Origin of the sequence: Wukongibacter baidiensis, assembly GCF_050888315.1 — a bacterium.
In the GTDB taxonomy this organism is placed as follows: Bacteria; Bacillota; Clostridia; order Peptostreptococcales; family Caminicellaceae; genus Wukongibacter; species Wukongibacter baidiensis.
The window spans coordinates 1,557,126-1,672,468 of sequence record NZ_CP138202.1; the positions used below are offsets into that span (position 1 = coordinate 1,557,126).

86 protein-coding genes (2 of these 86 cut by a window edge) are annotated in these 115,343 nt (G+C 33.8%); 16 read left to right on the forward strand and 70 right to left on the reverse strand.

Annotation, left to right across the window (positions count from 1 at the left end; all coding sequences use genetic code 11):
- Positions 1 to 400: the start of a threonine synthase gene (thrC, locus tag R9X47_RS07275; protein WP_432666101.1), read on the reverse strand. It extends 1,091 nt beyond the left edge of the window; 400 of the gene's 1,491 nt are visible here — the first part of the coding sequence; its start codon is at positions 398 to 400; its stop codon lies beyond the left edge, outside the window.
- Positions 401 to 808: 408 nt separating this feature from the next.
- Between thrC and R9X47_RS07280 the strand changes: the two genes are divergently transcribed.
- Positions 809 to 2,887 carry a methyl-accepting chemotaxis protein gene (locus R9X47_RS07280; RefSeq protein WP_432666102.1) on the forward strand — a complete coding sequence of 693 codons (2,079 nt, stop codon included), beginning with the start codon at positions 809 to 811 and terminating at the stop codon, positions 2,885 to 2,887.
- A gap of 135 nt (positions 2,888 to 3,022) precedes the next feature.
- On the opposite strand, the gene cobO is transcribed toward R9X47_RS07280, so the two are convergent.
- Both cobO and R9X47_RS07290 read right to left on the reverse strand, forming a co-directional pair.
- Positions 3,023 to 3,538 (reverse strand): cob(I)yrinic acid a,c-diamide adenosyltransferase, encoded by a 516-nt coding sequence (cobO, locus tag R9X47_RS07285; protein WP_432666103.1) that lies wholly within the window; start codon positions 3,536 to 3,538, stop codon positions 3,023 to 3,025.
- A gap of 135 nt (positions 3,539 to 3,673) precedes the next feature.
- Positions 3,674 to 4,972 (reverse strand): esterase/lipase family protein, encoded by a 1,299-nt coding sequence (locus R9X47_RS07290; protein ID WP_432666104.1) that lies wholly within the window; start codon positions 4,970 to 4,972, stop codon positions 3,674 to 3,676.
- Positions 4,973 to 5,771: 799 nt separating this feature from the next.
- Here R9X47_RS07290 and R9X47_RS07295 point away from each other — a divergent pair.
- Positions 5,772 to 6,650 carry a DMT family transporter gene (locus tag R9X47_RS07295; RefSeq protein ID WP_432666105.1) on the forward strand — a complete coding sequence of 293 codons (879 nt, stop codon included), beginning with the start codon at positions 5,772 to 5,774 and terminating at the stop codon, positions 6,648 to 6,650.
- A 225-nt stretch (positions 6,651 to 6,875) separates the two neighbouring features.
- Here R9X47_RS07295 and R9X47_RS07300 read toward each other — a convergent pair whose 3' ends face one another.
- The 5 genes from R9X47_RS07300 to R9X47_RS07320 all read right to left on the reverse strand — a co-directional run bounded on the left by R9X47_RS07300 (position 6,876) and on the right by R9X47_RS07320 (position 11,904).
- Entirely contained in the window at positions 6,876 to 7,793 is a 918-nt protein-coding gene (locus R9X47_RS07300) for a pseudouridine-5'-phosphate glycosidase (RefSeq protein ID WP_432666106.1), read from the reverse strand.
- A complete protein-coding gene (locus R9X47_RS07305; RefSeq protein ID WP_432666107.1) occupies positions 7,793 to 8,881 on the reverse strand; it encodes a PfkB family carbohydrate kinase in 1,089 nt (362 codons plus the stop codon). Before R9X47_RS07305 ends, R9X47_RS07300 begins: the two co-directional genes overlap by 1 nt.
- A gap of 106 nt (positions 8,882 to 8,987) precedes the next feature.
- A complete protein-coding gene (locus R9X47_RS07310) occupies positions 8,988 to 9,275 on the reverse strand; it encodes a hypothetical protein (protein ID WP_432666109.1) in 288 nt (95 codons plus the stop codon).
- A 231-nt stretch (positions 9,276 to 9,506) separates the two neighbouring features.
- Positions 9,507 to 10,781, reverse strand: a complete 1,275-nt coding sequence (larA, locus tag R9X47_RS07315; protein ID WP_432666110.1) for a nickel-dependent lactate racemase — start codon at positions 10,779 to 10,781, stop codon at positions 9,507 to 9,509.
- A gap of 415 nt (positions 10,782 to 11,196) precedes the next feature.
- Entirely contained in the window at positions 11,197 to 11,904 is a 708-nt protein-coding gene (locus R9X47_RS07320; protein WP_432666111.1) for a FadR/GntR family transcriptional regulator, read from the reverse strand.
- A 431-nt stretch (positions 11,905 to 12,335) separates the two neighbouring features.
- Between R9X47_RS07320 and R9X47_RS07325 the strand changes: the two genes are divergently transcribed.
- Positions 12,336 to 12,626 (forward strand): hypothetical protein, encoded by a 291-nt coding sequence (locus R9X47_RS07325; RefSeq protein ID WP_432666112.1) that lies wholly within the window; start codon positions 12,336 to 12,338, stop codon positions 12,624 to 12,626.
- 6 nt (positions 12,627 to 12,632) lie between these two features.
- On the opposite strand, the gene cysQ is transcribed toward R9X47_RS07325, so the two are convergent.
- Positions 12,633 to 13,409 carry a 3'(2'),5'-bisphosphate nucleotidase CysQ gene (gene cysQ, locus R9X47_RS07330; protein WP_432666113.1) on the reverse strand — a complete coding sequence of 259 codons (777 nt, stop codon included), beginning with the start codon at positions 13,407 to 13,409 and terminating at the stop codon, positions 12,633 to 12,635.
- Between the two features lie 135 nt (positions 13,410 to 13,544).
- Between cysQ and R9X47_RS07335 the strand changes: the two genes are divergently transcribed.
- Entirely contained in the window at positions 13,545 to 14,096 is a 552-nt protein-coding gene (locus tag R9X47_RS07335) for a ribonuclease H-like YkuK family protein (protein ID WP_432666114.1), read from the forward strand.
- Between the two features lie 4 nt (positions 14,097 to 14,100).
- Here the strand turns inward: R9X47_RS07335 and R9X47_RS07340 are convergent, their stop codons facing one another.
- From R9X47_RS07340 to addB, 13 genes are all read right to left on the reverse strand, one after another.
- Positions 14,101 to 17,640: an SbcC/MukB-like Walker B domain-containing protein gene (locus R9X47_RS07340; protein ID WP_432666116.1), complete on the reverse strand. Its 3,540-nt coding sequence runs from the start codon at positions 17,638 to 17,640 to the stop codon at positions 14,101 to 14,103.
- Positions 17,641 to 17,970: 330 nt separating this feature from the next.
- Positions 17,971 to 18,948, reverse strand: coding sequence for a lipoate--protein ligase (locus R9X47_RS07345; RefSeq protein ID WP_432667598.1), 978 nt, complete (start codon positions 18,946 to 18,948; stop codon positions 17,971 to 17,973).
- 1 nt (position 18,949) lies between these two features.
- Positions 18,950 to 20,668: a dihydrolipoyl dehydrogenase gene (gene lpdA / locus R9X47_RS07350; RefSeq protein WP_432666117.1), complete on the reverse strand. Its 1,719-nt coding sequence runs from the start codon at positions 20,666 to 20,668 to the stop codon at positions 18,950 to 18,952.
- A gap of 58 nt (positions 20,669 to 20,726) precedes the next feature.
- On the reverse strand, positions 20,727 to 21,080 hold the full coding sequence (locus R9X47_RS07355; RefSeq protein ID WP_432666118.1) for a carboxymuconolactone decarboxylase family protein: 354 nt from the start codon (positions 21,078 to 21,080) through the stop codon (positions 20,727 to 20,729).
- Between the two features lie 212 nt (positions 21,081 to 21,292).
- Positions 21,293 to 21,679 carry a MarR family winged helix-turn-helix transcriptional regulator gene (locus R9X47_RS07360; protein WP_432666120.1) on the reverse strand — a complete coding sequence of 129 codons (387 nt, stop codon included), beginning with the start codon at positions 21,677 to 21,679 and terminating at the stop codon, positions 21,293 to 21,295.
- 180 nt (positions 21,680 to 21,859) lie between these two features.
- Complete coding sequence (locus tag R9X47_RS07365; RefSeq protein ID WP_432666121.1) at positions 21,860 to 22,255, reverse strand: response regulator; 396 nt, start codon at positions 22,253 to 22,255, stop codon at positions 21,860 to 21,862.
- 30 nt (positions 22,256 to 22,285) lie between these two features.
- The gene (locus R9X47_RS07370; protein WP_432666122.1) at positions 22,286 to 24,187 is read right to left on the reverse strand and encodes a diguanylate cyclase domain-containing protein; all 1,902 of its coding nucleotides are present in this window, start codon (positions 24,185 to 24,187) and stop codon (positions 22,286 to 22,288) included.
- A gap of 37 nt (positions 24,188 to 24,224) precedes the next feature.
- The gene (locus tag R9X47_RS07375) at positions 24,225 to 29,732 is read right to left on the reverse strand and encodes a protein kinase domain-containing protein (protein WP_432666123.1); all 5,508 of its coding nucleotides are present in this window, start codon (positions 29,730 to 29,732) and stop codon (positions 24,225 to 24,227) included.
- Between the two features lie 82 nt (positions 29,733 to 29,814).
- A complete protein-coding gene (locus tag R9X47_RS07380; RefSeq protein ID WP_432666124.1) occupies positions 29,815 to 30,897 on the reverse strand; it encodes a lipocalin-like domain-containing protein in 1,083 nt (360 codons plus the stop codon).
- Positions 30,898 to 30,920: 23 nt separating this feature from the next.
- Entirely contained in the window at positions 30,921 to 32,354 is a 1,434-nt protein-coding gene (locus tag R9X47_RS07385; protein ID WP_432666125.1) for an FAD-dependent oxidoreductase, read from the reverse strand.
- Positions 32,355 to 32,636: 282 nt separating this feature from the next.
- Positions 32,637 to 33,836, reverse strand: coding sequence for an exonuclease SbcCD subunit D (locus R9X47_RS07390; protein ID WP_432666126.1), 1,200 nt, complete (start codon positions 33,834 to 33,836; stop codon positions 32,637 to 32,639).
- Positions 33,833 to 37,429, reverse strand: a complete 3,597-nt coding sequence (gene addA, locus R9X47_RS07395; protein WP_432666127.1) for a helicase-exonuclease AddAB subunit AddA — start codon at positions 37,427 to 37,429, stop codon at positions 33,833 to 33,835. The genes R9X47_RS07390 and addA overlap by 4 nt, the downstream gene beginning before the upstream one ends.
- Positions 37,422 to 40,841: a helicase-exonuclease AddAB subunit AddB gene (addB, locus tag R9X47_RS07400; RefSeq protein ID WP_432666128.1), complete on the reverse strand. Its 3,420-nt coding sequence runs from the start codon at positions 40,839 to 40,841 to the stop codon at positions 37,422 to 37,424. Before addB ends, addA begins: the two co-directional genes overlap by 8 nt.
- Positions 40,842 to 41,504: 663 nt before the next feature.
- On the opposite strand from addB, the gene glyA reads away from it, so the two are divergent.
- Positions 41,505 to 42,734, forward strand: a complete 1,230-nt coding sequence (glyA, locus tag R9X47_RS07405) for a serine hydroxymethyltransferase (RefSeq protein WP_432666129.1) — start codon at positions 41,505 to 41,507, stop codon at positions 42,732 to 42,734.
- Between the two features lie 73 nt (positions 42,735 to 42,807).
- Here the strand turns inward: glyA and R9X47_RS07410 are convergent, their stop codons facing one another.
- The 14 genes from R9X47_RS07410 to R9X47_RS07475 all read right to left on the reverse strand — a co-directional run bounded on the left by R9X47_RS07410 (position 42,808) and on the right by R9X47_RS07475 (position 61,012).
- Positions 42,808 to 44,394: a WG repeat-containing protein gene (locus R9X47_RS07410; protein ID WP_432666130.1), complete on the reverse strand. Its 1,587-nt coding sequence runs from the start codon at positions 44,392 to 44,394 to the stop codon at positions 42,808 to 42,810.
- Between the two features lie 134 nt (positions 44,395 to 44,528).
- Positions 44,529 to 46,841 carry a xanthine dehydrogenase family protein molybdopterin-binding subunit gene (locus R9X47_RS07415; protein WP_432666131.1) on the reverse strand — a complete coding sequence of 771 codons (2,313 nt, stop codon included), beginning with the start codon at positions 46,839 to 46,841 and terminating at the stop codon, positions 44,529 to 44,531.
- Positions 46,825 to 47,292 (reverse strand): (2Fe-2S)-binding protein, encoded by a 468-nt coding sequence (locus R9X47_RS07420; RefSeq protein ID WP_432666132.1) that lies wholly within the window; start codon positions 47,290 to 47,292, stop codon positions 46,825 to 46,827. Before R9X47_RS07420 ends, R9X47_RS07415 begins: the two co-directional genes overlap by 17 nt.
- Positions 47,282 to 48,088, reverse strand: a complete 807-nt coding sequence (locus R9X47_RS07425; protein WP_432666133.1) for an FAD binding domain-containing protein — start codon at positions 48,086 to 48,088, stop codon at positions 47,282 to 47,284. The genes R9X47_RS07420 and R9X47_RS07425 overlap by 11 nt, the downstream gene beginning before the upstream one ends.
- Before the next feature lie 115 nt (positions 48,089 to 48,203).
- Positions 48,204 to 49,514 carry a uracil-xanthine permease family protein gene (locus R9X47_RS07430; RefSeq protein WP_432666134.1) on the reverse strand — a complete coding sequence of 437 codons (1,311 nt, stop codon included), beginning with the start codon at positions 49,512 to 49,514 and terminating at the stop codon, positions 48,204 to 48,206.
- Positions 49,515 to 49,902: 388 nt separating this feature from the next.
- The gene (locus R9X47_RS07435) at positions 49,903 to 50,685 is read right to left on the reverse strand and encodes a Na-translocating system protein MpsC family protein (protein ID WP_432666135.1); all 783 of its coding nucleotides are present in this window, start codon (positions 50,683 to 50,685) and stop codon (positions 49,903 to 49,905) included.
- Entirely contained in the window at positions 50,672 to 53,197 is a 2,526-nt protein-coding gene (locus R9X47_RS07440; RefSeq protein ID WP_432666136.1) for an ABC transporter substrate-binding protein, read from the reverse strand. The genes R9X47_RS07435 and R9X47_RS07440 overlap by 14 nt, the downstream gene beginning before the upstream one ends.
- 189 nt (positions 53,198 to 53,386) lie before the next feature.
- The gene (locus R9X47_RS07445) at positions 53,387 to 54,085 is read right to left on the reverse strand and encodes a TIGR01906 family membrane protein (protein WP_432666137.1); all 699 of its coding nucleotides are present in this window, start codon (positions 54,083 to 54,085) and stop codon (positions 53,387 to 53,389) included.
- 6 nt (positions 54,086 to 54,091) lie between these two features.
- Positions 54,092 to 55,807 carry a diguanylate cyclase gene (locus R9X47_RS07450; protein ID WP_432666138.1) on the reverse strand — a complete coding sequence of 572 codons (1,716 nt, stop codon included), beginning with the start codon at positions 55,805 to 55,807 and terminating at the stop codon, positions 54,092 to 54,094.
- Positions 55,808 to 56,046: 239 nt separating this feature from the next.
- A complete protein-coding gene (bcp, locus tag R9X47_RS07455) occupies positions 56,047 to 56,511 on the reverse strand; it encodes a thioredoxin-dependent thiol peroxidase (RefSeq protein ID WP_432667599.1) in 465 nt (154 codons plus the stop codon).
- Between the two features lie 104 nt (positions 56,512 to 56,615).
- Complete coding sequence (pnpS, locus tag R9X47_RS07460) at positions 56,616 to 58,391, reverse strand: two-component system histidine kinase PnpS (RefSeq protein ID WP_432666139.1); 1,776 nt, start codon at positions 58,389 to 58,391, stop codon at positions 56,616 to 56,618.
- A gap of 57 nt (positions 58,392 to 58,448) precedes the next feature.
- Positions 58,449 to 59,129: a response regulator gene (locus R9X47_RS07465; RefSeq protein WP_432666140.1), complete on the reverse strand. Its 681-nt coding sequence runs from the start codon at positions 59,127 to 59,129 to the stop codon at positions 58,449 to 58,451.
- A 390-nt stretch (positions 59,130 to 59,519) separates the two neighbouring features.
- The gene (thpR, locus tag R9X47_RS07470) at positions 59,520 to 60,068 is read right to left on the reverse strand and encodes an RNA 2',3'-cyclic phosphodiesterase (RefSeq protein ID WP_432666141.1); all 549 of its coding nucleotides are present in this window, start codon (positions 60,066 to 60,068) and stop codon (positions 59,520 to 59,522) included.
- Between the two features lie 41 nt (positions 60,069 to 60,109).
- Positions 60,110 to 61,012: a GGDEF domain-containing response regulator gene (locus R9X47_RS07475; protein WP_432666142.1), complete on the reverse strand. Its 903-nt coding sequence runs from the start codon at positions 61,010 to 61,012 to the stop codon at positions 60,110 to 60,112.
- 426 nt (positions 61,013 to 61,438) lie between these two features.
- On the opposite strand from R9X47_RS07475, the gene R9X47_RS07480 reads away from it, so the two are divergent.
- Entirely contained in the window at positions 61,439 to 61,684 is a 246-nt protein-coding gene (locus tag R9X47_RS07480) for a hypothetical protein (RefSeq protein ID WP_432666143.1), read from the forward strand.
- Between the two features lie 35 nt (positions 61,685 to 61,719).
- Here R9X47_RS07480 and R9X47_RS07485 read toward each other — a convergent pair whose 3' ends face one another.
- The 13 genes from R9X47_RS07485 to R9X47_RS07545 form a co-directional block, all read right to left on the reverse strand.
- Positions 61,720 to 62,685 (reverse strand): OmpA family protein, encoded by a 966-nt coding sequence (locus R9X47_RS07485; protein WP_432666144.1) that lies wholly within the window; start codon positions 62,683 to 62,685, stop codon positions 61,720 to 61,722.
- Positions 62,686 to 62,771: 86 nt separating this feature from the next.
- Positions 62,772 to 63,791, reverse strand: a complete 1,020-nt coding sequence (locus tag R9X47_RS07490) for a hypothetical protein (RefSeq protein ID WP_432666145.1) — start codon at positions 63,789 to 63,791, stop codon at positions 62,772 to 62,774.
- Between the two features lie 499 nt (positions 63,792 to 64,290).
- Positions 64,291 to 64,488 (reverse strand): sulfur carrier protein ThiS, encoded by a 198-nt coding sequence (gene thiS / locus R9X47_RS07495; RefSeq protein WP_432666146.1) that lies wholly within the window; start codon positions 64,486 to 64,488, stop codon positions 64,291 to 64,293.
- A gap of 144 nt (positions 64,489 to 64,632) precedes the next feature.
- Positions 64,633 to 66,807 carry an aldehyde ferredoxin oxidoreductase family protein gene (locus tag R9X47_RS07500; RefSeq protein WP_432666147.1) on the reverse strand — a complete coding sequence of 725 codons (2,175 nt, stop codon included), beginning with the start codon at positions 66,805 to 66,807 and terminating at the stop codon, positions 64,633 to 64,635.
- 19 nt (positions 66,808 to 66,826) lie between these two features.
- Entirely contained in the window at positions 66,827 to 67,240 is a 414-nt protein-coding gene (locus tag R9X47_RS07505) for a 4Fe-4S binding protein (protein WP_432666148.1), read from the reverse strand.
- A gap of 500 nt (positions 67,241 to 67,740) precedes the next feature.
- Positions 67,741 to 68,889 carry an NAD(P)/FAD-dependent oxidoreductase gene (locus tag R9X47_RS07510; RefSeq protein ID WP_432666150.1) on the reverse strand — a complete coding sequence of 383 codons (1,149 nt, stop codon included), beginning with the start codon at positions 68,887 to 68,889 and terminating at the stop codon, positions 67,741 to 67,743.
- Complete coding sequence (locus tag R9X47_RS07515; protein ID WP_432666151.1) at positions 68,882 to 69,172, reverse strand: (2Fe-2S)-binding protein; 291 nt, start codon at positions 69,170 to 69,172, stop codon at positions 68,882 to 68,884. Before R9X47_RS07515 ends, R9X47_RS07510 begins: the two co-directional genes overlap by 8 nt.
- Before the next feature lie 11 nt (positions 69,173 to 69,183).
- Positions 69,184 to 69,666: a 4Fe-4S dicluster domain-containing protein gene (locus R9X47_RS07520; RefSeq protein WP_432666152.1), complete on the reverse strand. Its 483-nt coding sequence runs from the start codon at positions 69,664 to 69,666 to the stop codon at positions 69,184 to 69,186.
- A 46-nt stretch (positions 69,667 to 69,712) separates the two neighbouring features.
- Positions 69,713 to 70,810 carry an NAD(P)/FAD-dependent oxidoreductase gene (locus R9X47_RS07525; RefSeq protein WP_432666153.1) on the reverse strand — a complete coding sequence of 366 codons (1,098 nt, stop codon included), beginning with the start codon at positions 70,808 to 70,810 and terminating at the stop codon, positions 69,713 to 69,715.
- Positions 70,807 to 71,112, reverse strand: coding sequence for a (2Fe-2S)-binding protein (locus R9X47_RS07530; protein WP_432666154.1), 306 nt, complete (start codon positions 71,110 to 71,112; stop codon positions 70,807 to 70,809). The genes R9X47_RS07525 and R9X47_RS07530 overlap by 4 nt, the downstream gene beginning before the upstream one ends.
- 313 nt (positions 71,113 to 71,425) lie before the next feature.
- Positions 71,426 to 72,928 (reverse strand): sodium-dependent transporter, encoded by a 1,503-nt coding sequence (locus R9X47_RS07535; RefSeq protein WP_432666155.1) that lies wholly within the window; start codon positions 72,926 to 72,928, stop codon positions 71,426 to 71,428.
- Between the two features lie 744 nt (positions 72,929 to 73,672).
- On the reverse strand, positions 73,673 to 75,040 hold the full coding sequence (locus tag R9X47_RS07540; protein WP_432666156.1) for a sigma 54-interacting transcriptional regulator: 1,368 nt from the start codon (positions 75,038 to 75,040) through the stop codon (positions 73,673 to 73,675).
- Positions 75,041 to 75,176: 136 nt separating this feature from the next.
- A complete protein-coding gene (locus tag R9X47_RS07545) occupies positions 75,177 to 75,599 on the reverse strand; it encodes an S-ribosylhomocysteine lyase (RefSeq protein WP_432667600.1) in 423 nt (140 codons plus the stop codon).
- A 431-nt stretch (positions 75,600 to 76,030) separates the two neighbouring features.
- Between R9X47_RS07545 and R9X47_RS07550 the strand changes: the two genes are divergently transcribed.
- The 4 genes from R9X47_RS07550 (at position 76,031) to R9X47_RS07565 (ending at position 79,676) form a co-directional block, all read left to right on the forward strand.
- Positions 76,031 to 76,741 (forward strand): NAD(P)/FAD-dependent oxidoreductase, encoded by a 711-nt coding sequence (locus R9X47_RS07550; protein ID WP_432666157.1) that lies wholly within the window; start codon positions 76,031 to 76,033, stop codon positions 76,739 to 76,741.
- Positions 76,734 to 77,399 carry a hypothetical protein gene (locus R9X47_RS07555; RefSeq protein WP_432666158.1) on the forward strand — a complete coding sequence of 222 codons (666 nt, stop codon included), beginning with the start codon at positions 76,734 to 76,736 and terminating at the stop codon, positions 77,397 to 77,399. Before R9X47_RS07550 ends, R9X47_RS07555 begins: the two co-directional genes overlap by 8 nt.
- A gap of 150 nt (positions 77,400 to 77,549) precedes the next feature.
- A complete protein-coding gene (locus R9X47_RS07560) occupies positions 77,550 to 77,732 on the forward strand; it encodes a DUF1858 domain-containing protein (RefSeq protein ID WP_432666159.1) in 183 nt (60 codons plus the stop codon).
- A gap of 267 nt (positions 77,733 to 77,999) precedes the next feature.
- Positions 78,000 to 79,676 (forward strand): methyl-accepting chemotaxis protein, encoded by a 1,677-nt coding sequence (locus tag R9X47_RS07565; protein WP_432666160.1) that lies wholly within the window; start codon positions 78,000 to 78,002, stop codon positions 79,674 to 79,676.
- Positions 79,677 to 79,826: 150 nt separating this feature from the next.
- On the opposite strand, the gene R9X47_RS07570 is transcribed toward R9X47_RS07565, so the two are convergent.
- From R9X47_RS07570 to R9X47_RS07600, 7 genes are all read right to left on the reverse strand, one after another.
- On the reverse strand, positions 79,827 to 80,597 hold the full coding sequence (locus R9X47_RS07570; RefSeq protein ID WP_432666161.1) for a formate/nitrite transporter family protein: 771 nt from the start codon (positions 80,595 to 80,597) through the stop codon (positions 79,827 to 79,829).
- Between the two features lie 119 nt (positions 80,598 to 80,716).
- Positions 80,717 to 81,694 carry a sulfite reductase subunit C gene (gene asrC, locus R9X47_RS07575; RefSeq protein WP_432666162.1) on the reverse strand — a complete coding sequence of 326 codons (978 nt, stop codon included), beginning with the start codon at positions 81,692 to 81,694 and terminating at the stop codon, positions 80,717 to 80,719.
- Positions 81,695 to 81,707: 13 nt separating this feature from the next.
- Positions 81,708 to 82,499, reverse strand: coding sequence for an anaerobic sulfite reductase subunit AsrB (asrB, locus tag R9X47_RS07580; RefSeq protein WP_432666163.1), 792 nt, complete (start codon positions 82,497 to 82,499; stop codon positions 81,708 to 81,710).
- Positions 82,492 to 83,514 (reverse strand): anaerobic sulfite reductase subunit AsrA, encoded by a 1,023-nt coding sequence (asrA, locus tag R9X47_RS07585; protein WP_432666164.1) that lies wholly within the window; start codon positions 83,512 to 83,514, stop codon positions 82,492 to 82,494. Before asrA ends, asrB begins: the two co-directional genes overlap by 8 nt.
- A gap of 215 nt (positions 83,515 to 83,729) precedes the next feature.
- Positions 83,730 to 84,074 carry a cupin domain-containing protein gene (locus tag R9X47_RS07590; protein WP_432666165.1) on the reverse strand — a complete coding sequence of 115 codons (345 nt, stop codon included), beginning with the start codon at positions 84,072 to 84,074 and terminating at the stop codon, positions 83,730 to 83,732.
- 23 nt (positions 84,075 to 84,097) lie between these two features.
- On the reverse strand, positions 84,098 to 84,256 hold the full coding sequence (locus tag R9X47_RS07595) for a hypothetical protein (protein ID WP_432666166.1): 159 nt from the start codon (positions 84,254 to 84,256) through the stop codon (positions 84,098 to 84,100).
- Between the two features lie 132 nt (positions 84,257 to 84,388).
- Positions 84,389 to 84,940 (reverse strand): hemerythrin domain-containing protein, encoded by a 552-nt coding sequence (locus R9X47_RS07600; protein ID WP_432666167.1) that lies wholly within the window; start codon positions 84,938 to 84,940, stop codon positions 84,389 to 84,391.
- Between the two features lie 423 nt (positions 84,941 to 85,363).
- Between R9X47_RS07600 and hcp (R9X47_RS07605) the strand changes: the two genes are divergently transcribed.
- Both hcp (R9X47_RS07605) and hcp (R9X47_RS07610) read left to right on the forward strand, forming a co-directional pair.
- On the forward strand, positions 85,364 to 86,653 hold the full coding sequence (gene hcp, locus R9X47_RS07605; RefSeq protein WP_432667602.1) for a hydroxylamine reductase: 1,290 nt from the start codon (positions 85,364 to 85,366) through the stop codon (positions 86,651 to 86,653).
- Positions 86,654 to 86,930: 277 nt separating this feature from the next.
- Positions 86,931 to 88,580: a hydroxylamine reductase gene (gene hcp, locus R9X47_RS07610; RefSeq protein ID WP_432666169.1), complete on the forward strand. Its 1,650-nt coding sequence runs from the start codon at positions 86,931 to 86,933 to the stop codon at positions 88,578 to 88,580.
- 58 nt (positions 88,581 to 88,638) lie between these two features.
- On the opposite strand, the gene R9X47_RS07615 is transcribed toward hcp (R9X47_RS07610), so the two are convergent.
- The gene (locus R9X47_RS07615; protein WP_432666171.1) at positions 88,639 to 89,001 is read right to left on the reverse strand and encodes a carboxymuconolactone decarboxylase family protein; all 363 of its coding nucleotides are present in this window, start codon (positions 88,999 to 89,001) and stop codon (positions 88,639 to 88,641) included.
- A gap of 255 nt (positions 89,002 to 89,256) precedes the next feature.
- Between R9X47_RS07615 and R9X47_RS07620 the strand changes: the two genes are divergently transcribed.
- Positions 89,257 to 90,114, forward strand: coding sequence for an AraC family transcriptional regulator (locus R9X47_RS07620; RefSeq protein ID WP_432666172.1), 858 nt, complete (start codon positions 89,257 to 89,259; stop codon positions 90,112 to 90,114).
- A 60-nt stretch (positions 90,115 to 90,174) separates the two neighbouring features.
- Here R9X47_RS07620 and R9X47_RS07625 read toward each other — a convergent pair whose 3' ends face one another.
- From R9X47_RS07625 to R9X47_RS07640, 4 genes are all read right to left on the reverse strand, one after another.
- Complete coding sequence (locus R9X47_RS07625; protein ID WP_432666173.1) at positions 90,175 to 91,437, reverse strand: efflux RND transporter periplasmic adaptor subunit; 1,263 nt, start codon at positions 91,435 to 91,437, stop codon at positions 90,175 to 90,177.
- A complete protein-coding gene (locus R9X47_RS07630) occupies positions 91,403 to 94,738 on the reverse strand; it encodes an efflux RND transporter permease subunit (RefSeq protein WP_432666174.1) in 3,336 nt (1,111 codons plus the stop codon). Before R9X47_RS07630 ends, R9X47_RS07625 begins: the two co-directional genes overlap by 35 nt.
- Before the next feature lie 234 nt (positions 94,739 to 94,972).
- Entirely contained in the window at positions 94,973 to 96,226 is a 1,254-nt protein-coding gene (locus R9X47_RS07635; RefSeq protein ID WP_432666175.1) for an efflux RND transporter periplasmic adaptor subunit, read from the reverse strand.
- Entirely contained in the window at positions 96,192 to 99,590 is a 3,399-nt protein-coding gene (locus R9X47_RS07640; protein WP_432666176.1) for an efflux RND transporter permease subunit, read from the reverse strand. The genes R9X47_RS07635 and R9X47_RS07640 overlap by 35 nt, the downstream gene beginning before the upstream one ends.
- 791 nt (positions 99,591 to 100,381) lie before the next feature.
- Between R9X47_RS07640 and R9X47_RS07645 the strand changes: the two genes are divergently transcribed.
- From R9X47_RS07645 to R9X47_RS07655, 3 genes are all read left to right on the forward strand, one after another.
- Positions 100,382 to 101,563: an FprA family A-type flavoprotein gene (locus tag R9X47_RS07645; RefSeq protein ID WP_432666177.1), complete on the forward strand. Its 1,182-nt coding sequence runs from the start codon at positions 100,382 to 100,384 to the stop codon at positions 101,561 to 101,563.
- A gap of 398 nt (positions 101,564 to 101,961) precedes the next feature.
- Entirely contained in the window at positions 101,962 to 104,121 is a 2,160-nt protein-coding gene (locus tag R9X47_RS07650) for a hypothetical protein (RefSeq protein ID WP_432666178.1), read from the forward strand.
- A gap of 500 nt (positions 104,122 to 104,621) precedes the next feature.
- Positions 104,622 to 106,286 carry an O-antigen ligase family protein gene (locus tag R9X47_RS07655; RefSeq protein WP_432666179.1) on the forward strand — a complete coding sequence of 555 codons (1,665 nt, stop codon included), beginning with the start codon at positions 104,622 to 104,624 and terminating at the stop codon, positions 106,284 to 106,286.
- A 20-nt stretch (positions 106,287 to 106,306) separates the two neighbouring features.
- On the opposite strand, the gene R9X47_RS07660 is transcribed toward R9X47_RS07655, so the two are convergent.
- The 9 genes from R9X47_RS07660 to R9X47_RS07700 form a co-directional block, all read right to left on the reverse strand.
- The gene (locus R9X47_RS07660; RefSeq protein WP_432666181.1) at positions 106,307 to 107,056 is read right to left on the reverse strand and encodes a peptidylprolyl isomerase; all 750 of its coding nucleotides are present in this window, start codon (positions 107,054 to 107,056) and stop codon (positions 106,307 to 106,309) included.
- 86 nt (positions 107,057 to 107,142) lie between these two features.
- Positions 107,143 to 108,171 (reverse strand): dipeptidase, encoded by a 1,029-nt coding sequence (locus tag R9X47_RS07665; protein ID WP_432666183.1) that lies wholly within the window; start codon positions 108,169 to 108,171, stop codon positions 107,143 to 107,145.
- 154 nt (positions 108,172 to 108,325) lie between these two features.
- Positions 108,326 to 109,267 (reverse strand): alpha/beta hydrolase, encoded by a 942-nt coding sequence (locus tag R9X47_RS07670; protein ID WP_432666184.1) that lies wholly within the window; start codon positions 109,265 to 109,267, stop codon positions 108,326 to 108,328.
- 25 nt (positions 109,268 to 109,292) lie between these two features.
- Complete coding sequence (locus tag R9X47_RS07675; RefSeq protein WP_432666185.1) at positions 109,293 to 110,309, reverse strand: serine hydrolase domain-containing protein; 1,017 nt, start codon at positions 110,307 to 110,309, stop codon at positions 109,293 to 109,295.
- Between the two features lie 176 nt (positions 110,310 to 110,485).
- A complete protein-coding gene (locus R9X47_RS07680; protein WP_432666186.1) occupies positions 110,486 to 110,977 on the reverse strand; it encodes a GNAT family N-acetyltransferase in 492 nt (163 codons plus the stop codon).
- Between the two features lie 41 nt (positions 110,978 to 111,018).
- Complete coding sequence (locus R9X47_RS07685) at positions 111,019 to 111,252, reverse strand: hypothetical protein (protein ID WP_432666188.1); 234 nt, start codon at positions 111,250 to 111,252, stop codon at positions 111,019 to 111,021.
- A gap of 35 nt (positions 111,253 to 111,287) precedes the next feature.
- Positions 111,288 to 112,082, reverse strand: a complete 795-nt coding sequence (locus R9X47_RS07690) for a class I SAM-dependent methyltransferase (RefSeq protein ID WP_432666189.1) — start codon at positions 112,080 to 112,082, stop codon at positions 111,288 to 111,290.
- A gap of 46 nt (positions 112,083 to 112,128) precedes the next feature.
- Positions 112,129 to 113,961, reverse strand: coding sequence for an ABC transporter ATP-binding protein (locus tag R9X47_RS07695; RefSeq protein WP_432666190.1), 1,833 nt, complete (start codon positions 113,959 to 113,961; stop codon positions 112,129 to 112,131).
- A 119-nt stretch (positions 113,962 to 114,080) separates the two neighbouring features.
- On the reverse strand, positions 114,081 to 115,343 hold the 3' portion of the coding sequence (locus tag R9X47_RS07700; RefSeq protein ID WP_432666192.1) for an ABC transporter ATP-binding protein. The gene runs 576 nt beyond the window's last position; only the last 1,263 of its 1,839 coding nucleotides appear in the window; its start codon lies off the right edge, out of view; it ends in the stop codon at positions 114,081 to 114,083.

Below are 115,343 nucleotides of genomic sequence, written 5' to 3' on the forward strand. Positions count from 1 at the left end.
TTATATTTAGTCTTTTACTTGCAGTTTTTAATAGATATGGCAATATGGAAAGAGCCATATCCTTAAAAGCCAAGGTAGGTCCGTGGAACAATTCAAGGAAATGTACTCCAGCAGACTCAGTCAAAGGTGCTATGTCCTTTGATTCAAATTTTTCATCATAGGCATTATTTACGCAATGTGAAAGTTCTTCATCACTAAAGTCAGTTAAGAACTTTTTCATAATGTAAAATGCCAATTCCCTATAATTCATCTCCTTTAGCTCTTCAAATGACTTATCTAACGATGGTATTTCTACAGGTATGTATAATCCACCATCATGGGCTAAGCCCTTCACTATTGCTTCCGAAGATGTAATAGTTAGATCACTACTTCTAGTACTTTTATAAAAACAAGATTTCATTTTATCACCTCGAATATTTATTTATGATTTTTTTATTTTATAACAAATATGTTGACTATACAAGAACAAATGTAATTTCCTCTAAAACAAATTGGTTAATTTGCAAGATTTTCATAAGATTTGCAACTAATACAATTCAATAAGACAGTCTTTTATAGCGATTTTAAAGTTACTTTTTTGAGACTTATCACCAAAATTATATTTATTCACAATCGTAATTAGTTTATACTTTCGTATACGTTATAAAAATAAAATACCAGTCCACTAGCATTATGGTATTTTTTAGTAATTTCATCTTAAATTCCAGTTAAATTTTCTCAAATATATTGATTTCTTCGACAAATCTTGATATATTTTAACGGTATTTCCATTTATTTTTAAAATTATCATTGTGAGAGGAGTAAACAAATGCAATCAATCAAAAAACAATTGGTTCTGGTAATGCTGCTTATTTTAATTGTTCCTTTAGTGGTCTCCAATTTAATAAGCTATTATTTTATTACCGACAAGTATCACGATCAGATTAGAACTAATCATCTAACCATTGCTTCATCCCTTTCAGAGAACGTCTCTACCTTCATCGATAAGGCATATCTTATTACTGAGGAAATCGCAGATAATAATGATATAAAAAACTTCGTACCAGAAGATCAGAAACCCGTTCTTACAAGCAATATAAAAAGAAATCCATATTTTGACCTTCTATTTATTCAAAATGCTGAAGGTATGCAAACTGCAAGAAATGCTGGTAACTTAGGCAACAGATCTAGTCGCTGGTGGTTTAAGAAAATCATGTCTGATAAGAAGCCCTTTGTCAGCAAGTCCTATTTTTCACTATCAGGAGGTATTCCAGTTACGTCTGTATTTGTACCAATATATAATGATAATAAATTAATGGGAATCATGGGTTCGGATATTAAGCTTGGTAAACTCCAAGAAATGGTGGAAAAATACAATTTAGGAAAAGGAAGTTACATATGTATTGTTGATGGTGAGGGAGTAGTTATCGCCCACCCTGATAAGGAACAGGTTAGTAATCTATATAACTATAAAACCTTAACTAAAACTGAAAAAGTTACTGATAGTAATGGTAAATATCTTTTAGATTCAAAGGGTCATCCAAAGGAAGAAGTATCTGAAATAGAACTCCCTGATAAACTAAAGGAAATTACGGAAAAGGCTCTTAACGGAGAGAGCGATTTCGTTGAGTATACCAATAACGATGGCCAAACTGTTCTAAGTGCTTATACACCGATTGTATTACCTGGTCATTCGGATAATTGGGCTATTATAACAGTTCAAAATAAATCCGATGCCCTAGCTTTTGTTAAAGGTGTAGGAAAGCAAAATACAATAATAGCCTTTGCCCTTATTATTGTTGTTATATTTGTAGCTTTAAGTGTATCAAATAAAATAACTAAACCTATTGTTACCCTTATGCAACTTATGGAGGAAGCTTCTACTGGTAACTTAACTGTTAAAAGTACTAATAAATCTAAATCAGAAGTTGGAAGACTCAGTCAAAGCTTTAACATCTTATTAGATAATACTAGACAACTTATTGGAAAAATAGACAATGTTGCATCTTCCGTAACAAAGTCTGCTGAATTCCTATCAAAAACTACTGAGGAAACTGAAGTATCTATTAACGAAGTAGCTCAGTCTGTTACAAGCGTTGCAAGTGCATCAAGTGACCAAGCAAAAGAAGCAGAAGCTGGCCTTGAAGCCTCTACAAACCTATCTAGAGAACTAGATATAATGGCTAACTACATAGAGCAAAGTAAAAATTCATCTAATACAATTCACGAAGCTAACTCAATGGGTCTGAAGGCAATTGAGTCCTTGAGTGAAAAATCTCAAGAAACTGATAAAATATATTCTGAGATTGGCAATGTTATATTTAACTTAAGTCAAAAGGCCCATACTATTGAAGAAATAGTGGAGACCATAATGTCCATTTCAGAACAAACAAATCTATTAGCACTGAATGCGGCTATTGAAGCTGCAAGAGCTGGAGATGCCGGTAAGGGATTTGCGGTAGTAGCTGAAGAAGTAAGGAAGCTAGCCGAAAATACCGCCAAATCAAGTAATGATGTTCAAAGTATTTTATCGGTTATAAGGGAAGATATTAATAAGGCACAGGACAAAATGACCTATAGCGAAGGTGTTATCAATGAGCAAAATAGTGCTGTGAAAAATACAATGACTACATTTGATAACATTTCAAAGGAAACTAATAACATTGTTGAGCAAACAAGTAATATATCTTCTAGTTTAAAAAATGTAATCGAAAGCAGAGAGCAATTAATGGTTGTTATAGAAAATGTATCTGCAATATCTGAAGAAACAGCAGCGTCGGCTGAGGAAGTATCTGCCGCAACTGAGCAGCAAGGTGCTGCTATAAGTGAGATACATTCCCTTGTAGATCAGCTTAATAAAATGATTCATGATTTAGAGTCAACAATTAAAACTTTTAAATTGAGTTAACATAAAATTAAGCGTATTAATGCTTTGAATTTATGGATATATTAAAAAGTGGATGAACTCATAATATAATTTTTATGGGTTCATCCACAATTCGTTTCAAAATTTATTTCCGTGTTTTTTAGAGACACTCCATTTTTAATTTTCAATACCCTTTCGTGCCATAACACCCTCTGTATAATAATGTTTTATTTCTTTCATTTCAGTTACTAAGTCAGCTATCTCTATTAACTCCTTGGGCGCATAGCGGCCTGTAAGAACTATCTCTACTTGAGGGGCTCTTTTCTCTAGCATTTTTATTACATCTTCCACAGAAAATAGTTTAAAAAATAATGCTATATTTATTTCATCCAAGATAATCACATCATATTCTCCCTTTGAAATAATACCTGTACATCTTTCAAGCCCATTCATAGCTGCATCAATATCTTCCTGTTCCGGTACTCTGTCTATAAAACAGCTTCTTCCTAATTGTTCAATCTTAAAGTTCGGAAGATATTCTTCAGCCTTTACTTCACTATACTTCATGCCTTTCACAAACTGTCCCATATAAACCTTTTTACCTGCACAAGCAGCCCTTAAGGCTAGCCCTAGTGCAGCAGTAGTTTTTCCCTTACCATTGCCGGTATAGATATGTATATACCCCTTCTCCATAAAAATCCTCCTAACATAGTTTAAAGCGTCTTAGATAATTATATCATGTTAGGGAATAATTATGTTGATTCCTATAGTTCTAACTAAAGTACACTCCTTTAGCCTTATTTACAAATTGGTTAGTGGTAGACAAGTTTATTTTGGAAGTGCACCCAGTAGTTCTGCAAGTTCTTTATACCAATCACTTGGTTTCCAAGGTGTTCCAATACCCACGATATCTAGATGGTCTGTTCGATTAAGAAGTCCCATATAGTTCCACTTTCCAATTATAGCTTCCCCATTATAGTCAACTATCTCATCATTTGATCCTATCGTAGCTCCATCCATTGAGTTTGTATTTACAACGCCATCATTCTGCCACCAGGTTTTATCTATAACTACCTTGCCAGGTTCGTCTCGTGTATATGCTCCCATATGTAATGTAAATGGAATAAGTAGTGGATTCATTCCTATTTCACCAACTTGTGTTCCTGTTACAAGACTCTCGCGGGTTGCCTCTGTAGCCCATGAAAAGTAATAAATATCGGACTGGGCTTTAACCCAACTATTTAATTCTTTAGCTCCATCGGGAGTAAGCTCCCACGCACTTATATCCTTTGTGTCTTCCCATATAGTACTATTCCATACACGATCGGCATATTCAATATAGAGTTCATCTGGCTTCATCTTTAAACCCCATTGATCTAATTTAAAATCATAAACAGGTTCATCAACAATTCCTGCTTGGGCTGCGACGAATGCAACAAGTTGTTGAGCAAATGGAATGGCCCCTGTTACAGCATCTGCCATGGTTGTTCCGTCATGCGGTGTAGATATAGTTGTAATACTATGTATCCATGATTTATTCCCTATAAAAAGTGGGGACAATTCGCCTGAATCTATAGCCTGCTGTATTGCTTCCGGTGATGGATTTTCTCCTACAACTGTAGTGATTTCATCCTGTGATCCCTCTTTCAGTAATTGAGCTAGTACACGTACTGTTTGCCCTCCCATACTGTGGGATATTAGATGAATTTTATTGACATCTTCTCCATTCACTTCACCCCAATCAGTATAAAGACCTGAAAACGTTCTCCCATACCTGTCATGCCCATACTTTTCAGAGTGTGCCTTACCATAATCTACTCTGCCACCTTTTATATATGCATATAGCTCACATGCACGATCCCAGTTACTAGAGTAGGGACCTACTACCCCAGTATGTGTTTTATAGTCATGGTCATTTAATATTTCTTCTAAGTCTTCGGTTAAGCCTCCCCAGTATTTTATACTAGGAACCTCATCTCTGCCCCATCCACCAAAACCGTGTACTAGTACAATAGGATATTCATTTTCTCTGGCGACTGCATTGGCATGAGCCATATTAGTAGTATTAGGTATAATTAAAAGCAATAACGCTAAGCAAATCGAAATAATCATTCTTCTCAATCTCATCTTTCCCACTCTCCTTAATTTTCTTCAGCAAATAATATTTCCACAATAATTTTGTAGCAAGCCTTTTTTATATTCTGATTTTTTACCGTATAATCATCCCCTCCTTTTTTCTAGTCTCAAAATAGCCTATCACCCCTTCTCTGAAAATTTTTCTAACTTCTTTGCTCCTATTCCTTATTCTTCTGTAGTTTTAAGCTGTTATGATATAAGCTAAAAATACATCAATCAAAGGTTGTCCGTCTAAGCAAGAAGGATTTTCAGTGGTTACTTCAGTTAATTGAACCTTAGAAATGGATATATATAGTTTTGAAATTATCAATGATTATTTAATATGAGATGTTACATTTTTCTAAGTGCTTGCTTATCAGCAGGTGTGGTATATTTGAAATGCGCTATATGTTAAAGGAATAAGTTTATGTAGAAGAGCTGTATATTATAGGTATAAATTGAAACTTGTAACGATTGATTTCTCTCATTTTAATCAGATTTTTCTTGGAAAAATAGCCTAAATAAAAAGCCGCGTTAATATCTCCTATTGTTTTATAGGCTTTATTAACACGACTCTCCAATTCTCATATCGTTATATTTTATTATCTAAATTATAACATTTTTTCTTTTATTTGTAAATAATCTTCTCTGCTTTAGCTTACACTTCCTAAAAGTCCATTTATTACTCTATATACTCTTTTCCTTTCGTTTATTTTAATATTTAAAGAGAATACATGATTTCAGTCTTATTATTTATCATCATTACTGCTATAATATAATATATATTTTTACCAAATATAGGGGTGTTGAAATGAAAAAAACTAATGCTAAGCTCATAGTTTTAATAGGAGTAATTTTTGTATCCTTTTCTTCAATAATTGCAAAATCTTCTCATGCACCGTCATTGATTATATCTGTATACAGGATGGGATTCACAGTTTTATTACTATTACCTTCAGCAATAAGTAAAAACATTGATGAAGTAAAAAAAATTGACATAAAAACCTTTAGCATTTGTGTCGTTAGTGGAATATTCTTAGCCTTACATTTTGCCACATGGATAGAATCTTTAAAATACACTTCTGTAGCAAGCTCTACAGTTTTAGTCAATACTCATCCGGTATTTATTGTACTTGGTAGTTTTATCATCTTGAAGGAAAGAATTTCAAGAAACACATTAATTTCTATCGCTATTGCACTAACTGGAAGCATCATAATATCTACTGGCGATTCTACACTTGGCAGCAATATTTTATATGGTGATATGCTCGCAATATTAGGTGCCTTCTTTGTGGCAGGTTATATGTTAATTGGGAGAATAGTTAGACAAAGGCTTTCTTTGACAGCATACACCTTTATAGTTTATACAAGTAGTACTATTACATTGATTCTATTTTCAATTTTTACAAAGACGTCTCTCTATCCATATTCTCTTCAAGAAATGTTAAGATTTCTGATGCTTGCTATTTTCTGTACAATACTTGGCCATAGTATATTTAACTGGGCTCTTGAGTATTTAAAACCTACTTATATATCAACTGCTGTTCTTGGAGAGCCAGTATTCGCTAGCATTTGGGCGATAGTATTCTTCAAAGAAATACCTACGGCTTGGCAGCTTGTGGGAAGCTTGGTTATTATATTTGGTATATATAGATACACACGGATTCAGGAACCTAGAACAAGCTCTTAATAAACTATTTCTCTTTAAGGAGTGACTTTAATAAAATAGCACCGATTTCCCGGGAAATCGGTGCTATTTTTACTAATCTCTATTTCAGCCTAAAGCCCTCAAGTTCCTTATTAAGTTCAAATGCAAATCCTTTTAATTCTTCGGTATAGTTAGATAACAGTTCAATACTAGCAAGCTGCTGCTTTGTAGATTCACTCATTTCCTCAGTACCTGCCGCAACTTTCTCTAATATAATTCTGACAGTTTCACAGCTATCTTAGCTCCAACTCTTGCATTGTTGTACACTAGTTGGATATTAGATTCAAGACTTCTTCCTTCAGTTATATTTTTGATTTTTGAAAGTAGGAACGGAGTCGTTTCTTTTCCCTTTATACCTAATTCTTCAGCTTCATTCAATGCATCTTCTATGGCTTTATTTATGATTTCATAATCCATTTCAAATTCTTCTGGGATAGGATTACCAATAACCATTCCACCATCTAATCCTAAATCCCACTTAGATTTAATAGATACAGCTAAATCCTCTGGATTATCTACCTTATAATCTACCCCAAATCCGCTTTTTCTAGTATAGAAAGCCGGAAATTCTTCTGTTTCATATCCAACTACAGGCACACCATGGGTCTCAAGATATTCTAGTGTTAATCCTATATCTAGTATTGATTTAGCCCCTGCGCATACAACGGCTACATTTGTATTTGCAAGCTCCTTAAGGTCAGCAGATATGTCAAAGGTCTTCTCAGCACCTCTATGAACTCCACCAATTCCACCTGTTACAAACATCTTGATTCCTGCAAGGCTAGCTGCTATCATAGTTCCTGCAACTGTTGTAGCCCCATCCAATTTCTGCGCTACAACAAATGGAATATCTCTTCTACTCACCTTTGCAACATCCTTACTTGTTGCCATATGTTCAATTTCTTCAGTAGTCAACCCAACCTTTATCTTTCCATTAATGATTCCTATAGTTGCCGGTACGGCTCCATTTTCTCTAATTATTTCTTCAACCCTTAATGCAGTTTCAACATTTTTAGGATAAGGCATACCATGGGATATAATAGTTGATTCCAATGCAACAACTGCTTTCTTCTCCTTTAGAGCCTTTTCAACTTCTGGGTGTATTTCTAAATATTTTTTCATCATTATTCCATCTCCTTCATATTTTCTTCAATTTTCTTTATAGACATATTTGGATTAATGGTATCTTCATGACTAAGGGCAATTACTGAAGCCGCCATTGAGAATCTTGCACTTTTCCTGGCGTCAAAATTATTTAAATAACTATATACCAGTCCTGCAATAAATGCATCGCCAGCACCAGTTGCATTTACCATTTTAACTTCTCTGGCGGGAATATGGCCTATGTCTTTACTATCCCCATAGTATACTCCATTCTTCCCAAGACTGATAAATACTCTTTGAACTCCTAAATCTAAGAAATACCTTATAGCTTTTTTAGCATCTTCACTACAGTCTATCTTGATTCCACTAAGTTCCTCTGCTTCAATTTTATTTGGCTTTATTGTATGAAATGATCCAATAAAATCCTTTATCTTTCTTGACTTTGCCGTAGATACTGTATCTACAAAGAAATCTACATCCTTAAAGTTAGTAATTAGATATTCGATTACTTCTTTCTTAATATTAGTATCTACAACTACACAACTGGAGTTCTTGATGACTAGAGACTTCTTTCTAATGAATTCTATATCTATTTCATCAATAACTTCCATATGGGCTATTGCAACCTTCATGTCACCCTTTTCATCCAACACTGAAAGATATGTTGAAGAAGGTTTATTCTTTAGCACCAAAGAATTTTCCATATTAATTCCAGACAGTTCACATTCGTCTAATATCTTCTTTCCATATAGGTCTGTACCCATGGCAGTTATAAGCTTAGTCTCTATATCCATCTTGGATAGATTTTCAGATATATTTCTTCCAACGCCACCTAATGATATTTTAACTTTACCAGGATTGGAATCTCCAAGATTAAGGATCTCCTTTGGAAATCCTATGATGTCTATATTTGCTCCTCCAATTACAGTTACATAGTCCCTATCCTTCAATATATAACCCTTTCCCTTTATGTGACCCTTTTTCACAAGGTTTGTTATATGGACTGCTACAGATGAACGTGCTATCCCTAGGGTATCGGCAATCTCTTGCTGTGAAATCATTGGATTTTTTCCTATCATATCTAATATTTCTTTTTCTCTATCAGTCAATTTATTCACCCATCTTCTACTTTTATAAACTTTTGTTTATAGTCTAAGCTTATGTTTATTATATTATCATCATTTTTGACTTTAATCAAGACCTAATAATAAAATCTTATTTATTTTCATCAGCCTGGCTTTTTTCTTCAAGTTCCTTCAATCGCTTTTTTATCTCTTTAACTTCATTCTCAAGCCAGAGATTCTCAAACTCTACTTGCATCAAGGCGAGGAAAAGAAAGGTCATAATTAGTTGGCTAAAGGATACTGCTGGTTTACCATCTATCCAGCTATATATAAGGAAGAGTCCACCTAGTATAACTAGGGGTAATCCCAGCTTTTTTATTACAATAAGTAGCTCTCTTAATCCCTCTTTAGTTAATCCATTAAACCTTTTATAATTCATTCTTATACCTCCTAGTTTATCCCAGATTATGTATATTACTCTTTCTATAAATAGCTTAAAATTCCTCTAGAAATGACTTACAATAGTATCAAAAAATTAAAATACCGTCTTCCTAGAATGTTTTTAAAACACCATAGAAAAACGGTATATTTTTAATAGTATTCAAAAATCATCGCCCTCTAATTTTTTATTTATTCTGAACAGGTTGATGACTTTCTAAGTATATAATTTCTATTTCACTATTACAGAAACTCCATCTGGAATAACTGCTACCTTCGCATCTAATCCTTTTAATTTAAAGGCTTTATCCAGTGCCTCTTCAAAACTATAGGCATGTTCCATATGCATTGACTTTATCATTTCCGGGTCACACATATCCGTTACTAAAATAACTGTAAACTTAGATAGAATCCTAGCTAATATTTGAAATTCCCATTGATCTGGAATTGTTTCTTCTGCTGGAATTTTTAGCACTTTTTCAAGAACTTCTTCCGGTGAGCTTGCCTGTGCCATGTTATCATGAAATGACTGACCTCCGTGTCCATCGTTACATGCAGCAATCATAATTATTACTCCGTCCTCTATACATGTAGCCTCTGCCGCCGTCATCCCCTTTACAGCCTGATATATATTTTGATCAAGGGGATAGCCACCATTAGTACTTACTACAATATCTGCATTAATCTTATCAACCTTAGCTAGGCCTGTAACAAATTCGCATCCCTTTTCATGGGCCAACGCACTATCTCCAGCAAATGCGCCTATAACCTTTTTCTCACTGTCTATTACCACATTTAGTATAAAAGCTAGATTTGCTTTTTCAGCAGCATATAGCATATCTTTGTGTATTGGGTTATTTTCTAAAATCCCTGTTCTAGCAAAATCACTTGCAATAAATTTTGAGCAGTGATTTGCCAATACAGTCTTTGCCCCTGCTACTCCCGGTAATACACTTTTTCTACCACCGGAAAATCCTGCAAAGAAATGGGGTTCAATAAATCCCTCGGCAATTAGAACCTCTGTTTCCATAACAAGTTTGTTCAGCCATAGTTCTCCACCAGAAGGAAGGATTCCAACCTTCGTTAATGTATTATTTTCCTTTGAAAAATGCATAACAAAATTTTCGTTTTCTGCAACCTCTTTACCACATTTAAATATTAATTCTTCTCTTGTAGTCGGCCTATGATAACCCGTTGCAATTAGAATCTTTATATCTATTTTAGGATTTGCTTTTCTTATTCGTCTTAACATTATCGGTAAAGTAACATGACTAGGAACAGGTCTGGTATGATCACTTGTTATAATGACCATATTTTTCTTTCCAATAACCAATTCTTCAAGCTTTTTACCCCCGATAGGGTTGTCCAGTGCCAGACTCACAATTTCCTCCTGAGATAATTCAGTTACAAATTCATTTGCATTAGACTCTAATATCCCAACCAAATTCTTATCAGGAACTTCAATACTCCAATGTTCTTTTGAATAGGGAACCTCTACTTTCGCCATTCTACATCCTCCTTTTATAATATTAATCTTTAAGATAAGCCCTATTATATATTGGTGCTATGGTAATACCAGTTAATCAAAATAATAATTCAGAGATTTTCTCCTCCTTACTATTGCAACAATTTATTGAAATGATATTTACCTTAGCAATAAAACTGCTCTTTTATTTCCTGACAAAACGGCTATAGCGGTATTACCACCTTACCATTATATTATCTGAATTTTCATGATTTTTCAATATCTTTTTCTGTTAAGGCTCTCATTTATATTCACACTTATCTATATCTCCTACTAAAGTTCTTATTTTTAGCGGGATTTCTCTTCGAGAAATAAGTTCAATAAAAGAGACCATATTCTCAATAATAGTGAAAATATGGTCTCTGTCTTTCATATAATATAACGGCAAAATATGCTACTACCATTTATCATTCAATTCTTCAACTACATTATAAATGTATTCTATATGAGCCTTCATCGCCAATCCAGCTTTGTCCGGATCATTTTCAATAATTGCATCACAGATTAATTGATGTTGATTTACTAAGAATTCTTGACTCTTATTCGCCTTTAATATTTCCCATCTGGCATCCTTTATAAAGTCCTTCATAAGTGTCGATATTACATTAAAAAGGTTCATTATTAAGTGGTTTCCAGTGCACTTTGCAATCATAAAGTGCAGCTTTCTATCAAATTCCGAACTTTCCTTTTCATCCTTGGCATTTCTTAATTGATTCATTATTTCTATTAATTCTTCCTTCTGATCATCATTTATTTCCTTAGCTGCCAGTATAGCCCCTTCCACTTCAATAATTCTTCTTACTTCTAATATATCTTGTGGTCTGCCTCCGCTTAATATAAACATAACCGATAGAGGCTCAAAGATACTACTTTCCATTCTTCCCTTAATGAAATTTCCCTCTCCTTGTCGACTTTCAATCAGTCCTATTATCTCTAGGGCTCTTAGGGCTTCTCTTATAGACGTTCTACTAATTCCTAGCTGATTGCTTAAATCTCTTTCAGAGGGCAGCTTATCTCCCTTTTTAAGTTTTCCATCTAAGATCATTTCCTGTATTTGATCTATCACAAGCTGATATAGCTTTTTATTCTTTATTGGTGTAAACATAGATTTCCCTCTTTCAGATATTTTGTATAATTCTATATAGTACCTTATCCCAGATTATTCATAGAAAGTTTGCAGATAATCCGGGTTATATAACTATTTCTCTATTATTCTGAAATTTCCTTCATTTATATGTGAAAAATTTGTCGGATTTCATGAAAGCTTACTTTCATGTTTCTTCTTTTGTCCATTTCTTTTAATTCCTTTTCAAGCTTCTCATTAATAATCTGGATTAAAAAAATTTATTAATTTAATCAATTTATAACAAAATTTTCATACGTTTATAACATATATTATATTAAATAGAATTATAAAGCCTGTACATTTTGTAATTAAATATACTTTGTAATAGTAACTGTTTGGTGCCTTCAAAAATACTATGTTAATAGGAAGGGGTTATTGAAAACATCATAAATGAAAGAAGGTATGCTTATATGGATAGCATTATTATTAAGCCTTCCAGTGGTGGATTTTTAGTAATAAACCTTACTAAAGTCAACAAATATGGATTTGAAAAAGCGCACACCCATATTAAGAGCAAAATAATTGCAAAGACTATTAAGAGCAATGTACAACATGACAGATTTCCAAAGACACGAAATGAATATCTTCTAACTAGCCATATAAGGGTAAGCAGTAATGAAAATTATATAGAGAAAATTGAACAATTAATTAGTACTCGAAGAAATAAAGGAAGCCAGAAATATGTTAATGCTCAAAAATAACTCTCTCTATATCAGCTTATTTTCAATATTGTTTAAAATATAAAAACCCTTATGATTTAAAGTGTTTTCTCTGTTATAATTCATCGCAGTTCCATCTATTTGCTTAAATATGCCACCGGCTACTTCAACTATACATTGCATTGCAGCAGTATCCCATTCCTTAGTTGGACCAAAGCGATAGTACACTTCGGCATCTCCTTTAGCAATAAAACAACCCTTTAGTGAGCTGCCGGCTCTTTTAATGTCACTTATTTTATCTCTATTATTGTCAATGAGGTCCTTTAATCTATCTGTTGCATGTGATCTGCTAACCATCATCCTAATATTTTCTGTTCTATTAGAAACCGTAATTTCTACAGGGGTTGATTCTTTTTGATAATACGAACCAAGACCCTCTGCCCCATAGAATAACTCTTTTGTTGCTGGTATATATATTACTCCAAGCACTGATCTATTTTTATGGGATAGGGCAATATTAACAGTGAATTCTCCATTTTTTTTAATAAATTCCTTTGTACCATCTAAGGGGTCAACTATCCAGCACCAGTCATTGTTTAATCTCGATAGATCATCTTCACATTCTTCAGAAAGTATAGCATAATCGGGAAAATCACTTTTAAGTCTATCTACAATTATTTCATTTGCATTTTTATCGGCTATCGTTATAGGGGATTCATCTTCTTTATACTCTACATCAAAGGAATTTGAGTATATTTTCATTATAGCTTCACCAGCTTTTATAGCTAAATTCTTTGCAACATTTAATTCTTTAGCTAAATTCACATTATCATCCTCTCACTTAATATTTAGTTAACGTTTAAGCTTAACATTAACTTTGAGTTTTAGTTTTTTCAATGTCAATAGCAGTACTTAATCTTTTAGTTCAACTTAAATAATACTATTAAGGAGGCTGTATTTATGACTAATAACAATCCTTATTATTTAAATACAATGGTGTTTTCTAATTCAACTACAAACCATATGACCTTTGACGAAGCTTTTAACAGTATATTGTCCTTTGTTCAGAAAGACCCTGTTGCCCTTTATAAATTGGCTATTGGCACTGATTCCCATGTAAAGTCCTTCACCCGTTTTATATCGGCAATCCATGTTCATCGCATTGGTTTAGATGGTATAGGTAAAGGAGCATGGGGTTGTATAAAAGAATATATTATTCCGCGGAGAATAAGCAGTCTTAGAGAAAAGATTTCAATTGAAACTTCCCTCACCCAAGAACTGCTTTTTTTATTTGACTATAATAGAACTTCTCAGATAATTGATATATTAATTCCCCATGCTGACAAAGGTGCAAACTTCATTCTAGAGGCCCATATTGATATTGGTAGAAGAGGTGCCACTAGAGATCTCATCCAAGAAATGACAGGAAGGATTACTTGTATGGGCGTAGAGGCAAAAATCAAACCCGATTCCTATGCAGCCTCTTCCTATGCCGATAGATATACTAAGTAAAAACTTAGTTTTTCTCTATAGCTACCTTTGTCCCATGTAGTCCCGATTCAGATGGTGTCACTACTAATTTAATGGGAACTCTATTTTTGAGTTCATTAACATGGCTTATTATACCTACAGCCAGTTTTTCCTGATGTAGTTTTTCAAGTGAGGTCATTACCGTATCTAAAAGATGATTATCTAAGGTTCCAAATCCTTCATCGAGGAAAAAGAATTCTATTGAGGCATTACCCTTAAGCTGTATTTGACTAGAAAGAGATAGGGCTAATGCAAGGGATGTAAGAAAGGTTTCTCCACCAGATAGAGTATTACAGTCCCTTCGAACTCCACCATTATAATTGTCGCATATGATAAAGTTTCCCTTACTGTCTAGTTCGAGGCTATATCTCTTGTTAGTTATGTCCATCAGTCTTTTAGATGCTTCCTTAGCAATATATCTTAAATGACTCGTTGCAACATATTCAACAAATTTATTTCCTGAGACAAGCTTGAACATTTGATTTAGCATATCTGTAATGTGTTCAAGCTTCTTAATCTTTTCACTTATTTCCTTAACTCTTTCATAGTTTTCTTCCATTTCTCTTATTCTTTCTTTTTTCTTGCCTATTTCTTCTAGCAGTAATCCATGACTTTCTTTCTTATATTTCATATCCTCTTTAAATTTTATAAAGTCGGCTTCATCTAATGTATCACCCTTTAATTCATCTCTAATTCTAGTTATATTTCCACTTACCTTTTTTACCTCATCATCAAATACTTTTATTTCATCTTCTATTGACTTAAGTTCTTGCTTAGGAGCAATACTAGCGTTTACCTCATTAACATTATCAAATTTGTTTTCCTTTAAGGCATCCTCCAGATCCTTTTTAATATTGATTAAAGATGCTTCCAAAGCCTTATTTGTATCTTCCAGGCCTACTCTCTTTTCCTGCAATTTATTTAATAATGTCTTCTCTTCTTCTTTTAATTTTCTAAGAGCGTCTTCTTCGTTTATTATATTAATTTTCTTTTCCTGAATTTCCTTTAAATAAAGGCTAGGTTCTCTATCTCCCACAGTCTTTTTTATTTTCTCTGCATATTCATCAATGACAATACGTTTTTCCTTACCAGCTTCCTCTATTCTACTTCTCTCAAGCATGGCATTTTTAAGATTTTCACCTATTTTATCTCTTTCTATATCAATTTTTTTGACTTCGTTTCGCAGTCTCTTCAATTCTTCATCATGTTTTGACAATTCATGTTCCTTTTTTCTAACTTCTTCAATTGCCTTATCTACATCTTCAATGTTTAGTTCTTTCTTAGCTTGTTCGTAGGAACCATGGATTTCATCAAGTTTTTTAATTAATTCATCTCTTTTTTTGTTCTCTTCAGATAATCTTTCTTTATCTCTATTAGTACCTTCTAAGTAGCGAATATTTTGCTTTTCTAAGGTTATTTTCTCCTTTTCCTTAGCCTGTACTCTTTCAATTAATTCTTTTCTTTTAGATTCCCAGTTCTTAAATAATGTCTTTAAATTATGGATCTTTTCGACCATAGTTTTTATATCATTTTCCAAGGTAGTTACTTCATAATCTTTGAGCTTACCTAAACAAGTATCCAGTTCTTTCTTTACTTTCTCTTCTTCCTTAGATCCATTTTTTATATCTGTCTCTAGCTCGTATATTCCCTTTTCAATTTCTCTTTTATTTACTTCAAAGCCTTCTTTGATTTTTATGATCTTCTCTATTGTATCCCTAGGCATTGCCTTAGCAGTCTGTGGGTGATCTAAAGAGCCGCATACAGGACAAGGACTGTCTTCCTTAAGTTCTAGACTAAGAATTCCTGCTCTTTGGGCATTCTCCAGCTTAACAATCTCCAACTTGACATCCTCAAGCTTGTCTCCATTCTCTTTGTGTCTTTTCTTTAAATAGTCTAACTTAAGCCCAGCTTCTTTATTTTTATCTTGAATTATCCTTAATTCACTTTCAATTTCAACTTTCTTTTTAAGGTTATCCTTTGTTTCCTGTAGGTCTGATTTTAATTTATGTAGCTTAATTTCTTTCTCTAATATATAATCGTTATCCTTAGGAGGATTTGCTTCAAGGCTTCCAAGCTCATTCTTTAAGCCATTATATGTAGATTCTTTTTCTACAAGAGCTTTTCCTATTTCACTAATTTTTTCGTTACCTTCTATTATCCTTTTGTTTAAGCCTTCTATATTTCTTAAGCTTTCCTCCTTAGCCTTGTTTAATTCATCATAACTATTTTTTAGTTTCCAAGCCTTGTTCAGTTTTTCTCTATATTCAGGCGATACCTTTAAAAACTTGCATCTCTCTTCAAGTTCTTCTATTTTCTTATCATTATTTTCTCTATCAAGCTTAAGCTTTTCTAGTTTTTCCTCTGATTTTTTTATTACTTCACTGCACTTTTTAAACTTTTCTGCTAGTATAGCACGTTCCCTATTTAACTTATCAACGGCTTCCTTCAACTCTATTGCATTCTTTACATTAGCTTCCTTTTCTATTAATACAGGTAGTTCTTGATCCTTTTTAAGATATGCAGCTTCGTATTTTATTTTAGTTTCCTCTAATTTCTTACTAACATCCTCTAGCTTTGTCAGAATATCCTTTAGGATTTCCTTATTCTTTTTAATATCATGAAGAGTGTCATTATATCTATCAAGATAGGGCTTAACCCTTTCAGCATTTCTTCCTTTCTCCAATCTATCTCTAAGTCCTTCAATCTCCTCAGATCTATAATCTAGTTTTTCCTTCATCTTTAGATAGTTCTCAAGTTCAGTTTGTAATCCCCATATCTTATTAAGTTCCTCATATCTCTTTTCAATACGTTTTATTTCGTCCCTTAATTCACTTTCATCTTTTTCGATCTGAGATAGGATTTCTCTCTCGGCTTTAATACTTTCCTCGGTCACCCCATCAAACCTGTTAAGCTCTCCACTTAAAACCTGTAACTCTTCTTCCCTTTTCCTTTTATAGCTTCTTATCTTATCTACAAGGTTTCCTCCATATTTCTCCAAGCTCAGAATTCTTTCAAGCATGTTCCGTCTCTCACTACCTGCCAGTTTTAAGAACTCACTAAACTTTCCCTGTGGAAGGACTACAGACCTTGTAAAGTCTTGATGGTTAAGGCCAATTACATTTTTTACTTCCTCATCTATCTCAGAAATCTTATCTACAATCCTTATATTATTACCTTCAGAATCTAGAAGGGTTAATCTAGCAAAGTCTGTCTTAATTCCACCGTTCTTATTCTTCTTTATACTTCTTTCTATTCTATAGGCTTGTCTACCTAAGTTATTTCCACAATCAAACTCGTAGCTTAGAAACACCTTTTCCATATCTGTATTTATAAATTCCTTTGTTCCCCTTGCTATGGCATTATATCCATACAAAGCTATGGTTATAGCATCTAATATAGTGGATTTTCCACTTCCCGTCGGTCCAAATATACCAAATAATCCACCTTCTATAAGGGTTGAAAAATCAATCTCTTGTTCCTCAACAAAGCTGTTCAATCCTGATATCTTTAGTAGTTTAGGTCTCATCGTCTTTGGTGTTCACTTCCTTTCCGCAAGGATAATAAATCCTTATCGGTTTACTTTCTATCTATATTAATTATATGGAATTTTGTTTGATATTTCAAAAGGTTAATTTGGGAATAGGGGTTGTAGGGGATATAGTAGTAATAATAAGAAACCCCTCATTAAGTAAAAATAAGTGTCGGTAAGAAAAGATTGTAGTGCTCTAAGGCCTCCAAAACTCCAAAAATGAAATGACGTCGTACTACAGTGTTTTTACACTACAGTAGACCGACGTCATTGTTGACTGGTTACTATTGATTTCCTTGCGTGACCATATTCGAAAATCAAATATCATCACTTTATATATCTATCAAATAAACTAATAAGATCATCCCTTACCCTTGCATTCTTTATGATGTATTTAATAGCTCTATTTATTGTTTCTATCTTTACTTCTTTTCCTATTAGCTCTCTTTCTAATCCACTAAAATTTTCTAAAATAAGAGCATCGGTATTAAAGCTACATTCCTTAAATTTACCATCCGAAACATCATAGCTAAATTCTACAACTGCCCAATCAAATTTTTCTGTCAATGTTACTGAATAACTGGGACTCTGGGAATATGTCCAGTCCCATGATCTATTCTTTGTAACCTCATCTCTTATACTATCCATTGGTATATTAAGCTCTTCCACGGATTCTATAGTCCCATAGATTGATTCAAAGGAATTATATAGCGACTTTTTTATGGTCTCAATCGTTATGTCTGGATTTAATTCCGATAGATTTACAACCCTTGATTTTACCGATTGTATAGCCTTTGAATCAATTTTTATTGCCGATACGCTGAGATACCGTATCATTTTTTCAACATCTGCGTCCAATAGCAAAGTTCCATGGTGACAACTAGTACCTTCTTCAGAGTAGAAAGCATTACCTGAAAATTTTTTTCCATCTATAACAATGTCGTTTCTACCACTATACTCGGCCTTTAATCCAAAGGGCTTCAGAGCTTCTATAATTACTTGTAGTTGTTTGTTTACATCGTAATTCTCTTCTCCTGTAATAAATGAAAAGTTCAAATTTCCTAGGTCATGATATACTGCTCCACCACCGGAACACCTTCTAACAAGTGAAACATTATTAACCTTTATTTCCTCTAGATTACACTCCTGATAGGGATTTTGATTTCTACCTATTACTATTGTGTTTTCATTTTGCCAAAGTAGCAATATAACTTCATTGCAATTAGCATTTTTAATAAGATATGTCTCAATAGCTAAATTAACGGCCGGATCCTTTGACGATGTTAGATATATCATAGGAATCACTTTACCCAAAATGAATACCTCTATTCTTTAACATTAGTAAAGATTCATGTATTCCTTCCGACAGGGTTGGATGTGCATAAATTACTTGAATTGCATCATCTATCTTCACTTTATGTTGTATTAGATTCGAAATAGTTGCTATCATGTCGGTTCCATGTTCTCCAACAATAACTCCACCTAAAAGAATATCTTGTTCTGCATCTGCAATCAATTTAATGAAACCATCTGTCGCATTCATTACTAGTGCTTTTCCACTAGCCATCAATGGAAACTTAGCTACATTAATAGCTATATTTTTTGCAGCCGCTTCCCTTTCGGTCATACCGATATGTCCAATCTCCGGACTTGTAAATATAGCACTTGGTACTAGATCATAATGGGCTTTTGCTTTGCTTCCCTTTATGTGCTCTACTGCAATTAGCCCTTGATGAGAAGCTACGTGGGCAAGTTGAACAATATTTGTAACATCGCCTATTGCATAAATAGAAGGCGATGAAGTTTGCATGTATTCATTAACTGCTATACCATTTTCTTTTTCGTTTAAGGCTACCTTCAATTTATCTAATTCTATACTATCTAGATTTGCGTTTCTTCCAACGGCCATTAAAACCTTATCACTACTAATATAATATTCTTTATCATCCTTATTAAAGGTTGTTATTAACTGACCATCTACAGTTTCTTGTATTCTGTTGACACAAGCACTTTCAAAAATTTTAATTCCTTTTTCATTAGCAATAGATGATATGTGTTCTATAACATCACCATCTAATATAGACAAGATTTCAGATGCATACTCGACTACCGTTACTTCTGAGCCAAGTGACCTATATATAAATGCTAACTCCATTCCAATTACACCGCCACCTATTACAGTCAACCTCTTTGGAATTTCTGTTAGTGAGAGCATTTCTTTACTTGTTAGGACATTTGGTAGGTCTGCTCCTTCTATTGACAAGGTACTAGCAGATGAACCAAGGGCTAATATTATATTTTTTGCTTTAATAGTTGCATCGATTTTTTTAGTTTTAACACTGATTGTTTCCTCATCAACTGCAACGGCATTACCTTCAATAACTCTAATATTGTTAGCTTCCATTAACTGACTAATTCCCGATACTAAGGTCTCTACAACCTGATCTTTTCTCTCAATGATTTCACCTAAAGATACTTTATAATCTTCTACATGGATTCCAAATACTTCAGCACTTTTTATATTTTCAAGGATATGAGAACTTTCGGCCATTGATTTTGTGGGGATACAGCCGTAGTTTAGACATGTACCACCTAGGCGATTTTTTTCAATCAAAACTGTACTTAGACCTAACTGAGCACCTCTAATCGCAGCCACATAACCACCTGGACCACCACCTATTACTAGCAAATCACATACAACCTCTTCCTTTTTGGGTTTCGCTATACCAAAGGAATACTTAGGTTTCTTAGAGTTTACTTTGTCGGTCTTGTCCTTGTTATCTAACCTTTCCCCTTCAACGAAGCCAACTACATCTTTCTTCGAAACAGTCTGTCCCTCTTCTATATTTAGCTCCATTAAAGTACCATTCGCATCGGCAGTAAAGTTTAAATTTCCTTTCCCCGATTCTAGAGTAAATAATATATCTCCAGCTTTAACCTCGTCTCCGACCCTTTTGGAGATTTTTCCTACTTTAGCCTTTGTATCATGTCCAGATAGTTTCTCGATAATCAATTCACACTTCATACTATCCCACCTTTAAAAAAAGGGCCATAGGCAATGACTACCTAAGCCCCTCTAGTCTTTATTGAAAATCCTTTTCAAATTCATCTAAACAATCTTTTAATAATGTTACTGAGTAAGCCATTGCTGGACCTCCACCAAATGCTACCGACACCATCGCTGATTCAATAATTTCTTCTCTTGTTGCTCCCGCTTCAAGAGCCTTATATGTATGATATACGATACAATACTCACATCTGTTGTAACAACCGATTGCTACACTAATTAACTCTTTAGTCTTATAGTCCACAGCATTAGGTTCATAGGATGCTCCAAGTAATCCCATAAACGCTCCTACCTGCTCAGGATTTGTTTGTCCTAGATCCTCTAACCCTCCAACAAAACCATTTAACATCTCTCTTACATTGTACGCCATAAAAGCCCCTCCTTTTTGTTTGCCTATGCAATATTAAGTATAGCAAACATTTTTCTTTATTTCAATAAAATTTTAACAATATTCTTTCAAATTCTTGCTTTTATTTTTTTAATTTTAAATAATATCTTGTTGAAATAAAAAAATATCCTCAGTTTTGCAACCTTGAATGCAAAACCTGAGAATACTTTCTTAAAGTTCTATTTATGAAATTCTTACTCATAATCTTTAATGTTTCTTACCATAGTAAACACTACTTTTTCAAAAATCCTTAATTCTCCTTCTGTTAATCCTTCTATCAATTTATTGTTAAATTTATCTCCTTCAGGGATTAAAGCATCAATTTTAGTTTTTCCTTCTTCAGTTAATATGATATTGATGTTGCGCCTATCTTCTTTGTTTCTTATACGCTTAATCATATTATCTCGCTCAAGTCTATCAAGTAATCTACCAACGCTGGAATCTTTAACGAACATAAGCTTTGATAATTCTCTCTGAGTTATATTTTGATTAGCATTTATATAGTAAAGAGCAATCCATTGAATTCTCGTTATACCACTTTTTTTAAGCCTTCGACCGAAGGCATCCGAAATTTCTTTCATAGAATTTTCAGTTATATGACCCACTCACCTATCTAAATCAAAATACATGCAATTCCTCCTCTACACATATAATCTATAGTTAAGTATAAGCCATCTTTCTAAATAATTCAAATAGATAGATTTAGGATAATCATAAAATATGCTTTAATGTAATTAAACATTTACAAATAAACTTAAACTCTATTGAACAGTAACTAAGGCCCTCTTAATCTGCTCAATAAGCTCATGACCGTCCCATGGTTTTTGTATTATGCAGTAAAGATTAGCGGTCTCCTTTGCTTTCTCAAGTGCAGCGTTATCAGCATATCCTGTTAGGATTATTTTAATTGTCTTCGGCCACTTTTGGTGAACTTCTCTTAGAAATTCATCGCCCTTAACATCTGGCATCAGCCAGTCGGAAATCACAAGAATAAGTGTACAACCGTCTTCAATTAACTCATCGATTACTTCCCATGCTTCTTCAACACTTTCGGCTGCTTCATAAATAAATTCACTACCAAAAGATCTCTCAAATTGTGCACATAGACTGTCTAGAACTATTTTTTCATCATCTACGCATAGTATGGCTTTACGCACTTATATTCATTCCTTTCTGTGTCTCTACTTCTATTCTTCTAACATATCTACAAAACAATCTACTAGCTTGGGGTCAAATTGTATACCAGCAAATTTTCTTAACTCATATTTGGCTTCATCATGGGATTTAGCTTCACAGTATGGACGAGTATCTGTCATAACAACGTATGCATCGATGATATTTATAATCCGGCATTCTAAAGGAATTTTTTCTTCCTTGAGGCCTACTGGATATCCATTTCCATCCCACCACTCGTGATGCTTTGCTATCAAATCAGAAATATGTACTATATCGGGTATGGATTTAGCGATACGATATCCTATTTCGCAATGTTTCTGAATTTGAGTAAATTCTTCTGGGGTTAAATCATCGGGCTTAAATATGATACTCCTATGAATCCCTACCTTCCCTATATCATGGAACTCTGCCAATAGCACCAATTGTTTTATTCTATTTTCGCAAAGACCTATTCGTTGTCCAAATCGTGCTGCTAATAGCTTTAAACGTTCAGCATGGCCGCTGGCAAAGAAGTCCCTTTCTTTTAAATTATCTATAAGATTTTCAATAATTGTCTTTCGAATATTAGAGCTCTTTAATATTTTATCATGATACATATTAGCGTCAGCTTCTTTAAAAACATCTTCAATAGAGTTTGAAGTTTGTTTCTTTTCAGCATATCCTACAGAAATACTTAAAATATACTCTGGATTTGATGAGTTATGGTTTCTCATGGCTTCTTTAATTCTAGTGTTTATATCGGCAAGTACTGATATATCAGCGTTTGTCAATAATATAGCAAATTCATCTCCACCGATTCTAGCCAACATATCACTTGGTCTAATACAATTCTTAATGATACTGCCGGCCTTTTTAATCAAATCATCTCCAGCTTGATGACCTAATGTATCATTTATTAGTTTAAGCGCATCTATATCACATACCATTACACCTGCCCACGAATCTCGTAGGCTGCCTATCCTCTTCATCTCCTGTTCAAAATAGGCACGATTATAAAGTCCTGTAAGAGCATCATGCAAACTAAGATATCGTAGCTGTTCTTCTGTCTGCTTCCGCTGGGAAATATCATTAAATATAAGACATATACCAAATTGTTCATTTTCTGCCATTATTGGATAACCGGTTACCGATACGTCTATCAAACTACCATCCTTGCGTTTTCTAACGGATTCAAATCTCATGGTACTTCCACAAAGAATAGAATTTAAAGAATGGTACTCTTTGTTCATATAGTCATCGGGAACAAGCAGTTCATTAATATTTTGATTCTTAACATCATCTATGGAATATAGAAACAAGTCCTCAAAGGCATCATTTATATTGGTAATCTGGAATTCATTATCTAATATAGCAATCCCTTCAGGAGAATTGGCAAAGAGCTGCTCAAAGAAAGCCTTCTGTATATGTAACTCCCTTGTGCGCTCATAAACCATCTTTTCCAAGTTTGTATTCATTTCCTTCAGCTTTTGATACATATTTTGCAGATTAATATTTTGTTCTATTAATTTTTGCTCCTGCATATAGCTTTTTGCTGCCTCTTTTATAGTTAAGGTAACATCGGCTTTTTCCCATGGCTTTCCGATATAACGATAAAGGTTTGCATGATTTATTGCGTTTATTATAGATTCATCGTTACCTTGGCCTGTTAACATAATCTTCACTGTTGTTGGGGATAGCTTATGTACTGCAATTAGAAATTCATCTCCACTCATTTCCGGCATGACTTGGTCAGAGATCACCACAGCAATCCTATGGTTCTGTTCTAAATACTCCTCAATAATTTCAAGGCCTTCAACGCCGCTTTCGGCAAATTCAAGTATATAGTGTTGCTCTAGTTCTCTTCCAAGCTGTCGTTCTAAACTGTCTAAAACCATTTTTTCATCATCAACACATAGAATTACTGGTTTCTCCATAAAATCACCCTTTTGTACATGCTGTAGTATGTTTATATTACTCCATATCTAGTCCATTTATCGGCAAGAATATGGTAAATGCAGTTCTCCCCGGTTCCGATTCTACTTCAATCTTCCCCCCATGCTTATCTATAATTCTCTGACATATATCTAATCCCAATCCAGTTCCTTCACCCTTTTCCTTCGTCGTAAAAAATGGTTCAAAAATATTTTCCATAATTTCTGGAGGAATCCCTGGACCATTATCTGTAAACTTGACTACCACATAACCCTTCTCCTCTTTCAGATCTACTATAAGCTTTCCCTTAGCCGACATAGCCTGAATGGCATTATGAATAATATTAGTCCATACCTGACTTAGTTGATCAGGATACCCCTCTATCGAAGGAACTGGGTTAATGTTCTTAATTAGCTCAATTCCACGCTTTATCTGATTATGGTAAATGATTAGTACTGTTTCTAAACCTTCCTGTACCGATACAGTTACTGGTTTATTGCTGTCTTGAGAATGGGAATAGCTCTTTAAAGCAAATACAATCTTACTTGTTTTGTTAAGGGCTAAACGTATATTTTCAACGTTTTTCCTTTGCACAGCCCAATCACTTGCTACTCGAAGTATCGAGATTAAATCCTTTTCCTTTGAAAGAGCTTCTAACTCCTCTACCTTTTCATAAATCCCCATACGAACTAAATAGTTAGCAATCAAATCAGCTTCTTCAATTCCAGAGTCTTCAAGTACCTTTTTCAAAGCCCTTTTGTATTTCCTCTCTTCTCTTGTTGAGAGAGGCACATTATTATCTATACCATTGTCTATTAATGTACATAATTTATCTGCTGCTTCTGGTCCAAGCTGTCTAAATAGCTCTATAAGGTTCATTAATGAGTTAAATGTATGTGAAATATCCTCTGCAGCCGCCTTAGCTGCTCCTATTGGAGTATTCATTTCATGAGCCACACCGGCAACTAAATTACCTAGAGCCGCCATTTTTTCTGATTGGACAAGCTGCGTCTGGGTTTGTTTTAAATTCTCCATGGCAGTTTTCAGTTCTTCATTAGCCTTCTCAAGGTCTGATGACCTTTCCTTAAGTTGCATTGTGCGTCTTCTCACCTTATCTTCTAGGTTTTTATAGAGACTTATATTTTCAAGTGCAATAGCCGCCTGTGAGGCCACTATTTGCAAGGTCTCAATCCTCTCCTTTGTAAATGCTCCTGTTGTCAGATTATTTTCAAAGTAAAGTATTCCAACCAGCTTATTTTGTGTCAACACAGGAATACATAATATAGATTTTGGTTTAAACATATCAATATAAGAGTCATTCTGAAAGCGCTTATCATTGACTGCATCGTTAATTACCACGCCTTCTTCTGTACGAAATACATAATTGATTATAGTTTCAGAAAGAATCTCTTGGAATTTTTGTATCTCTGTATCCTCCATTACCTTACAATCATCACTATCTATATTAGCCTCTGCCTTAAGAAGTAATTTATCTTCGTTTTTAGTGATAAAAAATCCTTTTTGTGCCCCTGCATTTTCCATAACGATCTTCATCATTTTCTTTATTAGGCCTTCATATTTCATTTCACTTGCTAGCAGGTGAGAAATCTTCATTATACTTGCTATGTCAAGCATTTGAGTAGATGTTTGACTATATGTATTGTTAGAAATTGAAATATCACTTTCCACAAATACCTTCTTGAGATAAAAATATTTTTCCTCAAGGTCAGCAACCTTTTCACTTGCTCCCCATTTTTTATAAAGATAATGGGCTTCTAGCATATAAGCCTTTGCAATACTTTCTTTCCCTCTAAGCTTATAAAATCTAGATGCAAGTTCGTTGGCCAATGCAGCATCCTGGACAAATCCATTACTAGCAGCATGATCTATGGCTAAATCAAAAAGTTCCGATGCCCTTTCATACTTCTTTTTTACTCTACAAATTTCAGCTTCCAACAAATAATATTTGTACTTATGACTATGTGGAGAAGCCTTTGCCCACTTTTTAACTTTCTTAAGATTTTTATATATTTTTCTCCTATCCCTATCATCTATTTTTCCATGATTTGATAGATAGGCCAGGGTACTGTAGAAGAAGAATACTGGATAATTAATTGTTGACATTACACTATCAATATATTTTTCTGCAAGCACTGAGGCCTCTAGTGCGATATCATAGTTCTCAAAGAATACATTTAGAATCATTTTATTGCTATATATATAATAAACTCCATTCCTATCATCGTTATCTATATAGGCTCTAATCAATTTGTTTTCATCATAATTTTCATCGGATAGACTGGTCTTATCGCCCTTACTTTTTGATAATTTCTGTAAAAGCTGTATGAATGTACAGATTGAATTGTACTGCTTATCCTGCTTTAGCTCAGACTTTATCTTCTCCGACGATGCAGTAAGCTCTTTCCCCACTTTCTTTATGCTTTTCCCAGCAAAAAGTGAATGAAATCCGTGGCATAGAAGAGCCCAAGCAGCATACTCAGCATCCCCTGCTTCAATGGAATAGATATAAGCCTTCATTAAATCTTCCAGCACATCATCCAGTTTCTCCTTCCAATGAGTAACAAATATGCATGCGGCTACAATAGTCCTTCCTTTTAGTTCATTGCTTTCTGTTTTTTCAAGAATTCTCAGGCCTATTTTTCCAAACTTATATCCATCATCTATATTACCTAGTAATCCACATAAAATAGTACCATAGGTACAGTAGGCAAATGGAGATTGCACTGAATTCCCATATTTCATTGATATCTCAATCTCCTTTAGTACCATTAATATAAATAATTCAGGAGCAGAGAGATATGCTGAAGAAGCTACCGTTGTCAATAACCTCATTATAGCAGCCTTTTCTTGGTCTTTTATATGTGGCAGATCCACAAAACTATCAATATTTTTTCCATAAAGTGAAGCCTTGAATAGGATCAACTTGTAAAGAATTTGTCCTTTGGATATCTTTTTCGGAAAATCAACCTCTAGCTTTTTCAATACGTTTACTGCCGTTTCAACTGCTTCCTTTGTATTATTTTTTGCTAAAAGCGATAAAATCTTTATTTCATATAGTTTTACTTTGTCTAGCAAGTTGTCACCATTTTTCAATACAATACTAATATAGTTCTCCATTATTTCATATTCTCCGCAGGAATAAGCAGCTTCTGCTGCATCGGTATATAGTTTTATTGCCAAGGCTGTGTCATATGTCCAAATATCTTTCCCAATAAGTTCTATTGCAAGCTTTAAATACTCAAGTGCTAAGATAAATGCAGAAGATTTTTTTGCCTTTTTTCCAGCCATATAATTAAGCTCAGCTAGTTCTCTTATATCATTTTCATCATTAATCAATTCTCTACTTATATTCAAATGTGTTACAATATCAAATACCCTTTTTTCCATATCCCCTTCTTTAACATTTGCCTTCATAGTTTGTCCTATTTTAAAGTGAAGGTGTTTCTTTTCTTCTCCTTTAATCTGAGAATAGGCAGCTTCATAGATTTTGTCATGGAAAAATTTAAATTTAGAATTAACTCTTGAGCTTTGTATGTATTTGTAGGATGTATCGAGTGGCAAAATAAGCCCTTCTTGTAATGCATTCCATAGGCCTTCTGCGGTTTCTTTCTGCCTAGTTTTATCTATATTTAACAATGTATTGTAGTCAAAAATATTTCCAACAAGGGACCCTAGCTTTAATACCCTCTGGGTATTTTCATGTAGCCCTTTAATTCTCTCAACGGCTATCTCAGCCATACTGCTTGTGAAACCTATATTCTTTATTTCTTCTATATCCCATCTCCAACATAGTTGTTTATCATCAAAAACTATTATGCTCTTATCATATAGCTGTTCTAAAATCTCACTAATAAAAAATGGATTGCCCTTTGTCTTTTCATATATTAAATCTGAGAGCTCCTTTGTATTTGCTACATCTGACTTTAAAGTATCTGAAACAAGCTCATTAACATCCTCTGAATTGAGTGGTAGAAGCCTTAGTTCTTTTATCTGTACACCTTTTTCTTTTAATTGATTTAAAGTTATTTTAAAAGGATGTAGTTCATCAACTTCATTATTCCTGTAGGAACCCATTAGAAAAAGATTTCCGTTATTTTTTGTACGTGACAAAATTTTCATTAAATTCATCGATGCATTATCAGCCCACTGGAGATTATCAAAAAAAATCACCAGTGGATTCTCTCTATCAAGAAACGCAGTAACGAATTCCTTAAAAACAAAGTTAAGTCTATTTTGACTTTCTACAGGATGTAATTCTTCTACGTCCGGTTGCTTTCCAATAAGTTTCTCCACTTCAGGTATTACATCTGTAATAACCTTACCGTTAATCCCAAGACATACCTTTAATTTTCTTTTAACAGAATCTATTTTTTCGTTACTCTCGGTCAGCACCAATCTTACAAGCTCCTTAAATGCATGTATAACTGCACTATAGGGGGTATTTTCTCTAAACTTTTCGTATTTAGTAGCTATGAAGTATCCTCTTTTATTTAAAACAAACTTTTGAAACTCCTTAATAAGAGCACTTTTCCCGATCCCCGAAAAACCTTCTATTAGCATTAATTCATATCCATCATTGCATGCATTTTCATATGCAGTTATCAGACTCGATAACTCTTTTTTTCTACCATATAATTTCTGTGGTATTTGAAATCTACTTAAGTTGTCCTTCGTAGCAATGTCAAAATCTTCAATAACACCGTTTGCCTCTAATTGTTCAATGCAATGTAAAATATCTGATTTTATACCTAAAATACTTTGATATCTATCTTCTGCATTTTTGGCAAGAAGTTTCATAATTATTTTTGATACTGTAAGAGGAATTTCTTGATCCAATAGATGAAGAGGTTTAGGCTCCTTTGCGACATGATAATGTATAATCTCCATAGGGTCAGAAATATTCGGAAACATTTTTTGATTTGCAAGTATCTCGTAAAAGGTCGCTCCAAGAGAATAATAATCTGAATGATAATCTATGGCTCTATTCATTCTCCCAGTTTGCTCAGGTGAAATATAGGCAAATGTTCCCTCAATTACCCTTTTACTATTAATTGATGACTTTTCCTTTGTTAGTTTAGTTGCATTACCAAAATCAATTATCTTTACCTCTCCTGTTTTTTCGTTAAGTAAAATATTTGAGGGATTAATATCCTTATGAATAATGTTCTTTGAATGAATCTTATCTATAATATCAATTATCTTGATGAGTAATTTAAGTTTATCCTTTAGCTCCCAAGACTTAAAATCAATGCTCTTAATTGCTATTCCATCAAAATCCTCAAGGATTAATGCAAAACTGCTCTTATAGCTCTCTAAACCATATTCTTTTATTACTCCATCAATATCAATATTATTAATAATCTCATATTCGTAATTAAATTGGGCAATTCTTTCTTCAGAAGGATATTCATGATTTAGTAATTTTATTATTACGGATTTATCGTCATCACTTTTTACAGCTCTGTATATAATTGAATTAGAGCTTTCATATATTTTCTCAATTATTTCATAACCTAAAATCTTCATTTTATACTCCTTTACACCTATACCATGGGGTTAAATTATTCCTTTATTGAAAGTCCAATCCTATCATAAAGATCCTACGTAACTATATCCCAAAATTAACTCCGCCATAGCCTTCTAAGTTCATACTAATTAGCTTATGTCCAAATCCGTTTAATTCAACATAGGCTTCCCCTATTAACTCGTACTTATCATCGTACACATTACAAGCACCTTCCCAGTATTCCGGGCCAATCCAAAATACATGTTTGGCTACTAAAGCCTGATGTTTTATTACTGGCTCGATAATAAATTCCATATCTTCTAGTTTGATTCTCCAACCGGAAGGAAATTGGATATCTGTACGTGGGCATTTCCATCTATCAAGAATAATTACTTCATAATCATTATGATTTAGTACCTTTGTTTCATTTTCATGGGTAATAGAACCAAACTTCTCGCTTTCACTATATTCTCCAAGAAAATCATATAGCATTATTGTTCTTTTATCAAAAAGTTCTATTGCAAACCACTGCCATCCTTTAAAAATGGCCCTATATAAATCTCCATATTGTCTATCAAACCAACTTATTCCCTCAACTTTATATGTCTTACCTTCTATTTTAATAGTCCCCTCGGTTTTCATTCTTTCCCTAGAATAATAATAGGTGTAACCTCCAAAGGAATAATGGTGTGCCTTTCCATCATAGTGAATAACTGGGTCTTCTAAGGACTCAAGGTTTAGATCTAATATATAATCGTCTACTTCACAGTAAAGGGAATCCCTACCTTTACCTCCAAATGCGGCAATTACATCCCTATCTCCACTACTAACCTCAAGGTTAAATTTCCCATCAAGTTTTCTGGGTAGACTACAGTACTTCACATGTTCCCTATAGTGATAGCTTTCTCTGTCAATATCTGTAATAGCAGCCTGCGCAAGCTGATTTCTGAAAACTATCCAACTATCAAATGCAAAAAATACTATCTCAAATCCATATTTTTTTCCAGTTTCATCCCTCAAATGTCCGGTCCAATACCACCATTGTACCGATTGATCTGATAGGAAAGAATCATCTGCTGGTAAGGTTACATCCTTCTTGTCTCTGTTTCTAAAAATTGCTAATGGGTTTACTGGTGATCTTTTATAAAATAACCAATGATATAATTTACCAAGTGTTTTTCTCATATGTCCTCCTATAGTTAGCCAACTTAATTAGCCTTCTCGAATTCAAATCCTGCGTCTTCCTTCTTCATACCTAAGAAATGTCTGATTTTATCTATAATCACTGTTTCCCCAAACTCCTTAGCTAACTCTAAAAGCAACAGGTAATCATTTTCATCCTTCATAACGGAAAGAAGCTCTTTTAGTTCAAACTCCTTTAAAACAACTTTTAATGTTTCAATAGACTCCTCTTCGGTCATTTGAAGGCAAAACATAGTTTCTAACCTTTCGCCCCCAAAAGAATCAATAACAATCTTTGTAAACCTGTCTATTAGACTTGGAGTTGCAAAGGCTAAGAAATGGAGTACAACCTTATCCATTATGATTTCATATTTTTTTCTTTGCCCAAATGAAGTTGCTTTGTTAAGGGCTTCTTTATCAAGTCTATTTTCTTTCAATAATCCACTAATATTTTCAGCATAAATTTTATAATTGTTTAATATAAATGACATACCCCAACCCGCTGGTATTGTCCAACATCCTGTATCGCCAACAAATGCAACTCTATCCATTGCAACCTTTTGAGATAAGCCATTTGATGGATACCATCCAAATCTTTCTCTGGCCAATGTACCTTCTTTAAATGATTTTATAGACTCTTCGTTCTGTAGTATATAATCAAACTGCTTTTTCATAAAATCCTTATCTACAATATTTTCGCAGAAAAATAATATGAAAACAAAAACCCTTTTTTCGTCGAGGACTTCATATTCCATTATTGGTCTTAGCTCTGATAATGTGCTGTTACAGTCCATAGGCATATCTTTAAAGGATTGCCACAGCATATAATCTCCTACTTCCATATTACCAAGATTTCCAGGATGCTTTAGATTCTTGATATCAGAGAAATCTATTTCATATCCGTATACGGACCACCAAAAGTAGCCCTTACGGCTAATTCTGTTCTTTTTTGCTATTTCTGAGCTATAGCCCGATGCATCTATTAATAATTTAGCTTGGTATTCTTTACAAGAGTTCGACCCTTCTGAAGATACTGTTCTTATAGTAACTATTTCATCCTCTACTTTGTAATCAATATAGGTACAGTTTTCTATTGTCTCAGATCCATTTGACCTTATAATGTCGGCCCAGTGCTTAAGTATCCCTTCTTGATTAATGTAAGGATAGCATTTCCACTTCTCTTCTGATTTCCATGGAGCAACAGCATCCCATTGTATTTCCATATTCGGCGTATACTCAAGGAATCTTCTGACACCGTTATATGCATACTCTTGTACATCTGGATCTAATTTAGCAATAATAGAACCCGGTACAATCCACGATCTGTCGGTTTCACCAATTTTTCCTTTTTCTATCAATAAAATCTTATGTCCCAGTTTAGATAATTCTGCTCCAACACTTAACCCTGCTGGGCCCCCTCCAACGATTACAACGTCAAAGATTCTTTTATCATTCCCCATAGTCATATCTCTCCAATTCTTTTTAAAAATTGTAGCCCTTTGGCGTACGTATTTATAAATCAGCGTTTATTAAAACATTCATACCTGTCTATATTGTTTCTTAAGATATTTTCTTCGACAGTCCATGGGAAAATCCTGCCAAGATAGAAAAAATTATGACTATTTTGTCGAATATTTGTTATTAATTAGTTCCATATCGTTTTGAAACCATGAAAAAAGAACTGTTCCTCAGGCACGCTTTAAAAGGCATGTGTCATAAGGATCAGTTCCTTTTTTATATTTCTATTCTTCACCGGCAATATCCGCAAATAGTGTCATAAAATCTTCTGTTGGCTCTACCTTCTTCTGATGAACATAAAATTCTTTAAACAGTTCCATTATGCTTCTTTCTTTGAAATTTTCAAGATCTTTTTCATCACTTTCTATTTCTTCAAGTATTGGAACTATTGAGAGTATATCAGGCTTTAGTTTTTTTATGTCTTTTATTTGAGATTGGTCTAAAACCTTATCAGTTTCTATCTCAAGATAAGCCCAAACCTCTCTATCTACATTTTTTTCACACATATCTATTGCTTCATCTATCCCTTTACATCTCCATACTTCAATAGGTTTTCTATTTTTCAGAAGAATCTCCTCTGTCTTTGCTTCTTCTCCTGGTTTTAGATCTACTACATATACACATTTGCTATATCCGATTTCGCTCCTGCTGTACTGCAGAGGCGATCCTGAGTAAATTGCATGTCCATTTTTATACTTTACCTTCTGAGGCTTGTGAAGGTGTCCTAGGGCTATATATTGCGCTCCTACTGATAGACTTTCTCCTGCTACGGTAAGACCACCACCCACTTGGAGAACCCTCTCAGAATCTGAAGTTTCTCCACCTAATACAAATATGTGGCTTACGGCAATATTTATAGTGTCCTCTCTAAATTTCTCTGAGAGATTTCCGAGTATTTCTCCAACCTTTTCTGAATAATTCCTTTGTAGTTCTCTTTCATCGGAGATATCTCCAAGGGCTTCATTTAATCTCTGCTCACTAGGATATGGCAGTGTTAAAATTACTATCTTCTCATCATTTATTTTAAGTTCTATATATCCTTCGCCGGCTTCCAATACTTCATGTTTCCCTATCATCCCCTTCTCTGCCTTACTTTTAGGATTGCCAAGGAGTATTATTCCATGTTCATAGGCAAAGGGAGTTGATGCAGTAAGTCTATCTGGATTATCATGGTTTCCAGCTATGACAAGTACGGCCCTTTCTCCATTTTTGCCAAGCCTCCTTAAAGTCTTATATAAAAGTCTTTCAGCCTTGGCCGGTGGATTGCTGTTATCATATATATCTCCAGCTATTATCACCAGATCAATTTCCTTTTCATCGGCTATTTCTATTATATCTTCTATTATTTTCTCTTGTTCATCCAGTCTACTCTGGTTTTCTAAGTGCTTACCTAAGTGCCAGTCGGAAGTGTGTAATATTCTCACCCTATTTGCACCTCCTTATCTATGTCGAATAAGTAGATATAACTTTCTTTAACATTCTTACCAGTAATTTTTTCTAGTGCTTCTTTATATAACTCTATCTGAACTCTATATCTCTTTATCATCATATCTATGTTTTCATAAAATACATTTCCTGTTTTGTAGTCTATAAGTACAAGCTCATCTCCTTCTTCAAAGTAACAATCTATTATACCTTGAATAAGAACATCTTCGCTACACTCCTCTAGATCATCAATTACTTCTGAGGCTCTCTTTTTTAGGATAAAAGGAGCTTCTCTAAATACTTTTTCAGTCTTTAGTATTCTTTTTCCTATATCGCTTTTGAAAAAGTTTAATATTTTATCTGCGTTAACAACTTTAGCCTCTTCAAGGGTCAATTGCTCCTTCATAACCATAGTATCTACTTGATCTTCAATCTGAGATCTATCTTGGGTTTTACTTAAATCTAGATGCTGCATTACAAAGTGAATAATTGTACCTATCTCCGCCTTTGTAAATGGCTTTTCACCCTCTAAGAAGCTAGGCTTCTTAACTAGTGATGGAATTTTAAAGACTATATCATCTATATTTTTTGCGGAAGCCTTTTTTATATCACTAACAGCAAGCTTTGATGGAATTCCAGTATCACATTCATTTGGATATTTCCACTTAAATCTCTCGCCTATAAGCTCCTTATATTTTGGCTCGGCTTCAAGTTTAAAATTGTCAAGCCTTTCTCTTTCATCATTACTTGTTTCAATTTTTTCTATTTCCCTCTGGTAAATATCTTTTTTCTTTATCAAGTTTATTGACCATCTTGATTCATCATTGTCATGAAGCGAAGACTCATTAACAGGGAACTTACCTAGCTCTCTTAGGGGCTCTCCGTCCTTATGGAAAGCAAGTGAAGAGCATATCCAGTCAAAATATGATTGCCCTTTAACTAGATTAAAGAGTGTTGCTCCCCTAAGCCATTTCTTGATTTCCCTTTCTAGCTCTCTTACTGAGCCAATAAGTATCAGCTTGTCTACAGCTCTAGTAAGGGCAACATAGAGTATCCTCATCTCCTCAGACAGATTTTCTATCTTCATCTTACTCTTTATGGCTAATTGAGGAAGGGTTTGATTGTATATTCTTTTTTGAACATCCACAAACTTTGGTCCCAAACCTAAATCCTTATGAAGTAATATATCCTGCTGCATATCCTTTAAATTAAATTTCTTACCAAGTCCACAGCAAATAACTACAGGGAACTCCAATCCTTTACTTTTGTGAATACTCATTATTCTGACTACGTTCTCATTTTCACCGAGGGTCTTGGCACTACCCATATCTCCCTTACTTTTTGTAAGCTTGTCTATGAATCTCAAGAATAGGAATAAACCGTTAATTGCACTCTTTTCAAATTGACTGGCTCTATCAACTAATATTCTGAGATTGGCCTGTCTTTGTATACCACCGGGCATTGCTCCCACATAATGATAATAACCGGTTTCTATTAGAAGCTTCCATATAAATTCATCAAGCTTTAAGTATCTTGCCTGGGTTCCCCATATTTTTAATCTATCTATAAACTCTTTTATTTTACTCCCAAGCTCATCATCGTTATTTAATATATAATCTTCCAGAGCCTTATAATAGCTTCCTTCTCGATTTTGAATCCTAATCCTTATTAATTCCTTTATATTAAAGCCGCCTATTGGAGATCTCATAACACTGAGTAAGGGTATATCTTGCCTTTTATTGTCTATCAGCTTTAAAAGGTCCATGAACATATTTATTTCAATGGTATCAAAATAACCAGAATTATCGTCGGCATATACGGGAATTCCTTCTCTTGAAAATATCTCTGTAAATACTGGCGCCCATGACCTAGGAGATCTTAAAAGTATAACTATATCCTTGTATTGTATTTTTTTATATTCCTTATTCTTAGCATCGTATGTGCCTTTTCCTATTAAGTCCTTTATTCTATTAGCTACAAAGCTCGCTTCTGCCTCAATATTAGACATTTCCTTAAGTTCCTCAGATATATCTTCATCGGATTTAGAGGTGCTTTCCATTATATTCAGTTCTATATTAGGATTCTCGATATCTTCAAAGTCAAGACCCTTATATAGGTAGGAGTCCTCTTCATAATCTATCTCTCCAAGGGTTTTGGACATGATACTTTTAAACAAGTAGTTTATTCCATCTAAAATTTCTACCCTAGTTCTGAAGTTCTGGGACAAATCTATTCTTTGATTGAAGCCCTTACCATCCCTATCATAGTTTTCATATTTTTCAATGAAGAGTGAGGGATCTGCTAATCTAAATCTATATATACTCTGTTTTACGTCACCTACCATGAACAGATTGTTTTCACGTTTTATTCTATTCAGAATAGTTTCCTGAACTATATTACTGTCCTGATATTCGTCAACAAAGATATGTTCAAACTTTTTATTATACTCCATACGTACTTCATCGTTTTCAAGTATCTTAAGTGCATAATGCTCTAGATCGTTAAAGTCCAATATGCCCTTCTCTAGCTTCTTCTCGCTGTACATTTCCCCAAATCTAATTACTACCTCACCAAGGTATTTCATTGTCGGGTATATTTCATTTATTTGATCTAAATATTCATCAAAGCTTCTTACCAGAATCTTTTCCTTAATGCTCTTTATGTTGTCCTTATAATTATCCCTTAGATCTTTGACTTCCTTTTGTAGATTCTCATCTATTTCAAGCTTTCTATCTCCCCTAATAGTCTTCAATTTTGGGTGTTTTATGTCATTAATGCCTAGATAGAACTTTTCTAAACTATCTGCCAAGCTGATAAGCAAAGTATCTATATTGTTTAAATCCTCAAATAGAGCCTCTTCGTATTCCCTAGGACCAGATATATTATTACAAGCTTCTATTGCTCTCCTTATGACATCCTTAGACCCCTCAAGTTCAATCCTTATATTTTCCTTTATGGTTCGAATCCAGCTACTACTAGAAAACTCTTCCTTTCCCATGTTGAATTCTTCTATACTTTCCATAAGCCATTTCTTTGGATAAGGCTTACTTTGTATGAATCCAAATATTTTAAGTATTAAATCCTGAAGCTTTACATCCTCTCTATTGCCTCCAAATCCCTCAACTAATTCTATGAAGGGTTCATTTGCAGCTTTATACTCTTCCTCTAAAAGGTCAGCGAGGGTTTCTTCAATTAGAATGCTGGTTTCAGTCATGTCACCTATTCTAAAGGAAGGATCAATATCTACCAAGTGAAAGTTTTTCCTTACAACATCGATACAGAAAGAATGAAGAGTAGTAATGTAGGACCTACCTAAAAGGGTTATCTGTCTTCTTAGATGCTCTTCATGCTCTGACCCCTGCTCTATCTCCTTAACAATGGCATTAAGTATTCTCTCCCTCATCTCTCCCGCAGCGGCTTTTGTAAAGGTTACGATCAGCAAAGTGTTTATGTCAATTAGATCTTCAGTAATGAGCCTTATTATCCTCTCAACTAATACTGCTGTTTTTCCGGAACCTGCTGCCGCCGATACCAGTAGATTCTTACCTCTAACCTTTATCGCTTTTTCTTGGTCCTTAGTCCACTTAGGCATCCTTCTCACCCCCATCCTCTGACTTTATCTTTTTAATTACTTCATCATCCTTAAGTTTTCTTATTACTCTATAGTTATTGTTTTCAAAGTTTTTGTCAAACTGACATATGGCATTATATCCGCAATAGGTACAAGAGACATTGTTCTCAATTTTACAAGGTTCTATTTTAATATTTCCCTTTAATATCTCTCCCCCTATTTCTATTACAAGATTTCTGACATGTTTGATTAAGGAATAAATCTCTTCTTCCTCTAAAACCGATGAGCTCTTACTAAAGTCTCCATCTCTTTTTAGGGCCGCCGGTATAACCAAGGAATTTCTCTCTTCCTCTATATTCTTATCCATGGCCTTTACGATTTTTATGTCCTTTGTAATGATACCATCCATCTTAAGCTTTCTCATTATTTCCTTTTCAATATTCTCTACGTCGTTATCGTTAGACTCAACCATCGGGTCATCAAGTTTAAAATAGAACACTCCTCCTGGATGAGAATTATCTATTCTAAGCTTATCTTTATTTTCTAAAACAGCGTCCAAATATACTATAAGCTGTATTTGCAATCCGTAGTATACATCGGATAAACTGAACCTCTTACTACCTGATTTATAATCTATTATTTTTACATAGCTTCCATCTTCATTTTTCAGTATATCGACTCTATCTATTCTTCCTTCAAGCTTGATTTGCTCTCCATCGGGTAGTTCAATTATTATTGGAGGAACCCTACTAAAGGATTCTTCACCGAATTCAATCTCATATAGGGATGGCGTGAAATCTCCCTTTTTTATATGCTCAGTCAGTGTCCAAGCAGCCCTTTTACTAACTCTCTTTAATTTGTTTACTAGATATTTGTATCTATAGCTACTTTCTAATATGCTATAGCCAAAGTTTGGAGCAATCTCATCTATAATTTTCTCCACTATTTCATCGCTTTTCTCTTTATCTATATCACTCCATCTAATGTTCTCAATTGACAACTTTTTAGAGAACTTTTCCATGGAATCATGGAATAGATTGCCTATGTCAGGAATTCTCACCTTATATTCCTTTCTTTCTTCAGGCTTCAGACCATAATTTATAAAGTGAGCAAATGGACAGTTTACAAATCGTTCGAGCCTTGAGATACTTGATTTAAGTGGCGAATTGTATAGGGCCTTAGCTCTATCTTCACCTATGTATCCCTCTTGGTTATTGTGGAATAATCCCTCTATCATGATATTACGCTTTTTATCCCAATCATCATTTTGATAATACCACTCATAGACCTCGTCCCACAATTCATATACAGGCTTTCCGTCAAGCTTATGTCTTAGATTCTCTATTAAGTACTTAAACGTAGGTGTAGGTAGAGAAATCATGCTGAGCTGTCTTTTTTTGTCTTGCGGGGTATTGGCTTTTACTATATCACTGATTTGCTTCAAGCTAGGATAGAGCTTTTTCACCTTATCCATAAGTATTGAAGGCCTTAGGGCTTTACCTTCACTATCGGATAATGCGTAGCTGACCCATAGATATTCTGAGGGCTTTGACATAGCAGTATATATAGAAAATTCTTCTTCCTTGATCCTTGTTTCGCTATCGGAGGGAAGCTCTATTCCTTTTTGTTTAATCAATAATTTTTCTTCATCAAGCAAAAGCCCATTATCATCGGGTCCTGAAGGCAAGATTCCATCATTTACTCCAACTACAAAAAGTGCCTTTATATTGTGACTTCTGGATCTTTCAAGATTTCCAACGAGGACTTGATCAACAGTAGGCGGTATTATTCCAACCTTATATTGTGAAAATCCAGCCTCTAAGATCTTTTTGTACTCTCTAATATTTATTTTATTATCTCCAAGGATCTCCACCAATTGATTAAGTACTTCCATGATTATATTCCATATCTGGGTATATTCATTTACATACTCTAATCTGCCCCTTTCCTTAAGGGCTTCTATCCATGTATCAAGTTTTTCTTCAATACCAAGTTCAATTAGAAACTCAAATAAAGAGCCGCTAAAGTCCGATACTAACTTTCTTCCCCTTAGCCTCTCCTTAATGCCCATGAATGGTGTTATAAATTTTTTACGTATTTCATTTATTTCTTCTAAGAATTCAGGGGTTTCATTATCATAATCAAATTCTTTGAACCATCTATCACCTTCAATACCATATTTGAGGGCAAAGTTTTCAATTTTCTCGGCTTCCTCCTTATCCAAAGCACAAAATCCAGTCTTTATGAATCTAAAAACATCTTCGTATTTATAGTTTCTGCTTAATATATCCATAGATGATAATATAAGCTTAATTATAGGGTTGTTCATGATGTTTCTTTTCTCATCTATAAAGAATGGTATTCCATATTCATTAAATACTCTCTTTATAGTCAGTCCATAACTCTCCATAGAACCATTTACCAGGGCAATATCCTTCCACCTATAACCCTTGTCCCTAACTAATGAAATGATTTTAGCCGCTGCATTTTCTATCTCAGTATGTTGATTTGTTCCAGAAAAAATTTCTATATTTTCTACTTCTTTATCATATCTGTTATAAGGATAAGCATATATCTCCCTCTCGATATGCTTCAGTTCTGGAGCTTTATCTATTGTTTCAGGATTCAATAGGGTTTGTGTTTCCTTAACATTATGTCTGTGGGCTATCTCTCTTATCTTATTAAAGGTTTTATCCGTAGGAGTAAACAACTCCATATCCCTTGAATCTTTGCTAGTATCCTTAGTCAGTGCTAGATTTGTTTTCTCTACCTTGAGAATAAGCTTTTCCAAAACTCTGTATTCCTGAGCTGTAAATCCACTAAAGCCGTCAACCCAAATCTCCGCTCCATTTAGAAACTTGGCTTCATCAATTTTATCGATAAGCATACTAAGCTTGTCTTCCTCGTCTGTATATCTTCCATCCATATATTCGGAAAATTTTTCATACATAAAGCTTATATCCCTAAGCTTTCTAGTAAATATATTTTCTTCTTCAATGGAGTCTACAGTTTCCTTTAGTGTGTCAGGATAAATATCATTTCTCTTTAATTCAGTAACAAGTCTACAGAAACTTTCCAAAAAACCTTGTTGTTTACTTGTTTTACTATAGACCTCCAATTCTTTAGCATGCTTGTCAAAAAGTCTTTTTAAAACCATAATTTTTCCTAGTTCATTTATATCAATTTTCTTAAGTCCACCAACCTCGTCGAAAACCTTATGGGCAAGTCTTTGGAAGCTAATGACCTCAGCCCTCATTATACCAGGAAGTTTATTTGTGCCTATTAAATCTGCCTCCGTTTGTAGGGTAAACTGCTCAGGCACTAGCAACAGTAGCTTGTTTTCTCCACCTTGTTCTATCTTATATTTTATTTCTTTAAATATTCTCCTCGACTTTCCACTGCCTGCCCTGCCTAATATATATCTTATCTTCATTAAATCACCTTCTAATAATCTTCAATTTATCTATCTGAGCAAATTGCATAATTACAATCCTAAAAAACTTACTACTATATATAGTCTTAAATTCCCTAAAGCTATACCACCAAAATATTCTTTATTTTAAAGAATCAAATTAAGGATGATATTCGCATATGCAATTGTGCCAAGTTAGAATTATGTAATTTCCTCATCTAGATTATAGAGATTTCAGTCAAAACTTTAATTTGTACACATCTACACATCAAAAATCCCTAAAAGCATCGGATATTTTGATATGTATAAATTAAGATTTACTTGAAACTCTCTACATATACCAATTCTATACTAATTCTACTAATCCTTTATGGTATTTGATGAAAATTCTTCAAGGAATAAGGAAAACTTTTTCCTAAACCCGGGCTAAAATATATATTAACATTTGTCTGAAAATACTTTAAATTCTACACATTCTCTGGTAGAATAATTAGATAATATGCTGTTTTATGTTTAAAAATGTATATATATTCAAACATTACTACTAAATTGTACAGAACAGTATCTACTTTTATCAGGTTTCTGATTTGCCCATCTATTGTAGGGTAATAATATTATATAGATTGTTCATTGAAAGGTTTTACATATTTTTAACATAAATACTTTTATAAAGGGAGTGTCGAAATGAGTCTAGATGCGATCAAAAAACAAGATCCAGAAATTTACGAAGGCATAAAACTAGAAATGGAAAGGCAATTAAGTAAGATTGAAATGATAGCTTCAGAAAACTTTACAAGTAAAGCCGTCATGGAAGCTATGGGTTCATGGTTAACTAATAAATATGCCGAAGGCTATCCTAGTAAAAGATACTATGGTGGCTGTGAGTATGTAGATATTGCTGAGAATTTAGCCCGTGAAAGAATGATTGAATTGTTTGGCGGTGACCATGCTAATGTACAGCCTCACTCTGGTTCACAGGCAAACATGGCTGTGTACTTTTCAATACTAAATCCTGGAGATAAGGTACTAGGTATGGACTTATCCCATGGAGGTCATTTAACCCATGGAAGCCCTGTCAATTTCTCCGGTAAGCTTTACGAATTCATATCCTATGGTGTAAATGATGAAGGCTTTATTGATTATGACAATGTAAGAGAAATAGCTTTAAAGGAAAAGCCTAAAATGATAGTTGCTGGTGCAAGTGCCTATGGTAGAACAATTGATTTCAAAAAATTTAGAGAAATTTGCGATGAAATCGGTGCTTATCTAATGGTAGATATGGCCCATATCGCTGGTCTAGTTGCAGCTGGCTTACACCCAAACCCAGTACCATATGCAGACTTTGTTACTACCACTACCCATAAAACCCTAAGAGGCCCAAGGGGTGGAGCCATCATATGTAAGGCAGAACATGCTAAGGCTGTAGACAAGAGTATCTTCCCTGGAATTCAAGGTGGACCACTTATGCACATAATTGCAGCTAAGGCAGTTTGTTTCAAGGAAGCAATGGATAATGATTTTAAGGAATATCAAAAAAATGTTATAGAAAATGCAAAGACCTTAGCTAATGCTCTTAAAGAGAAAGGCTTCGAAATAGTATCTGGTGGAACGGATAATCATTTACTTTTAATAGATCTTAGAAGTAAAAATATAACTGGTAAAGAAGCCGAACATCTTTTAGATGAAATCGGAATAACTACTAATAAAAACACAGTGCCAAAGGAAACTGAAAGTCCTTTCGTTACTAGTGGTATAAGGGTTGGTACTCCGGCTACTACTACTAGAGGGTTTGGTAAGGAAGAAATGATTGAGATCGCTGATATTATTAGTTGGACTATAGATAATAGACATGATGATTTAACTCCTGCTAAGGAACGTGTTACAGCTCTTTGTGATAAGTTTCCGCTGTATTAATAAGTGGTAAAGCTAAAATATTTTAAAAGTTAAAACAAATGACATCAAACTATATAGTTTGATGTCATTTGTTTTAATTAAGACTAATAAGTCCATCTTTCCCATTCTTTGAAACCCTAGCTAAGCCATTCCTATATACATATACTTCTTCAAATATACATGGAACAACTATTTCACCTGTTCTATCTACAACGCCCCACTTTCCATCTAGCTTAACCTCTGCCAATCCATTTGTAAATGAATTGGCATCTTCAAATACTAAATCCCCAATCCTTTCTCCCTCTTCATCAATATAAAACATCTGATTATTTTGACTTACAGCCATACATTCTTTTGAAAAACTATAGTTTTCAGAGTCATACTCAGGTTTTATGATTTCTTCACCTTTTATGTTAATAAAGCCTAGTTTATCCTCTTCTATTACCGGCACTAAGTTAGTACTACAAAAGGGTTCAATCGAATCATATTTTTTACTTATCTTATCTAAATTACTAACATCTAATAAGCACTGCCCTTCATCATCCTCTGCGATATAATATCCATTCATCTCCATGAGCTGAACAGATTCATATTGAGGCTCTAAAATCCACTTTCCATCCTTGTCAATGAAGCCCTTTTTTTCATCTACAGTAACGATTGCTGACCCATTATAGAATGATTCTGCCTCATCATATTGAAAGGGAATGACTATATTATTGTTTCTATCACAGTATCCCCATTTGTCTTCATCGTTTTTTACTCTTCTCATGCCCTCTGATAGTTCTGAGTAAAAATGCTTTTGACTTCTAATTAATTCATTTCCTTTTTCATCTAAATATCCTGAAGATGGATTTATATATCCTTCATCTTTATCCTTTTCGAAAAGTGTGAAACGGTATTCATCATAATCTCCATATCTTACAGGGCGTATCCTGTTGTATTTAGGCTCAGCAATTCGAATAATCTCTCCATTCTGTATTTTATATATTCCTTCTAAATCTCCACTATGAACAGTTACATGCTCTTTATCACGGAGTATATGTTGAATATCACCTACGTTTGGCTCTACTATCCATTTGCCATCGTTTTTGATAAATCCCCATTTACCTTCAAGCCCAGCAATTAGAACCCCATTAAAATTACGTAACTCATCATATTTTACTGGTATAATTAACTCACCATTTTTGTTGATACATCCATATTTATCTTCTATCCTTATTATTGCGCTATTTTCCTCAAACTCATATGCATCGTCGTAAATAAAGTCAATTACTTCTTCTCCTTGCAAATTCACATATCCCCATTTTTCACCTCTACGTACTGGTGCTAATCCCTCAGAGAAACCTAAGGACCCTTCACCACTAACACTCACCCAGTTTATAATATCATCATATATAGCAGGGACAATAGTTTCGCCTTTTTCATTGATATATCCATATTTTATTCCATCTTCAGTTTCTTTTTCAACAGCTATTATTCCATCAATGAAATAGGGAAACCCGATTTTAAACTGTGGTTCTACTAGATACTTTATTTTATCAATTTCATTTTGTATATTCGTATTTACACTTATCTCTTCTTTTACATTGGTTGTATGTACATTGTTATCAATCCTATTACATCCCATTAACAGTGTTAGTATTAGAATAGTACTAGATAAAACCCTTAGTTTAGACATCATTGTTATCTCCTTCGTTATTGTAAAAAATATAATATCATCTATAGTTTATCATAGCATTATGTATAAAGTAGAAGCTGGTAGTTAAAATTAAAGAAATTTTAAGAGAACCTGTTAGGGTTCTCTTGTTAGTTAAGCTATATAGATTTTCTCATTAAAGCCATAAGTACCTTTTCAGGAGTTGCAGGCAATTCTCTTATCCTAACACCGCAAGCATTATAGATAGCATCTGTTATAGCAGGAGCAACGGTATTAATTACTACCTCGCCGATAGATTTTGCACCGTAGGGTCCTGTTTCATCGTAGCCCTTTGCAAGCTCTACTCGTATACTACCAGTATCCTTTCTTGTAGGGATCTTATACTCCATAAATGAGTCTGATATTAGCCTTCCACTTGTAGAGTATTTCACTTCCTCATACAATGCTAGACCTATTCCCTGTGAAATCCCTCCCTCTGCTTGTATCGTAGCAAGCTTTGGATTAATAGGTGTACCGCAATCCACTATTCCAACAAAGTCTATGATATCTACCTTTCCTGTTTCAATGTCTACCTCTACCTCCGCAAAGCCTGCCATATATGGTGGCGCTACCTTCTTCGGGACAAATGATCCTGTTGCTGTCAGCTGTGTATGAATCATATTATAGGTTATCTTTTTCGAAAAGTCCTTTAAGGTGATACAATCCCCATTATCTCGTCTTGTAATGTTTTTACCATCAAATTCAATATTTTCATCATCGGTTTCAAAATATCTTGCTCCGTACTCTAGTATAAGCTTTTTCATGTTTTCCGCTGCATTGATTACTGCATTTCCTGTTGTATAGGTTGTACTTGAAGCATAAGCCCCGCTATCAAATGGGGTAACATCGGTATCGGAGGAGTATATGACAATTTGCCTCATGTCAACACCTAGAGACTCCGCTGCTATTTGTGATAATATTGTATCACTGCCAGTACCCAAATCAGTAGCCCCTGTAAGTAGGGTAAAGAATCCGTCGTCATTTAGCTTTAAGGTAACAGCTGCCATATCTATATTAGGTAGACCAGATCCCTGCTGCGCTATGGCCATGCCTGCACCCCTTACTTTATTTTCACTAATCCTCTTCTTTGGATACTTTTCATCCCATTTAAAAATTTCCTTTCCCCTATCTACACAATATTCCAGCTGGCAACTATCTATTGGTATTGGTTCATCACCAGCACCCTTCGTAGTCATGTTATATAGCTGTGTAGTTTCTCCTTTTTTAATCATATTCATTTCTCTTATCTTAACTGGATCTATATTAAGCTCCTTGGCCAGTTCATTTACAGCTGATTCCAATGCAAAAGTACCCTGTGTAACCCCAAAACCTCTCAAGGCTCCTCCGGGAACATGATTCGTATAAACGGCCTTTCCATCAAATCTACAGGCATCTACCTTATTGTAAAGAGTTAGGACCTTTTTCCCTGCCGCCCCAAATGTGGTTTGGGCATGTTCTCCGTAAGCTCCTGTGTCGGATAAACCTTGCATATCTATTACCTTTATCTCTCCATTTCTATTTGCACCAATCGTTATGTCAAATTTCATGGCATGTCTTGAGGTTGTACCTCTAAAAACCTCTCTTCGATTATAAACAATTTTTGCCGATTTTCCTGTTTGTAACGTTACAAGGGCAGGATAAAACTCTGATTGAGCAGTCTGCTTTGATCCAAATCCACCGCCGATACGTGGTTTTATTACCCTTATTTTGCTTGCTGGAAAATCAAGAGCATTAGACAGTATTCGCCTTACATGGAAGGGTATTTGTGTCGATGACACAACTATCAACCTTCCAGCTGTATCTAAATAGGTATAGGTTCTCTGACTTTCCATCATAGCTTGGGCCTGAGCCTGTGTCTTATATGTTTTCTTAATAACCACTTCACAGTTTTTTAGTGAGTCTTCAATATCTCCTATACCAAAGCTAACTTTACATGCGATATTTTTGTCTTTGTCAAATCCAACATTTATATTGGTAAATATATCGTCTTCAGGATGTACAATACTTTCATGACCCTCTGCTTTTTCAAAATCAAGGACAGGCTGTAGAACTTCGTACTTGACTTTTATTAATCTCATAGCTTTATTTGCTGCTTTTTCATCTACAGCGGCTATTATTGCTACATCATCTCCAACATGTCTAACATATTCATCTAATAGAAGCTTATCATAGGCCGATAATTCTGGATAACATTGTCCTGCCCTCGTAAAGGGCTTTCTTATGACATTTTTATGTGTAAATATACACTCTACCCCTTTAACCTTCTCGGCAATAGATGTATCTATATTCTTGATCCTTGCAAAGGCATGTGGACTTCTCAAAACCTTTACAACTAAAGCATCCTTTGGAGCTAAATCATCGGTATAAGCAGGCTTACCCTTTACCAAACTCATCCCATCGATTTTTGATATAGAATTATTTACAATCTTCATTGTACTTTTCCTCCAAATATCTTCTTATAGCTCTAAGCTGTCCTGTATATCCCGAACACCTACACAGATTTCCATTCATGTAATGTAATATTTCTTCGTCGGAAGGATTCTCTACGCATTTTTCTAAATACAATATGCTCATTATTGTCCCTGGACTACAGTAGCCACATTGGTCTACTCCTTCATCTACAAGATACTTTCCAATTATCTCTGCTTCTTTTTGAACACCCTCTATTGTCGTAATTTCGTGTCCATCGGCTCTACAAGATAATACAACACATGATAAAATTGCTTTCCTATCCATATGGATTGTACAAACTCCACATGTGCCCGTATCACAACCCTGCTTAACAGCTAAGTATCCATTTTTCCTAAGGGTATCTATTAAGTATTCATCGGGAGTAACTTCAAAAGATCTATCTACCCCATTAATTTTCATATTAATCTGCATTCCCAACAACCTCCAATAGCGCCCTCTTTAATAGAACCTTACATATTTCTCTTCTATATTCCTTCCCACCTCTGCTATTTGTTCCAAAGGTGATTTCGTCTGATGCCATTTTAGATGCCTCTATTATATTTTTATGAGAGTATCCATTTTTGTTTAGGTAGTCCATTGTGTCATATGCAAGGGTTGCCCTTGATGGTCTTGCCCCTACAGAAATTCTAAATCGATCTTCCAGTTTGGATATTGCAACATTTAATATTGCATAGTCTCCCTTTGAATTTCTCATGGACTCAAATGCTGCTTTCCTAGAATCTTTTTTAATAATTATACTTTCCAGAATATCTGGTTGTTCTGATCCCTTTGCGAGGAACTCTTCTAATGGAATGATTCCTTGTTTATACAACTTGACCATTGTATCTAGCGCTAACAGAGCAGTAATTAGGTCAGAAAAACCATATCTGGAATGAACAGTTCCTCCAACCGTGACAATATTTCTAAGCTGTACTCCAACTATATCCTTGACCGATAGTGCAAGCATATTGCTAAAGTACTTCTTTAGAATAGGACTCTGTTCTAGTTCTCCAAAGGTTGTCATTCCGCCAATTTCGATCTCGTCTTCTGTTTCCTTAATGGTATTAAGATTTGCTTCAGATAAATCAATAGCGGTGGTTATATTTTTACGGCCCATCCTAACAAATGCCCCGCCACCAATTAATACACTGTTCTTTTTCGAAACAAGACAATCATAGGCTTTATCAATACTTTCTGGTTTCACATACTCTTTAATGGTTATCAACATTATCTGACCTCCAATGCCACTTACAACAACTCTCAAAGTGATATATTTGCTCGAATACCCTTTCCTATAAAGGTAGTTGTATTCGAGCAATTAATCAATATATAATATTTACAAATTAGGCTTGTTCTGTTTCCTTCTTTTCCTCCGGAAAGACAATATTTAATATTAGTGCTAATAGGCCAGCGGCCACAACAGAATCACCAAAGAAATGCTTTAATAGTGAAGGCATCTGCTCGATAGCTGCTGGAACCATACTAAATCCAATTCCAAGACCTAGGGACATCGCCAATATAGTACCTTTCCTGTTGTCTAAGCCAGCTTTACTCACCATTCTAATACCACTAACTGTAATCATAGAAAATACTACTGATACAGCTCCACCTAAAACACTTGCAGGCATAGCAGCACATATAGCCCCAAATTTTGGAATAAGTCCAGCCAATATTAAGAATATTGCACCGGTAGCTACGCAAAATCTGTTCATTACCTTAGTCATTGCTACGATTCCTGCATTTTGACCATAGGCTGTATTTGGTAAAACATTAAATATTGCTGCAAACATACTTCCAACACCGTCTGCGATAACAGCACCCGACATTTCATTATCTGTTGCTTCTCTATTGGCACCACTTAAAGTAATACCAGAAATATTTCCTAAAGTCTCTAAACCAACTACTAGATATACCGCTGCAAACTTTAATATCGCATCTAAGTGAAACTCTACTCCATATCTAAATGGCATAGGTATGTTAATCCATCCAGCTGCTGCTACATTTGCAAAGTTTACCTTCCCCATTGGTATAGCTACTATATATCCAATTATCAAGGCAATCAGTATCGCCCCAACATTTAACATTCCCTTTCCAAAACGCTGTAATATAATAATCGTTATAAGTACTAAAAATCCGAGAGATAAATTTTGAATAGAACCAAAGTCCTTAGCTCCTACTCCTCCTGCAAAGTAGTTTATACCAACAGGTAGTAAAGACAATCCAATAGAGATTAAAACAGTACCTGTCACAATTGGTGGAAAGAATCTACGAAGGGGTTTTAAAAAGAAACCCATCGATATCTCAGCAATACTTCCGACTAGCGAGGCTCCTAGGATACCGGCAATTCCATAGGATTTACCAACGGCAATAGCCGTAGGAACAAAGGCAAAGCTAGTCCCCATAACTAATGGTAATCCCGCCCCTATTCTAGAGATAGGATATAATTGCACTAGTGTAACCAAACCTGCTACAATCATCGCACATTGAATCATGAATACCTTTTGCTCTGGTGCTAAACCAAGGACATTGCTTATTATTATTATAGGAGCAATATTACCAGTAAACATTGCTAAAACATGCTGCATTCCAAGTGGTACAGCTACCTTTAGTGGTGGTTTTCCATTAAGTTCATAGATAGAAGCTTGATTATTCATTTGAGTCCCTCCTAATTGATATTTTCTTAACTTACAATCCCGACTATTACCTACTTCCCTCCTTTATTCATTTTTATAAACAAAAAAGGCCAGCACAAAAGAATACTATGATTCTTAAGTACTGACCTATTAAAGCCTAACAAATATTGTTTTCTTTAATAATTGTCAATTATAGAGAGTTCCAAATAAATCTCGGTTTACACATATCAAAACATCCGATGTTTCTGGGGATTTTTGATGTGTATAAATTCAAGTTTTGACTAGAATCTCTATATATTTATTTTTAGAAAAACAAGGTTCTATACTGAATTAGCCTATATTCAATATATCTTATTCAGCCCTAGAAATTTTTACAAATTATTAACATCATTATATTATAAAAATAGAATCAGTTCAAGGAAAAGGTTATTCTATCCATGTTCTTTGCTGAATCAGGTTCTGCATTAATAATTCTAGGCTTAAAACCTAGAATCTCACCTGTCTTTTCTTCTAGAACTCCACAGTTTTCAATATAAAGAAGCCTTCTGTTGTAGTTAACCAAGCTAAAGTTCCTGTTATTTGCTATAAGGTTTTTCTGGAAAACCGTCAGCACACCAACAGCCTTTACTTCAATTTCATTTCCCCTTATAAATACTTGAACATCTTTTGGTCCCTTTCCTGTATAAGATTTAATGAAGTGGGCAATTTCACTTTTGATCTTTTTCTCAATTTTATGTTTTTCATCTTTACTTATAAAATAAGAGTTATTCACTTCTGTCCCTTTAAATTTACTCTTTAACACATTTGATGCTAAATCTTCTATAGTCAGCAATAACTCCTTGGTGTTTACAGGCTTAATTATATACTTCACTATCCCAATGTCTACTGCTTTAATTATGGTTTCGCTATCGGATAATGCCGTAATTATTATAACAGGGCAGTTTGACCCCATATTTCTTATTACTCTTGTCATTTCAAGTCCATCCATTATTGGCATTTTCAAATCGGTAATGACTAAATCTGGTCTTTGATCTTGGAATATTTCAATCCCTTCTTCACCATTCTGTGATACATAAAGCTTTCCAACTCTTCTTTTTAGAAATCTCGATAGTTCATTCCTTGTAAATTCTTCGTCTTCTACATATAACACCTTCAAATTGTATAATAGACCTTCAAGTTTAACAGGATGCACATTCTACGCCTCCATTCTTAGGTATAACTACCCTCATGCATACTCCATCGGGGATATTAATTAGGTTTATTTCTCCACACATATTATTTTCTATAATCGTTTTAGTCATATAGAGTCCAAGACCTGTTCCATTTGATTCCTTCTTAGTAGTGAAGTAAATATCAAATACTTTTCCCACTATTTCTTCATCAATACCTCCTCCGTTATCCTTTATCTCTACAATAATCATGCCATTTTCCTCAACTATAGAAATATTTATCGCCTTCACTTTGCTATTGTTATCAATTAATGCGTCAATAGAGTTATTAATAATATTAAATAGCGCCTGAGAATATTGATTTGCATAACCATAGGCAGTAGCCATAGTAATCGTTTCAAAGGTAACTTTTATATTATTAAATCTCAAATTTTCCTCAACTAAGTCTAATACTGAGACTATATTCTTATAGACAGAGAAGTTCTTTTTTTCACTCTTTGGGTTTAAAAAATATCTAAAATCGTCAATCGTATCTGACATTTTTGATATTAGTTTTCTACACTTTTCAATAGAATCGCTGAAAATCTTGCTGTCAAGCTCGTTATAGAAATATGCATCTTCAAAATTAGAAAGTACTAGGCCTAAATTATTTAGGGGTTGTCTCCATTGATGTGCTATATTTGCTATCATTTCTCCCATAGCAGCTAATCTAGCCTGATAGATTATAAGGGCTTCTTTCCTCTTATTTTCATCAAGTTCCTTCTTGAACATCCTCTCAAGCTCCAAATTAATTTTTTCAAGCTTTAGAGAGAGTTTATTTTTTTCTTCTTTAATCTCTTCTAGTGCTTTAAAATCTTTTCCATTCAATAAGATGTTATCGGGGTTATCTATGTATGAAATTTCTGAAGCTACTTCCGTCACAATTTTTCTAAATCTCTTTTCACTTCTCTTAACTGCTTCTTCTTCTATCTTTTGATTTGTAATATCTATAACCATTGCTAGATTTACTTTTCTTTTGCTATCCTGATCGTATATTGATGTCATAAACAGCTTTCCCCAAAAAAAGTTTCCATCTTTTCTAATATACTTTTTTTCAGTTTCATAGCTGTTTATTTCATCTTTCACTAACCTATTCATTAGATCGATGCTGTCTTTTTTACTATCTGAATCAATGAATTTAATAATATTTCTTCCTACTAGCTCTTTCTCTGAGTAGCCAGTCATCTCAAGCCACTTTTCATTGGCCTGCAAAATAATACCTTGTCTTGTTGTTATTGTAATACCAAGAACAGCACTACTAAATATGGCTTGATATCTCTGTTTACTTCGCATTATCCTTTCTTCTGCTCTTTTTCTTTCTGAAATTTCATTTTCTAGGATGGTATTCTTAGTGGCTAGACGTACAATAAAAAAAATAATAAGTGCAATGAACCCTATAATAATAGTGGTCATAAAATACTTTTCAATTCTTTTTGCCTTTTCATTTAGAATCTTTTCGTAGTCAAATATAAACTCAGAAATATCTGTTTGTCTATCTATTAATTCTAGTTTTAATAAAGTATCTTGCATTTTCCCCCATCTATAGGGATTTACATTTCCTATTTCAACTACAGGATATAGGGTAAGTCCTATAACCTTCTCCGCTTGAAATTTATTAAATTCTACTAGTTCTGCTTCACTTTTCCCTTCCGTTTTAAATTCTTTTGCTATTTTATCTGCTATTTCTTCTGGGTGCTCCAGAGCATATTCCCAACCTTTAAGACTAGCTCTCCTAAATTTTTCAACTAACTCGGGGGTTTTGAGCGTAAGGCTTTTCCTAGTGAAAAGAGAGTCTCCATAGAAGTCTATACCGTAATCGATAGGTTTTATTACTTTAATATCTAATCCTTCCTTATCAGCATAAAAAGAAATTGTCCCTAGATAACCTGGGATTACATCATATTTTTCAGTAATTAAATCATTTACAGAGAATTCTTCGGTATCATCAATAAGATTTGAACTATAAGGACTAATTCCTTCACTAGTGAGCATTGCCTGAAGCTCTATGTCTAAAAGATCATTTTTTCTTCTGGCAGTATTTAGATTTGTAATATCTATAATTGAATTGTACGGTGTATCTGATTTCATATAATATTCAACAGGGCTTCTTTGAAACAAAGAAGAAATAACACTTAAGTCAGCCCCATTATTTTGTGCAATCAGAATGTCCACAGACCCTATTCCAAAATCAGCTCTGCCTTCTGATACTTCTTTTGGCGCATAGAGTATTTTGCTATCATCGGTAAATGCAGCCCTTATTTCTACGTCCAATCCTTCTTCATCATAGTATCCAAGCCACTCTGCAGCATAGTACCCAGAAAATTGAAACTGATTATTCCATCTAAGCTGTAGGACCACCTTTTCCGTTTCTGCTGCTAGAGTTTCTGTAGACCGTACAAAAAACAGTACAAGTAATGTTAGGATAAATGATTTTAGTCTAAGTCCTCTAGCAATTGATTTCAGAGTTTTGTGTATTTCCAATAGCTGTTCCTTCATTAGCTCTGCCCCTTCCAAAGTTTTATTGCTAAATATTTATAAATCCTTTAGGGCTAATGGTTTTTATATATATTTTATAAAATTTCGAATTTTTTTTCAATGTAACAAAACTACAAAGATACAAAAAAAACTCCTTAATGAGTAGGAGTTTTTTCCATATTATTAAAGAGTTAAACACTATTATAGGTTTTATTTAGTTATTAGAGATTCTTTACGTAGACCTATAAAGGATATTATTGTCATAGCAATTGATATCCCTAGGAACCATCCAATAATTCTTATTGATATATCAATAAAAAACTCTAAAGGAAGCATTTGTATAAGAACTTCGGTCTCAGGATTTAAAAGCCATAAATCATTTGTAAAAAATATCTCATGGAAATAGGTGAAGTATTTATAAAAATCTATCTTTAGTAGAATATATAAAATTGTCATTAGCAAAACCGGGATTATTCCACTCCAAAATAAAGCCTTATAAATATTCCTTTTTCTATCTTTAGGGAATAAGAATATAATTACAATTCCTAACAAAGTAATTGCCAAACTTATATTTCTTAGTCTCTTTCCCTTAATAAATAACTCCTTTACATCGACCATATGCTGCTTCTCACGCTGTCCAAAAACTTCTCTAGATTCACCCTTTATTACAGCCATCATGTTTAGATTCTTATCATCATCCTTTAAGTATGATATTAATTTATGACTAACTCTACTTAAATCATCTTTAGTCATTTTTGTTACCTTGCTTATATCATACTTCTCAAATTCACTCATATAGAAGTCTTGATTATATGAGTAGTATTGTAAAGCCGTAAGTAAAATAACTAGGGGTAAAAAGATTATAATTAATGTCTTTGATATATTTATCAAAAGCTTCTGATTATTCATATGAAATTACTCCAATTCTTTTCTTCTTTTAGCCATTTTATTATTATACATCATTCTATCAGCATTATTAATAGCTTCTAATACATGTTTATCACCACTATAGTCGTCATATCCAATACTTAGAGTAAGTTTATGATCTAAAGTATCACTTTTATTATTCCATTCCTCTAGACTTTCCATTACTCTTTCTATATACTTTTCAGCAAGTTCCTTCCTACTATCGTATAGTGCGACTAAAAATTCGTCTCCACCATATCTAACAGCTATGTCGCTTTCTCTTGCTGAATCCTTTAGAATTTTTGCAACATCCTTAAGAACAATATCTCCTATGTTGTGTCCGTAATTATCATTTATATATTTAAACTTGTCCACATCAATTATTAATATCATTAGATTAAGGTGTATATTATTCCTATCAATATTCTGTATATACTGATTAAAATAATGTCTATTGTATAGCCCTGTTAAGGAATCCTTCGTAGCCATTTCTTCAAGCTCTTGGTGCGCAAGTTGCAATTCCTTTGTTCTTTCGGCAACTATTTCTTCCATATTTTTATACATATCCTTTAATTCATATGACATCTTTTTTATTTCATAACCTAAAAGTTCTAATTCATCTCCTGTATCAATCTCAAGTTCGACATCAAAATGGCCCTTTCCAATATTTTCAACGGCTTTAACAATTTTTAGAACTGGTCTAGTAAGATAATAGGATATCATAATACCACCAGAAATCAGGGCTAAAATGCTAATTATGACCTGAAACATAAATAGGTTCTTAAAGTTCTTTAAAGGCAATAGATAGTTATTTTCTTTAAGTTCCATAAACATAACTATTTTCTTATTCCCAATTCCTTTAAGTTCTACAGGATACCATGCTAACATCTCCAAACCATTGCTCTCAATTCTTAGGGTTTTATCTTCATATATTTCTTCAAATATCAGAGAATAGTCCTTTTTAAAATTCTCTCCTGACTCTAAGCAATATACATTTCCCCATTCCTTTTCCTTATTAGGATGTAACAAGTAGAAACCTTTATTGTCTACCAGCATCATATTCTCATAATTGTTTTGTGTCTTACGCCTTTCAATATCGTTTAATAAATATCCAACGTTTAAATTTAAAGCCAAAAAGCCTCTTAAGTCACCTTCGCTATAAATGGGGTATATATATCTGATCACAGGCTTAAAAGGCTCTTCGATCTTCCCATTCTCCCGATTAAGATCAATTGGAGAAATATATATTTCTCCAGGATCTAATGAGCTTATTTCTTTAAGGTAATAATCATCACCTTTATACTGTAGTTCTTCATTAGGTACTACATATATCGATCCTTTATTATTATTAATTCTTATTATTTCATAGCCTTCTTTATTTATAAACCTAATTTGATCATATTGAATATTATTTTGTGAAAAGTGGGTAAAAAAACTTTTTAATCTTTCCTTCGATTCCTCATCTATTTCATCATCTAAATAAGTTGTATTTTCTTCAACGACACTACTTAGAAAGGAAATATCTCTATGGGAGCTGTTAAAAAACTTTATCATCATCCCTCTTATTTGAGTAAAGAAAAATTTAACCTTTTCTTCTTCCTTTTCAACAATAAACTTCTTAGTATTTGAATATCCTGAATAGCCCAAAAAAGACATAGGTATGATAGCAACTAATAAAATTAATACTAGAAGTCTTGTCCTTAAACTATACTTAAACTTTAACATAACTACCACCCCCTAAAAAGAAATGTGGCACATAAATTTTTTAAAACAAATTTTTACCAAAGATAATTATACTATAATAATACACATTTTTCTTTTGTTTTACAATATTCTTTGTTATTCGATATTTTTCGCAGATTAATCTTTTTAACTATAAATTTATTAAGATAAGAAATTTTTTCTAACTCCAATACATATATAGAATAAAAACCCATCTTTCTATAAAGATAGGTTCTGTATATCTAACTATTTATTTCTTTAATAAAATCACTAACCTGGGCAACATGGTCCTTAACCTTTACTTTTCTATATATTTTAGCTATTTTACCCTCTTTGTCAATTATAAATGTTGACCTCTCTATACCCATGTATTCTTTACCAAACATCTTCTTTAGTTTTAATACATTATAGAGTTCACATACTTTGCTCTCAATATCACTAAGTAATAAAAATGGAAGTCCTAATTTTTCTATAAATTTGACATGGGACTTTATACCATCTCTGCTTATTCCTAGTATAACGGTATCTTCTTTTTCAAGATTATCATATTCATCTCTGAACTCAGAGGCTTCCTTAGCTCAGCCAGGGGTATTATCCTTTGGATAAAAATATAATACAATATTTTTGCCAAGGTAATCACTTAATGAAACATTTTCTCCATTACTTGCCTCTAAAGTAAAGCCCGGAGCATCTATTCCAACTTGTATTTTATCTTCCACAGTAAAATCCTCCTTCAATCCAAACTTATATACTATATCTTCATTTTACCCTAAAATAGTTTATTAAAACATCTCATTGAAAAAGCGAGGATTTAAATGGGAATCCTCACTGTAAATTCTGTCCCCTTTCCTTCCTCGCTTTTAACTCTTATTTCACCATTAAATGCTATGACGATATGTTTTACTATGGCAAGCCCTAATCCAGTTCCACCGATTTTTCTAGATCTTGCTTTGTCAACTCTATAGAACCTTTCGAATAGTCTTGGAATATCTTTTTTAGGAATACCTATGCCCGTATCCTTTACCTTTATGAAAATATTGTTCTTTCTTTGATATCCAAAAAACTTAACTTCACCGCCATCAGGGGTGTATTTAATTGCATTCTCTAATAAATTTAGTACTAATTGCTTTAGCCAATCTCTACTTCCATAGAAGTAAGGTAGGTCATCTTCTACTTCAAATGAGTATTTTATATTTTTCTGCTTAGCCAATTCTTCAGCCATATGACTTATTTCAGATATAACATTATTTATCGATATCTGCTCCTTCTTTCCAAAATTCATCCCATTACTTTCTATATCAGAAAGGGTAAGTAAGTCATCTATCAGCCTTGTCAATCTTTCTGTCTCTATTTCAATAATATTTAAGAACCTGTCCCTTACTTTTTCATTATTAATAGCCCCACTCTTTAATGTCTCAATAAAACCCATTATTGAGGTTAATGGCGTCTTAAGTTCATGGGAAACATTTGCAACAAAGTCTGTTCTCATCTTTTCAAGCTTTCTCATCTCTGTAACATCTAGTATTAATATTAACGTCCCAATAATTCTATTTGGATCTTCATTTAATTTTATAGACTCTGTATATATTTTTAATGTCTTTCTCTCCGGTTCTTGTACTGCGACTTCGGCTTTTCCCGACACACTTTCATTTAACATCTCACCTAATGCATTTTTTAGTCTATGATTGTTTATCAGTGTTAAAACCTTAGCCCCGAATATATCATTTGAATCAATATTAAAGAACTTTTTTGCCGGCGAATTGATAAGAATAATCTTCTTATTATTATCTACCGCAATCAGTCCCTCCTTCATACTGGATATTATAGATTTTAACTTTGTATTCTTGTCTTGGAGTTCAGATATATTTGTATTAAGGGTATGGGACATATAATTAAAGGTATCTGCAAGTATTTTGATTTCGTCAGTACTCTCTACATTTACTCTACTTTTGTAATCCCCGTTGGCTATCTTTCTAGCTATATTGGTAATTTCCTTAATAGGCTCCGTTATATGATTTAAATATCTATATCCTAGGGGTATTGCAATTACAAGCCCAATAATGACAGAAATAATTATATTTTTAATTAGTCCAAGGTTTATCTTGTTTATTTCATGTAATGGATATGCAAGTCTTGTGAAACCATAAACTATTCCACCCTTTTTCATAGGTATAGCAACATATAAATAATCAATTTTTACCGTGGTACTAAACCTCTCGCTTATTCCTACTTCACCCTTGATAGCTTCCTGTATCTCAGGTCTATACATATGGTTCTCTATTTTATGCAATTCCGATTCTTTTACCTGAGAGTCGCCTATAACCTTACCGTCTCTATCTACAAAGGTTATCCTTGCATTAGTCTCCTTGGAATATTTATAGGCCAACTCAGAAAAGTTTATCTGTGCAAATGTTCTATCATCTAATTTGTCTTCTACTAAGCTATTAATGAGATTACCGTTAGTAATTAGCATTTTTTCAACATTCTCTAAATAACTTAATCTCATAAAACTTAGAGAAAGTAAACCAGTAATTATTGTTCCCATTAGTAACAAAATAGCATAGGTTGCAAATATTTTCTTCTTCATCTAATCACCTATAATCTTAATTAATCTTAGGAAGTTGCGTAATTAAATTTACTCTATCTATTTCATTTTGTAACCAACGCCTCTTACAGTTTCTATAAAAGCGCCTTCATTATCGTCGATCTTTTTACGCAAATGTCTAATATGGACATCAACGGTTCTAGTGTCTCCAAAATACTCATATCCCCATATTTTATCTAGGATTACATCTCTAGACAGTACTTTGCCTCTATTTCTAGCAAGCATTTTTAACAATTCAAATTCCTTCAGAGTCAATTCTAAGACCATGTCGTCTTTTCTCACTTCATGTTTTTCAATATCTATAATAACGTTTCTTACTTTGATCAAATTCTCATTCTCATTATTTTTATCCTCTGTTCTTCTAAGAATCGCCTTTATTCTAGCTAACAATTCTCTAATGCTAAAGGGCTTTGTCATATAGTCATCTGCACCAATATCAAGCCCTTGAATCTTATCATTTTCTTCACTCTTAGCTGTAAGCATGATTATAGGAACATTCTTATTTGGCGACATTCTTATTCGTCTACAAACTTCAATTCCATTTATTCCTGGCAGCATCAAATCAAGTATAATCAGATCAATGCTTTCATCATTTGCAACTATTACTGCATCTTCTCCATTATCACATGTTACAACTTCAAAATTATTACTTTCAAGATTAAATTGTATTAGCTCTAAGATATGGTGTTCATCATCAACGACTAAAATTTTTCTACCCATGACGACTCTCCTTTATATTCATAAAGTTTTAATTACTTTTTATGATAAAGACGCCTAGAATCATCAACCAAAGATTCTCTAGGCGTCCCTATCTTGGCTTTTAAACATATTACGTAAAAACTGAAAGGTATTTACCCCTTTGTTTTAGTCAGTTCTCTCTTAGAGAAATGACCTCATAAAGAGATTGATACTCAATAGTCTCAATTCCATTTTATCTATGAATTGTTAAATTTAAGTTTTCTAAATGTTAATTTTAGGTTAATTTTTCAGTAAGTGGTTTATATATAAAGAGTTCCAAGTAAATCTTAATTTATATATATCAAAATATCCGATGCTTCTGGGAATTTTTGATGTGTATAAATTAAAGTTTTGACTGGATTCTCTATATTTCTAACTTATTAATGGCTTTGTATATATAGGTCTATAAGTTAATATATCATTAATTCGTGTACTTTCCATTAGAGATATCTTCTTAACGGGAATGTCTTTATATAATATATTAATATCTTCAGCTATTTTATCAAAACCCTTTTTTAGTATAACTTGTCTTCCTAAGGTAATATGGGGACTTAATCCTCTCTCTTCTCTTTTAAATCCATCTCTATATAGATTATTTTCTAGTTCATTGAATAATTGCTGTAAAGTCGCTTTTCCTTCGCCAATGCCCAACCAAATGATTTTTCTGTTCTTTTTAGGGAAGTATCCCAATTCCCCTAATTTCAAACCAAAGGAAGTAATCTTCTCTGAAGTTGTATCAATTGCTTTTTTTAAAGCCTCTATCTGAGTAGGACTGCTTTCACCAATAAACCTTAAGGTCAGGTGGAAATTTTCCTTTCTAGAGAAATTTCCTTTCTCACTATTACTCTTTAAAATTTGTTGTTTTTCAAATATATAATTCTTCAATTCATCTTCTAATTCTATCGCAATAAACGTTCTCACTTTATCACCTCGTGAAAATAGCCTGATATGCTAATTTACTATTACTCTCTATGCCTTTTTTTCTTTTCTTCGTACATTAATTTATCTGCCTTATTTAATATTTCTTCAATATTGGTTATGGAGGATGATTCATAGAATGCTCCTCCAATGCTAATTGACAGACTATAGTCTATCTTTTTCTCCATATTATAATTTCTTATATTTCTTTTCAACCTATCGAGAATAATTTTTTTATCTTCTTCCCGTACATCAATAGTTAATACTACGAATTCATCACCGCCAAAACGTGCTATTATATCGGATTCCCTAAAGGTCTCCTTTAATATTGATGCAGTGTCTTTTAGTACCTTATCGCCTTCAAGATGTCCATAATTATCATTTATGTATTTAAAATTATCTAAATCACAAAATAGCAGTAGTAGACTTCTTTTCTTTCTCTTAGCAAGCTCAATATGATGATTTGCAAGATTTAGAAACCCACGTCTATTATATAGAGAAGTTAATTGATCAATTAGAGCCATACTTCTAAGAGCTACAAGCATTTTATGTCTCTCTATTGAATAATGTATTGCCCGTAGCAAGAGATTTGCATTAAATTGACCTTTCACTAAATAGTCTTGTGCACCCTTCTTAACAGCATTAATTGCTACAAAATGGTCATTAATATTTGTTAAAACAATTATAGGAGTTTCTGGAGCTTCAGCATATATTTTTCTCAAAGTATCTAATCCCATACTATCTGTAAGGGTTAAATCTAATAGAATTATATTAAAGAAGTTATTAGCAAGCTTGGTTTTTGCATCACTGAAGCTATCTGCTCTAATAATTTCAAAGTTTGCTTTCTTAAAATTGCTGTCTATTTCCTTTGTTAGCATATCTTTAATTATGAGTACATCAAAACTACTGTCTTCTACAAGAAGAACTCTAATTGTTCCTAGCTCCATAAGAACACCTCATAGTAAATCAAAAATTTATTGTACTCGAGATAATCCAAAGGAAATAAATTACTTTATACTTGGATTATAGCACAATATTATGTTACTATAAATCATTTTATGCTTAGTTATATTTTCTTCAATCAAAAAAGAAAAATACCCTTTTTAGCTTTAGTTATTCATAAAAAAGCTTAAATTTTTTTTGCTATCTCTTCATTTTTTTACAAGTAATATTATAGTGGCTATTTTCAAATAATATGATTGTAAGTTAAGAGTTTATGAGGTGATTAGGATTTCAAACTTAGTTTATTATCCTAGTTTAACGGAAAAGTTGGATATTTGATTCATCGTTTTCCCTAAGCATATATATAGGGTTTAAGCTTGATATCCAAAACTTCTTACTAAGTAGCTTACAAAATTTTTTATGGAGGTCATATGATGGATAATCAAATGAAACAATATGAAATGCAAGAGGCTAAAAAAAGAATGGGAACATATACTGGTAATGCTGCTAATGCAGGCGCAGGTATGACTAATACTGTAGGTGCAGGCATGACAAACACAGCAGGTACAGGTATGACTAATACAACAGGGTCAAATACTAATATGACTTCACAAGCTCAACAATTAAAGGGCTCGGAAAAGGTAAAAGCTCAAGAAGATATGAATCAAATGTATTAAGCAAAAAAATGGTGCTAGGTATATAACCTAGCACTTTAATCATTTTCTTCATCATTATTTTTTAAATTGAAAACATCTATAGTTTCTTGTAAGTAGTCATCAATTACATTTTGAACATGTGAATCCTTAAGTATGATTGAAATCTCAATTCTTCTATTTTTTGCTCTAGCTGCATCAGTAGTTCCACTTGATATAGGTCTGAACTCTGAATAGGCACTGGCAGCAAAATAACGACCATATTTGTTTTCTAGATCTTTATTTGAAGCCATAAGGTAATCTACAACAGCTCTGGATCTATCAGCAGATAGCTTTCTATTAGATTCTGGAGATCCTACATCATCAGTATGTCCCTGTATATTAATTGCATCAATATTTGATTTAATTCCTGAGTCGTCTAAAACTCTCTCAAATGCTTGGGCAAGCTGTCTCAAAAGTTCCTTACCTTCAGGCTTTAGCTTAGATGAACCAAAGTCGAAAACAAGCCCTTCATTAATTACAATATTACCGTTATCACTTATTAGAACTAGCTCCTCACCTTTATCATTGGTTTTACCTATTTCCTTTTCAACTGAGCTTTTAACCTTCTTAAGAACATCTAGTCTTAGCACAGCAATTCCTTGAAGCTTTGATCTAAGGTTTCCTAGCTCCTTATTGCTCTCAGCAATAATCTGTCTCTGTTCTTCTATTTGCTCTTCTGACAGCTTTAAGGCTATCTCACCTTCTTCAATTTCAGCCTTCGTATCCTTAAGCTTATCTTTTAGTAATCTTAATTTTTTCTCAGCTTTACTAATTTCCATATTTGATAGCTCTAATTTTTTTTCAGTATCAGTTAGCTGTTTAATAGCATATTCCAGATTCTTACCTGTAATAATCTGTTGCACAAATGCTAATATTATCAAGAAAAATAGGATTAATGCTATCGTAGAAATCATATCTGTAAAGGCCGGCCAAAAATTTTCTGTTTCTTCATCTTTTTTGAAGTTCCTTCTACGAAGCTTCATACTCTTCCCCCTTTCATGTCTTGTAATCTAAATGCTATAAGTTTCATATTTTATATGTTCTACTCCCGAAGGAATATGAAAAGAGGCTATTTTTGAATTTTATCAGCCAGTTGATCCACTGATTTTGTTAGTTTTTCTATTTGTAAACCTACAGCAATTTCTTTAGTATTTTCTTTTAAATCTTCAGTAAAATCGTTAAAGCTTACATTCATTCTTTGAATATTAGTCTTTAAGTGATGATTAAACTCTGAGAAGTCACGGGTATTCTCAGCGAAAATGTTGAGTGATTTATCAAACTTATCAACACTTTTAACTAAAGACTCTGAAAACTGTTCCATACCACTTGTTGCAGAAGCAAATCTAAGGCTTAATACCTCAGTAATTTCCTTCATACTCTCTTCTAGTTTTACATTAAAGTCCCTAAGACTCTCTACTAACTCATTCTTCATTGCTACTTCAGGTGCTTCTTTCTTTTCAATACCTTTAGCTAATGTATTATCAAGATATTCTTCCATTTCTACCATTACTGCTTCTCTTGCTTCCTCAACTCCAAAGAAAATACTTGTAATGGTTAAAAGAATCGAACTTGCTATACCAAATAATGATGTTACGAAGGCAACAGACATACCCTTTACAGAGTTAATAAGTCCGCCAATTACTGAATCCATGCTATCCATAACATCTATATTACCACTAGATGCCAATGTCTTAACTAATTCACCTATTGATAAGGTTAAACCATAGAATGTACCTAGAAGACCTAGTACAATCATCAATGAAACTGCTTTCTTAACAAATTTCTCACCTAAGTATAGAGACCCTAGCCTTTTATTAAAATTCTTTTCAATAATGGCTTGAGTATTTATCTGATCAACATTAGCCTTAGCAGCTAACTTATAATCATCAATAATGTAGTTTAAAACCTTATTCTCAAACATTGATGCTTCCCTATTTTTATCTTCCTGTAAATCATTAAGCATTTTAAAGTATTTTTTACGAACAACTAGCGATACTACAAATGCCGCAACGAATATTGTAAGTATAACAGCTATTATTACAATAGCTAATGGATTTAACTTACTAAATATATTGCTTAGACTTGTCAATGTAAATTCCCCCTTCTATTTCTTTCTTGATATTTTTTTCATATTTCTTAAAGCCTCTATCGCCTAAATGAGTGGGTTTTGCCTTCAGTACTCATAAGTCAATTGTATCACTTTACAAAGAGTGTAGCAATTTGTATAATTATCTTACTTTTTGTCGTATCCTTTGATTTATCTTTGTTTTTACTCTTTTGTATTAATAAATATTAAATTTTTATTAACAGAATCTTACATAATAATGTCAATGATCACCTCCAATAGTAGGTTATATGTATAATACCCCATATATAATTAGACGTAATATCATCTCTTTTTGTTTCAAATTTTATGAAATAAAATTCTACATAAATGATTCATGAAAAGTTTGAAGGGATACAGAAAGTTTGAATTTTTTATACATAATGATGGTTATACATTAAAAAAGTCATAAATTGCTCAATTTGCAATTTATGACTTCATATATGGTTAATTCTTTAATTTTAAATCTTCTTCTACTTCATCATTACCCACCAGCAAAAATGTGAATTGCCTTTACATCATCGCCGTCATTAATTATGGTATTGCCCCATTGTTCCTTTTTTATCAAGACACCATTTATCTTTACTATGATCTTTGGGAATGTATATCTCTTTTTTTCTAGAAGCTTTTCTATAGTTAGTCCTTCTTCCCATTCAAAATCTCTTCCATTGACCTTTATCATGATAAAAACCTCCAGATACTAAGTTTCGAAAACATGACACAGGAACAGTCACCTGGATACACTGAAAAACTTGTATGTCAGATGCATCAGTTCCCATATAACATTTTCTTTTTTCATGGCTAAATATACTGTTAAACTAGTTTTTTAGCAACATGATTCTGCTTCAATGTGAGGTTTAACCACCTCAATTACCTCTGGTAAGTCCATACCTATTTCCTTTAGATGTTCAATAGTCGGTACTCCTCCCATCGTCCATCCTCTTCTCTTGTATACTGCATCTATTAGCTTTTCGTATTGATCTTCTCTATAGGCTCTCAGTACCTTCATCTTTTCCTCTGTTGCTTTTCCTTCTGGATCAAAGTCTGTTAGCTCTTTAAGCTGACCATCGTATCTTTCTTGTCTTGATTCATACTCTTCTACTGTTACTGGTCCCATTGCACGGTATGGTATCGCATCATTTGTCCTAAGTCCTTTACCCATTCTTATGTTGAATATTCTTTGGAAATTATATACTCTTTCTGATTCCCTTATTAGTATTTCTTTATCTATGCTCTTTCCTGTTACTCCATTACATATATCTACGTAGTTTTGTACATGCTCTGGTATTTTTGCAGGCTCATCTGTTTCTGCATTATCCTCTGGAGATATATCATTCCATGGAAGCTTACATAATCCATATAGCCCAAACCATGTTCTAAACATTGGATACCAATGTAGGGCTTCTGCTTTTTCTTCAAAGGTTGGTATTTGGTTGTTTACCATGTCTATAAAGATTAGCCATGCTTCATCATGCTGTGGTCCTTTATTTGTCAGTCCATATCCTCCCTGCTGTGCTAGGGATTCCTTTGGCATATATTCTGAGAACTCAAGTCCTTTTTGCTCCATTCCTATATCATTAATGAAGTCTGGATCTGCTCCATATTCTTCTATAAATATTTTCTTCATTCTGTGAACGCCCTGTCCTGCTATTAGTCCAAAGCCTTCTCCCCTTGCCATCTGATGTATTAACTCTAGGGCTGCATCTATATTTCCAAAGTTTAGCTCTAGTCCTCCTGTTATTTCTTTATTTATTATGCCGTTTTCATAGCATTCCATAACAAATGCAGTTAATGTCCCAAAGGATATTGTATCTATTGCGTATGTATCACAATAGAAGTTAAGTTCTAGTATTGCTTCAGGGTCAAATATTCCACAATTTGGCCCTAGTCCCGCTGCATTTTCATATTCCGGTCCGTCTACTGTTACTTTGTCTCCCTTGTATGGGCCTGTTTTAAGTTCAAAGTTATCGGCTGCCTTGGCGCAGGATAATGAACAGCCATACCAACAGCCATCGGCCATATTTTGTGTTACATATTTTTCTATGAATACTGTTGATGCTATTTTATGGGTATCAGGATGGGCTCCAAATTTGAAGTTATGAGTTGGAAGAAGGTCATATTCATCCATTACTTCTATTATGTTTGCTGTTCCAATTTTTCTCATTCCATTTTGCACATCATCTAACTTACAAATTTCTTTATGAAGCTTGATTCCTGCTTTATTTATTATGCTTTGATCAGCTGGATTGTTTAGGTTACCCTTTGTTCCTTGATATTTAATAACTACAGCTTTGATTTTCTTATCTCTAAATACTGTACCTATTCCACCTCTACCGGCTTGCTTTAATCTTGCTACTTTTCTTCTGAGGTCATAGAATGTAAAGTTAAGTAGTCCAAGTCTTGTATGCTCCGCCGCTGTTCCCGATGTTATTACTGATATGTTACGTTTGTCTTTCTCTGTATCTGCATACATTTCTGTAAGAAGTTCTCCTAATATATGTCCATCTACAGGCTCAAGGGGTGCTTCTTCTATTTTTACTATTCCTTCGTTACCATCTATATATACTATTACGTCCTTCTCTGCTTTACCTTGTATTTCTAGGGCATCCCATCCTGAGAACTTCAAGTATGGTCCAAAGTATCCCCCTACGTTTGAGTCCATAGGTGTATCGGTTAGGGGTGATAATGAACATACTAGGGATTTTCCTGCTCCTGGATACTGGGTGATCCCACAGATTGGCCCACCTGCTATTACTATTTCATTTTCTGGATCGTTCCACTTTGTCTTAGGTGTCACAGCATTCCATAGATACCACATTCCAAAGCCCTTTCCTCCTATGAATTTATCCTTCATCATCTGGGTCACTGGCTTTGAATCTATTTTGTTATCGGATATGTTTATATACAGGGTTCTATTTGTATATCCCTTATCAATTGTTCCAAGATCATATTTGTACTCTGCTAACAGTTTATGTGCTTCTTTCATTGCCTTTATATCCATACCTTTTATCCCCCTTCTTCTATTCTTCCCTTGCTGCCGCAGCCATTTCTTTGACATCTACTTCTATGTCTTCTACCTTTATTGCTCCCGTAGGACACTGCTTTGCACATAGTCCACAGGCAATGCATTTAAATGGTTCTATATACTCATCATGCATCATCATTGCTTCCTCTGGACAGAATCCTACACACATAAAGCAACCTACGCAGTCCTTCTTGTTTATTTTTACTACTCCCCTTTTGTCCCTTGTTATTGCTTCTACTGGGCATATGTCTATACACACTCCACACTGACTGCATACACTTATCTTCTTATCCTCTACCTTTATACATGACTTTTCTCTATTATTTTCCTTAAAATATGCCTTCGAACAGACTTCCTCACATACTCCACATTCTACACATAGTTCTTCATTTTTTGTTAATACTTTCATTTCTTTCACCTCCTGATTTTTCAAAAAGTTGCCCCTAGCAATAAATAAAATTAGTAAATTTTCTTAATGATAACATTCGTACACATTTAAATTATTATTGCAATTTACATGCCAATTTGTCACATTCTACGAATAAAATTATTTCTTTTATGATTCAATTGGATATACTAGTACATTTGACATACAGCTTCTGTTTCATAGTTCTACATAATTGTATTTTTCATATAGTTACATTAAAATCCCCTTTTCGAGACGCCTAACCATTTTACTTTGTCCCACTTTTTTGACAAAAGATTTTGCACTCCTCTTTGTTGAGGTTGAGTTTTTAAAAATACGTATATTAGCTACAATAATATTATACTAAATTAACTTAATTTTTTTAATATTCTTTTTATTATTTTGTCTTTTATAGAAATCCCGCTTCCATAGGTATAAGCGGGATTTTTGTGAATTAGATAACATTTGAAGCAAAGAGAGAATTATTCTCTACTCAGGCATGACTATACAACTGAAGGTTCAAAAATCAACTCTCCTTTTTCAAATCTATTCATATGAAGCATATCGATTGGCAATGTGGTTTCTTCGCCTAATATACTTTCAGCTAATAATACACCGGTTGCTGGACCAAACATGAATCCATGTCCACTGAAGCCTACTGCTAGGTAAAATCCTTCTACCCCTGGGGCTTCACCCAAGATAGGTTGTCTATCGGGTGTTATATTATAAAGCCCAGCCCACTGCCTTATCATCCTAACATTCTTTAGGGGCGGCAATACTCTTGTAATAGTCTTAGTCATCTCTTCTAAGAAATGCCATCCCGACGTAACACGTAAATCCCTAGGCTCTCCTTCGTCACCTCTTCCCATGATTATTCCACCATGAGGAACCTGCTGACAATATAGATTTAGAGAGAAAGACATAACCATAGGATCAAGAACTGGATCTATTGCCTCTGTTACTAGTATTTGATGTCTTTCTGAATACACAGGAAGGTCTACTCCTGCCATTTTAGCTATTACCTGTGAGCGCCCACCTGCAGCATTAACAACTACATTAGTAGATATATCTCCCTTATCGGTTTTTACACCCTTAATCCTTCCATTTTCAGTTATTATATCTATAACTTCTATATATTTATATATCTTAACACCAAGTCTTTCAGCTGCCCTAGCAAAGGCATCAGTAGTAAGGAATGGATTAAGATGACCATCTTTTTGACAGAAGGCTGTACTTACCAATCCATCGGTATTTAAAAATGGTACTATTTCCTTTGCTTCTTCTAGACTTAAAAGCCTCGATGGAATTCCCAAACTATTTTGAAGCTCAATGTTTTTCTTAAATTGCTCATGTTCCTTTTCCGTGCTCGCTAAAAGTAAATATCCTCCCTGCTTAAACTCTATATCCCCATCATACATTAGCTCTTCATTGGCGTTCTCAAAAAGCTCACATGCAAACTTTGCTATTTTACAGTTCATCTCTGTTCCCCATTGTTGCCTAATACCTGCTCCACATCTTCCTGTGGCTCCACTGGCTAAGTAACCCTTCTCTATAACAGCTACGTTCTTTACTCCTTTTTTGGCCAAATTATAGGCTATCGCTACTCCAGATATTCCTCCTCCAACAACAACAACATCAGCAGTTTTAATCATCCTCACTGCCTCCTTCCTTTGCAGCAGCCGCAATTTGTCCCAGTGTTATGGCCTTAACAGGAGGTCTATATGTTCCTGGCATGATTTCTGATATAGGTTTTCCTGTAATTATTGATATTTCCCTTAAAATCAAAGGCATACATGTCCTGCCTTGACATGGACCCATTCCAGCTCTACTTATTCTTTTTATTTCATCAAAGGTAGTGTATCCCTTTTCTATAAGCCTTCTTATATCTTCTTTAGTTAAATCTGAGCAACGACATACTATGTTATTGTCTGACATTTTTATCCCCCTTACATCCCAAAATTTCTTACCACTTTCATGTGCTCTCTTGGAACTGCAATCGAAACTATAGGAGTTCTATCTAATGCCTTTGAGTTTATCACCTTTACTACCTTGACATCGCATACATATTGACCTTCTCGGTTAAGACCTTTTACGATGCTACCCTGTTGTGGCAGCGGAATAAATTCGTAAGGGATTTTTATTAGAACTTCTTCTTCAGAATATCCTGCATCGACTACCATAATCGCAAGCCCAGGACAGTTTGCTATACATAATCCGCATCCATTGCAATTGTCATGGTTTATTTCTGGTAGATCGTTAATGTCTTCAAATTTCTTTATGGCATTTCTATTACATGCCGTATAACAAGGATTACATGGTATATTTTGATAACATTCAATTATTGCTACTGGACCCTTTGCTAACCTCTCATCGGAGGGAAAAACACTGTCTATTTGATCAGAAGTGGGTACTCCAGTTCTCTCTAACATTCCTACACCTCCTATGTATATTTTTAATAGTCTAATGTTTTAAAGCCTAAGCAAGTGCTGCTTCACTCTTTATTGTAACTTTGTCAAGTCCTCCACGAATTTTATCTCCTACATGACCAGAGCGTAATGATTCTAATTGCATTAGATAATCCTCTACTTTTTCTTCGAAGTTATCTATCTCATAACCAAGGGATTGAGCAGCCGTTAATCCTGCTAGATATCCTTCTACCATAGCACTAGTAGCCTCTTCAACACCGCAGACGTCACCCGCCACATATATTCCTTCTATAGTGGTTTCTAGCATTTCAGTCCTAACTGGAACAAAACCGCCTAGCTCTCCAACAAACTTCATTTCACAGCCTGACTGCCATAATAATTCACCTAATGGTGATAACCCAACTGAAATACAAACAACATCCACATCAAAGTCCATCTCTGTTCCATCAATAGGCTGCCATCTTTCATCAAGCTTTACTATAGTTGCTTTTTCTAAATAATCCTTTCCGTGGGCTTCTTTAACTGTATATCCCGTATAAATAGGCACTCCCATTCTACTGATCTTAGATGCGTGTACTAGATATCCACCGATCTGCGGAGCAGCATCCAGTATAGCCTTAACATTTACACCTGCTTGCATTAATTGATAACTCACTATAAGTCCTATATTACCTGCTCCTACCATCAACACATTATTTCCAGGTTTTACGCCATATACATTCATTAATGTTTGCACTGCACCAGCACCATAAATTCCTGGCAAATCATTATTAGGAAATACAAGGGATTTTTCACTTGCTCCCGTTGAAACAATTAGTCTTTCTGCCTTGATTTTTGTATACTTGCCATCTATTTCTGCAGTCACAACTCCATCGTCGTATATAGCCATCACTGTGGATTTTGTTAAGATCTCAATATTTTTCAATTCTTCTATGTCATCAAATAATATTGTAGCTATATCAATACCCCTTACTGAAGCATGCTGTTTTTCTGAACCAAAAAACATATGAGTTTGCTTAATTAATTGACCACCTAGCTTCTCATCCCTTTCTAGTACGAGAACTTTAGCACCTGACTTAGCTGCGTTTATAGCCGCACAAAGTCCTGCTGGACCTCCACCAACAACTAGTACTTCTACTTGCTTCATAGTATCCCCCCCTTCCCTTTCTGAGTTCTTACAATCATACCCTCTTTTAGGGGCTCGGTACATGTTCTTACATTGGAAACTCCATTAACCTCCATAATACATTGTCCGCAATTTCCAATGGCACAATAGAAGCCTCTCGGTCTCTCAAGTTCATGACTATGGGTTAATACCTTTACTCCTGCTGCGTGAAGAGCCGCTGCTATAGACTCTCCTTCATATCCTTCAAATTCCTTTCCATCAAAGGTAAACTTTACCTTGTTGCCTCTTTTGAATTCTAAAACAGGGTGCTTATCAATTCTCATAATCCCCCTCCTGTCTCAATTTTTTGAAAGAATATCCTAGATCAAACTATTAATAAAGTATTTTTCAGCGCGCTCTGAACTTTATTAAAATTGTAATTGAAATAACAATATTATTATTTATGGTTCTCCTTCAAACTAAGGAGTGAAGGAGAACCGTTTTCCATTATCTTATTTCTTGTTGAAAGCCTTATTGCTAAAGTAAGCAAATCCTATGCCATAAAATCCAACTGCAACGATCATCATGATAATTGATGTTGGGGACATTTGTTTTCCTCCCTCATATTTTGACGTTTTATGAGCCATCTATTTTTTATTAATTTCTATTTAAATTTTTTAATTTACTCCCTGTCATCGGACCATCAATGATTCTGTTAGCTAGGTAGTTTTGCGTTAGAAGTGCTAATACTATTAAGATAATCCATTGAAGTACAATGGTTCCAACACTAAAGGTCTCAAGCGGATGCCACCAATTGTCTGGATACCATGAAATTGCTTGATTTACCCACCATCCGAGTATCAGTACAAATAACACAGGGAATAATCTTATGCATGTCGGCCACCATTTACCTACTTTAAAGTCTGCCGTAGGTATGTTGATTGACTTGGTTCTAAGTTCTTCAAGTCCATATTTTATTAGAGCTGTGGCTACACATAATCCACTTACAAGGAGTCCGACTCCCCATACCCAATCCTGGTTGTCTAGGAATTTTAGACTGAATGCCGATGGAATTCCTAGTAGAAATCCTACTATGATTACTATACGAGTGGCTTTATTCCTATCCATTCCCATATCCATTACGTTCCTTACTCCAACCTCTATCATTGGTAAAAGTGACGAAAGGGCTGCTATTGACATCGTTAAGAAGAATAATGCCGCTAATATGTTTCCTGCAGGCATTCTGCTAAACAACTGAGCTAAGTAAATAAATGTTATTCCTTGGTTCCCTGCTGATAATGCCTTATCTGCAAATTCAGCCGATGGAGATAGGGCAAATATTGCTGGAAGTACTGTCATACCTGCTACTAGTGCTCCTAAGTTATTTCCAAGTCCCATTATCATACAGTTTCCGCCTATATCTTCATTCTCCTTAGTATAAACTGCATAGGTTATAATAAATCCCCAACCAGCTCCCGTAGACCAAGCAGACTGAGTAAAGGCCTCAAGCCATATTTTAGGATCTGCAAGCATATGAAGCTTTGGACTAAACAAGTATTCTAGTCCCTTACTTGCTCCCGGTAGGGTTACTGCTCTAAATAGTGCTATTAATAAAAGTCCAAAAAGCGTTGGTATCATTATCTTCGATGCCTTTTCTATTCCGTCCGTAACACCCTTGTAGATAATGAATCCAGCTATTAACATGGCTATAAAATGGAATAATATCGTTTGTGACGGTGTCGTCGTGAAGACCTTCCATATCTGTTCTGTCTCATTTATTCCAATTCCGGGCTTGAAGGCTCCAGCTATTGACAATGTAAAATACTTCATACACCATCCCATTACAACTGAATAATAAAACATAATAAGTAAGCATACTCCTGCTATCCAGGTTCCCATCCAGGTAAATTTCTTACCTAGAAAGTCCCTAAAGGATCCTATGGTTCCGAGTCTTGTTTTCTTTCCAATTACCATCTCACCCATCAACAGGGGAATCGACCATACTAAGAGGGCTACGGTCCAAGCAATTATGAATGGTCCACCACCATTTTTAGCAGCAACCCTTGGAAATCTCCATATGTTTCCTGTACCTATTGCCATACCTATACTTGCTGCTATAAAGCCCCAACGACTTCCCCATTGTTCCTTCTTTTGACTCATTCCTTATCCTCCTTTTTTATTGATAATGCTCTGTTCTATCCTCCTTTCTTTAATAAGAGTGATTTTATAGATTTGCATACATAGCTTTTAATGTCTGCAAATTATATATTTACTGGCTATTCACAAGATAACAGGGAGGTTAAAATCTATTTGAAGTTTTGAAGTTATTAATTTTTTGTAACATACTTAAAATTTATTTGCACAAATTGTGCCAGTTTTCTTCATTCGCCCTTTTTTTACAAAAATATATGAACTTTTCGTAATATTTCGATTTATTATTTTGAATTATTTCAATTTTCTAATTTTTCAAACTAATAGTTATTGAATTAACAATACTAAACCGTCAGTTTTTTGACACCGCTTATTTATAGGTAACCGATTAAGTATTTCTAGTTTTGAGTTAGAAAATGTAAATTACGGGCTTCTAAGCTATTTTAATAGCCCTAAACAAACTAGAACTTCAATCCTTAGCTCCTAAGTAAAAAAGTTGTCTCATCAGATAATCCCTTGAATTAGCACAACTTTAGCTATACTACCTCATGTTAAAAAAATCTAGTTCTTAAACAGTTGAAAACGTCAGAAAATTGACTGTAGTGTCTATTTTCTGACGTTTTTTAATTAAAATCTCTATTTTTAATGTTTTTACTTTAAAGTTTGTTATTTTATTATCCATCTTGTATATAAATAAAAATAGAGGACTTAAAAAAATCCTCCATTTCTATGATTTTTAATCCGGGGTATTTTTTACTCTAAATCATATTTTCCCAATTTAAAGTATAATGTACTTCTAGGTATATTTAGAAGTTTAGATGCCTTTGCTTTATTTCCTTTTGACATCTCCATAGCTTCTATAATCGCTTTTTTCTCTGCATTTTCGGTAATCTTATTAAGATCAAGAGTTTTCACCTTTTTTTCTTCTTTTCCCACATTATTATCTATGATACTTCTAGGCAAGTAATTCATATCAATTATTTTTGCTTTATTATTTTTTACTAGAATAACTATTCTCTCTATTATGTTCTTAAGCTCCCTAATATTCCCTTCCCAGTCATAGTTCCTCAACATCTTCATTACCTCAATAGGAATTTCAGGTATGTTCGAACGATAAGTCATGCAAAACTGCTGTAAAAATTTATTTACTAAATCAGGAATATCGTCTCTTCGTTCCCTCAATGGAGGAAGCTTAATTAGTATAGAGTTTAATCTATAGTATAAATCCTTTCTAAAGGAACCTTCATACATCATTTTCTTCAAATCCTTATTAGTTGCTGCCACAATCCTTACATCTACTTTTATGGATTTTGATCCCCCTACCCTTGTTACCATTCCATCCTCTAACACCCTAAGAATTTTAGGCTGCATCGACATTGGCATATCACCGATTTCATCAAGGAAGAGTGTTCCTTCATTGGCAAGTTCAAATTTTCCTCCCTTTCCTTTTCTTAAAGCCCCAGTAAAGGCACCACCTTCATATCCAAACAATTCACTTTCCATTAAATCATCGGGAATTGCACTACAATTTATTGGTATAAAGTGCCCCTTTCTTCTACTTTCAATATGGATGGCCCTTGCAAAGACCTCTTTCCCGGTTCCACTTTCACCTGTAATCAAAACATTTATCTTAGACTTTGAAACCTTCCTACATAAATTTATTATTTCTTTGAAGTTGATATCATTACCTATAACCTGATCAAAGGAAAATCTATTTTCATTTAAAACGTTAATTTCTTCTTCAAGGACCTTTAAATCCAATTTAGTCTTATCAAGTAGAGTTGTCAATCTGATCAACTCTGATATATCCCTATCGCAGCCTATGCCCCCTATCAGTTCATCTCCATCATAAAGGAGCCTAGCTGTAATAATATTATGAGCATCCTCTCTAGGGCTATTATATACATTTTCGTATGGGCGCCCTTCTTTAAGTACCTTTGGAAGTAATGCAGTAGGAAAAAAATCCGTTATACATTTACCAACTATTTGTTCTCTCTTCACACCATAAAGCTTTTCTGCTCCCTTATTCCAAAATCTTGTGATACAGTTCTTATCAACAACACATACAGCATCGTTTACGTTATCCAATATCATTTCAATCGTAAAATCTGAAGACAGCATAGTTTTAGCTTCCCCCATTCCCTAAAAAGGAGTTCGTTTTATCTTGAATATATTAATAGAATATTTCAACAATAATTTAAAATTACCTTCTTTATAAGCATAAAAAAACGCCAAAAGACGTTTTTACTTTAAGAATTTATTTATACTTTTTCTTTAATTTCTTCAATACTTCTCTTGCATATTCCTTCGCTCCAAATAGAGACATATCTCTATAGTTTCCACATTGAATTGGATTAAGTGCAGGTACTTCATTTGCACTCATTACCTTCTCTAAGGCCTTTATAAGAACATCTGCAATTTCAAATTCCTCTCTTTCACCTATTAAAATGAGATAAAAACCCGTCCTACATCCCATAGGTGAAATATCTATAACGTTATCTATTTCCTCTCGAATAAAACCTGCCAACAAGTGTTCTATAGCGTGAACAGCACTTGTAGGCATTGCTTCCTTATTTGGTTGAGTGAATCTTAAATCAAATTTTGTAATTATGTCGCCCTTAGGAGTCTCAATCAAACCACATTTTCTAACAAAAGGAGCCTCAACTTTAGTATGATCCATTGTAAAGCTTTCAACAATTACTTTCTCCAATATTCTCCCTCCCACTTCATAACAATGCTTTATTACTCTAGTGTATCACATTGAGTGTACATAATAAATATGGTTTATTTTAATTTTGGTAGTGAACCCATATTTTACACAAAAAATATGAAAAGAATAAAAAAAGTAATAGTCAAAATACTATATATATAGAATGCTTTATAATTGAAGTCCATAGATTCCTCATTTACTAACTATCAAAAAATAATAGTATTATAGAGCAAAGTCTTTTATAAAGATTATCAAATCAGATTTCGTTGAAATACATAGCGGAAATTATAAAAAAACTTTCTACTTTGTGATTTAAGTCATATTTTACCTATGGAATTGGATTTATAATATAATCAAGAAATGAAAATCTGAACCCTAACTCTTTAAGCGAGGTGATATATATGAATGCTCCAAAATATGCTGTTTTGCAAAAAATCAGAGATGGTAAAAGAACCTATGGAATCACTCCGAGAATCCCAGGTGGTTTCATTAAATCCGATGATCTAATAAAGATTGCTAAGGTAGCAGAAAAATATGGTGCAACCTTAAAGTTGACTTCTGGCCAGAGGGTTGCCATCTTAGGACTTAAACCAGCAGATGTGGAAAAAGCTTGGGAAGAACTTGGTATGGAGCCTGGGGTATTATCTTCATACTCTGTAAAAAATGTTGAAATGTGCCCGGCTGCTTTTTGTAAAAGGTCTAAGCAAAATTCTCTAAGATTGGGTATGAAATTAGAAAGAAGATTTTATGGGGCAAGTACTCCAAACAGAACAAAAATTGCCGTAGTTGGATGTCGAAATGCTTGCGCAAGTGCGTATGCCAAGGATATTTCCGTAGTGGCAGACGTAGATGGGTACATAGTTGCAGCGGGAGGTAGTGCTGGTTTCCATCCAAGACTTGCTGATAAGATAGCTGAAAATCTTACTGAAGATGAAGCCTACAATCTAGTTGAAGCTATTTATGATTATTACTGTGATGTAGCTGAAATGGGAGAAAAACTTGGGCACTTTATTGATCGAATTACCATTGACAAATTCAAAGACGATGTTCTAAAGCGATTTAATCAAAGAATGAAGACTTTAAATAATAAGGAGGAAAATGAAAATGAGTAGATTTTTAGGACCCATACATCATTGGTTATTTAATAAGATTAAGCTTTACGAAGGTTTAGAATCTGATATAATAGAAAAAGCGGAAGGAAAGCTTAGTGTCAATCTTTCACAAATTACCGAAGAGCTTAAGAATAAGGTTGGGGCTCCAATTGAAGATAAGCCCCTTGAAGAGCTTATAGATACCAATAATATTCATGGATGGCTACAAAATAAAATTACAATAGCTGAAACGAGGCAAGCTGCTCTAATAACTTTTATTGTTGATAAACATGGTAAAGAGGGTATAGATATAGTAAAGGAATGCTATAAAAGTCAAGCTATTGAAAGTGGTGAAGATGCAAAATCCAAGTACGACCTTGATTCTGCCCCACTTCTTTACAAAGCTTTAAATAATTATATCCTAGATGGTATGCCTTGTGATAATGTAAACAATATTACTATAAATGAAGACAATAAACTTGAGTGGAAAGTTACAAACTGTCTTCACAAGAATTACTGGCTAGACGTTAACGGAGATTTAGATACTCTATATGAACTTCGTAAAGTATGGATTTCAAATTTTGTGAGTTCTGCCAACCCAAGCTTTACTTATAACTTCATCAGTGAAGGTGGGGATGGTAATAGGTTACTTATCCATCAGATAACAAAATCAGAATAGTGGCTTGATATAAGTAATTTCTATTAATAAAGACAAGGTCTTCTACATAAACTGAAAGAAAGACTTTGCTCAAATATATTAGGATATTTAAATTTCCTATATTTCATCTAAAATTATTCATAAAAAATTGTTTTTAAGGAGGATATTAATATGCAAATAACTAAGGATACTTTAATAAGTGATATCTTAAGAATTAACCCTAAATCAGCTGAGATCTTAATGAGATATGGAATGGGATGCTTAGGATGCCCTTCAGCTCAAATGGAATCTCTTGAACAAGCAGCTATGGTTCATGGTATTGATTTAGAAAAGCTTTTAGAAGAATTAAATTAGTAGCTTAGCAATTTAATTGCTAGTCAAAATTTAACTATGGGTATTCCAGTTTATTTAATTGGAATACCCATAGCTTTTTTTATAGGATTTCTTTTTATATTTTAAATGTCACAATGCAAATTATTTTATATTAAAGTAATGCGTTCTACAAAAATCCTACTTATGCGACAACAATTAAAATGCTAAAATATTTTTATATTGTGTTAATTCTAGTTAAGTATTGGGTACAATAGGACTAGAGTCTTAAATAAAGGGGAGGCAAAGCAAGTGTTCAAAAATTCAATAACAAAAAAATTGTCGATTATTCTTTTACTATCCTTTCTACCATTTATCGTAAATATTGTAGTATTATTTAATACCCTTGGTAACTTAAACGATGATGGTAAAGCAATTAACTTGTCTGGTAGTCAGAGAATGAGAACGATGCTATTAGGTCTTTATACATCTGAGTATTTAGATGCTACTGATTCTGGAAATTCTAGTTTAAAAAGTTCTGCAACTGAGATGCTGGATGTGGAGCTTGAACGCTACAGGAAAATTTTTAATGCTTTAGTTGAAGGAGATGAGGATCTAAATATCGCTAAAAACTCAGATCCTAACATTGTTGCAAGAATAAATGAAATAAAGCCTAATGTTGAAAAATACACTAGCAGCATTCAAGAAATATTAGCTGGAAAAAATATTTCTGCTAATAAAAAGTACATATATGACAATTCTTTAAATGTAAAAAATGAAGTTAACAGTATAGTCGAGATGTACCAGCAAAATTATGACAAGAAGATTACTAACCTTAAGAGATTGGAATTATCTATTTTAGTTCTAGGAATATTTATTTTAGTTTTGAGTTTAATTCTCTCAAAGAAAAGTATTGTTTCACCAATTAAAGATCTTACGAACAGACTAAAAGATATCTCTGAGGGAAATGGAGACTTAACTAAAAAGATTCAGGTTAATTCAGCCGATGAGATTGGCGAGTTATCAAGCTATTTTAACAAATTTGTAGATACCGTAAGAGAGATTGTTGTGCAAATAGACAAGTCAGGCAGAGGAGTTTTATTAACCTCCGAAACCCTGTCTACTTCTACTGAACAAACTGCCTCAGCAGGTGATATTATTGCATCATCAATTACGGAAATTTCCGAAGGTGCTTCAGATCAAGCTGAAGAAATTCAAGTTATCGCCGAGAAAATTGCCCACCTAGGACATAAAATCGATGAAATAACTGAGGTATCTTCAGTTATGAAAGATAGCTCAAGGAGTGCTCAAAAAGTTAATGTTAGCAGTATGAAAATTGTAAAAGGACTTATCGATGAAAATGAGAGTAATATGAAGGCTACAAAGCTTGTTACTGATGCTATTGGTAGAGTATACGATAAATCGGAAGAAATTAATGGTTTAATAGATCTTATTAATGCTATATCAGAGCAAACAAATCTACTAGCATTGAATGCAGCTATTGAAGCAGCACGTGCCGGCGAAGCAGGTCGTGGCTTTGCAGTAGTTGCGGATGAAGTAAGAAAGCTTGCTGAAGAGTCTAAGTCTGCATCAGAAAAAATCTCTCAGATTGTAAATGAAATGCAAAGTGAAGTTGATGAGACTAAGCAAGTAACCGATAATATGAAGTCCATAGTGTCAAATCAAAATGAAGCTGTTAATGAAACCGGTAAAGCCTTTGAAAATATAATTACTTCAATTAAAACCATAATTAGACAGATCAACAATATGGGCGCAATCACCTCTGAAATTGAAGAAGATAAGAATTCTGTAATCGACTCCATGGGAAGTATTTCCGCAGTATCAGAAGAAACAGCTGCATCTGCACAGGAGGTTGCATCCTATACACAAGAGCAGCAAGCTTCCATAGAGGAAATAAGTGCTTCATCTGAAGAACTTAACAATATGGCTAAATCTTTAAATGAAATGGTTGAAAGGTTTAAGTATTAAGTATTAGCTGCTGGCTTCAATTAGAGACATTCTTTTAAGTTAAGGAAATTATATAAAAAATAGAGGGAAGCTAATTTTAGCTTCCCTCTATTTTTTAATATGCTTTAGGTCTTTAAAATATTTACTTAAGCAAACCTTAGTAGCTATCAACTAACTTTCTTGCCTCTTATGTCCCTTATACCAATATGCTAATCCTAAGAACAATCCTCCACCTATAAAGTTTCCTATTGTAACAGGTATTAGATTATGTGCCATACCAGCAAGGCTAACAGCTGAATCATGTGGTAAAAATAATCCCATTGTAAGTAATGACATATTTGCAATACTATGCTCAAAGCCTGAAGTTATAAATGCAAATAAACACCAGAATATCATGATTAATTTAGCCGTCTCATCTTTCAATTTTATATAGCATAAAACCGCAAGGCAAACTAAAATGTTACATAATATACCTCTGAAAAAAAGTTCCATAGTTGGGGCATTCATCTTAGCAGAACTAACTTTTACTATAAAGTCTGCAACTGCACCCTTTGCAAGACCAGTCCTAAAGTATAGAAATGCAATGAGTATACTCCCTGCGAAGTTTCCTGTAAAGGAATACATCCAAATTTTTAATGAATCCAACCAACTAACTTTTTTCTCCATTGCTCCGACAACCATAACAAAATTATTACCTGTAAACAGTTCAGATCCTGCCATAACTACTAGACTCAATGCTACACCAAATGAAGCTCCCATTATTACCTTGGTAGTTGGAGCTCCTTGAAGAGATCCTCCAATAGACATAATCAGAAATACTCCAAATCCAACATATATCCCGGCCAATATAGATGAAATTATATATTGAGCTCTACTTCTTTTTAAGGTATCCACCTTAGCTATAGCTGAATTACTAACTTTATTTACTAAATCACTATACATTCTGTCACCTCACTATTAGTACTCTACTTATTATTCCCCATAAGGTTTAATCCTTATTAAATATTATTCTCTTATGCAAATGCCATTGCAACTAAAAATACATCAATATTTGATTGACTTTATTTAAGATTCGAATCTTGTTTATACCAATATCCTCCAAATTCAATATGTTCCGCTATCTTAGCCTTAGGATTTAACTTTACTCCCTCTAAAACTTCTTCCTTAAAGGTCCTAAATCCAACCCTATCTACGATGTACCCTATATGTTCTTTCTTCAAAGATCTATCTATATGTCTGTCAACGAAGTCATAGGTATTTTTTATTATCTGAATCATCGACTCCTTATCGCCCCATTTAATAAATGGCATAGCTATTCTTGGGTTTCTCTTACCTGTTCTACCCATTATAACCATTCTATAATACTTCTCCTTACTTCTTGACCATGCACCCGTAGGACATTTCAGTATACATTCGCCGCATCCTATACATTGATCTTCATTTCTTTTTATACTATAATTTTCCACACTAAGAGCATCAGTAACTCTCTTTTTACAATTATCTACACAGGCATTACAGCTTATACATCTTGACTCATCATACTCTGGCTCAGTTGTACATATAATTCCAAAGTCTTGCATATGAGCCTTTATACAATCATTTGGACAGCCTGTTATAGCTATCTTAAAGTGGTAATCATTAGGATACACTTCTCGTTCTATTCTTCTTGCAAATTCAGTAGTCTGATCGTTTGCATATGGGCATACTTTGTTTCCTATACAGGCAGATATATTCCTCGTTCCCGCAGCAGGGTATCCATCTATTTCACCGTCAAAATTAAGTTCTAATGAATCTATAAGCGGTTCAATTAGTTTATTGATTTCTGGTATTTTGTCAAAATCTATACCAGGAACTTCAAATCCTTGTCTAGCAGTAAGATGCGCCTCACCAATTCCGTACTTTTCAGCTATATGATGTATCAGTTCAAAATATTTTGTTTCGATATGTCCACCAGGAACTCTAATTCTAAGAGCTGTTTTACCTCTTACCTTCGTTACCCTATATGCATTTTTAGTTACTTTTTTTCTATTAACTGTCATAAAAATTCACCCCCTAGTCAATTAACTGCTTAGCCTTTTCATATTTGAATACAGGTCCTTCTAAACAAACATAAGTCTCATCTATTTTGCAGTGGCCGCACTTTCCTATGCCGCAGCTCATTTTTCTCTCAAATGAAACCCAGATATTCTCCTGAGGCACATTATTCTTTATAAGCTCTAAAGTTGTAAACTTCATCATTATCGGTGGTCCAACAACTATTATCTTTGTATTATTTACATCACTCAAGTCAAGATCAGATATATATTTTGTTATTAGTCCGGTTTTACCAGTCCAGCTTTCATCACCATTATCAACTGTTAATGTTAATTTAGCCTTTTTGCTCCAGTCTTCTATTGTTTCATTAAAAAGAATATCTGAAGGACTCTTAAATCCTAAAAGGACTTCTAAAGAGCTAACCTCATTTTGATTGTTTACAAAGTGCTTTATTATGCTTTTTACTGGAGCAAGACCAGTACCACCTGCTATTACTATTAACTTACTGTCTTTATAGTCATTTAGGTTAAATCCATTTCCATAAGGTCCCCTAGCGTATAGGTAATCACCCTTTTTTAGGTTAAATATCTCATCGGTCAGTTTCCCAACCTTCCTTATTGTCATATCTAACTTATTATCCTCAAAGTCACTTATAGAGATAGGGGCTTCACCGACACCAGGTATTGAAAGCTGTAAGAATTGACCTCCTACTAGAGGGTTTGAATACTCAAGAGTAAATGTATAATCTATATCAGTTTCTGGTTTTACATCTATAATTTTTATTTTTTCCATTAGATAAGGATTACTCATCTTCATTTGCCCCCTCTACTATTTGGTTCAATTTATTAACACATTTAGAGAATGAGATATATTCTGGACAGACATCATCACATCTACCACATCCAACACACATGTGATAGTCAAATCTTTTATGGAAATCATTAATCTTATGCATTGTTTTGAATCTCATTTTATCTCCATTCTTCTCTCTAAAGCTGTGTCCACCGGCCATATCTGTAAAACCATTCACATGGCAGCCTGCCCATGTTCTTCTTCGTTCACCAAGCTTTTTATCGTTGTCATAGGTAACATCCTGCATTGTAAAGCAGCTACAAGTTATACATGAGGTATTACATCTACCACAGGCAATACATCTCTGAGTATATTCCTTCCAGATTGGATCTTCAAATGTATCTAAGGTAACCTTCTCGGGGTCAGGAATATTTACCTTAATTTTGTTTTCTTTTATATATTCTGGCTTGAACTGGGTCTCTGAACCATATTTACTAAATATATCACTGAAGTCCTCGTCTTTAATGTCGATATAGATTTCATCTTCTTTAAATCTTAATGCAGCTGAATAATTATCAGTTTTATTGGATTCCATACTTACACAAAAACATGTGTCAAACCCTTCCGTACATTCAATCATAAAGAATTTGACCTTTTCTCTAAGTCTTTTATAGTAGAAATCTTCGATATCTCCATTTTTGAGGAAAATCGTGTCTAGCCTTTTTATTCCGTTGATATCACAGGGTCTTAAAAAGATTATTACAGGTTTTTCATCTACCTTTGGAACAGTCATACCGTCTTCAGTAAAATAGAAAAGAGTTTCTCTTATAGGATAGAATACTTCTTTAGGTGAAAAATAAGACTTTTCATTTATTTCCAAATCATCAAAGCTCGTTATCTGATCATAGGCTATTACATCCGTATCGGAAAGTCTTCCCTTTCCTTCCTGTCTAGTTGGACCATAGATTCTATACTCTTCTGATAACATATTAATTAGTTCGTTAAATTTTTTGCTAACAATTTTATAACCCATCTTCTCCCTCCTTGCCTTTGTTAAAATATTTTAACAAAAGGTCTAAAAAAATTATGTGATTAACATCACAACTCTATCTTGAAAAACTTTCCATAAAATAAAAACTCGGGGGGCATCGAACCCCTTCGTTTTGGTCGGATTTCTCTTCGAGAAATAACCTCAAAAAATAAATCATATGGATATATATCCATATGATTTAGATCTTAATGCTATACTCATTTTTCACTTGTTAAACCCTTAAGAGTCGGTCTAGGAGCTAAAACAACAAAGCATGAGAGGTTTTCCTTTGTATTATTAATCAAGCTAAATACTTCATCTCCCTTACAGTATATAACATCTCCAACTGTAACGTCTTCGCTCTGTCCATCTACTGTTAATTCACCACCACCGGTCACCACGTAAAGAATTAAATCACTATCCTCATGTTGATGTGGAGGTACTTCTTGCCCTGGCTTCAAATTCAAAACAAAATTTAATATTTTTTCCTCGCTGAATAATAATCTCTTTGTAAATGTGCTATCAATATAGACCATCCTATCGCTGATTCTTTCTTTTTTCATTCCAGTACTACCTCCTTTTAATTTTAAAATCCAGCTGTTACAACAAAATCTTCTCCCCACCATTCTCTAACAAAGTCAATTTCAATATAAGATATTTCCTTTTCTATGCTTCTATTTAATATAATTTTTATACTTTCTAAATCATAGACATTATCATCGCTATTTTGTTCATCCTGAACCAATACATAGGTTATTCCTGATCAGGTTTTCATCTTAGGATGAATCCTTACGGTCTTATTCTTAAACAATTTTACTAATTCTTCCTTAGCCATTTCCGTAATAGAAAATTCCAAAATTCATCCTCCTTCTCTCTGCTAAATTCTATTCTCTAATTCTTCGATTATTTTGATATATTTACTTTGGATGTTTTTTTCTTCGGCTAATCGTTCAACTTCTCTACATTTTTCTTCTACTTCCATTAAAGCTTCTTCACTAAGCTGACTTTCTCCAAATTTATATATAGCATTATCTTCTTTATCAATATGCCTATATAGTAGGTCTGTATATGATATAGCATTGGCAATTATATCCACCTTTGAATCTTCGTCACCATTTTTCACCCTATCTAATGCTGCAATTAGGTTTATAATGTATAACCTTCCTAAATCATGATCTGCAAACATTCCAAAGATAGGTCCTCTAGCAATTTCTTCGCCTAATTCTTCAGACATTTTCTTGAATAAAATGTCTTCTTCTTTATTGTGATGATGACTGTCAGCATAATTCTTGACAAAATCTATAATCATGTTAAATGCTTCGTAATTTACTTCCCCGCCCTTTAAGATGTTTATACATAGTTTCCTTATTATCTTAAGGGCTCTCTTAATAACTTTGTGTTCATTTACCATTAATGATATAGCATTCATTTTTCCACCTCCAAAGGTAAGTTAATGTTAGTATTCTTGAAATCATGTTCGCATTATTCATATATCTCTATAGGTATCAGCTACTTTATTTATACCCAATATTTATATCTTCTAAATGTATCAAGAGTTTAGCTTTCAAAAAATAATACAATTTATCTTTCTCCTCTTTTTGATTATTTATCTATATCCCTTCATTAATATATATTAAGTTTTGACATTATATATCCATTTGTGACAAAAATCACATAGTTAATGTGATTCATATCACCGTTTTCATGGGAGAAGTAATATATATTTAGATTAACAAAACGACAATTAATAAAAGTGAAGATAAAGAAAGGGGACATATTTATGTTTGGATTATTTAAAAAGCAAGAACCACAAAAGACAAGTGAGGTTAAGAAAACTAACGAACCAAACCCAATGTTTTGTTATCAGTGTGAGCAAACTCCAGCTGGAGGATGTACAAAATTCGGTGTGTGCGGTAAAAATCCTGATATAGCTAGTTTACAAGATATAATTGTATTTGGACTTAAGGGAGTTGCGGCTTATTCTGTACATGCAAAGGAATTAGGCTTAACTGATCCAGAAGTGGAAAGTATAACTCAAGAAGCTCTATACACTACACTTACAAACTCAAACTTCAGCTTAGAAGAGCATATAGCTATGGCAATGAAGGTTGGTACGGCAACAAATAAGGTAATGGACTTACTTGATAGAGCTCATACATCTCATCTTGGTGTTCCTACACCTGTTACAATTTCTCAAGATAAGGTAGAAGGTCACTGTATATTAGTTACTGGACATAACCTATATGCTTTAGAAGAGTTATTGAAGCAAACTGAAGGAAAGGGAATAAACATTTATACTCACTCAGAAATGTTGCCAGCCCACGGTTATCCTGAACTTAAGAAGTATTCTCACCTTAAAGGGAATGTAGGTAAGGCTTGGTTTGATCAAAGAAAATTATTCGAAGACTTCCCAGGTGCAATCCTTGGAACTACAAACTGTTTAATGCCAATTAAGGGAAGTTATACTGACAGAATGTGGACATATGGTACTGCAGGTCTTCAAGGAGTTCAAAAAATAGAAAACAATAATTTTGCTCCTATCATCGAAAAGGCTTTAGCATTACCAAAGGCAAATATTCAATCAGATAAAACTTTAACTACAGGATTCCATCACGATACTGTACTTGGTATTGCTCCTGAAATAATAGATGCTGTTAAAGCAGGAAAAATCAAGAGATTTTTTGTAATAGCTGGTTGTGACGCTCCTACTAGAGGTAGAGATTACTACAGAGAGCTAGCTGATTCATTACCTGAAGGTGCTATAATTTTAACTACTTCATGTGGTAAGTTTAGATTTAACGATATAGACTTCGGTACAGTTCCAGGTACTGATATTCCTAGATATATAGACTTAGGTCAATGTAATAACTCTGGTTCAGCTGCTAAAATTGCTATCGCTTTAGCTGATGCCTTTGGATGTACAGTAAATGATTTACCTCTTACTATAGTATTATCATGGTTTGAGCAAAAGGCTGTAGCAATACTTCTTGGATTATTCAGCCTAGGTGTTAAGAACATTTATGTTGGACCAAGTGCTCCTAAGTTTATCACTCCAGGAGTTCTAAAGGTTCTTCAAGATACATTTAACCTACAGCTTATTAGTGGTGATGCAAAAGCTGACCTTCCTAAAATGTTAGGATAATTAAAAACATTAAATAATAAAAAACCTGTAGAATTCCTATTTGATTAGGAACTCTATAGGTTTTTTCTATGATTGTCCTTTGATTTTACCTAGATTCTTCGAATTTCAGAATAAATCCGTAATATTTGGAAAATCTAATACTGTTAATTATAGAGAGTTCCAAGTAAGTCTTAATTTATATATATCAAAATATCCGATGCTTCTGGGGATTTTTGATGTGTATAAATTAAAGTTTTGACTGGAATCTCTATAGCAAGATTATAAAGGAGGTTAATTTATGGATAATGCCATGTTTTGCTGGCAATGTGAACAAACAGCCGGTAGTAAAGGCTGTACTGAGATGGGAGTATGTAGTAAAGATCCTGATGTTGCTAAAATGCAGGATGTTTTGATTTACCTATTAAAAGGTATTGGTTTTTATGCTACTAAATACCTTGAAAAGGGAAATAAAATACCACAAGAAACTGGAGAGTTCTTTACAGAATGTGTATTTGCTACCCTAACAAATGTAAACTTCGATGCCCAGAGATTTGTAAAATACATAAAAAAGGCGAATGAAGTCAAAGCACAATTTAAGGAAAGTGTAGGAGAAATTCCAAATGTTCCAGAGGGTGCAGATTTTGTATCACCTGTGACTCGTGGAGAAATACTTAATGTATCTTGGAGACCTAACTTAGGTGTTATGGATGATGAAAATTTAGATATGGATATCCGTTCCCTAAGAGAGTTTCTAATTTATGGTATCAAGGGTATGGGAGCATATCATCACCATGCTTACGTTCTTGGAAAATATGATGAAGAAGTTGCTAATTTTATGTTCAAGGCTATGGGTGCTACCCTAGACAAAAGCTTAACAGCCGAAGATTATTTTGACCTCAATATGGAATGCGGTAAAGTTAATCTTAAGTGTATGGAGCTTCTGGATGCTGCAAACACGGGAACCTTTGGAGATCCAGAACCTACAGAAATGCTAATTACTAAGAAAAAAGGTCCATTCATAGTCGTATCTGGACATGATTTAAGGGATTTGGGAGATCTGCTAGAGCAGTCTAAGGATAAAGGTGTAAATATATATACCCACGGTGAGATGCTTCCTTGTAATTCATATCCTGGACTAAAAAAATACTCCCATCTAATAGGTAATTTTGGTGGTGCATGGCAAGATCAACAAAAAGAATTTGATGGCCTCCCAGGAGCTATCTTGATGACAAGTAATTGTTTGATGAAGCCAAGGGAAAGCTACAAGGATAGAATATTTACTTCAAGCATAGTTGGATGGCCTGATGTGCAACATATTGATACAGTTAATGAAAAGAAGGATTTTTCTCCAGTAATAAATAAAGCCTTGGAATTAGGTGGATTTACTGAGGATGAAACAGAAGTGAGAATCCCAATGGGATTTGGTAGGAATGCTTTGTTAAGCAATGCTGGAGCAATTGTTGATGCTGTAAAAGGTGGTAAACTAAGACACTTTTTCTTGATAGGCGGTTGTGACGGCGCAAGACCAGGCAGAAACTACTTTACTGAGTTTGCTGAAAAAACTCCGAAAGACACTGCAATACTTACCCTAGCCTGTGGTAAATTTAGATTTAATAAGATGGACTTAGGCTCCGTGGCTGGCTTCCCAAGAATTCTTGATTGTGGTCAATGCAATGATACATATACAGCTATTCGAGTTGCCCTTGCCTTGGCCGAGGCTTTTGACTGTGATGTAAATGACTTACCACTTTCATTTATAATCTCTTGGTACGAGCAAAAAGCCGTTGCAGTACTACAAACAATGCTTTACTTAGGACTTCAGGATATCTATCTAGGACCAACACTACCTGCATTTGTTAGTCCAAATATACTCCAGGCTTTAGTAGATAAATTTAATATTAAGCCTGTATCTACACCTGATGAGGATTTAAAGGTTATATTAGGATAACACAATAAAAATAAGCAGCACACAGCTGCTTATTTTATTGTATATGAACTGATGTCTATTACTCTTTGTTCAGTTTGCTTTCCATATATTTTATAAGTGGAGCTATTTGAACTAGAGTTGGTGCGCCCTTCATCCATACCTGCTGCTTTAATACCTCAATTATTTCTTCCTTTGTTGCTCCATACTTTATTGCTTTATTCATTTCTAGCTTGGCTCTGGTTTCGTTTTCATCAAACACCGCTGTTGCAAGAGCAATTAAATATCTATATTTTAAAGGAATTACGCCATCTCTCCAAATCTCATGATGATACTCTGAAATTATCTTCTGAAAATTCTCTCCAAAACTCTGAGATACCATTACTCCCGGTGGTACAAAACCTATCTCTTCTTTAAATTCCTCTTGTAGTTTCTTCTTATCCATGAAATCTCCTCCTTTATTTAAACCCATATCATATATTTTATAGTTTCTTCTTTAATCTTTCTTATCTATATCATACCCATAAATTGCATATATATCTGTGACTTATGTCATATTTAACCAAAAAAACATCTGAAAAATTTAAAGAAGTTTAAATAGCAAAAAATATCAAAACTTTTTCTCACTAGCTGTTAAAATATAGTTATAGCTCAGATTATTGATGATAGTCAGGGTTATCACCTTCCGGGAGGTAATATAATGGATTACTATTCTAGAATACAGAATGCGGTAGATTATGTTGAAGAAAACCTAACTTCAAAGGTCACACTAGAAGAGGTATCAAGCAAAGCTTATTTTTCAATGTACCATTTCCACAGAATTTTTAATGCAATGGTTGGAAGTTCAATCAAAGACTATATTAGAATGAGAAGATTAACTGAAGCGGCATATGAGCTTATAAGCACTGAAAAAAGAATAATCGATATAGCTATTGAGTATCAATTTGAGTCACAGGAATCCTTTACAAGGGCATTCAAGAAAATGTATGGGATTACACCTGGCAAGTACCGCAAGAATAAAAATCACCTTATCTTGATGCAAAAGAAAAGATTAACTGTGATTAGGCTAAATCACCTTAAAGGAGGCATTACTTTGAAACCCAAAATAGTAGAAAAAAGTGAATTTAAGATTATAGGAATGAAATATTATGGATCAAATAAAAATAATGAGATTCCTGAACTTTGGAGTGAATTTATTAAGAGAATCAATGAAATCAAAAATAGAGTTGAACTTAAGACAACTCTAGGTGTCTGTGAATACGTTCCAAACATGATAGATGATAGTGAATTTTCATATATTGCTTGTGTAATGGCTGATTCACTTGATGAAGTACCTGATGATATGGTAGGTCAAGTAGTGGCTAAAAATAAGTATGCTGTTTTTACCCATAGGGGAGCAACAGAGAAACTAGGTGATACCTATGAATATATCCACGGTACTTGGCTTCCTAAATCCGGTTATGAACTTGCACCAGCCCATGATTTCGAGCTTTATGATGAAAGGTTTAATCCTAGTTCAGAGGAGTCTGAAATGGATATATACATTCCTATTAAATAGATAAGAACGGGGTGTCTCTGAAAAATATTTCATGAGACACCCCATTTTAGTTCATATTAACTATTTCAATTTTATTAAGCTTCCATCCTTAATTTTATCATTAAAGGTAGTAATTACTTTATCTCCCTTCTTAATTCCTTTTACTATCTCATAGTATTTCTCATTTGTATATCCTATAGTTACTTCTGCCTTCTTTGCTCTGTCCTTATCAATTAAATATATGAACCTTTCTCCTCCTTTACTAACTACTGAAGCCTTAGGCACCGCAAGACCAGTTCTCTGGTCTCCTACTATTAACTCTACGGTGGCAAACATCCCACCCTTTAGAATATCATCTACATTTTTAACTATTACCTTTGTCTTATATGTTTTGCTTTGTTCATCCAATATAGGGCTTACACTAACAACTCTGCCCTCAATAGCTTTTTTTAGCGCCCCTACCTTTACAAATGCTTTTTGTCCTTTTTTAACATTAATAACATCTCTTTCTGATACCCCTGTCTCTATATACATTTCATCACTATTAACTACAGTGAACAACTCTGTTCCTTGAACTACGCTTTCGCCTATTGATATATATTTTTCTGCAACTATCCCTGAGATTGATGCTGTTATATCTGTTGCATCTAGATCCTCCTTTGCAAGCTTAAAAGTAGCAACATTTGATAATTTATTAATTTCTTCTGATTTTACATTATACTGATAATCCCTTTTTGTATGTTCTAGATTTCTCTTTGCGTGTGCTAAGCTTTCCTCAATGATTTTATAGTTCTGCTCTATTTTTTCCAGGTCTGAATCTGATATGATCTTTTCATTGTGAAGCTGCTTCTTACGTTCGTAATCCTTTTTTGTCGTTTCATAATTTATAAGGGCAGTTCTATATTCTTTTTCAGCAATTTCTATAGATTGATCCTTCAATCCACTAGAAAAAACTTTAAGTTTATTTAAGTCAATATTGGATCTCTTTACTTCTATATCCGCCTGCTCATATTTGATTTTATAAATTGTATCGTCGATTTTAGAAAGTTTATCGTCTTTATTTACCTTGCTTCCTATATCAATAAAAATATCCTTAACCTCTCCACTGACCTTACTCTTTATTGTCACCTTACCCTTTGGCTTTAGAGTTCCAGAAAGAGTAAGCTTTTCTTGAAAATCTCTAACCATAACCTCTTCTGCTTTAATGTATATTGCCTCTTCTTTACTTACTTCTTCCATGGTATCTATTCCATCTTTTTCATTGTCTACAGGCTTTTCACTCTTTTTCGCACATCCAGTAAATATTAAGCTAATCAAGAGTAATGGTATTAGTATTTTCTTCACTTTTGCCACTCCTTTTAAGTTTTCTCTTTACAATTACCTTAAGGCTTTCTACAAAGGAATATAGTATCGGAACTATAACTAGTGTCAGCATTGTAGCAAAGCTTAATCCAAATATTATTGCATAACCCATAGGTGCATAAAACTCCTGTTTTAATGTTAGGGGTAATATACCTCCCACAGTAGTTATTGTTGTAGCCATAACCGGTATGAACCTTGTCATACCAGTCTCTCTAATTGCTTCATTAATTTCATAACCGTTCTTTCTTAAGTAATTTATATAGTCAACTAATACAATGGCGTCATTTACAGCTATTCCTACTAGAGAAACAATACCGATAAAGGCAACTAAGCCTAGATAACTCCTAACTATTGTTAATCCAAAGAACACTCCTATTACAGCCATTGGTACTGCAAATAATATAACAAGGGGTTGTGACAATGAGTCAAACTGTATTGAAAGCACTAGATATACTAGTATCATAGCAATAACCATATTTTTTAACATATTTACAAAATAGTCATTTACTTCCTCTTGTTCCCTGTCAAAACCTACTGAGTAACCGTCGGGAAGACTATATTCATTAACCATTTCCATAAATTTATTAGTTACTACCATTTTTTCTTCTTGATTTTTAAGATTAGCTCCTACCTTAGCGTATCTTTTTTCGCTATGATGGTATATTGCTGAGTAGCCTTCTACCTCTTCTACAGAGGCTACTTGTGCAAAAGGAATATGTTGACCAAAGCGAGAATAGAAGTAAATATTGCTAAAGTCCTCTCTCGAGTTAAGCTTTTCCTTAGATGTTCTTATCATTACATCTATCTCATCTTGGCCACTTCTATAAGTAGTAGCCTCTAGACCGTGGACCGCATTTCTTATACCTATAGATATGCTTCTATTATCAAGTCCTAAAGCTGCAGCTCTTTCTTTATCAACCCTTACTTGTAGTTCTGGCAGTCCGTTTTCAAAGTTATTTCCCTCTTCTACAGTACCCTCTATACTCGCTAACATTTCAGTAAGATCCTTAGCAATTTCTCTAAGAGTATCGATATTTTCTCCATAAATCATTAATTCTACATCTTTATTCCCAAAATTTATTCCGTTCTTTTCTTCTCCTATGTTTATAACGGCTCCAGGAATCTCTCTTACTCTTCTCCGGCAATCATCTGCTATCTCCATACTAGTCCTGTCTCTATCTTCAGTGTCAACGAGATTAACAGTTATTCTTGCCCTATCTGAGCTTCTAATATTTGTTGTAAAACTCTTTACTTCTGGATATTCAAAGAGTATCTTTTCTACCTCAGAAGTGATGCGCGACGTCGTTTCCATATCTGTACCTATAGGAGTTTCTATACTCACTCTAAATTCATCGGCATCAAAGGCTCCAAATACAGTCACCTTTAATATTCCTAATATAGGTAGCGCTATACTCATTGCAAATAAGATAAATACTACGGCTAATACTATAAGCTTCTTCCTTGTACTCGTTATTATAGAATAAAGAATATCTCCGTATTTCTTAATGATTGGATTATCTAAAGGATTTTCCTTTCCTTTTACCACTTTATAAGCTATTGAAACCGTAAAGATTATAGAAAAAATCCACGCTATAGGGTTGGCATTAATAATCCCCTCGTGCTTATCTTTAAATGCCATCATCGAAAGTATAAATACACAGCCAATTGATAATATCTTATAAGCCAATTGAAGCTTAGGATGTGGTTTCCTATTATCTTTACCATGGTCCTTTAAGTATACTGAACTTAAAGCTGGAGTAATTGTAGTAGCAATGAAGAATGATGAGCCTAAGGCAAACATTACAGTTATAGGTATCCACTTCATCCAATATCCATAAAGGCCAGGAGTAATTGCCATAGGTAAAAATGCTGCCAGAGTTGTTAAAGTAGCTGCCAATACAGCCGGAGCAACTTGATTCGTAGCAGCCTTAGCAGCATCCTTTGAGTTTATTCCCTTCATTCTGAGTCTATCAATGTTTTCCATAACTACAATCCCATTATCCACTAGCATTCCAATTGCTAAAACCATAGCAAATAGCGTCATGGTATTTATTGAAGCTCCCATCTGCTTTGAGAAACTAACTGCAATTAGTAATGCTAATGGTATAACCGTCGATACTACTAAGGATTCTGATAGTCCTATAAAAATAAATAGTACAACTATAACCAGGAATAAACCTGATTTTGAATTATCAATTACATCTCCTAGATTTTCATTTATATATTTTGATAAATCCATGGTGATATTACTTGTCACTTCTTTAGGATATATGTTTCCTCTTCCTTCTTTTAATATCTTTCTAACTTCTTCACTTATCTTAGTTGTATCGGTACCTTTTTTTCTCTTTACAATAAGAGTTACTGCCTTTTTTACAGAGGGATTATCGGTACCTAGCCCAATTGACATCCTAGAGTCCGTCTCAACCTCTTTATAACCATCAACAACCACTGCAATATCCTTTAGATATAAAGGACTACTTCCAATATATGAAACAACTACATTTTCAATATCTTCTATTCTCTCGAATTTTCCAATGGCTCTAATATTGTACTTTTTATTTTCTAAAAATATATTTCCCCCAGGCATGTTTAGGTTAGAGGTTTTCATTGCCGTGCTTATTTGATCTAAGGACATATTATATACAGCCAGCTTTTGAGGATCTACTATTACTTTTATCTCTCTTTCAAGTCCTCCGTATACCTCTACCTCAGAAACATCATTTATTTTCTTTATTTCATCCTTTAGTCTATCTGCAGCGTTTTTTAGTGTGGCAAAATCATCCAATCCCGTCAAGTTTAATATAAGTACATATTTATTTCCTACCTCTGCTTCATCAACGTAAGGATCTGTAGCATCTTCGGGAAGCTCAGATTTTATGTCAGCTACCTTCTCCCTTACCTCATCTTCCTTTTTGTCCATGTCAGCATCTAGTTCAAAGCTTATTTCTATTTGTGAATATCCTAGCGACGATGTTGATTTCAGGCTCTTTATCCCCTCAATTTCACTTATCTTACTTTCTAGCTTCTCGGTAATTAGTGTCTCAACTTCCTCTGGTGATGCTCCTGTATAAGAGGTTGAAACGTATATATAAGGAAGCCTTATTTCAGGATTTATCTCCTTAGCCATTTGCAAATAAGAAGAAACACCCCAAACTACAATAGCAATTATAATAAGAAAAATAATCCTAGGTCTATCAATAAAAATTGAAGCCCATTTTCCTAAGATGTTTTTCTTATCATGCAACTCGGGTATATAGTCATGATTTTTGTCATTTTTATTCATATCTTCTCTCCTCTCCCTATATCTAGCAACATTACTTTAGACGTTAGCGCTTTAAAAACCCCTTCAAATAATAAGTCAAATCTATAGTTTAATATAAGTTACCTTGTTTAACACAGTAGCTGTTTATATTAAAACTTAGGTTTATTTATTTTGCCCTGAGGCAAGACAGCTTGTTTTCAAGTCATTATTCAAGGTATTAAAGCTATAACTTTAATACCTTGAAGTTGTTTATCCTTAATTACTCTTTACAATACTTCCATGCTCTAGTTTGTCATTAAAGGATTTTATTACTTTTTCCCCCTTCTTTACACCTTCTAATACTTCATAATAATCATCTTCCGAATAGCCAAGTTTAACAAGTCTTTTTACTGCTTTCCCATCACTTTCTATAAATGCATAGTGTTTGCCCTCTTCATTGATTACAGCATTTTTCGGTATTGCAATGGCATTCTTATGTGAATCTACTACTATTTCTACAGTAGTAAACATACCACCTTTAAGTTCATTATTAATGTTTTGTACTAATACTTTTATAGGATATGTTTTACTTTGCTCATCGATGATTGGACTAATATTGGCAACTTCTCCTTCTATTATCTTGTCTCCTAATGAACCTACTTTTATAAATACTTGTTGGTCTTCTTTAATCTTTACAACATCTTTTTCTGAAACTCCTGAATTTGCATACATGCTATCTGTATTTACTATTGTAAACATATCTGCTCCTGCTCCTATATTTTCACCAACTGACACTTTCTTTTCAGCAATAATACCTGAAATCGGAGCTAATATATCCGTATATTCTAAATTTTCCTTAGCAAGTTTATAGTCGTTATTAGCAGCTTCAAGTCCAATTTCAGCAGATTCTACATTGTATTTCCAATTTCTCTTTGCTTGTTCTAGATTAGTAGCTGCCAAATCGAGCTGTTTTTTCGCTAAATCATACTTCCCTTTTATAGAATCATAATCCGATTGAGAAACCCCTTTATCCTTGAATAGCGTCTCAATTCTCTTGTAGCTTTTTTCTAAATTATCATAGTTTATCTTTGCGGTTTCATATTGAGACTCTGCAACTTCAATTTGCTGATGTTTCATACCATTTTTTTTATCAAAATCCTTTACATTACTCAAGGTATTTGTCGCACTTCTTACTGCTGTATTAGCCTTTTCAAATTGTATCTTATATATCGTATCATCTATCTTACAAAGACTTTGATCTTTCTCAACTCTACTGCCTATATCTACAAAAATGCTCTCTATAGCTCCACCTATTTTTGTGGATATCATTACTTTTTCCTTTGGCTCAAGTGTGGCCGGCAGCGAAAGTGTCTTTTCAAAATCTCTAGTCCCTATTGTTTGAGTCTTTACATATATTATTTCTTCTTTTACAGTATTCTCTATTTCTTCTTGAGCAGCAGCTTCTTCTTTATTTCCACAGCCCGATAAAAAGATGCTAATTATGACCAACAATATCAATAGTCTCTTCATTTTTTCCTCTCCTTCTAAATTGTAGTTTTCTGAATCTACCTTTAATTCCTTCAACTAAAGAATAGAGAATAGGCACTATCACTAGAGTCAAGATTGTTGCCATACCTAGCCCAAAAATTATTGAATATCCCATAGCGGCATAACCAGACTGTTTTAATGTCAAAGGTAAAATCCCGCCTATGGTCGTTATTGTTGTCGCCAATACTGGTATAAATCTTGTCATTCCGGTTTCCTTTATTGCCTCATTAAGTTCATATCCATTTTTTCTTAAATAATTGATATAATCCACAAGCACTATGGCATCATTTACTGCGATTCCAACTAGAGCTACAACACCTACAAAGGCTATAAACCCGAAGTTATTCCCCGTTATTACAAGCCCAAATGATACACCAATTAAAGCCAGTGGTACTGAGAATAAAATTACAAATGGTTGTGATAATGAATTAAATTGCACCGATAAAATAATATACACTAAAATTGCGGCAATAATCATGTTCAAAAACATATCTGTGAATGATTCTTGAATATCCTCAGCTTCTCCCCCATAGTTTATATGAACATTCTCCGGAAGGGGATAATCTTTAATTGCTTCTTTAAATCCGTTCATAATATCTAGGACAACAACATCATCCTCAATATCCGATACTACGGCCACATATCGTTTTGTATTATGATGCTCGATTACATTAAAGCTTTTGGTTTCATAAATACTTGCAACCTGTGAAAAAGGTATTGGCTTCCCAAATCTAGAGTTAAAATATAGTTTTTCTAGATCCCGAATACTCTTTAGCTTTTCACTAGTTGTCCTTATGACTACATCAACCTCATCTTGATCATCTTTAAAGGTAGTTACTTTATATCCATGAATGGCATTTCTAATTCCCATTGCAACAGTCATATCATTCAAACCCAGTGCTGCAGCTTTATCTTTATCTATACTTATTTGAAGCTCAGGCACACCAGCTTCCAAGGTATTTCTAACATCTCTTGTTCCCTCAATTTTTTTTAAAATCTCAGTAAACTCTTTACCCAGTGCCTTAAGCTCATCAAGGTTTTCTCCTTCTACACGAATATATACGGGAGATCCAGTTGGTGGTCCATTTTGTATTTCACTAACTTTTATTTCAGCTCCTGGAATATTCTCGATTCTTTTTCTCAGATCATCGGCTATTTCCATGCTCGATCTATCTCTATATTCCTTTTCAACTAAATCTATTATAATACGAGCTCTATTAGGTGTTCCTCCTACACTTATAGAGAAGCTCTCTAAGCTATCGGCACCTACAAATCCAATATTTGTTACAAAACTTTCTATTTCGCTATATTCAAATAATCTCTTTTCTACTTCATTTGCAATAACAGCAGTTGTATCTAAGTCAGTTCCCTTAGGTGCCTTTATATTTATATTAAGTCTAGTAAAATCCTGTTTTGGAAACATCTCAACCTTAAGTATTCCTAAAGGTATCAATGCAATACTGCCTATGAATGCGATAAGTATTACACCTAAAACAATTAATTTTTTTCGTCTACTTATAATTATTGAATATAATATTTCTCCATATCTCTGAATGATCGGATGTTCCTTTTCACTAGTATTCTTTTTAAATATCTTCATCGCCATTCCAATGGAAAATACGATAGCAAATATCCATGACAAAGGTCCAAAGCTTATTCCAGTCTCATTATTATCCATAAATGCAAACATAGCTAATACAAATACCAGTAATATACAGATAATCTTTATAGCCTTCTCCATAGCAGGATGTCTCTTTAGACTCTCTCCTCCCTTATGCTTCTTAAGTAGCCTTGAACTCAAGGCCGGTGTCACTGTAGTAGCAATAAAGAATGAAGATGTAAGTGCAAATATAACTGTTATCGGAATTGGTCTTATGAAATCGCCCATTATTCCTGGTGTAAGTGATATGGGGAAAAAGGCAGCCAATGTTGTTAATGTTGAAGCTGCAATGGCAGGAGCTATCTGATTTGTTCCCGCTTCAGCCGCTAATCTTGCCGATAGTCCCTTTAACCTAAGCCTATCTATATTTTCCATTACAACTATTCCGTTATCCACTAGCATCCCTACAGCTAAAACTAAAGAAAATAGAGATATAGTGTTAAAAGTCATGTCAAAGGTATTCATAAGTCCACAAGCTATGAAGATAGATAGAGGTATAGCTATGGCCACTACAATAGACTCAAAGAAGCCAATAAATAGAAATAGTACAATTATAACTAAAAATAATCCTGCTTTTGCATTATCAAATACTGCCCCCAACTCATCTTCTACATATACAGATAAATCGCCGCTAATTTCAACTTTTAGATCCTGTGGATATATACTTCCTTTTTTATCTTCTAAAAATTTATGTATTTCTTTACTTATTTTGATTACATCTTTAGATTGATTTTTCTTTACAGAAAGTGCAATTGCATTTTTAACCGATGGATTCTCTGTTCCAAGTCCTACCGACATCCTTGAGTAGTTTTCTGGCTCCTTATATCCATCCTCAATTTCTGCTATATCTTTTAAATATAAAGGATTACTTCCAAAATAGGTTACAACTACTTTTTCAATTTCTTCAATTCCTTTAAATTTTCCAACGGTTCTTATGTTGTAGTCTTTTTTATCTAGTACTATATTTCCTCCTGGTAAATTTACATTAGACATTGAGATTGCATTCTTTATTTGGTCAAGGGATATGTTATAACTAGCTAATTTCTGAGGATCAACATTTATTTTTATCTCTCGTTCCAATCCACCAATAATCTCAACATCAGAGACGTCTTTGATATTTTCTAACCCATTCTTTATCTTTTCTGAGATGTTTTTAAGTTCAATAAAATCATAATCACCGGATAGATTTATTATCATAATTGGTCCATCATTAGTTTCAAAGCTATCGACGGTTGGTGTCTCAGCTGCATCAGGAAGTTCCGATTGAATAGACTGGACTCCTTCCCTCATTTTTTGAAGCTTTTTATCCAAATCTACTCCAGGTTCAAATTCCAAAAAAACAGTTGAGTAACCATAACCCGAGTTCGATTCTATGCTTTTTACGTCCTCTATAGTTTCCATTTCTTTTTCAATCTTATCTGTTATAAGAGACTCGACTTCCTCTGGTGCCGCTCCTGTATAAGTAGTAATTACATATCCATAAGGGAGCCTGACCTCAGGATTCACTTCCCTAGGCATTTTGGTATACGCAATAAAGCCCCAAATTATTATCAAGAAAATCATTAGATAAACTACTCTATGCCTTTCTATAAAAAAGGCTGCCCATCTACCAAGAAAATTCTTTTCCTGCTTAACCTCTGGTATCTCCATTAAATCAAGCATATGGTCTTTTTTGTTATCACTCATTTCCCTATCCTCTCTTTCTCTTGATCAAATATGTTACTACAAACATTTTCAAATTATCGTCTTGCGTATATTCATTTTAATAAATTCTTCTACTTTTTTCTCGTAGATATTTTCACTTTTTTCCAATTAACATATTACTTTAGTCATTTTTTATGCATTGTTTGAATTTTCTATATTATACAACTACTTATTTTCTAAACAATTTTATCATTTTTTTGTAAAATTTAGTACCAAAAATATAAATTCTAATCAACTTTTAATATAGAGTTAACAATCTGTTAAGATATACAATACTTTTTCTTTGAAACTCATAGGTTTTCTAATCCCTTTTTTCTCATTTTATCTTATAGATAAAATATCCGTTGGATAATATTGTCTTATTTAATTGCATTATAACAAACACTACCTTGTTTTGCAAGGTACCAATTCAAATTTTGTTCTGTATTATTTAACATCTGGAATTATTAATAACTTTCATTTGATAAAGCAAATTAAATTTAGTATTTTTGTTTATAATATTAGTAGTGATTACTCAATAATTTCCGTTATGTGTTTTAGCAAAGTCCACTTTGAGAATCAATAACAAAGACTTTGTTTCAAAACCGAATTTGATAAAAGTATATACATATAGTAAATTATAATTGTATCCAAAGGAATATACCTTTTATTTATTTTGTTAAAAAAATGTTTTACTCCCCTTAAGCGGGGTATAATCTTTATAGTAAGATTAATATAAGCTTTTAATTCAGATGATTAATCTGTGTTTAAATATTTTAGGAGGTGCTATATTAATGAATGCTTTTAATATAAAAGGAAATGTATATTGGACAGGGGTTTTAGATCCAGGCTTAGAAGTTTTTGATATTATAATGAAAACAGAGTTTGGTTCAACCTATAACTCTTATTTTATTGACGATGAGAAAAAGGTATTGATTGACACTGTAAAGCCTAACTTTAAGGATGAGTTTATTGACAAATTAGGAAATCTGGTTGATATTAAAAATTTAGATTATGTAATAATAAATCATACTGAGCCAGATCATGCTGGAAGCTTAAAATATATCCTTGAAATCAATCCCGACATAGTTGTTTATTGCACAAAGGCTGCTAGTATTTTCTTGAGGGAACAAATAAACGGTGAATTTAATTGTCATGTCATAAAGGATGGGGAAACCCTTGATATCGGAAGTAAAACACTGAAATTTATCACTGCTCCATTCCTACATTGGTCTGATACAATGTTTGTATATGACGAAGCTGAAAAAATCCTCTTCACATGTGATGCCTTCGGTTCTCACTATAGCTCAGTTGATCCTAAAGAGGTTCATAAGGACAATTACAAAAATGCATTTAAGCATTATTATGAGTGTATTGTAGAACCTTTTGCACAACATGTACTTAATGCCATTAATAAGGTTAAGGATCTGGAAATAGACATGATTGTTGCTTCTCATGGTCCTATACTTTCAGAGGATATTAACTACAATATAGAAAAATACGTAGAATGGTCTACCCACGCTATAGAAAACAGAAATAAAAAGCAAGTAGCCGTACTTTATCTATCGGCATATAAAAACACTATGCTAATGGCTGAAAAAATCAAAGAAGGTTTAGAATCAGAAGGTGCTACTGTAGTATACTTAGATGTTGAAAGCGAAGATATATCTAAGGTTCACCTAATGATTAACAGCTCTAAGGGTCTACTCATGGGATCCCCTACTATTAATAAGAGCATGGTTAAACCTATGTGGGATGTACTCTCAGTAATAGACCCGATGGCAAATATGGGGAAAATCGCAGGAGTATTTGGTTCCTACGGTTGGAGCGGCGAAGGTATAAAAATGGCCCATAGCTTATTAAAACAAATGAGCTTTAAGGTACCATTTGAACCACTTCAAAAGAAGTTTTTCCCTTCAGAGGAAACCCTAAAGCAGTGTTATGAATTTGGTAAGGAATTTGCAAAGCTTATATAACAAATCGGAATCTTAATTGTAAAACAAAATTTAAGTCTCCTAGAACTAATTTCTAGGAGATTTAGGCTGTTAAGAAACCCGAATTTCTTCGTTGTTGCTTCAACAAAGAACCCTTACGTATGTCTATATACGCTGCGGTCTCTTAGTTTCAGCACGCCTCGAACTTCGACTTTCTTAACAGCCTATCAGATTATTAACAATCTGAGTCTCCTAGAACATAGTTCTAGGAGACTTTTCTATTGAATTCATTTCTCGAATAAAAACTCAGGGGTTCGATGCCTCCTGAGTTTTTATTCTAACTAGATCAAACAGTGATAACCAAAATATAAAGAGGAAAATATCAAATAATGTAGAATATATTTCCATTGACAATATTTACATGAAAGGATGAGATAATCATGAAGAATTTCATTGCAGCAATTATTATTATTTCTATGATTTTTACAATGATATTGCCTCTCAATGTTTTTGCTTCACAAGACAGTGATCATGAGCTCGAAGAGGCTGTATTTCCCGTACAAGGCCAAGTAGTTCGAGATTGTATTTATAAGCATGATATGGTATTTGGAGATGATAAGTTCGTACTTGTAGGTGGCGCTTGGGGTGATTTAGCTTGTACATCTGAAGATGGAACCGATTGGTCTATACATCATTTAGATGAATCAGTAGACGAATTTAATAGAGTTATATATGAAGATGACAAGTTTATTGCCATTAGTAATTTAGAGTTAATCTTACTGTCTAAGGATGGCGAGGAATGGACTAATATTGAGATAGATATAGACGATGATCAGTTATATGACATTATCTATGACGGTGACAAATTTATTGCAGTAGGTGAAGATGGGTATATTATATCCTCTGAAGATGGATATGAATGGGATGAAGTTGACAGCGATACCGACAGTACCTTATTTGGTATTAGCTATGGCAATGATAAATATGTGGCTGTAGGAGAAGACGGGATAATTCTTATATCAGACGACGGTGAGGAGTGGGAAGAACTCTATTCCCAAACGGATTTATCCTTAAATGCTATAATCTATGCACAGGACAAATTTGTTGCAAAGGGACCTAGCGGTATAGTACTATTATCCGATGACGGTGAAGAATGGGAAAAAGAAGAGTTTGAAGATATAGACTACGATGATGACTGGAAACCATACAATGGTAAAATTGTATATGGAAATGGTAAGTTCATTATAGATGACGGCTATATATCTGATGCGGGAGTAGTTTGGAGTGAATTAGAAGACAGAAATGGCATTATAGCCTTTGGCGATGATAAATTCCTATCCGTCGGTAATTCGGTACGAGAATCCTATAATGGAGAAGATTGGGAGGAGAAATGGTTGTTAATATGGGCAGCTCAATCTAACATAGTAGATTTGGCATATGGAGACGATCGCTTCGTAGGTGTAACCCCTTATGGAATAATATTATCCTCCGAAAAAGGAGATACTTGGTCTGTAGATAGAGATGATTATTGGTTCGAACATTTCCATAATGTAATTTACGGAGACAATAAATTTATAGCTGTCGGCTATGATACAATTGTTTCATCGAATGATGGTAAGACATGGGAAAGTATCGATATTGACATTGACTTCCACTCCCCATCCAATATCCTGTTTGGTAATGATACATTTATTATCGTCAACGATGATGGTGAATTTTTGATATCCGATGATGGTTATAACTGGGATCAAGAATCTATAGACAAAGCTTGGAAAGATCTTGCTTTTACTCTTTACGATAATGATAAATACATAGTTATAGACGAAGATGGATATACATATTTTTCTGAAGATGGCTACCATTGGAATGAAGTTGACACCAATCTAGATGATGTTGCAGATGATCTTAAAGATGGACGCTTTATTGGCGACCTGCATTATGGTAATGGAAAATATTTGTTAAACTATGATGGAGATTTATTTGCATCAGATGATGCTCAAGATTGGCAAAAATCAGATGCCGATGCCGAGTATTTTGATATAGTATTCTCTGATAATAAATTCATTGCATTTGAGCAGTATGAAAGAAAAAATTATGTTGAAAAGGTGTTTGTCTATGCATCAACTGATGGGATTAACTGGGTTAATATAGGAGAATATAATTGCGATTTAGACAAATATGATAGATTTAATACGGTTATATATGGCGATGATAGATATATACTTGGTGGAGACAGCGGGAAAATCTTCTATATTGATGCTGATGACCTAGATAACCCTATAATCCCCCCGATAGACAATGAAGATGTCGATAGATTTGAAACGGCCTATGATGTAGACTCCGATAAGGATTGGAAAATAAAATTCAATAGCAAGATAGATGAGGATTCTATTGATAATATAGGGGTTTTAAACTCCTTTGGCTCAAACTTAAATAATATTGACATAGACTTATATGATAGTAAAACCGTCATCATTAATGCTCCAAAGACTGGTTATTCATCAGGTGAAAAATACACTATAGTTATTGAGGATGTAGTAGACATAAATGGTAAATCATTAGAACGTAAAGTTGTTAAGGACTTTATTATTAAAGATTAAAAGTAAATATATTAACATATTGGGGGTTGTCTCATAAGATCGTCTTACATGCTCAACCTCCGGACGTTTCAGAATGAATGAAGTTCAAGGTTTTGAAATTCAAGCTTGGCTAGTACTAATGTGAGTGTCAAGTCGGTGAATTTTTAAATATAGCCGAGATTTATCATTCTGATACGTTTCCATCTTTACTAAAAGAGGTGTTGTAATTGAGTATATTTTCAAATAAAACTAGCACATACGATTTATTCATGTTCGCTGTAATTTTTTTTGCTCTTTTAGCTCAGGGGAGTTATTTTCCTAGTCAGTATCTAACTATATTAATATCCCTGAGCATTATATTACTATTTAGATTCATTAGTTCAAAAAGACATATCAGTATGGATAACAAAATTTTTACCCTTTTTCTGATATTTACCCTTACATATATACTATCGACTATTTTGGTATCTGATAACAAATACCTTTCCATATTAGAGACCTCGAAAATAGTAGTTTTTACTATGTCATTTGTCTCAATATCCTTAATGAAGGATAAGATAATTTTTTTTAAAGGTGCCATTTGGGGATTGTTAGTAATAAGTATTTTAGGATTGCTGTCTTATCTAGGTATCATACATATAAATGATTCGGTTTTAGTTTATAAAAATTCAGTTAGGCTCCAATCGGTAATTCAGTATGCCAATGTAACTGGAGTTTTAATGGGCATAGGATTCTTCTTATCATATTACTTTATAAGCCATTATGATAAATTTCAAGAGACTGTGAAATACTATATATTTAGTCATTTATTTTTGTTAAGCCTAATTTTCACTCAATCTAGAGGTGCAATAATTAGTTTAATTCTTTGTATATTAATATGGTTCTTGCTTCTGAAAAATTCTAAGACCATTTTCTATGTCTTGACAAACTTTGTATTGTCATTTATTTCTGGTTATTTAGTGAGCATCCTCATAATAGGTGAAAAAAAATTCCTTGCGGTTTTAGTATTTGTAGTTTCATCAATGGCCGCCGGTTATATATATTACATAGTGAATATTAAAATTAAAGGTTTAAGTTATAGAAAAATAAATCTACTAATTGTTATTCTTTTAATAATTTCAACTGTTATACTCTTTAATTCTCAACTAGATCGAATATTTCAGATTTCAATTTTCCATGGAACCTTCATATTAAGATTCATTTATTTTAAAGATGGCTTGAGGGTTATTAAAGAAAATTTTCTTTTGGGAATAGGACCAGGAAACTGGACCTCACAGCAATTTTTCTATCAAACTGCTAAATATTATGTTAAATATATACATAATGGACTGGTTCAAATCGCTTTAGATGCTGGCATCTTAAGTCTTATAACTTTTATATTCATCGTAGGTTTATACTCCAAAAAATCTATTAAGAATTTTAAGGAGTCTAATGCTGGAAAAGCTATTACACTTATAATAATATTATTTTATATACTGCTTCATTCTCTTATAGATATTGATTTAAGCTTCACTTCAATTCTGATGATAATTTCAGGTATACTAGCCGTTGATACTGATACTAGCTTTTGTACAAATAATAAAATAAGGATAGATTTATTTAAAGCTTTAGGATTGACATTCTCTGGATTAGCTATTGGCATAGGTATTTTCCTTTTGGTTGGGCAAAATTACTATAACAATGGAGAATACTACTTTATACATAGGAAATATGATAGAGCAATTCAATACTATGAAAAAAGTATACTCTTTAGACCCTATGATAATCACCCCTATCTAAGGCTTTCTATTTGTTATGAAATGGTAAATAAGAATAAAGAAAAGAGTATAGAGATGTTAGGAAAGGCAAATCTTTTAGATACTCATGACCCAAGACCTTTGAAAGAGTTAATTAGAACTGGTCAGCTATATCAAGACAATCAACTGGTCTATAACAGTTCTATTAAGCTAATAGATATAAATAGATTTGATATTTTGGGGTATGAAAGTGGCTTAATTGCATCATTAAATATGTATGAAAATAAGATCATAACTGATGATGAGTTTAATAAAAATATCAAATTAATATTAAATAAATTGGATATGACAAATCGTGAAAGAGATTTAAGATCCAAATATGTAGAGCATAATGACAAGCTTATTGTTGCAGATGATTTAATGAAAAAAATAAAGCCTCTCAGAAAATAATTCTGGAGGCTTTATTTTTATTATTCGTTGATTTTTACATCATATTTTTCTTTTAATTCAGTAGTCTTAGTTATGTATAGATTGTTTTGCTTTCTACCTAATAGGAAGTTCTTGATTTGATCCTTAACTTCTTCAAAGTTCTGAGAAGTTGACTCATTCTTATTAACTAATTTGATAAGATGATATCCAAATTGAGTTTTTACTGGCTCGCTTACTTCTCCTTCTTCCATAGCAAAAGCTGCATTTTCAAACTCAGGAACCATTTGTCCCTTTGTAAACTGACCTAAATCTCCACCTCTTTGCTTAGAAGGGCATGTTGAATACTTTGTAGCCGCTTCTTCAAAAGCTAATCCGTCTTCGATTTCTTTTGCTATTTTCTTGATTTCTTCTTCTTCCTTAACTAGTATATGACTTGCTTGAACACTCTCAGGAGTTTTAAAGCTCTCTTGGTTGTTATTGAAGTAGTCTAATATTTCTTGCTCAGTTACATCAGCACTATTTAAAACCTTTCTTAATGAATAATTCTTAAGAATATTTACTTTATTCATTTCTAACTCTTTTAAGAATTCTTCTTCTTTATCATAATTATTTTCTATTGCATCTAAATAAAATAACTCTTGATTAATTAACTCATCTAATATTTGCTGTTTACCTTGATCAGAGTTAAAGTTCATGTTACCTTGTGCAGCAAAGTTTTGTAAAAGTGCATTTACATCGCTTTCCATTATTTCTTTCCCATTTACTACAGCTAAAATTTTATTATCTTTCATTTATCTAAAACTCTCCTTTATATTTTAGTCTATGCCTATAATACCAGATATTCTTTAATATGTCTATTTTTTAGTACTTTCATTCTCTAAAGTATCTGTCTATAAAGCCTAAGAAAATTCTCTCCTATTATCATCTTAATCTCGTCTTCACCATATCCTCTATTTATTAAACCATCTATAAATATATCTAATTCATCGTGTCCCTTCATTACATCAAAGGGTTTACGAGGTAATTTTTCTAAACTCTGAGGCGAAGAGTTCTCAAAGAGCCTATCGCAGAAGTCAAAGCCCAGACCAACATGCTTCACACCTACTACCTTCGCTATCTGGTCTACATGGTTTAATAAATGCTCAATGTTTGCATTCTTGTCACTATCGGCTACAAGGAGACTTGCCACATTCATCCCTATGACACCATCCTTTGATGCAATAGCTTTAATCTGGTCATCGGTTAGGTTTCTCGGGATATTAACTAAAGTTCTTGTATTTGAATGGGATGCTATGATAGGTTTTTTTGTTATCTCCATTATGTCCCAAAAGCCTTCATCATTTAGGTGGCTTACATCAATAATCATACCTAGATTCTCAGCTTCTTCAACCAGCCTTACTCCAAAATCTGTCAAACCACCCCTTGTTAATTCACGTCCCTTTTTAAAGCTACACCCATCGGCTGCAAAGTTCCTTCTACTCCAGGTTAGACCAACAAGCCTTACTCCTAACTCATAAAATACTCTCAGAAGACTCAGATCGTCATATAGGGGTTCAACACCTTCGAAAGAAAGCATTATCCCTATTTTCTCCTCTTCTATGGCCTTTTCTATATCCTTAAAGCTTTTACAAAGCATTATCTTGTCAGGTGATTCATCTATCTCACTGTACAAAACACTAACTTGATTCATAGCCTTCCTTAAAGCCATTTCAGGTAAAAAGGTATCATCTATATATATTGATGAAACAACTAAATTTACTCCTCCCTCTTTAAACTCAGGAAGGTACCTATTTTCTATTACCTTAGTTTCCCCCATTCGTCTCTTGAAGTCCACATCATATAATAGATCCAGATGTGCATCTACAATCAATGACTCCCTTTGAATTTTTTTTACTTTTTCATTCATTGTTTACCCCTTCTTCCATAAAAGACTTAAAAAATCTACCTATAGTATATCAAAAAAGAATAACTTATATAATGAGGAGTCAGGGCAACTGCTCAATTTCACTCCGATGAATAACCTATAAATAAAAGGAATGGGCTAAGCCATTCCTTTCATACTATTTATTGAACTTCTTTAAAAATCCATCTGCTGCGTCATCTAATAAATTAGATAAATTACTAGGAAACCAATGTCCTAAATTTTCAATAACTATAAACTTATGTTCAACTTCTACGCCTCTAAGTCTATCTACAAATACTTTTTGACTTTGAAGATCTCCGTCATTCTCTCCAGTGATAATTGTAACATGGGAAAGCTGTGATGATAAAAGATTCTCCTCTAGACTAAGCTGTTTTTCATCTAGCCCTGGGCATAGGACAACTACTCCCCTTATAGGTAAATTTGTTTTTAGGCATAAATCTATAGCAATTTCTCCGCCTTGAGAAAACCCTCCTGCAAACATTTTTCTAGGTGAAAATCCAAGGTTTGCTTTTACATTGTCTAAAGCAATGTTTATATCCTCAATAGTCTTATCATAATTATCCCAACAATACCCGTTATATGTACATACTTGACTAGATTGAATAAATAGGTGGTGAAACTTTTCCTTTATAACCTGTGAGTTCCACCTACATTTGAAAAATTCCATATCTTCACCCCATCCATGTAAGGATATGAGAATAGGCGTATCCTTAGAATAAGATTCAGGGGACTCTAAAACATATTTTACATGAGCAGAACTTTGCTTCTGAAGCTTTAATTTCTCAATTTTGGTTAATACATTTTTAAAACGTTCTTCATATGGATGTTTATTAAATAGTGAATCATCAGGGAAAATCGGATAAAAATAACCTTTACCTAGACCATCTTCCAAAATGTTATATGCTTTTTCTAAATCACCAAGAGACGCATAGCCTAAAGCCATTTCCCATGTCATATAATAGTTGTTTTCTGGAAAAGCATCTATATACGCCTTGAAAAGTTCTATAATTTCACTGAATTTTTCTTGCTGCCATAAACCTGTAATGTGATTATCAAGTTCTTGATATGTTTGAAACATAAGCAATCCTCTCCTTTTAGACTATTTATTTAATCAGTTCTTGAATTTCCCTTGCAATATCCCAAGTACCGAAATCTGTATTGCCAATCACTGTTAGTTGAGCATTTCTTGTAGGGTATACGGAAGACATCATACTTACCCCAGGATCTTCACCCATAACATAATACTTAAATATCCCATCGCCTTCTTTTATTATCCATATACCATATCCATAGCAGAAGTCACCATCTACTTGAATATGAGGAGTTAACAATTCTGTAGTTACCTCTTTACTAAGAATTTTATTATTAAGTATTGACTCCCATAGTTTAGATAAATCATTTGCAGTCGTGAAAGCGCCTCCATCTGGGCCTCCTATAATAGGCAAAGAATAAATATTAGTCTTCCAATTATCCGATTCATCTTTAACATAACCATATGCACTACCCTTCGGTAATTGATCCATAGGAAAATATCCTGAATCTAACATTCCACAAGGTTTGAAAATGTTTTTCTCAACATATTCAGTAAACTTCATTCCCGTGTTTTCCTCAATAATTAACCCAAGTACAATGAATCCTGCATTATTGTATTTAAACCTTTCTCCTGGTACAACTTCCATATTTCCATTTTGAAACATAGGCAAAAAATCCTTAGGACTTCTAATATTATACATAGGTCTTTCCTTCCAAAGCTCTGAAAAGTCATCCATTACTTCTTCATCAAAATAGTCAGGAATACCTGAGCTATGGGTTAGCAAATCTTTAATTTTAATATTTGGATCAAAATTAGGAAAAGGAATATCCAAACAATCCTTTAAGTATGTATTAAAAGAAATTATCCCGTTCTCAACAAGTTGGCATATTGCTATAGATGTAAATAACTTACATCCAGAAGCTATACCAAATCTAGTTTTTAGTGTATTCGGAATATCTTCACTTCTATTTGCTAATCCATATCCACCTTCGAAAATTGTATAATCGCCCTCCTGTACAAGTACAACACCAGAAAAATTCTCTTGTTTCTCAATAATAGCTTCTATCTTCGTCGAATCTATTCTCATTCTATCACTCCTCAGTTATTCTCATAATCGATTTATTATTTTTCAAATTCCTCTTAAAATCCTGTTCCTCCTAAAATTAACTTCTTGTTCTAGTAAATTATACATTAGGTTTTTCAATACTTAGGAAATATCATCACTCCCGATGGCTGAAACTAGCACAACGGGTTAAATTAATATTAAATAAATTTCTCATATGATACAGCATATTCTGAAAAACCATTGTTTTCATAAAGCTTTTTAGCTTTCTCATTCCATGAGTAGGCATGTAGCTTTACCCTTTTTATATCCCTCTCTTTAAACCAATTCATTACTTCATCCAAAAGCATTTTTCCTATGCCAAAACCCCTTGCAGAATCATCAACATATAATTCATCAAACAACCCAATTCTCCCCGTTCCATTATCTGCAACCATTTCTTCCTCATATATCTTCGCCATTGCATATCCTACTGCTCTATCCTCTATAAGTGCAGTTAATATTAAACAATCCTCATTTCTGTTATCGAATATCTTTTTTGATCTCCTTTTAATTGCATCTAGAACCATATCATAGTTATCGTATCTACACTCTTCTCTATGATTACTCCGATTGAACTCACTCAGTTTAATTGCAAATTTAACATAATTACTTCTATCTTTCTCTAAAGCCTTTCTTACAATAATGTCCATGTCTGTATCACATCCTAATCAGTATATTCTATATACTCTCTTTAGTTCACTTGCCTCTCATTTCCGCGCTTAAAATTTCCTGTTATCTTCGCTAGTGCCAATTGCACTTCAAATTGACTCAATCCATCAATTTTCTTTATTAATCTCTTTGTTTCTTTCTCATTTAAAGTTTTTATCATCCGATTCTCATAGTATATTAGAGTTTTATTAGCCTTAGTGATTTTATAGCTGAATGGGTTTTCTCTTAACTTATCTCTTTTATCTATCTCTGTCATAGTTTACTCCTTTCATAGCCTTTAAGATATGATAGTTACTCAGGTTTCTTAACCCAAAATGTAGCTCTTTTACTCCCCTTTTCTAAGGGGTTAATATTCTCTGTTCCTGACCACTGTCCAACTATCTCAAGCCCAAGTGCCTTTATCCAAGTTTTAACTTCTACAGAGGATACCGCATGGGTTTTTGCAAACCATTCATACTCATTAACTATCTCATTATCCTTATAAACCTCTAGTCTACGTTTTGCCTTCCAAAATCGGCCCTTGGCATCTACCCACGTTGGCGTTGTATAGCCCTTAAGTTCAGTCCCATCTCTGCACTTGCCACTTGGAAACCCTAGTGATTCAATCCCAATATTGCACCATGATTTTGGTAGCTCTCCATCGTGGGCATCATTATCGATGAAGATATAACCTCCAGGTTTTACAAGTTCTTTTGCCTTAAGAATAACTTTACCTTGTATTTCAGGTTCACCATATATATATAAGCAGTTACCCCCTAATAAAACCGCATCATATCTTCTTTCAGTATCGTAGGATAAAAAGTCCGATTTATATATTTCAATATTATTCGCAGCGTAGTTGCCTTCTGTTTTAATCTTTTCTCTAAAACTTTGAAGCATCCCCTCAGCACTATCAATGCCAGTAACTTTATATCCCTCTCTAGCTAGTGGTAACGCTATTCTTCCCGTTCCACAATATGGTTCTAATATTTCCTTACAATCATATCTCTCTAATAGGTGAAGTATCCATTCAAAATCATGGGTCTGAGTTTCGATACCATCATATACTTCACTTACATGTGGATCTAAGTCATACATATTTATCATGTATCAATCTTCCTTTCAACTCATAGTCCGTTATCCTGTAATTTCATTAACTACTCTTGTGAAGTATCATTGTTTCCTGTTCATCCATAAACTGATTTGTATATAATCTATAGTAATATCCTTTTTTCTTTATTAGCTGATAATGATTACCCTCTTCTATAACCTTACCCTTACTTATAACTAGAATTCTATCAGCACTGCGAATCGTTGATAATCTATGGGCGATTATAAAGCTGGTTCTTCCCTGTAGCACCTTGCCAATTGCATTTTGTATAAGCTGCTCCGCTTCAGTATCGACAGAGGATGTAGCCTCATCTAACACAAATATTCTAGGATTAGCAAGTATGGCTCTAGTAAAGGATATCAGCTGCTTTTCACCTGTAGATAATCTATTACCTCCCTCACCAACCTGTGAATCATATCCATCCTTTAGCTTCATTATAAATTCGTGGGCATTAACCAACTGCGCTGCCTTTATGATTTCTTCATCGGTAGCATTCAATCGCCCATATCTAATATTCTCCTTTATTGTTCCACTAAAAAGATGAGGAGTTTGCAATACGTATCCGAGATTAGAGTGTAACCATAAAAGTGATCTCTTACGATAATTCACTCCATCAATTAATATTTCTCCCTTAGTAGGTTCATAGAAACGACATGCTAGGTTTACTATGGTACTCTTACCTGAACCTGTTTCACCAACTAAGGCTATCGTTTCTCCTGCCTTTACATTAAGGTTAAATCCATCTAGAACCTTTTCTCCATCCTTATAGGCAAAGGATACATTTTTAAAGCTGATATTCCCCTGAATTTTCGCCCAGTTCTCCTTTTTAGGTTCAAAGGAATCTCCATAAATCCTTATTATCTCTGAACTATCCTTTATATCTGGTTCGGTTTCAATCATAGACATGATTCTCTCTCCTGAGGCCTGGGCCGATTGAAGTTCGGCAAATATCCTAGCAAGTTCCCTAACAGGCTCAAAAAACTGTATTGTAAATGAGATAAATGCTACCAGTGTTCCATAACTTAACATTTCCAGAACTACACCTTCACCTCCACGCCACAGCGCCAATGCCGTACCTATACTTCCCAAAGTCATAACTACTGGCAAATATAGGGATGAAAAAATAGCCGCTCTAACAGAAGATCTTTGCATTTCACCAGTAATCGTTCCGAATTCCTCTAGGTTTTTCTCTTCTCTCACTAGTGTTTTTGTGGTTTTCGCACCCATTATTCCTTCGTTAAAGGCTCCTGTTATTCGTGAATTGGTTTTTCTCACTCTTCTAAAGGCCTTTAAAATCTTTTTCTGAAAATAGACACTCACAATAGCCAAAATCGGAACTACTGTCAATGCAATTAATGCTAGCTTCCAATTCATGAAAAGCATTACGCAGGATATCGCTACCATCACAGCACTTCCCCAAACCAGGTCTACTATTCCCCAGGAAATAGTATCTCCAAGTCTCTGAGTGTCTGATGTCATTCTTGCCATTATCCAACCAATATGGGTTTTATCAAAGTATGAGAAAGATAGTTCTTGAAGCCTTTGGAATCCAACCTTTCTGATATCGTAACAAATACCCATATCTACTTTCCCTGCTTCTGCAATAAATTTCCAAACCACGACAGCTTGGAATGCAACTAGTAACGCATACCATATAGCAAATGTATATAACCCATCAAGTTTTTTTGGGACAATGAAAGTATCAATTGCATACTTTGTCATCATTGGAAATATTACATCCACAATCGCCAGGATTATCATCATAATACCAACTATAACTAAACTCTTTTTATAGGGCTTTGCAAAATGTAATAGTTTCTTCCAAAGCTGCAAATCAAATCCCTTATTATAGTCCTGTTCTTGATTTCCACTCATTAAGATCTGTCCTTTCAATTATAATCATGCTACTTTAAAACTTAAAATAGCATTACTTTATAGCTTTATGTTCTTACGCTACCAACACTTTTACAAATATCTACCTATTTCTTATGATCCTATGAAGCAACTTCTTCTAATTTATTATTGGAAGCGTTATTTATTTCCTTCTCTAGCTCTTCTTCGAGAGAGTTCTGTATTGACCAAATGCGTCTATATAATCCCTTCTGGTTAATTAACTCCTCATGCTTTCCTGACTGCACTATTTTTCCTTCCTCAATGACTAATATTAAGTCGGCCTCAGATAAAGTAGTAATACGATGAGCTATGATAAATGTAGTGACTCCCTTTTTCCTTTCCTGCAGGGCCTTTCTAATGGCTAGATCCGTCTCGGTATCAACGGCACTTAAAGAGTCGTCAAAAATTAAGACTTTCGAATTTCTGATTATGGTTCTTGCCATTGAAACACGCTGCTTTTGTCCTCCTGACAAGGTAACTCCACGTTCACCTACTGAAGTCTCATAACCATTTTCAAAATCTAATATTACGTCATGTATTGATGCAATTTTTGCAGCTTCATATATTTCTGATTCTTCTGCTTTTAAATTTGTAATACCTATGTTTTCTTTTAGGGTCTTAGAGTATAAAAATGGTTCTTGTAGAACTATGCCAATTTGATCCCTAAGCCATTTCTTATTTATACTTTTAAGTGAAACACCATCAATCTTTATTTCACCTTCGTTATAGTCATATAACCTTAGTAACAAGTTAACTAATGACGTCTTTCCTGAACCAGTTGGTCCCAATATCGCTACTGTATCTCCCGGTTTAACCTTAAAGGATATACCCTTTAATATCTGTCTATCCTCATCATACTGGAAGTTAACTTTTTCAAACTCTATCTCACCTTTTATCTCTGGTCTTGCTCCTTCATCTATTCCTTCTTCAAGCTTAGTTTCTAAAATCTCATTTATACGTTCTATTGCTACTAAGGATTTCCCTAGATCAGTAAGGATTCTTCCTAATTGTCTTATAGGAAAAATGAGCTTTCTTTCATAGGTTACGAATACTACTAGGGTCCCCAAGGTTATTGCTCCCTTAGAGGCAAAGTATGCTCCAAAGGCTAACACAGCGCCTATTTGTAAGAAACATAGAAAATCTGAGGATGACCAATACCAAGCAAGTAGACGAATCAATCTATATGTAACATCTCTATATTCAGAATTTTTCTCATCAAATTTATCAGCCTCATATTTTTGTCTAGCAAATGCTCTAACCACTCTAACGCCGCTCAAATTTTCCTGTAACACTGTCGACAGCTTCCCTTCGGCTTCATCGGATATCCTAAAAGCCGACTTTACTTTAAAGAAGAATACTAATGT

Coding starts and splice junctions, on each gene's coding strand:
- R9X47_RS07630 (WP_432666174.1), bottom strand. CDS start 94,738: ATGAATAAAAATGACAAAAATCATGACTATATACCCGAGTTGCATGAT.
- R9X47_RS07685 (WP_432666188.1), bottom strand. CDS start 111,252: ATGACAGAGATAGATAAAAGAGATAAGTTAAGAGAAAACCCATTCAGC.
- R9X47_RS07555 (WP_432666158.1), top strand. CDS start 76,734: ATGAGTAGATTTTTAGGACCCATACATCATTGGTTATTTAATAAGATT.
- R9X47_RS07650 (WP_432666178.1), top strand. CDS start 101,962: ATGAAGAATTTCATTGCAGCAATTATTATTATTTCTATGATTTTTACA.
- R9X47_RS07480 (WP_432666143.1), top strand. CDS start 61,439: ATGATGGATAATCAAATGAAACAATATGAAATGCAAGAGGCTAAAAAA.
- R9X47_RS07290 (WP_432666104.1), bottom strand. CDS start 4,972: ATGAGATTGAGAAGAATGATTATTTCGATTTGCTTAGCGTTATTGCTT.
- R9X47_RS07505 (WP_432666148.1), bottom strand. CDS start 67,240: ATGAAAGTATTAACAAAAAATGAAGAACTATGTGTAGAATGTGGAGTA.
- R9X47_RS07530 (WP_432666154.1), bottom strand. CDS start 71,112: ATGAGAATTGATAAGCACCCTGTTTTAGAATTCAAAAGAGGCAACAAG.
- R9X47_RS07295 (WP_432666105.1), top strand. CDS start 5,772: ATGAAAAAAACTAATGCTAAGCTCATAGTTTTAATAGGAGTAATTTTT.
- R9X47_RS07570 (WP_432666161.1), bottom strand. CDS start 80,597: ATGTATAGTGATTTAGTAAATAAAGTTAGTAATTCAGCTATAGCTAAG.
- R9X47_RS07355 (WP_432666118.1), bottom strand. CDS start 21,080: ATGGCGTACAATGTAAGAGAGATGTTAAATGGTTTTGTTGGAGGGTTA.
- R9X47_RS07415 (WP_432666131.1), bottom strand. CDS start 46,841: ATGAAGATTGTAAATAATTCTATATCAAAAATCGATGGGATGAGTTTG.
- R9X47_RS07600 (WP_432666167.1), bottom strand. CDS start 84,940: ATGAATGCTATATCATTAATGGTAAATGAACACAAAGTTATTAAGAGA.
- R9X47_RS07280 (WP_432666102.1), top strand. CDS start 809: ATGCAATCAATCAAAAAACAATTGGTTCTGGTAATGCTGCTTATTTTA.
- R9X47_RS07535 (WP_432666155.1), bottom strand. CDS start 72,928: ATGAGTCAAAAGAAGGAACAATGGGGAAGTCGTTGGGGCTTTATAGCA.
- R9X47_RS07300 (WP_432666106.1), bottom strand. CDS start 7,793: ATGATGAAAAAATATTTAGAAATACACCCAGAAGTTGAAAAGGCTCTA.
- R9X47_RS07560 (WP_432666159.1), top strand. CDS start 77,550: ATGCAAATAACTAAGGATACTTTAATAAGTGATATCTTAAGAATTAAC.
- glyA (WP_432666129.1), top strand. CDS start 41,505: ATGAGTCTAGATGCGATCAAAAAACAAGATCCAGAAATTTACGAAGGC.
- R9X47_RS07520 (WP_432666152.1), bottom strand. CDS start 69,666: ATGTTAGAGAGAACTGGAGTACCCACTTCTGATCAAATAGACAGTGTT.
- R9X47_RS07690 (WP_432666189.1), bottom strand. CDS start 112,082: ATGATAAATATGTATGACTTAGATCCACATGTAAGTGAAGTATATGAT.
- R9X47_RS07485 (WP_432666144.1), bottom strand. CDS start 62,685: ATGAAGCTTCGTAGAAGGAACTTCAAAAAAGATGAAGAAACAGAAAAT.
- larA (WP_432666110.1), bottom strand. CDS start 10,781: ATGGCGAAAGTAGAGGTTCCCTATTCAAAAGAACATTGGAGTATTGAA.
- R9X47_RS07360 (WP_432666120.1), bottom strand. CDS start 21,679: ATGAAAGAAATTTCGGATGCCTTCGGTCGAAGGCTTAAAAAAAGTGGT.
- R9X47_RS07375 (WP_432666123.1), bottom strand. CDS start 29,732: ATGAAGATTTTAGGTTATGAAATAATTGAGAAAATATATGAAAGCTCT.
- R9X47_RS07310 (WP_432666109.1), bottom strand. CDS start 9,275: ATGAATTATAAAAGGTTTAATGGATTAACTAAAGAGGGATTAAGAGAG.
- R9X47_RS07385 (WP_432666125.1), bottom strand. CDS start 32,354: ATGGGGAATGATAAAAGAATCTTTGACGTTGTAATCGTTGGAGGGGGC.
- R9X47_RS07615 (WP_432666171.1), bottom strand. CDS start 89,001: ATGGATAAGAAGAAACTACAAGAGGAATTTAAAGAAGAGATAGGTTTT.
- R9X47_RS07445 (WP_432666137.1), bottom strand. CDS start 54,085: ATGAATAATCAGAAGCTTTTGATAAATATATCAAAGACATTAATTATA.
- thiS (WP_432666146.1), bottom strand. CDS start 64,488: ATGATAAAGGTCAATGGAAGAGATTTTGAATGGGAAGAAGGACTAACT.
- lpdA (WP_432666117.1), bottom strand. CDS start 20,668: ATGAAGTGTGAATTGATTATCGAGAAACTATCTGGACATGATACAAAG.
- pnpS (WP_432666139.1), bottom strand. CDS start 58,391: ATGAAGAAGAAAATATTTGCAACCTATGCTATTTTGTTACTAATGGGA.
- R9X47_RS07695 (WP_432666190.1), bottom strand. CDS start 113,961: ATGAGTGGAAATCAAGAACAGGACTATAATAAGGGATTTGATTTGCAG.
- asrA (WP_432666164.1), bottom strand. CDS start 83,514: ATGGGTTATAAAATTGTTAGCAAAAAATTTAACGAACTAATTAATATG.
- R9X47_RS07620 (WP_432666172.1), top strand. CDS start 89,257: ATGGATTACTATTCTAGAATACAGAATGCGGTAGATTATGTTGAAGAA.
- R9X47_RS07425 (WP_432666133.1), bottom strand. CDS start 48,088: ATGTTGATAACCATTAAAGAGTATGTGAAACCAGAAAGTATTGATAAA.
- asrB (WP_432666163.1), bottom strand. CDS start 82,499: ATGAGTAATCCTTATCTAATGGAAAAAATAAAAATTATAGATGTAAAA.
- R9X47_RS07450 (WP_432666138.1), bottom strand. CDS start 55,807: ATGTTAAAGTTTAAGTATAGTTTAAGGACAAGACTTCTAGTATTAATT.
- R9X47_RS07500 (WP_432666147.1), bottom strand. CDS start 66,807: ATGGATATAAAGGCAATGAAAGAAGCACATAAACTGTTAGCAGAGTAC.
- R9X47_RS07440 (WP_432666136.1), bottom strand. CDS start 53,197: ATGAAGGAACAGCTATTGGAAATACACAAAACTCTGAAATCAATTGCT.
- addA (WP_432666127.1), bottom strand. CDS start 37,429: ATGCCTAAGTGGACTAAGGACCAAGAAAAAGCGATAAAGGTTAGAGGT.
- R9X47_RS07475 (WP_432666142.1), bottom strand. CDS start 61,012: ATGGAGCTAGGAACAATTAGAGTTCTTCTTGTAGAAGACAGTAGTTTT.
- R9X47_RS07335 (WP_432666114.1), top strand. CDS start 13,545: ATGACTAATAACAATCCTTATTATTTAAATACAATGGTGTTTTCTAAT.
- R9X47_RS07635 (WP_432666175.1), bottom strand. CDS start 96,226: ATGAAGAGACTATTGATATTGTTGGTCATAATTAGCATCTTTTTATCG.
- R9X47_RS07325 (WP_432666112.1), top strand. CDS start 12,336: ATGGATAGCATTATTATTAAGCCTTCCAGTGGTGGATTTTTAGTAATA.
- R9X47_RS07655 (WP_432666179.1), top strand. CDS start 104,622: ATGTCATTTGTCTCAATATCCTTAATGAAGGATAAGATAATTTTTTTT.
- R9X47_RS07545 (WP_432667600.1), bottom strand. CDS start 75,599: ATGGATCATACTAAAGTTGAGGCTCCTTTTGTTAGAAAATGTGGTTTG.
- R9X47_RS07515 (WP_432666151.1), bottom strand. CDS start 69,172: ATGTCAGACAATAACATAGTATGTCGTTGCTCAGATTTAACTAAAGAA.
- R9X47_RS07370 (WP_432666122.1), bottom strand. CDS start 24,187: ATGGAGAAACCAGTAATTCTATGTGTTGATGATGAAAAAATGGTTTTA.
- addB (WP_432666128.1), bottom strand. CDS start 40,841: ATGAAGATAAGATATATATTAGGCAGGGCAGGCAGTGGAAAGTCGAGG.
- hcp (WP_432667602.1), top strand. CDS start 85,364: ATGTTTTGTTATCAGTGTGAGCAAACTCCAGCTGGAGGATGTACAAAA.
- R9X47_RS07670 (WP_432666184.1), bottom strand. CDS start 109,267: ATGTTTCAAACATATCAAGAACTTGATAATCACATTACAGGTTTATGG.
- R9X47_RS07640 (WP_432666176.1), bottom strand. CDS start 99,590: ATGAGTGATAACAAAAAAGACCATATGCTTGATTTAATGGAGATACCA.
- R9X47_RS07510 (WP_432666150.1), bottom strand. CDS start 68,889: ATGATTAAAACTGCTGATGTTGTTGTTGTTGGAGGAGGAATATCTGGA.
- R9X47_RS07430 (WP_432666134.1), bottom strand. CDS start 49,514: ATGAATAATCAAGCTTCTATCTATGAACTTAATGGAAAACCACCACTA.
- R9X47_RS07320 (WP_432666111.1), bottom strand. CDS start 11,904: ATGTTTACACCAATAAAGAATAAAAAGCTATATCAGCTTGTGATAGAT.
- R9X47_RS07525 (WP_432666153.1), bottom strand. CDS start 70,810: ATGAAGCAAGTAGAAGTACTAGTTGTTGGTGGAGGTCCAGCAGGACTT.
- R9X47_RS07465 (WP_432666140.1), bottom strand. CDS start 59,129: ATGGGTAGAAAAATTTTAGTCGTTGATGATGAACACCATATCTTAGAG.
- R9X47_RS07410 (WP_432666130.1), bottom strand. CDS start 44,394: ATGATGTCTAAACTAAGGGTTTTATCTAGTACTATTCTAATACTAACA.
- asrC (WP_432666162.1), bottom strand. CDS start 81,694: ATGACAGTTAATAGAAAAAAAGTAACTAAAAATGCATATAGGGTAACG.
- R9X47_RS07550 (WP_432666157.1), top strand. CDS start 76,031: ATGAATGCTCCAAAATATGCTGTTTTGCAAAAAATCAGAGATGGTAAA.
- R9X47_RS07590 (WP_432666165.1), bottom strand. CDS start 84,074: ATGAAAAAAGAAAGAATCAGCGATAGGATGGTCTATATTGATAGCACA.
- R9X47_RS07660 (WP_432666181.1), bottom strand. CDS start 107,056: ATGAAAGATAATAAAATTTTAGCTGTAGTAAATGGGAAAGAAATAATG.
- R9X47_RS07380 (WP_432666124.1), bottom strand. CDS start 30,897: ATGAGAAAAACACTTGGTAAATTATATCATTGGTTATTTTATAAAAGA.
- R9X47_RS07645 (WP_432666177.1), top strand. CDS start 100,382: ATGAATGCTTTTAATATAAAAGGAAATGTATATTGGACAGGGGTTTTA.
- R9X47_RS07665 (WP_432666183.1), bottom strand. CDS start 108,171: ATGAATGAAAAAGTAAAAAAAATTCAAAGGGAGTCATTGATTGTAGAT.
- cobO (WP_432666103.1), bottom strand. CDS start 3,538: ATGGAGAAGGGGTATATACATATCTATACCGGCAATGGTAAGGGAAAA.
- R9X47_RS07675 (WP_432666185.1), bottom strand. CDS start 110,309: ATGAGAATAGATTCGACGAAGATAGAAGCTATTATTGAGAAACAAGAG.
- R9X47_RS07680 (WP_432666186.1), bottom strand. CDS start 110,977: ATGGACATTATTGTAAGAAAGGCTTTAGAGAAAGATAGAAGTAATTAT.
- R9X47_RS07540 (WP_432666156.1), bottom strand. CDS start 75,040: ATGCTGTCTTCAGATTTTACGATTGAAATGATATTGGATAACGTAAAC.
- R9X47_RS07420 (WP_432666132.1), bottom strand. CDS start 47,292: ATGCAGATTAATATGAAAATTAATGGGGTAGATAGATCTTTTGAAGTT.
- hcp (WP_432666169.1), top strand. CDS start 86,931: ATGGATAATGCCATGTTTTGCTGGCAATGTGAACAAACAGCCGGTAGT.
- R9X47_RS07340 (WP_432666116.1), bottom strand. CDS start 17,640: ATGAGACCTAAACTACTAAAGATATCAGGATTGAACAGCTTTGTTGAG.